Genomic DNA, 111,817 nt, shown 5'->3' with positions numbered 1-111,817 from the left:
TCACCGCTTCGCGCATCTACAAGTATGGCGAGACCGGCAAGCTCAACATGGAGTCGCTCAAGCGCACCGCGCGCGTGAAGACGTATTCGAACGACGCGCAGACCACCGACAGCGCACCGTCGATGGCGGCCTACATGACCGGCGTGAAGATGAACAACGAGGTCATCTCGATGTCGGCCGATACCAAGGCCAGCGACGGCACCGGCAAGGCCTATGTGACCAGCGCCGGCGACAGCACCTGTCCCAGCGGCAACGGCGCGCCGGTCGTGACCGTGCTGGAACTGGCCAAGGCCGCCGGCAAGTCGGTCGGCGCGGTGACCACCACGCGCGTGACCCACGCGACGCCGGCGGCCACTTTCTCGCACGTCTGCCACCGCGACGGCGAGAACAATATCGCCGCGCAGGCAACGCCCGGCAACGCCGGCTACAACACCGCGCTCAAGGATGGCCTGGACGTGCTGCTTGGCGGCGGCCGCCGCCAGTTCCTGCCCAACAGCGTCACGGGTGGCAAGCGCACCGATGGCGTCGACCTGACCACGCAGTTCCCGGGCTACACCTACGTGACCACCGGCACCGCGTTCAAGGCCGTTGACCCGGCATCCACCAGCAAGCTGCTCGGCCTGTTCAACATGGACCACCTCAACTACGAGCTGGACCGCGTCAAGAACAATGTCGACGAGCCCAGCCTGGCCGACATGACCGAGAAGGCCATCCGCATCCTGCAGAAGAACGGCAACGGCTATTTCCTGATGGTGGAGGGCGGCCGGATCGACCATGCGCTGCATGGCACCAACGCCAAGCGCGCGCTGGAAGACACGATCGCGTTTGACGATGCCATCAAGCGTGCGCTGTCGATGGTGGACCTGTCGAACACGATGATCGTGGTCACTGCCGACCACGACCATACGATGACGATCAACGGCTACTCGCATCGCGGCAACCCGATCCTGGGCACGTCGACGGACATCAAGACCAGGCAGCCGGCCACGGCGGCCGACGGCCTGCCTTACACCACGCTGGTGTTCGGCAACGGCGGCGGTCCGCGCAAGACCCCGCGCGACAACCCCGCGCTGGTGGACACCACGGCCGACGGCTACCTGCAGGAAGTCGGCGTGAACCTCGGCTCGCCGGGCTCGGAAACCCACGGCGGCGGCGATGTGATGCTGTTCTCGACGGGGCCGGGCAATGCCGCGCTCAAGGGCACCATCGACAACACCAAGGTCTTCAGCGTCGTGAAGTCCGCGCTGGGCCTGTGATGCCGGCCGCGGCCTTGCTGCACGACTGAGTACAGGGTCTCTTGATGCCATGCGCGCGCCGGTTTGCCGGCGTGCGCATTTTCGCTTTCTGAACGGATTTCATGAAAACCAAGCAAGCCACTCCCGTCCTCGCACTGCTGCTGGTCTCGGCAGCCTTCACTGCCGTGGCGGCAGAACCGTCCAAGGCCTCCGGCCCGCTGGCGCTGCGCGTGCAGCATGAGTTGTCGGCGCTCGGGGCCGACGGCGTGCGCCGCGACATCTACTTCACCGAACGTGTCTACCGCGAGGGCGGCACGGTCTGGATCGAGCGCGAGATCCCGCACGGGGCGCACGACGAAGCCGAGCACGCCAAGGCAGACAAGGGCCACAAGCACGTGGACATGTCGGCCGCCGCGCGCTGGATCGAGCGGCAGCCGTCCGGCAAGCTGTCGGTGCGGCTGGTCAGCGACGCCATGCGCAAGACCTTCGAAGTCGGCCCGGCCGAATACGGCAACATCGGCTTCGACGGCTCATGGGCGACCGCCTACCACCTGCTGGATCCGGCAGCGCTCAAGACCATGAGCGCGAGCGGTCCTGCGCGCGGCGGTGTGCAGGAGTACCGCGCGAAGCGCGGCGATGAACAGGTGACGGTCCAGTGGGACGTGGCCGGCCAGTATCCGCGCCTGGTCCAGTCGCGCAATGCCAGCGGCACGCAGAAGAAGATCACGCGGGTGACCGCCGCTGCCTTGCCGCAACCCGCTCCGTGGAACCGCACCCGGCCCTATGCAAAAGGTGAGTACACGGATCTGATGGACTAGTCCGCGGCTATCGCAGGCGCGGTTGTCCTCTGGACAACTCGGACGACGGGCAGGGTGCCAGCGGCGCTTCGCCGGATCAGGCATTGCATCAATCCCATATTTCTAGTATTGTAGAAATATGGAAGAATATGATGTTGTCCGCTCCCTTGCAGCCTTGGCCCACGGGCTGCGCCTCCAGGTCTTCCGGATGCTGGTCGTCGCCGGCCCGGGTGGCATGACACCCGGCGCGATGGCCGAGCGGCTGGACGTGCCTGCGGCCACCCTGTCGTTCCACCTGAAGGAACTGGCACACGCCGGCCTGGTGACGCAGGAGCGGGACGGACGCAACCTGATCTACCGCGCCGCTTTCGCGCATATGAGTGCGTTGCTCGGCTACCTGACCGCCAATTGCTGCGAAGGTGTCGAGGACAAAGCGGCGGTTCCCTGCCACTGCTGATGGAGATGTTCCGATGAAGCGCTTTCACGTTCACGTCCATGTCGACGACCTTGGCAAGAGCATTGCCTTCTATTCGAAGCTCTTTGCCGCTGAACCGACGCGAGTCGAGAGCGACTACGCCAAATGGATGCTCGAGGATCCGCGCATCAACTTCGCGATCTCCACGCGCGGCCAGGGGACGGGCGTCGACCATCTCGGTTTCCAGACCGATGACGCCGCCGAGCTTGCTGAACTGAAAGCGCGCGCCGAGGCGGCCGACATGGCGCTGCTGGACCAGGGTGAAACCACCTGCTGCTATGCCCGCAGTGAGAAGCACTGGGTCACCGATCCGCAGGGCATTGCATGGGAGCACTTCCATACGCTGGGCAACGTCCCGGTATTTGGTGAAGGCAAGGCCGAAGCGGCGTCCGCCGAAGGCTCCGCCTGCTGTGCACCGCGTGCCCCGCGCGGCAAGCCGATCGGAATTGCAGTGAACTCCAACTCGTTGTGCTGCTAAGGACTCGCCATGAGCGCCAGCGTCTACAACGTTCTCTTCGTCTGCAACGGCAATTCGGCCCGTTCGATCCTGGCCGAGGGACTGATGAACCATCTTGGCCAAGGCCGCTTCCGCGGCTATTCGGCAGGCAGCCACCCGACTGGCGTGGTGAACCCGTTCGCGCTGGAAGCGCTGGAAAAGCTGGGTCTTCCGACCGGCGGGTTCCGCAGCAAGAGCTGGGACGAATTCGCGCGAGATGGCGCCCCGGCGCTCCACTTCGTGTTCACGGTGTGCGACAAGGCCGCCGGTGAACTCTGCCCGGTCTGGCCGGGCCAGCCGATGACCGCGCATTGGGGCGTGGCGGATCCTGCAGCCGGTGAAGTATCGGACGAGCGCAGGCAAAAGCTGGTCCGCGAAGCGGCGGTAATCCTCACGCGACGCATCGAGTACCTGCTCGCACTCCCCATCGATAAACTGGATGCCGTAGGCCTGCAACAGGCCGTACGGGACATCGGCCAACGCTGACTCTTTACTGTCCATGACTACAAACGTTCTGATCCTGTGCACCCACAACTCTGCCCGCAGCGTGCTGAGCGAAGGGATGCTCAACCATTGGGCCAGCAAGCTCGGCAAGGATGTGCGCGCCTTCAGCGCCGGCAGCGCACCGAGCGGGCGCCTGAACCCGTTCGCACTGGAAGCGCTGACCAGTGCCGGCGTCGACGTGAGCGGCTACCGCAGCAAAAGCTGGGACGAATTCGTCGGCGACAACGCGCCGGAAATGCGGATCGTGATCACGGTCTGCGACAGCGCCGCGGCGGAACAGTGCCCATATTGGCCGGGCAGCCCGGTCAAGGTGCACTGGGGCTATGCCGATCCGTCCAACGCCCTGGGCGGCGACGAGGGCAAGCGCCTGGCATTCGAGCTGACGCGCGAGGCCATTGGCTACCGCATGCTGCAACTGCTGGCGTTGCCGCTGGAAGGCATGAGCAATGCGCAGCTGCAGGACGCGCTCAACGCGATCGCGAAGAACTGAAGGCGCCGGAACTCCAATGAATCAGAACACAACCACCCACGCCCCCATTTCGACCAAGCCCGCCATCGGCTTCTTTGAACGCTACCTGACCATCTGGGTGGCCCTGTGCATCGTCGTCGGGATTGCGCTGGGGCAGGCGATGCCGGGCGCGTTCCAGGCGATCGGCAGCATGGAGTACGCCCAGGTGAACCTGCCGGTCGGCATCCTCATCTGGATCATGATTATCCCGATGCTGCTGAAGATCGACTTCGGCGCACTGGGCCAGGTGAAATCCCACTGGCGCGGCATCGGTGTGACGCTGTTCATCAACTGGGCGGTCAAGCCGTTCTCGATGGCGCTGCTGGGCTGGCTGTTCGTGCGGCACCTGTTTGCGCCCATGCTGCCCGCCGAGCAGCTCGACAGCTATATCGCCGGGCTGATCCTGCTGGCCGCGGCGCCGTGCACGGCGATGGTGTTCGTGTGGAGCCAGCTGTGCAAGGGCGACCCGTATTTCACGCTGTCGCAGGTGGCGCTGAACGATGCCATCATGGTGGTGGCGTTCGCGCCGGTGGTGGCGCTGCTGCTTGGCCTGTCGTCGATCACGGTGCCGTGGGATACGCTGCTGACGTCGGTGGCGCTGTATATCGTGGTGCCGGTGGCGATTTCGCAGGTGTTGCGCAAGCTGCTGCTGAGCAAGGGCGTGGCGCATTTCCAGCGGGTCGTGGGCAAGCTCGGTCCTTATTCCATCGCCGCGCTGCTGCTGACACTGGTGCTGCTGTTCGCGTTCCAGGGCCAGGCCATCATCGAGCAACCGCTGGTGATCGCGCTGCTGGCCGTGCCCATCCTGATCCAGGTGTTCCTGAACTCCGGCCTGGCGTATCTGCTGAACCGGAAACTGGGTGTGGCGCATTGCGTGGCGGGCCCGTCCTCGCTGATCGGCGCCAGCAATTTCTTCGAGCTGGCCGTGGCGACGGCCATCAGCCTGTTCGGCTTCAAGTCCGGGGCGGCGCTGGCAACGGTGGTCGGCGTGCTGATTGAAGTGCCGGTCATGCTGCTGGTGGTCAGCATCGTCAATCGGACCCAAGGTTGGTATGAAGCGGGGCGCAAGGCCTGACGCCCGCCCCAAGGCACTCCGATCCCGGCGGCCGTGATGCTCGGGCTGCCATGGCTCAGGCCGCTTCGGTCGAGACGCCGCGGCGTTTGGTGGCCGCCGGCTTGCATGCCACTTCCGGCACGCCGCAGCCCTGCGGATTGCCTTGGCAGCAATGTTCCGTCAGGAAGGCAATGAGCGCGTTCATCGTCTCGAATTGCGCCCGGTAGATCACGAACTTGCCTTCCTGCGTATTCTTGATGAGACCCGCGTGGACCAGTTCTTTCAGATGGAAGGACAGCGTCGCGGGTGCGACACCCAGCGCTTCGCGGATCCGGCCCGCGCTGACGCCGTCCGGGCCGGCCTGGACCAGCAAGCGGAAGATCGCCAATCGGGAATCCTGGGCAAGTGCAGCGAGCGCTGCTACGGCGGTTTCATTCTTCATTGGTCGAACTGTAGAGGTACTGGCGCGGTCCGCGCAAGTCAGGTGCCGTCGAATTCAACTATTCTGATTGGATCCTGCTTCCGGCGCCCGCCGCCGCGGCGGTTCCCGCTTCGGGGTCTTGTGGCGCCAACGATTCCTTCAAGGAGAACCACAATGCGTGTCATGGTGATGGTGAAGGCCACGAGCGAATCAGAAAGCGGCAAGATGCCAAGCACGGAGTTGCTTGCGGCAATGGGCAAGTTCAATGAAGAGCTCGTCAAGGCGGGCGTCATGCTTGCGGGCGAGGGCTTGCACCCTAGCGCAAGGGGAAAGCGGGTGCGCTTTTCGGGCGATCAGCGGACTGTGACGGACGGGCCGTTCCCGCAGACCAGCGAACTCGTTGCCGGGTTCTGGTTGTGGCAAGTCGAGTCAATGGATGAGGCTGTCGAATGGGTCAGGCGCTGCCCCAATCCCATGGAAAGCGAGTCCGAAATCGAAATTCGCCCGCTGTTCGAGGTCGAGGACTTCGGTGCTGAATTCACGCCAGAACTGCGGGAGCAGGAAGAGCGGCTGCGCGCTGAAGTTGAAGGGCTTGCGAACAAGGCGCGCTGACGGGAGCCCAAACGCACAGGGCAAGGCGGTTGCCTCGCCGCCCAACGCTGGTTCTTTCGGCGTTGTCCATCTCCACGGCATGGAGCACCGTAGACCTGGATGTCCTCTTGCGGGGCGCGCCGAATGCAAAAGGTGTGCGCGTCCATCGACCGTAGTCATCTCTTGGCGGCTGACCTCGCCCCTGAAGGCGATGTCTCATTGGCGGCCAACTGATCCTGGACCGAGGCGCGTTGGCCTTTGAGCACAGTCCCGTGCTTCCTTGGCCTTGACCTTCCAACGATGGGAACCTCTAGGCTGGGGTCATCAGGCGTGACATGGACGTCCCACCGCGAATGGCCGTCGTCTTCGCATCATGAGCGTGTCATGAAGGTAAAAGGCACGCCGGATGACGCAGTGGATGCCCGGCCCGACAACTGAAGGAAGCAGCCAGGATGAACAGGACAAGCAACGAACGCGATGCAACCGAGCCTGGCCGCCACAGCGCCGGTGCACATGGCTCGACTCAGGACCAGTCCGGTCCTGTTCATCACGAGCATGCGCATCACCATGACCATGTTCATGAACCGGCTGGCACTGGAGCCGGGGCGGCGCAGCCCGCTGCCGAGGGAACGATTTATACCTGTCCCATGCACCCGGAGATCCGCCAGGATCATCCCGGCAACTGCCCCAAGTGCGGCATGGCGTTGGAACCGTTGTTGCCGGAACTGGATGAAGGCGAGAACCCCGAGCTGGTGGATTTCCGTCACCGCTTCTGGTGGACGCTACCGCTCACCGGTGTGGTGTTCGTCATGGCCATGTTCGGGCATCGTCTTGGCTGGATGGAGGTGTCGACCCAGAGCTGGGTCGAGCTTGCGCTGGCGACGCCTGTGGTGCTGTGGGCAGGCTGGCCGTTCTTTGTGCGGTGTTTCCACTCGATCGTCAACCGTAGTCCGAACATGTGGACGCTGATCGGAATCGGCACCGGTGCGGCCTATGTCTACAGCGTCATTGCGACCGTCATACCTGGCGCATTTCCGCAGGTGTTCGCCGAGCATGGCCGTATCGGTGCCTACTTCGAGGCAGCGGCGGTGATCATTTCCCTCACGCTGCTGGGTCAGTTGCTTGAACTCAAGGCCCGCTCCCAGACTTCCGCCGCCATCAAGTCGCTGCTGGGACTGGCGCCCAAGACGGCGCGGCGTATCGGTCCCGACGGCGCCGAAGAGGACGTGCCGCTCGCCCATGTCCACGTGGGCGACCTGCTGCGCGTGCGGCCCGGCGAGAAGGTGCCGGTCGATGGCGTGGTAACGGAAGGCACCAGCGCGGTCGACGAATCGATGATCACTGGCGAGCCCATTCCGACCACCAAGCGCGTCGGCGACCGCGTCATCGGCGCCACGATGAACACTTCGGGCAGCCTTGTCATCCAATCCGAAAAGGTCGGCTCCCAGACCGTGCTGTCCCAGATTGTCCAGATGGTGGCGCAAGCGCAGCGATCGAAGGCACCGATGCAGCGGATGGCCGACCAGGTTGCCGGCGTCTTCGTCGTCGGTGTCATCGGCATTGCGGTGCTGACCTTTGTCGCGTGGGGACTCTTCGGCCCCGAGCCGAGCTGGGTGTTCGGACTGATCAATGCCGTCGCGGTGCTGATCATCGCATGTCCGTGCGCGCTGGGTCTCGCCACGCCGATGTCCATCATGGTTGCAAGCGGGAAGGGCGCTTCCAGCGGCGTGCTGTTCCGCGACGCCGCTGCAATCGAGAACCTGCGCAAGATCGATACTCTGATTGTCGACAAGACCGGGACGCTTACCGAGGGTCGGCCGGCTTTTGAGCGCGCGATCGGCACCAATGGCTATGCCGAGGAGGACATGCTGCGGTTAGCTGCCAGCCTGGATCAGGGCAGCGAGCATCCCCTGGCTGCCGCGATTGTTGCAGCAGCCCGTGAGCGCGGCCTGCAGTTGGAAAAGCCGGAGGGCTTCGAGTCGAGCTCCGGGATTGGGGTAAGAGGCAAGTTGGGAGGCAGCAAGGTCGCGATCGGGAATACTGCGCTCATGGAAGCCGAAGGCGTTCCCATCGATCCGCTCGTGGCGCAGGCCGATGAGCTGCGGGCGCAAGGCGCCAGCGTGATGTATCTTGCCGTCGATGGCAAGCTTGCTGGCCTGCTCGCCGTTTCGGATCCGGTCAAGGCCACCACGCCGGAGGCGCTGGCGCATCTCAGGGGAGAAGGTATCCGTGTCGTGATGGCGACCGGCGACGGGATTGCGACGGCGAAGGCGGTGGCCGGGAAACTTGGCGTTGACGAGTTCCACGGCGAGGTGAAGCCGGCGGACAAGCTTGAACTTGTCAGTTCGCTGCAACAGGCAGGCGCGGTGGTGGCGATGGCGGGCGACGGCATTAACGATGCGCCGGCGCTGGCGAAGGCCGACGTCGGTATTGCCATGGGCACGGGCACTGATGTCGCGATGAACAGCGCTCAGGTCACGCTGGTCAAGGGGGATTTGCGCGGGATTGCCCGTGCCCGGAAACTCTCGCAAGCGACCATTCGAAACATGAAGCAGAACCTCGGTTTTGCGTTCGTTTATAACGCATTGGGCGTTCCGCTGGCGGCGGGCGTTCTGTATCCAATGACAGGCCTGTTGTTGTCGCCCATGATTGCGGCGCTGGCGATGAGCCTGAGTTCTGCCTCGGTCATTACCAATGCGTTGCGGCTCAGGAAGGCTGCGACGTGAGGCATACCGGCAGCTCGGGCTGCCCTGTGTGGCCGCTCAGGGCCCATTTCCATTTTCCCCTTGCTGTATTCAGAGATCCGTTCCAAGCGTCTGGGGTGAAGTGCGCCCTACACATGTCATGCACTGCAACATTTCTGCGTAAGCACATGTAAATTTAGAGACGTACGGCGCACTTTTATTGTCATGTTTTAAAGACTTTTTGGGTATATACCTAGGGATCAAATTAGAGGAAACCCTCTAGGATTCGCACTCGGATGCTGCGCTGCAGGATTGGTGGCCCTGCCAATCCGGAAGCCAAACCGAAGCGGATTCACGTTGCAAACTGTTGCGCGAATCCGTTCGATCAATCCACAGGAGATTTTGCATGTCCCCTTTTATGCCCGAGCAATTTGCTGCAGCGCAAAAGTCCAGTCTGAACCAACTGTTCGCGCTGACGAACATGGCTTTTGACGGCTTCCAGAAGTTGACCGAGTTGAACCTGCAGGCAGTCAGGACGACGCTTGCCGAAGGCCAGGGCAATATCGAAGCGGTGCTGGCCGGAAAGGACCTGCGTGAAGTGTTCGCCGTGCAGGGCAATCTGGCACAGCCTGCCGCGGAGAAGGCGGTTGCATATGCACGCCATGTGTACGAAATCGCATCGAACACGCAGGTGGAACTGACCAAGGCAGTCGAGGGCCAGTACGAACAGCACAACCGCAATGTGCAAGCCTTCGTTGACAACTTCGTGAAGAACGCGCCAGCCGGGTCTGAAGCGATCACCGCGCTGCTGCAATCGAGCGTTGCAGCCGCCAGCAGCACCTTTCAATCCTTCCAGGACGCCGCGAAGCAGACGGCTGAAGTCGCCAAGGCCAACTTTGCCAAGACTGCCGCAGCGGCCTCCGGCGCGGCCCAGCAGGCGGCGCCCCGCGCTTCCAAGCAATAACGGCGTGCGGCTGGCCAAGCAGGCCAGGCCAGCGCGCTGAACATAGATCGCAGGCTTGCAGGCCACAGCACTGCGACGCCAATCTTCCCGCATCGGTATACAAGCTGGGCCCGGAGTCATCCGGCCCGGCTCGCCCTCGCTTTGTCCGCGCCAGGGCAGCGGGAATGTGCTCGGGACAATCAGGCAAGAGCCCGTCCCGGCAAGGCAGGGGTCTTTCAACTTTACGAGAATGAAGCAGGCAGGATGATGAAGAAAATTGCACTGGTAACAGGTGGTATGGGTGGGCTGGGAGAAGCCATCAGCATCAAGCTGCACGACGCAGGCTATGCGGTGGTGGTGACGCACTCGCCGGGCAATGCGACCGCCCAGGACTGGCTTGCCGCGATGGCCGCCGGCGGCCGCGAGATGCGTGCCTACGAGGTGGATGTATCCGACTACGATGCCTGCCAGGCTTGCGCGGCGCAGATCCTGGCTGACGTAGGCCGCGTGGATATCCTGGTGAACAACGCCGGCATTACCCGCGACATGGCCTTCAAGAAGATGGACAAGCCGAACTGGGACGCCGTGATGCGGACCAATCTCGACTCGGTGTTCAATCTCACCAAGCCGCTTTGCGAAGGCATGGTCGAACGCGGCTGGGGACGCATCATCAACATCTCATCGGTCAACGCATCCAAGGGCGCCTTCGGCCAGACCAACTATGCCGCCGCCAAGGCCGGGATGCACGGCTTCACCAAGTCGCTGGCGCTGGAAGTGGCAAGGAAGGGCGTGACCGTCAACACCGTCTCTCCGGGCTACCTTGCCACCAAGATGGTCAACGCCGTGCCCAAGGAAATCATGGAGACCAAGATCCTGCCGCAGATTCCGGTCGGCCGCGTCGGCAAGCCGGAAGAAGTCGCAGCGCTGATTGCCTACCTGTGCTCGGAGGAAGCGGCCTACGTGACCGGGTCCAATATCGCCATCAATGGCGGGCAGCACATGCAGTAAGGGTGCTGGGCCAGGCGCCGCCAGGCGCGGCGCGGGCCCGTTGCAGCCGCACCGGCCCGCGCCGCATCGAACCCAGGTCGGCGCGGTTGCCTTGCAGGCGCTGCGACAGCAACTGGTCCTCGATTTGGGCGACGTTCGACGTTAGCACTGCACGATGATGGTTGGGGGCGGGCCGGATGCCTACCAGCCAAAGCGATAGTCCCTGGTCGGATGCAGCCACCACTTTCCGTTCCCGGGCAGTTCCAGCACCTGGTGGTGGAACTTCAGCAGCGTGGGCCGGTGGCTGACGCTGACAAGCGTCGACTGCATGTCGGCCAGCAACTGGTACATGGCTTCCTCATTGCTGATATCCAGGGCACTGGTCGCTTCGTCCAGCATGACATAGCGCGGCTTTGACAGCAGTACGCGGGCGATGGTCAGCCGCTGCTGCTCGCCAAGGGACAGGACTTTGCCCCAGTCCACTTCCGTGTCCAGGCCGCCAAAGCGGCCAGCGATGTCCTTCAGGTTGACCGCTTCCAGCAGCTTCAGAAGCTCCTCGTCGGGGATCCGCTGGCCGATGTGGTTCGGGTATAGCAACTGGCTGCGCAGGCTGCCGACCACCATGTAAGGATGCTGCGGCAGGAACAGCATTTCCTGCGGCATTGGCCGCACGATGCATCCCGTGCCGTTGTTCCACAATCCGGCGATCGCGCGCATCAGCGAACTTTTGCCGCCGCCGCTGGCGCCGACGATAAGAAGGCCCTCTCCCGGGTTGACCGACAGCGTCAGGTCGGTGACCAGCGTTCGCTCCTGATTCGGCGTGCGCAAGGTCACATGTTCCAGCGCCAGGCGGGAGTCATGGATGGACTCGATCGTGGTGGCCGGCTTCACGGAGGCTGCTGCCGTCCCGGTCAGCGAGATGGAGAATGTGTCCAGTCGATCCAGCCCCGCCACGAAGCGGCTCAGGTCTTCAAAGTTGTCGACGATCACGGTCAGCGCGTTCAGGATGGCGGCGAACGCGCCGGCCGCCTGGATGGCGCTGCCGACTTCAAGCTCGCCGGAAAGCACGCGTGAAGCGACGATGGCGCTGGGCAGCAGGATGGTCAGGAAGCCATAGGCATACTGGAACATGTTCAGGCTCAGCTGCCACTTGATGAGCCGGTCGAAATTCTGGAAGGCCTTGCCAAAACGGCCTCTCACATGGGATGACTCCAGCGCCTCGCCGCGATAGAAAGCGATGGACTCGGCGTTCTCACGCACCCGGATCAGGCTGAAGCGGAAATCCGCCTCCCGCCTTAGCTGGAAGAAGTTCAGGCCGATCAGGACGCGGCCGAAGAAGAAGATGGAGACAAATGTACCGGCGATGGCATAAATGACAAGAAAGTAGACCAGCTCCCTTGAGATCGACCACAGGACGGCGCTGAAGGCGATGAGCTGCAGCAGCGCGCCGATACCGATTGAAAGGAAGAACAGGGATTGCCGCGTGAAGGTATTGATGTCCTCGGCGATGCGCTGGTCCGGATTGTCGATCGCGGCATCTGAATTGAGCTTGTAGTAGACCCGGCCCTTGAAATACCCGTCCAGATAGTGATGCGTCAGCCAGCGTCTCCAGAGCAGGCTCAGCTTGTTCCTCAGGTAGTAATAGACCGCGTAGATGGGGACTGCAACCATCAGGATATAGAGACACTTCCTGATCGAGGCCCAGAAACGATCCGCGTCTTGCGCTGCCAGGGCCGAGGTGAATTCACCGGTTTGCTGGACGATCAGTACCTCGGTCTGGGTCTGGCCCAACAGCAGCAGGATCAGCAGGACCAGCAAGCCGGAGGCTTTCCATTTTTCCCGCGAGAACCAGTAAAGTTTTGCAATGGCCCAGTATCGGGTCCACACATGCCGGGTGGAAGTGACGGGACGTTTCCCTGGGGACGAAGTGGTGCCGGTGACCCGCGACTCAGGAACGGCGCTCATATCCCATCTCCCAGCACTAACCGGATTGCATACTCGCCACATGGCCCGGCACGGGACACGTGGGAGAACGGCAGAAGACTATTAATGAAATATAGGCTAGCAGCATCGATGCCTGGCTGATTCGTGGTCCCTGCCCGCAGTCAAGGACCCGACCCCGGACAGGCGAGCGGAGATCTGGCTTGACGCGCGCCCGGAACCTGATTCCAATCCGGAAGTGACCTTTCCGCTATGACAGCCCCTCCGCATGGACCGCTTCGACGCGCTGCAACTCTTTACCCGGATCGTGGAACTGGGCTCCTTCACCGGCGCCGCCAGCGCGCTGGACATGCCACGCGCCACCGCCACGCACGCCATCAAGGAACTTGAGGCCCGCGTCGGCGCGCGCCTGCTGGAGCGCACCACGCGCCAGGTGCGCCCCACGCTGGACGGGCAGGCGTTCTATGAGCGCAGCAAGCGCGTGCTGCAGGACCTGGAAGACGCCGAGACCTCGCTCAGCACGCAGGTGGCCAACCCGCGCGGCACGCTGCGGCTGGACCTGCATGGCACCCACGCCACCATGATCATCCTGCCGCGCATCGGCGAGTTCCGGGAGCGCTATCCGCATATCGACCTGATCGTCAGCAGCGGCGACCGGCTGGTCGACCTGGTCGGGGAGGGCATCGATTGCGTGGTGCGTGCCGGCCAGCCGCGCGATTCCTCGCTGGTGGCCCGGCGGCTGGCGGAAATGCCGGAGGTGCTGTGCGCCAGCCCCGCATACCTGGCCGCGCATGGCAAACCGGAACACCCGTCGGAGCTGGCACAGCACATCGGCGTGGGATTCTTCTCGCGCAACCATGACCGCCGTTATCCCTTCACGCTGACCGTCGATGGCGAGGTGCAGGAGTTCAAGGCGCGCGGCTGGATCTCGGTAAGCGATGCCGAGTGCTATACCAGCGCGGCGCTGGCCGGCTGCGGCCTGATCCAGGTGCCGCGCTTCCGCGTGGAAGAGCACCTGCGCGCGGGACGGCTGGTGCCGGTGCTTGAGGCCTGGCCCTGCCCGGACTTGCCGGTGTCGGCGCTGTATCCGTTCCACCGGCAGCTGGCACCGCGGGTGCGGGTGTTTGTCGATTGGGTGGCGGGGTTGTACGTGGAGCGGTTCGGGCCGCTCCGGGGCGCGGCCTGAGGCATCAACACGGCGCAATCAGGCCGCCGCGGGGCGCGGCAGCGGCCGTGCCGGCGCGGGTGCGGCTTGCGCCGGCTCGCTGACCGGCAGTGTCATGCCGATCCGGATCGCGTCCGCCTGCACCTGCGCGAACACGCTGCCGCCGTGCATGGTGGCGATTGCCTTGACGATGGCCAGCCCCAGTCCGTGGTTCTGCCGGCTGTCGCTGCGCGCGGCGTCGGCGCGGTAGAAGCGATCGAACAGCCGCTCGGGCCGGATCGTGTGCAGGCGATCGGATTCATTGCGCACGGCGATGGTCAGCGTGTCCGCCGATTGCGCGATCGTGACCGTCACCGGCCGCCCGGGCCGGCCGTGCTGCAGGGCGTTGCTCATCAGGTTGGTCAGCGCGCGCTGCAGCAGCGAGACGTTGACGCGCACGCGTGCATCGCCGGTCACGTGCAGCGTGGCGCCGGCTTCCTCGAACAGCATGTCGAGGAAGTCCGCGCTGCGCCGGACTTCCTGGGCGACCGAGACCTCGACCAGGTCGCGCGCCAGCGCCCCGCGGTCGGACTGCGCCACGAACAGCATGTCGATCACGATGCGGCTCAGGCGCTCCAGGTCTTCCAGGTTGGACTGCAGGATCTCTTCAAGCTGTTCGGTGCTGCGCGGGCGCGACAGCGCCACCTGGGTCTGGCCGATGACATTGCCCAGCGGCGTGCGCAGTTCGTGCGCGACGTCGGCATTGAAGGCGGATAGCTGCTGGTAGGCGTCCTCGAGCTTGTCGAGCGCGCCGTTGAAGGCATGCACCAGGCCGCCCAGCTCGGCGGGCAGGTCGGCGTCGGGCAGGTGCTCCAGCTGCTTGGGGTCGAGCGCGCCGGCATGTTGCGACAGGCGCTCGATCGGCGCCAGGCCGGACTTGGCAATGCGCCAGCCAAGCAGGCTCACCGCGATCACGCCGAGCACCGACGACACCACCAGGGCGATGCCAAGCGTGCGGCTGGTCTCGAAGAATGCCGCCTGGTCCACCGCGACCGCGAGCGCCACCTCGGGGCGATCATTCAGCGCCGGGATGCGGCGCTTCAGCATCAGGAAGCGGTGGTCGCCGAACTCCACCGCCCACACGTCGGGTGCGCGCGGGCTGGTGTCGGCCTCGCGCGGGAAGGGCTCGCCGTAGTCGAAGCGGCGGTCGGTACTTTCGACAAAGTAGCGCACGCTGTGATCGGCCGGCGTCAGGGTGCGCAGCATGGCGGCAAAGTGCTCCCATTGCTTTTCGGTGCCCAGGCCCGCGGCCTTGGTGCCGGCCAGGTCGAAGCGGGCGCGGATCTCTCCGAGCTGGCGCTTTTCCAGTTCCACGCACTGCACGCGGTACAGCACCATGCCGGTGACGGTGAAGACCAGGGCTGCCGCCAGCCCGAACATGGCGGCCAGCCGCGCCGCGATCGAGCGTTGCCGGTTCATGCGCTCAATCCGTCGCGGTGCTCCAGCACGTAACCCATGCCGCGGATGGTATGCAGCAGCTTGGCTTCGCCGGGCCAGTCCAGCTTGGCGCGCAAACGCTTGACCGCAACTTCGACCACGTTGGTGTTGCAGTCGAACGAGATGTCCCAGACCAGTTCCGTGATCGCGGTCTTGGACACGATCTGCGCCTGCCGCCTGGCCAGCACCGACAACAGCGTGAATTCGCGTGCGCTCAGTTCCAGGCGCCGCGTGCCGCGCGTGGCGCGCCGCGACAGCAGGTCGATGCGCAGATCGCCCACGGTCAGCTGCGACGGCTCAGTCTGCCGGCCGCGCCGCGTCAGCACGTTGAGCCGCGCCAGCAGCTCCAGAAAAGAGAAGGGCTTGGACAGGTAGTCGTCGGCGCCGGCATCGAAGGCATTGAGGCGGTCATCCAGGTCGTCGCGCGCGGTCAGCATCAGCACCGGGGTCTGCTGCTCGCGGCGCAGGGACTTCAGCACCGAGACGCCATCCAGCGCGGGCAGCATCACGTCGAGCACGATCGCGTCGTAGGGCTCGGTACAGGCCAGGTGCAGGCCGTCCACGCCGTTGTGCGCGGTATCGACTACGTAGCCATTCTCGGACAGGCCGCGGCGCAGGTAATCGACCGTCTTGATCTCATCTTCGACCAGCAAGAGTTTCATTGGTCCAATCCTCGGAATCTAAACAATATAGAAGATGTGTGCGGCTCCAACCTGTCAATCCTGTCAGTTTCCCGGTGCCGCACCGAAGCTGTGCAGCCAGGCCTTGCGGCGCGCGCTCCGCAAGCATGACAGGAGCACGTGCCGCTTTTGTTCACACTGGTGGAAAAGACTGTTTGAAGACGCGCCGCCGCTCCAGCCTGACGCAATTGTCAGCGTTGCGTCAGGGTGGCGTCGGCTGCGCTCCCTAGACTCCATGCGTGCCCGGCCGGGCCGGTTTTCCCACTTGCACAGGAGTCCTTCCATGACCTCACCCAAGCGATCCCACCACCACGACAGCACAGGCCACCGTTCCGCGCTGCTGCGCGCCCTGATCCCGACCTTGCTGATGATGGTCGGCGCAAGCATTTCGTTGTCGGCCAAGGCTGCACCGCGGGCCGTTGACCCGTATACCGATGGCGCGGCCAGCGCGGCGACAGCCAAGGGCCGCTTCGATGTGTACAGCGACGGCGCCCGGGTGCGTGAACCGCGCGACACGTACACGGACGGCGCGCGCAGCGAGCCACGGCCCGCTGACGCGAACGGCTGAGCCCCGCAGCCCACCAACACCCATGCAGCCATCACGGCCTGCCATTAGGCGTGGCAGCGCCCGGCACCGCCGCCAGGGGCCGGCGATAGCGGGACAGCCGGTCCAGCGCGAGGTAGACCACTGGCGTGGTGAAGAGCGTCAGCGCCTGGCTGAGCAGCAGGCCGCCTACCACGGCCACGCCCAGCGGCTGGCGCAGTTCCGCGCCGGTGCCGAAGCCCAGCATCAGCGGCACCGCGCCCAGCAATGCGGCCAGCGTGGTCATCATGATCGGGCGCAAGCGTGTGAGCGCCGCCTCGTAGATCGCCTGGCCGGCGCTGATGCCGCGGGTGCGCTGCGCCGCCAGCGCAAAATCGATCAGCAGGATGCCGTTCTTCTTGACGATGCCGATCAGCAGGATCACGCCGATCAGCGCCATGATGGAAAAGTCGAACCCGCCCAGCCACAGCAGCGCGAGCGCGCCAATGGCCGCCGACGGCAGCGTGGACAGGATCGTCAGCGGATGCGCCAGGCTTTCGTAGAGCACGCCAAGGATGATGTAGACCGCCAGCAGCGCCGCCAGGATCAGCCAGGGCTGCCCGGCCAGGGCCTCCTGGAACGCCTGGGCCGAACCCAGGAACGTGCCCTGGATGGCGGCCGGCATGCCGATGCGCTGCCGTACCTGCTCCAGCCGTGCCACCGCATCGCCCAGCGGTGCGCCCGGCGCGAGGTTGAAAGACAGGTTGACCGCAGGGAGCATGCCGTGGTGCAGGATCGAGACCGGCCCGGCGCCCGGCGGCGCGATGCTCGCCACCGCGGCGAGCGGCACCATCTCGCCCGACAGCGGGGATCGCAGGCGGAACGACTGCAGCGTCTCGATATGCCCGCGCCCGTCGTCGTCGACTTCAAGCACCACCTGGTACTGGTTGGTGTCGGTCTGGAACTCGTTGATCTGGCGCTGCCCGAAGGCGTTGTAGAGGGCCTCGTCGATATCGGCTGAGGTGAGACCCAGCCGCGCTGCCGCCGCGCGGTCGATGCGCATGCGGATGACATTGGCGCCGAGCTGCAGGTCGCTGGACAGGTCGCGGTAGAGCGGCTCGCCTTGCAGCGCGCTGGTGAGCCGCTGCGACCACGCATAGAGCTCGGCGGTTTCGTTGCCCTTGAGCACGTACTGGTACTGGGCCCGCGGCTGCCCGGCGCCGATGTTGATGTCCTGTGCTGCGCGCAGGTAGAGCTGGATGCCCGGCACCGCGGCCAGCCTGGGCCGCAGGCGGTCGATCAGGCCGCTGGCCGAGACGTCGCGGTCGGAACGGTCGTTGAGCACGATCCAGAAGCGGCCGTTGGCCAGGGTCTGGCTGCCGCCGGTCATGCCGACCGAATGGGTGACCGTCAGCACGGCCGGGTCGGCAGCGATGATGTCGGCGAGGGCGCGATGCTTGGCGACCATGTCCGCATGGGGGATATCCGCCGCCGCCTGCGAGGTGCCCAGCACGAATGCGGTGTCCTGCAGCGGGAAGAAGCCCTTGGGGATCAGCACGAAGCCTGCCACGCTGGCGCATACCGTCAGGCCGAACACCGCCAGCACGCGCGCCTGGCGCCGCAGGCACCAGCGCAGCCCGGCTGCGTAGCGCTGCCCCAGCCACGTGGACAGGTCCGCCTGGCGCGCGCCCGTATCGTGATGCGCCTTGCGCATGGCGATGCCCGCCAGCGCGGGCGCCAGCGTCAGCGACACCACCACCGAGATCAGTATCGCCATCGCCGAGGTCAGCGCGAATTCGCGGAAGAGGCGGCCCACGACCCCGGACATGAACAGCAACGGGATAAACACCGCCACCAGCGACAGGCCGATCGACACTACCGTGGGCCCGACCTCGGCCACGCCGCGGCGCGCGGCCTCGCGCAGGCCGAGTCCGGATTCGCGGTAGCGGTGGATGTTCTCCACCACCACGATGGCGTCGTCGACGATAAAGCCGACCGCCACCACCACCGCCACCAGCGTGAGATTGTTCAGGCTGAACCCCATCAGGTACATCGCCGCGCAGGTGGCCGCCAGCGACACGCCCAGCACCGCCGTCACGATCAGCGTGGCCGACCACTCGCGCAGGAACAGCGCCATCACGCCGATCACCAGCATCACAGCGATCAGCAGGGTCAGCTCGACCTCGTGCAGCGAGGCGCGGATGGTGCGGGTACGGTCGTTCAGGATCTCCACGCGGACATCGGCGGGCAAGGCGCGCCGCAGGGACGGCAGCGCTTCGTTGATGCGATCGAAGGTCTGCACGATGTTGGCGCCGGGCTGGCGCATGACGGCGAGCGCCACGCCCGGCCGGCCATTCGGAAAGCCATTGACGTAGGCGTCTTCAGGCCCGACCGCGACCCGCGCGACGTCTTTCAGGAATACCGGGCCGCCGTTGCGCCAGGCCACGACAAGCTCGCGATAGTCGTCCGGTTCCAGCAACTGCCCATTGGTCTCCAGCGTGCTGACGCGCGCCTCGCCGTACAGCGCGCCCTTGGGCGCGTTGCGGCTGGCCGCGCGGATTGCGCCGCGGACGTCGGCCAGCGTCAGGCCCACGCCGGCCAGCGCCGCCGGCGAGGCCTGCACACGGATCGCGGGGCGGCGCAGGCCGGTGGCGTTGACCAGCCCCACGCCCGGCAGCTGCCCGAGCTGACGCACCAGCACGCGCTCGGCGTAGTCGCTGACTTCGGTCAGCGGCAGCGTGTCAGAGGTGATGCCAAGGATCGCCACCGGACTGTCCGCGGGATTGACCTTGCGCCAGGTCGGCATTGCCGGCATGTCCGGCGGCAGCCGGCTGGTGGCGCGGTTGATGGCCGCCTGTACCTCTTGCACGGCGCTGTCGAGCCGGGTCTCCAGCGTGAACTGCAGCACGATGGTGACCGAGCCCAGCGCACTGGTCGAAGTCATCTCGGCAATGCCGGGGATGGCGCTGAACTGCACTTCAAGCGGGGTGGCGACCGACGAGGCAATGGTGTCCGGGCTGGCGCCGGGCAGCAGGGCGTTGACCTGGATGGTTGGCACTTCGGCTTCGGGCAGCGGTGCCACCGGCAGCCGGAAATATGCGGCCGCACCCAGCAGCACCAGGGCGGCAGCCAGCAAGGCGGTGCCGATCGGGTGATCGATGCACCAGCCATATAGCGAAGAGGATGATTTCACTTCAGGCTCTCGGGGCCGGGGTTGCGATCGGCACGGAGACGCGGCTGCCGGCGCGCAGCCGGGACTGGCCGTCCGACACCAGTTGGTCACCGGCGGCGACGCCCTCCAGCACGGCCTGCTGGCGGTCCTGGTAGCGCACGCTGACGGGCACGATCTCCACGGTGTTGTCCGGCCTGACGCGGAACACATAAGGCTGGTCTTGTTCGCCGTAGCGCAGCACCGCGGGCCGGGCCACCAGCGCATCGCGCAGCAGCCCGGTGTGCAGCCGCACCGCGACAAACTGGCCCGGCCACAGCTCGCCGGCGCGGTTGTCGAACTCGGCCTTGACCCGGACCGCGCCATTGCCGGTGCCCACGCGGCTGTCGATCACCAGCAGGCGCCCCTGCGCCAGCGGCGCGCCGCCGTCGCGTGCATGCGCGTGCACGGCCGCGTTCGCGCCGCCGGCGCTCAGGTGTTGCAGCACCGGCAGCGCCGACTGCGGCATGGTGAATTCCACGGTGATGGGCGACAGCTGCGTGACGGTGAAGATCCCGTCGGCGTCGCCGACCCGCACCAGGTTGCCTTCATCGACGTTGCGCAAGCCGATGCGCCCGGCGATGGGCGAGCGGATGCGGGTGTATGACAGGCGCACTTCCTCGGCGACGATAGCGGCGCGGTTGCCCTGCACGGTGGCGCGCAGCTGCTCGACGGTGGCGAGCTGCTGGTCCAGCGTCTGGCGCGGGATGGCATCGGCGGCGATCAGCGTGCGGTAGCGCCCAAGGTCGAGCTCGGCCGCGCGCAGCTGCGCCAGGTTCATCGCCAGCGTGGCGCGGGCCTGACCCAGTGCGGCCTGGATCGGCCGGTCATCGAGCGAGGCGAGCAGCTCGCCGCGGGCCACCTGCTGGCCTTCGCGCACATGCAGGCGCATCAGCTGGCCGTCGATCTGCGTGCGCACCACCACGTCGCGCAAGGGCCGGACGGTGCCGACGCTTTCCGCCTGGCGGGCGACGTCGCGTGCCTCCACGCGCGCCACGCGCACAGGAACAGGCGGTGGCGGCGGTGGGGGCGCATCGGACTGGCTGCGCCGGACCAGGCCGAGCGTGCCGAGCGCGAGCACGCAGAGCGCCGCGGCTGCAAACCACAACCGTCGCGCATAAGGCCCGAGCGCCGCGAGCAGATAGGAGGTGAGGGAGAACGCAGGCATGGCAGTCGGACCCGCCGGATCCACAAGTCATTGGCATGCTGGTTTATAGCCAACGGAGGCGGTTGGAACGGTGACGCCAGCCTGTCAGGGCTGTCAGGAAGGCCGCGGCGCGCGCGCATGCGGTAGTCGCAGCGTGCTTGCTGACGGCTTTGCCAGTTGCCTGTCAGCACGCCGTTGGCTGCGGGCAGCTAAGCTACGCGGTTTATCGATTGGCAGGGCCGGGCCATCATGCCCGGAATCCGGCGCACGGCAGCGACGCTGCCAGTGAGGGCAGACGATGTGGAGGACAGGTTGAGATCCAACCGCAACAAGCTGAACGCAGCCAGGGCCGGGCTGGGTGCCATGGCACTGACCGTGGCAGCGTGCGCCGGCATCGGCAGCGGCGGCCCGCTGCCCGCGCGCGCGAGCTTCAGCGATTACCGTAGCGAAACCCTCAGCCAGCTGCAGGCGCGGCGCCACTTCCAGCTTGCCGACAAGGCAGCCGAACTCGCATGGAACGGCCCCGGCGAATGGCTGCCGGCGCTGTCCCGTGCCGGAACGAAGCCGGAGAAGGGCATCCTGCTGATCCACGGCCTTGGCGATTCGCCGTGGTCGTTCCATGACCTCGCCCGGCAGCTCGCCGCGCAGGGCTTCCTGGTCAGGACCGTGCTGCTGCCCGGTCATGGCACCCGGCCGGAGGACCTGCTGGACGTGACGCTGGAAGACTGGCAGCGCGTGGTGCGGGAGCAGGCCGAGGTGCTGCGCCGCGATGTCGGGCAGGTCTACCTGGGAGGCTTCTCCACTGGCGCCAACCTGGCACTTGAATACGCCTACGCTCACCCGGACGTGGCGGGGCTGGTGCTGTTTTCACCGGCATTCCAGTCCAACAGCCGCTACGACTGGCTGACCCCGCTGATTGGCTGGATCCGCCCATGGCTGCTGGAGCCGGACGGGCGCCGGCCGATACAGAACGCCGTGCGCTACATGACGGTGCCAACCAACGGTTTCGCCCAGTTCTACCGCAGCAGTCGCGCGGCGCGCCTGCGGCTGGAGCAGGGGGCCTACGACAAGCCGGTCTTCATGGCGGTGGCGCAGCACGATTCGGTGCTCGATACCCGCTATTTGCTGACCGTGTTCCAGGACAGGTTTACGCATCCCGCAAGCCGCCTGATCTGGTATGGCCAGAGGCCGGAGACCACGGCGGACAGCGGCCGCGTGCTGGTGCGTGGCGATACGCTGCCGCAATTGCGGATCAGCCAGTTCTCCCATATGGGTTTGCTGTTCTCGCCGGCGAATCCGCTGTACGGGGAACAGGGCCGCCTGCGCATCTGCTGGAACGGGCAGGATGAGTTGGCGACGAGGGCTTGCGAGCGTGGCGAGACCGTGTGGTATTCGGACTGGGGCTATCGCGAAGCCGGCAAGGCGCATGCGCGGCTGACGTTCAATCCCTATTTCTCCTGGCAAGGCGAGGTGATCGCGGGGGTTTTCGCCGGCGCGGACTTGCGTGCCGGCGACCGTGCGCCAGAAACGCAGCGCATGACGCGGGACGACAACGGCAGCAGCTCGCAGGCGATGTAGGCGAATGCAAGGCAGGCAAGCCACCGGCAGTCCGCGCCCGGCTCCGCCGCATGGAGGAAAACCCGGGCCTGTCCCACGGCGCATCAGCCTCTAACATGAAGTACCCGCCGCCATCGCGGCAAACAACGATAACGTGGAGACTTCATACATGGATCGTCGAAAGTTCCTGAGCGCCGCGGCCATCGCGGCGACCGCCGGCGTCGCGCCGCACGCCATCGCGCAGCAGTGGCCGGCGCGCGCCATCCGGCTGGTCGTGGCCTATCCGCCTGGTGGCGGCACCGACGTGGTGGCACGCTTGTTTGCCGACTACCTGACGCGCGTGACCGGGCAGTCGGTGGTGGTGGAGAACAAGCCCGGCGGGGCCACCATTCCTGCCACGCAGGACGTGATCCGCGCCAGGAATGACGGGCAGACGCTGCTGGTGACGCTGGGTTCCTCGGCCACCTCGGGCGCGCATATCAACCGCGTTCCTTACGACCCGTTGACCGACCTCACCGCGCTGGCGGAACTTGGCCGCGCCCCGGTGCTGCTGGCGGCCAACAAGGATGCGCCGTACTCCACGCTGAAGGAACTGATCGCCTATTCCAAGGCGAATCCGACCAAGCCGATCCACTCGGCCTCGTACGGTCCGGGCACCTCGTCGCACTTCGGTCCGCTGCTGTTCAACCGGCTGGCAGGCACCAACCTTGAACCGGTGCTGTACAAGGGCTCGGCGCCGGCCACGCAGGACCTCGTGGGCGGCGTGGTGCCGCTGATGATCGACGGCCTGACCACCGGCGTGCCGCTATACCAGGCCGGCAAGACCAAGGCGCTGGCCACCACCATCCCGGAACGCTCTGATCTGGCGCCCGGGGCGCCTACCTTCCGTGAGCAGGGCTTTCCTGAGATGGAGCAGCTCAGCGGCTATTTCGCGCTGTTCGGCCCCAAGGCCATGCCCAAGGCCACGGTCGATGCGGTCTCTGCTGCGGTGCGCAAGGTGCTGGCCGACCCGGCCTACCAGAAGCGGCTGGCCGGCGTTGGCGTGCTGCCGCCGCAGGCGGTCACGCCTGAGGCCTTCGCCGCGCAGATCCGGACCGATCATGCGCGCTGGGGGCAGTTCATCAAGGATATCGGCTTCAAGATCGATGGGTGAGGGCGCCGCGGCAGCGTCGGCGTGTGCGCGGGTGCATCGGCGTGGGTGGCGAGAGGCGGATTCTTGTCCATACTGAACTTGACTGGCGGGCTGTCGCTGCCCGCCGGGATCAATCGCCCAAGGAGAAGAATCGTGTTCAAGCACATCTTGCTGGCCACCGATGGCTCGGAACTGTCAAAAATGGCAATGGATGCGGCCATTGGTTTTGTCAAAGCCGGCGGCGCCAGGCTGACGGCCTATACGTGCATGGAAGAGTATCCCTACGTGGCGTCAGGCGATGCCGGCCATCCCAGGCGCAAGGCCTTCGAAGAGCAAGAGGCCGCACATGCAAGCGCCAGGCTGGAAGCGGTTGTTGCTGCGGCCAGGGCCGCGGGAGTCACATGCGAAACGGATATGACGACTTCGGTACCCTACAAGGGCATCATCGATGCGGCCGCGAGGCACGGGTGTGACGTGATCTTCATGGCGTCGCACGGCCGCAGGGGCCTGGAGGGCCTGCTGGTCGGCAGTGAAACCCAGAAGGTTCTTACCCACTGCCGGGTTCCTGTCCTCGTCTACCGCTAGACACTGCGCGGCGTGCCGCCGCGGGTGCTGGCGTACTGTCGAATCCACCTCACGGGGGAACCTGCCATGACGGAAATGGAACAGGAGAAAGTCGTCGGTGTGCTGGATCGAATACTCGAAGCCGAGCTCGCCGGGGTTGTGCGCTACACGCACTATTCGTTCCTGATATTCGGCTTCGGCCGCATTCCCATCGTGTCGTGGCTGCGTGAGCAGGCGAATGAGTCGCTGCTGCACGCGCACCAGGCCGGCGAATGGATCACGACCCTCGGCGCCTATCCCTCGCTTGGCATCGGCGAGCTGCTGGACACCCACACGACCGATATCGGCGCGATCCTGCGTGAATCGCTCGCGACCGAGATGGAGGCCCTGGACCTGTACCGTGAGCTGCTAAGCCTGGTCGAGGGGCGCTCAGTCGCGCTGGAGGAGTATGCGCGGCAGTTGATCCAGCTGGAGGAACTGCATGCGGGAGAGGTCGAGAAAATGCTGCGCAAGCCCGGCCTTGCGGCGACGGTGCAGCCGCGACAGGGCTGATCTGGGCCGGCCCGCTGCCTTCTCGTGCGTGCAAGAGCGCGCGTGCCACAAGGTTTCGCCCCCATTGCTTTCGTCCCCGACGCCGGGAGCAGGGCACAGGCCGCGTCACCGCACCGGCCATCCACCCCCATCGCGCGCCGCGCCAACCGAGCTGGTTGCCAGCGCCAATGTCGCCGCGGCGGCGAGCGCTCCGTGATAGGCGTCAGCTGACGCGTTCCGTGCCGGCAGCAACTGGTTCTGTGCCAGGTTGGCTTCGGTGAGGTTCGCCTGTGCGCGGCTATGGCAAATGCTTGCCGGGAAGCGTGGGTGCAGGTCCGCGCGTGCTGACCGGACGTGCGCTACGCGGATCGGCGGCTTGCCGGCCTGGCTTTGCCGTATTGTCCCTGCGCCCAGTGGGCGTGCCGCGACTGCTGTCGGTGCGGTGCGTCGGACCGGAGAACGCGCCGATCCTGACTTCCTCGCCCATCCCCCCGACGACATGCTGCGCAAAGGCGGCCCCCGAGGCGGTCAGCATGGCGATTGCCATCAGCGGGTACGCGTGGATCTTCTTCATTTTTGCCTGTTTTTCGTGTGGTGGGCCCGGGCGGGCAAGGTTCAGGCAGCGGAGGGTAAATCAAGCGGATGTCCGTGTATGTAAGCTATTGTTAGCGCGATTTGCTCCGCCAACCAAAGAATATGAAAAGTGCTTGTTAGCGCATGCGCGATCAAAGCGCCGCGGTGAAAGGCGGGATACCGGCCGCGACCATCAGCGCCATGGATAGCGGGAAGAGGGCGCTGATGTGTGCCGTGGCGCTGGCGAAGGAGTAGTGAGCGTAGCAATAGATCGCCGCCACCAGCATATAGACGGCCAGCCGGTGGAAGCCCTCGAGGTGTGCCCCGAACTCCTTGCCGAACCAGGCAACCATGCCGTACTCATTGAGTTTGGAGGCCAGCATGATCAGCAGGCCGATCCAGATCATGGTGTCCCAGGCGGATTTCTCGTTCAGGGCATCCTCCCAGGTCAGCACGCCGGTGATGAACAGCAGCGAGACGCCGAGAGCCGCCGCCAGCGTTGCGCCGATGGCCAGGTCCTCACCGAAAATCCAGAGCACCAGCAAGCCAAGGAAAATTGCCGCCATGATGATTTCCTTGGCGCCGATGATGGCGACGGCCGCCATGGGCAGGGGCGGTCATGATGCCGGCGATGGTGGTGACAAATACCGCGAACATGTGCCACGCCTTCACCGCGAGGCCGGCCGGCGCCGGCAGGAACCAGAGCACGATGCCGATTCCCACCGGGACTAGAAATCTCCAGAGATCTTTGAGATGCCCTGCGGGGGCCGCTGGCTTCGCGGCGGGGGAGCTTCCAGCGCCTGGCCTTCGGCCCGGATTCGCGCAACATCGATGATGACCACCTCCGCGCTCAGGGGCCAGTCCGTGAACGCCGACGTCAAATGTGGCGTGAGGGACGCGGGGCAGGCGAATAACCGTTCGTATGCTATGGTTTATAGACCTTTCCGGTAGAAGCGCCGGCGTCGTGCCGGCGCCGCCGAACGACGGCATGCCAGCAGACGGGGCTCGAGGAGTAAGTCATGCATCCCAGCAAGCTAATCGTGGCGGCGATACTTGCCGCGGCAACTCTTCCGGTGCTGGCACAGCCCGAGACGCGCGTGGACACGGTGTCGGGCGTGGGGGCTACCAGGACCACCGGCACGGTCAAGGCCACTGCCACGGTGGTGGCCATCGATGCCGCCACGCGCACCATTTCGCTCAAGAACAAGCAGGGCAAGGTCACGGACGTACAGGTCGGCGAGGACGTGCGCAACTTCGAGCAGCTCCGCGTGGGCGACATGGTCACCGTCGAGTACACGCAGGCCTTGTCAGTGGCTCTCGCCAAGCAGAGCGGCATGCGCTCCAGCACCGAACGCGAGACCGCCGAGCGGGCCGCTCCTGGCGCCAAGCCCGGCGGCATGGTCGGGCGCGAGGTGACGGTCACTGCCGATGTGGTGGCCGTCAACGCCAAGACCGGCATGGTGACGCTCAAGGGGCCAAAGGGCAAGACGGTGGACGTGCATGTCGAGGATCCGGAGCAACTGAAGGCGGTTAGACGCGGTGACCAGGTGCAGGCCGTCTACACCGAAGCCCTTGCCATTTCTGTCACGCCCAGGCGTGCCCGCTGAGTAAGGCGGCGCCGGGTGGGAGCATGCCGATGGGTTTTCTGCGGTGGTTGCGCTGGCGCAATGCGCAAGTCCATGCGCACGGCAAGCAGGAGATTGCCGAGCTGACCGAGCGCGTGACCCGGATCTATCCGCGCTTGCGGCTGGTGTCACGCTACCAGCAGCGGCTTCGGCCTGCGCTCGAGCAAGCGCAGGACTACGTGCGCGAACTCGTCCAGGGTCTTCCCGCGCCGCGGGAAGCCAGCATGCAGGCATGGGGTGACGATCCCTATGTTCACGCCTTCTTCGGCGCGCCGCGTGACGTGCCGCTGGCCTTCAGCCGCTCTCCTGAACTGCGCGCGTTCTTCGAACAGTCGCCCGATGCGCCGCAGGCGTTTGCGGTGCTGGGGATGGCGATGACCGAGCGGCGCACGCTCGGGGTTGCGCTGGAAGGGGATGTCATGCGCACGGAAGTGCCGCAAACCACCGTCAGTTTCGGCGATCACAAGGTCAGGATCATCGCTCGCAGCGAGGCCGCGCTGCGCGAGGAAATTGTCCGGCGCATGTTCGATCAGTTCAGCATGGAGGGTCTCGCCCGTTTCGCTGCCGGCAAGTCACGCCGCGACGTGCTCACGCGCGAGCAGGCGCTGCTGGTGGCGCGCCTGCGCCTGCTCCAGCAGCAAGGCACCGGCATGCGTTCGGTGCTCGGCGGCGATGCCGACGCAAGTCCCGGCGAGCAGGCCGCGCTGGGCGGGCAGATTGCCGCGAACGAGCAGGAACTTGCGCAGCTCGGCCCCGAAACCGGGGCGCTTGACCGTCAACTGGAATGCCTGGCCGAGGTCCTGGCGGACGCACGCTCCTGCTTTTCCATCGAGCAAAGACACTTGCGGCTTAGTGCCATGAACGTGCTGCTCGCGGCGGACAGCGCGGGGCCGGCATACGACATCGACCTGCTCACTGCCCACGTCCCGGGCGATCCTCCACTGGTGCGATCCATCGCACTGGTGCGGTTCGCGCGTGGCGACATGCTGTCGCCGACCGCCCTGATCGAGGAGGCGGAGCGGCTGCTGTGACAGCGGGGATGGTGGCGCGCCAGGCAGTGGAGAGCGGCGCGGTGGAATGCGCGCTGGCGCTGGGCTTCGAGTTCATGCAGCCGGGCCCGCTGAAGAGCGCGTGGACTGACCGCGAGGCGGCCATGGTCGAGTTCACCAACATCGCCGCCCCGATGGTGCAGGATGCGGTCGAGGCCGGCGTGCCGCGCGCGCTGACGCTGTTCGGCGGCGCCGGCCGCGAGCACATGCAGCGCTACGGCACCAGGCTGGAGACCTTCGCCAGGATCCGCGCCAAGGCCAGCCGCCACGCTGCCAACAACCCGCTGGCCGTGTTCCGCACCGTCGTCACGGAAGCAGACGTGATGGCCGAGAAGGTGATGTGGCCCGGCGTGATGACCCGCTCGATGGCCTGCCCGCCGACCTGCGGCGCCGCCGCTGCCATTGTCTGCACCGAAGCCTTCGCGAACAAGCACAACCTGCGCACCGACGTGCGCATCCTGGCCCAGTCGCTGACCACCGACGTGGCCCCGAGCTTTGAGCCGCCTTCGATGATCGGCCTGGTGGGCTTCCATATGGCCGAGGCGGGCGCGCAGGCCGTGTACGAGCAGGCCGGCGTCGGCCCGTCGGATATCCAGGTCTGCGAACTGCACGATTGCTTCGCGCAGAACGAGCTGCTGAGCTATGAGTCGCTGGGCTTCGCCAGGGCCGGCGAGGCCGAGATGATGGTGCGGGACGGTGACAACACCTACGGCGGCAAGGTCGTGGTCAACCCGTCGGGTGGGCTTCTTCATGTGCCTGAACAGCGATGTGTCGGCCGCATCGGGCATCGACCGCATGAAGGTGCTGCAAGTGGACCTGGGCCGCATCCTGCACGCTGAACAGGCCTTCGACTATCACCGCATGGCCTACGCCGGCGACACGCTGCACTTCGACACGACGGTCAGCGACGTCTACGACAAGAAGGGGGGCGCGCTGCATCTTGTCGTCAACACCACCCGCGTGACCAACCAGGACGGCGAACATGTCGCCGACATGCGCAGCACCCTGGTGGAACGCCGCGGCTGATCGCGCACAAGGAGAACAGAACCATGCAAGCCCCCCGTTTCGCCGACGTGAAGGTTGGCGACAAGCTGCCGAGAACGCATTGCCAGCTACAAGGTCCCCCGCAGCGTTGAATTCGTGGAGGCGTTGCCTTTGTCGAGCGTCGGCAAGGTGCTCAAGCACGAACTTCGCAAGCAGCACTGGAAGTAGGCGTTTGCTGGCATGCAGCCTGCTCAAGCTTGCATGCTGACCGCTGCTTCACGCTGCGTGGGCACCACGACCGGGTTCAGGAATGCCGGCGCCAGGCCAGTCAACTGTTCCGCGGCCGCTCGCAAGGGCGGCAGGAAGCGCTTCACCGCTTCCTCCCTCGTGACTTCGCCCGAGGGCAGGTTGACGCTGATCGATGCCACCACGTTGTGGTGTTCGTCGCGTACCGGTACGGCGAGGCCTGCGATGTGCTGGTCGAATTCTCCATCCACCCACGCATAGCCATCGCGGCGCACGGCAGCGAACGCTTCAAGCAATGCTGCCTTGTCGTGCACGGTGCGGTCCGTGTAGGCGCGCAGGGAGGCCTCGTCGAGAAACTGCGAGAGAAATTCCGTGGTCTGGAAGCCCAGCACCGCCCGGCCTGGTGCTGTGGCGAAGGCCGGCACATGGCTGCCCACGCCAAGCCCCAGTGAGCGGATCTTCAGCGACGGAATGCGCAGGACATATACCGCATCGTGCCCGTCGAACACACACATGCCGCACGACTCGGTGACCTGCGTCCACAGGGTTTCCAGCGCGCGTTGCGCGTGCCCCCAGAAGGGCAGCGAGGTCAGGTAGGTCATGCCGAGGGTAAGGATCTTCGGGGTCAGGCGAAAACCCCGCGTTTCGGATTCCGCCGCATAGCCCAGCTCGCACAGCGTGAGCAGAATCCGCCGCACCACGGTCCGCGGCAGGCCAGTGGATGCCGTGATGCTGGCAACGGTGTGCGTGCCGCTGCGCCCGAGCGCGTGGATAACGGCCAGTCCGCGGGCAAAAGAGCGTACGAAGCCATCGTTGTCGGTAGTAGTCATGTCTGTACGAGGTCTGATTTCAGGTTGACATTGTAGCAAGGTCGGACGTAAAGTTCGAAAAAACGGGCGTCAATGACCGCTAGGCGGACATAAGTGTCCGAAAAAAATTAAACAGGAGACAACCATGAAGCGGCGTTTTCTTTGCCAGGCGCTAGCCTGCCTCGCTGTCGTGTCCACCTCGGGCCTTGCATTCGCCAACCCGTCCCCCGAGACCTTCCAGGCCAAGCGTCCTTTGCGCCTGATCGCGCCAAGTTCGCCCGGCGGCATCCTTGACCTGACCAGCCGCCTGCTCGGCAAGACGCTGTCTGAGCAGCTGGGGCAGCCCGTCGTCGTGGAGAACCTGCCTGGCGCGGGCGGCGTGATCGGGATGCAGGCCATGCTGCGCGCGGAACCGGACGGCCACACGCTGGTGATGGGCAGCCTTGGCCCCAATGCGGCCAACTACGCATTGCACGACAAGCTGCCTTACAAGTTCGAGGACTTTGCGCCGGTGGCGCATGTGCTGACGATGCCGGACGTCGTGGTGGTCAACCCGAAACTGCCGGTCAAGACCATTGCCGAGCTGGCGGCCTATGCCAGGACGCGCCCCAACGGCTTGTCCATGGCGGTGTCGACGAGCGGTTCTTCCGGCCATCTCGCCGGGGACCTGCTGAAGCAGCGCGCCGGCATTACCGCCGTCGACGTGATCTATCGGGGCGCATCGCCGGCGCTGACCGACCTGGTGGCGGGGCAAGTCGATTTCATGGTGGACAACCTCATCACCGCATTGCCGCTGGTGCGAGCCGGCAAGCTGCGCGCGCTTGCGGTCACGACAAGGCAGCGTGCCCCGGAACTCCCGGATACGCCGACCATGGCCGAATCCGGTTACCGCGACTTCGACGTTTCGGTCTGGCTCGGCCTCTTTGTCTCGTCCAGAACGCCGCCCGCGGTGGTGCAGGCGTTGAATGTTGCCGTCAACAAGGCGCTGGCCGATCCTGCTCTGCGCGAGAAGCTGGCGCAGCAGGGCGGTACGGCCGCGGGCGGGTCGACGCGGCAGTTCGACAGCTTCGTGCGCGCCGAAAAAGCCCGCTGGGAGCAGGTCATCAAGGACGGCAACATCAAGCCCGAGTAAGCGCGAACAAATTCATCACTCTCTTCTTGCAGACAACGCCATGCAAAACAATTTCAAGGACAAGGTCATCCTCGTCACCGGAGCCGGCAATGGCATCGGCCGTGCCATTGCCATGCTGCTCGGCGCGCAGGGCGCCAGGGTGGTCGTCAACGACCTGGGCTCCAGCGGCAGCGGCGAGGGCAGTGATGCCGGACCAGCCCAGAAGGTGGTTGACGAGATCCGCGCAGCCGGCGGGAAGGCTGTGGCGAACACCGATTCGGTCGCGACTGCGGAGAGCGCGCAGGCCATTGTCGATACCGCCATCCGCGAGTTCGGCCGCATCGATGGCGTGATCAACAACGCCGGCATCCTGCGCGACCGCATCTTCCACAAGATGAGCACCGCTGAATGGCAGGCGGTACTGGATGTGCACCTGAACGGCGCTTACTTTGTCAGCCGTGCCGCGGCGCCTTATTTCAAGGAACAGCAAGGCGGCACCTACGTCCACATGACCTCCACCACCGGCCTGGTCGGCAATTTCGGGCAGGCCAATTACGCCGCCGCCAAGCTTGGCATCGTGGCGCTGTCGAAATCCATCGCGCTGGACATGGCCCGCTTCAATGTCCGTTCCAACTGTATTGCCCCGTTCGCATGGAGCCGCCTGATCGGCACGCTGCCCAGCGAAACCGAGGCCGAGAAGAAGCGCCTTGAGCGGATGCAGGCGATGAAGCCGGAGCAGGTTGCCCCGGTTGCCGCGTTCCTGTCTGGCGATGCTTCGGCGGACGTCAATGGCCAGGTGCTGGCCGTGCGCGGCAATGAGCTGATCGTCATGAGCCAGCCGCGCCCGGTGGCGTCGGTGCATCGCGCCGAAGGCTGGACGCTGGAGACGCTGGCGGAGCATGCCGTGCCGGCGGTGAAGCGCGCTTTCACGCCGCTGGAGCGCTCGCCCGAGGTGTTTTCCTGGGACCCGATCTGAGAACGGAGGTACGCAGCGATGGCCATCGACTATCACCGCCTGCGCTCGTGGGCGTTCTTTGACCAGGTTTCCAGCTATGCGGCGAATGACAACATTCGCTATGCGCTGAGCCTCGGCTTTGGCACCGATCCGATGGACGAGGCGGACTTGCCCTTTGTCTTTGAGGAAGGACTGAGCGTGGTGCCCACCTTCCTCGCCACCGTCGGCGCGCCAGGTGCATGGGCAAGCGACCCGGGTACGGGCATCGACTGGATGCAGATCCTGCACGGCGAGCACCGGATGCGCTTTTTTTCAGTGCCCGCGGCGTCTGGCGCGGTACGCAGCCAGACGCGCGTCAGCCGCGTGGTGGACAAGGGCGCCGGCAAGGGCGCGCTGGTGGCCACTGAGCGGCGCATCGAGGACCAGGCCAGCGGCGAGTTGCTGGCGACCGTCGAGCATGTGTCGTTCTGCCGGGCTGATGGTGGCTTTGCCTGCGCCGCCACGCCCGGCGATGCACCGCTCGAGCCATTGCCGGCGGTGCCGGAGCGCGCGCCTGACATGATCATGTCGATGCCGACCCAGCCTTCCGCGGCCTTGCTGTACCGCCTCAATGGCGATCGCAATCCCATCCACGCACTGCCCGCCGCCGCCCGGCAGGCCGGCTTCGAGCGGCCGATCCTGCATGGCCTTTGCACTTACGGCATGGCATGCCGGGCGCTGCTGAAGCAGGCTTGCGGTGGCGATCCGTCGCGCCTGGCCAGCCTTTCGGTGCGCTTTTCATCGCCATTCGTGCCTGGTGAAACGCTGCGCGTGGAGATGTGGCGCGGCGAAGGGCAGGTCCGGTTCCGTGCGCTCGCAGACGAGCGCAATGTGGTCGTGCTGAGCCACGGCGTCGCCGACCTGCATCCGTAATCAAGGAGTCAAGATGTCCGTGATCGAGCAATTCGCCCGTGCCACGCCCGACCGGGTTGCCTACCGCATGGTGCCGTCCGGCCAGGCGGTGACGTGGGCCGAACTGGAGCAGCGTTCGCGACAGTGCGCTGCCGCACTGCTGGCTGCCGGTCTGCGCGAGGGCGACGGCATTGCCGTGCTGCTGGAGAACCATGTCCGCTATTTCGAGATCCTTTGGGCCGCGCACCGGATCGGCTTGTACTACACCACGATCAGCCGTCACCTGAAAGCCGACGAGGTGGAGTACATCGTGCAGGACTGTGGCGCCCGGGTACTGTTCTGCTCGGCGCAGACCCTTGGCGACCTTGCGCCCGGCGCCCTGGCACCGCTTCGGGTCACGCGGGTGCTTCTGGATGGGAGCGAGCCGGGCTACAGCAACTATGAAGCGTGGCTGGAGCAGATGCCGGCCGATGTCACGTTGCCGCGCACGGTGGAGGGAACTGACTTCTCATATTCTTCCGGCACCACGGGCAGGCCCAAGGGCATCAAGCGTCCACTGCAAGGCGCCAACGCTTTTTTCCGCACCGGTGATGACGCTCGCCTGGGCTGGAAGTCGCTGGACCGCGATACGGTCTACCTGTCGACCGCGCCGTTCTATCACACTGCCCCGGTGCGCTGGAACATGGCCACGATGCGCGCCGGAGGCACCTCGGTCATGATGGAAAAGTTCGAGCCGCTGGCGGCGCTGGATGCGATCGCGCGCTACGGCGTGACCCATAGCCAGTGGGTGCCGACCATGTTCGTGCGCTTGCTGCGGCTGACTGCGGCGGAGCGCGAGCGCTTCGACCTGTCCACCATGCGCTATGCGATCCACGCCGCCGCGCCGTGTCCGATCTCAGTCAAGCAGCAGATGATCGACTGGTGGGGGCCGATCCTCTATGAGTTCTACAGCGGCACCGAACTGGTCGGGCGCACCTCGCTGGACTCCGTGGAATGGCTCGCGCACAAGGGGTCGGTCGGACGGCCCGAGTTCGGGCAGGTACACATCGTCGGCGACGATGGCAATGAAGTGCCGCAGGGCCAGACCGGCGTGGTCTACTTCTCCGGCGGCGGGACCTTTGCTTACCACAATGATCCGGAGAAAACCCGGCAGGTCTATAACGACCGTGGGTGGGCCACCTATGGGGACGTCGGCTACGTCGATGCCGACGGCTTCCTTTACCTCACGGACCGCCTTGCCAACACCATTGTCTCTGGCGGCGTCAATATCTATCCGCAGGAATCCGAGAACGTGCTGATGAGCCATCCGGCGGTCTTCGACGTGGCGGTGGTCGGCGTGCCGAATACCGAGTTCGGCGAGGAAGTGAAGGCGGTGGTCCAGTTGCACGAGCCTGAGCGGGCGTCGCCGGTCCTGGCCGAAGAACTGATCGCGCTTTGCCGCAGCAGGATCTCCCCGATCAAATGCCCGCGCTCGGTCGACTTCGTCGCGGCGCTGCCGCGCACCGAAACCGGCAAGCTGCTCAAGCGCGCCGTCAAGGCCAGCTACTGGCCAACCGAAAACCGAATCGCGCATTGAGCGCAACTGATGCCATGTCCCGACAAGAAGCCAGCTACCACGCGCCGCGCAAGATGTTCGCGCCGGAGCACGAGATGTACCGCGACAGCGTCGCCCGTTTCCTGGCTGACAAGGTCATGCCCGGACACGCCGAATGGGAAGCCGCCGGCCTGGTTCCGCGCGATCTCTGGCGCGATGCCGGCGCCCACGGCCTGCTGTGCCCCGGCTTGCCCGAAGCCTACGGCGGTGCCGGCGGCGACTTCCTGCACAGCGCCATCGTGGTGGAAGAGATCGCCCGGGCCCTGGCCAGCGGCGTGACGGGGTTCACCACGCACTCGGAGAACGTCGCGCCGTACCTGCTGGAGTTCGGCACCGAGGCGCAGAAGCGTGAGTTCCTGCCGCGCATGGCCAGCGGCGATGTGGTTGGATCGATCGCGATGACCGAGCCGGGGGCTGGCAGTGACCTGAAAGCCATCCGCACCAGCGCTGTCAAGGTGGATGGTGGTTACCGGCTCAACGGCCAGAAGACCTTTATCACCAATGGCTACCACGCTGACCGCGTGCTGGTGTTCGCCAAGACAGAGCCGGCCGCCGGTGCGCGCGGCATCAGCCTGTTCTGGGTCGACACCACCAGCCCCGGGTTCAGCCGCGGCCGCCTGCTGGACAAGATCGGCCAGAAGGCCCAGGACACCGCTGAACTCTTCTTCGAGGACGTCCTCGTGCCGGACGACATGCTGGTCGGCGAGCGCAATGCCGGCTTCGGCTACGCCATGAGCGGGCTGGTGCGTGAGCGCCTGCTGATCGCCTTGCGTTGCGCCGTGGCGCTGGAGGTGGCGCTTGACTGGACCATCGCGCATGTCAAGGAACGCCGTGCCTTCGACAAGGCGCTGATCGACAACCAGTTCATCCGCTTCCGCCTGGCCGAAATCAAGACGCATGCGTGTGCCACGCGTGCCTTCGTCGACAGCTGCCTTGAACAATACCTGGCCGGCACGCTGACGCCCGATGGTGCCGCCATGGCCAAGTACTGGGCCGGCGAGGCCACGCGGGCCATCGATGACCTGATGCAGTTCTTTGGCGGCTACGGCTATATGCGCGAATACCCCATCGCCCGTGCCTACACCGACGTGCGTCCGAACCGGATCTACGGCGGTTCGGCCGAAGTCATGCGCGAAGTCATCGCGCGCGCACTCTGAATTCGCCATGACCAAGAACCTCTCTCGCTCGGTCGCCATCGTGGGTGCCGCGGAATCCGACCTGGGCAAGGTGCCCGGCAAGACGGCACTGGAGTTGCAGGCGCAGGCCGCGCGGCTGGCGCTGCAGGACGCGGGGCTGTCGCTGCGCGATGTGGATGCCGTCTTTGCGCATACCGATGACCGCTTTGCCACCGTGCAGCTGGCCGAATACCTCGGTATCCAGCCAAGGTACGTCGACTCCAGCAACGTCGGCGGCATGTCCAACCTGATGCACATCCGCCATGCGATGGCGGCCATTGCCGCCGGCATGTGTTCGGTGGCGCTGGTGACCTATGGCAGTACGCAACTGTCCGACGGCTCGCGCAAGAGTGGCGCCGTCGCCGCGGATACGCCGGACTCGCCGCGTGGCCAGTTCATCGCGCCTTATGGCCAGCTCAGCCCGATCGGCTACTACGCACTGGTTGCCCAGTTGCACATGCATCGCTACGGCACCACGTCCAGGGATCTCGCCGAGGTGGCAGTGGCGGCGCGGCGCTGGGCGCAGCTGAACCCGAAGGCATACCGGCGCGAGCAAACCAGCATCGAGGAGGTCATGGCGTCGCCCGTGATCGCGTCGCCGCTGCGTACGCGTGACTGCTGCCTCGTCACGGATGGCGGTGGCGCACTGATCATCACCTCCGCCGATCGTGCCCGAGACCTGAAGTCGAAGCCGGTCTATGTGATGGGCGCAGCCGAGACCTTCTCGCACCACTACACCCCGTTCAGCACGGCGGACTGGCTGGATACGCGCGTCGCCGAGACGGCGGACGAAGCGTTCGGCATGGCTGGCGTCACCCGCGAAGACATCGACGTGGTGCAGATCTATGACCACTTCACCATCGGCGTCATCCAGTCGCTGGAAGAACTGGGCTTTTGCAAGCGAGGCGAGGGCGGTGCCTTCGTCGCCGATGGCGCCCTGGGCCCGGGTGGCCGCTTCCCCATCAACACCTCCGGCGGCGGCCTTTCCTACGGCCACCCTGGCATGTTCGGCATGTTCGTGCTGATCGAGGCCGTGCGCCAGTTGCGCGGGGAGTGCGGCGAGCGGCAATTGCCCGATGCCGAACTGGCGCTGTGCCATGCGCCCGGACTGGTCTTCTCCTGCAACACCACCATGATCCTCGGAGTCTGAAGCATGAGCGAAGCACAACGTCCCCTGCCGCGTCCCACCGAGATCACCGAAGGCTACTGGCATGCGGCGGCGCAGGGCCGGCTGGTGGTGCAAGGCTGCCGCGCCTGTGGCCACCGCCAGTTCTATCCGCGCACGCTGTGCCTTGCGTGCGAATCGGACCAGGTCGACTGGACGGAGGTCTGCGGCTTTGGCTCGATCTATACCTTCACCATCAACCATCGCGCACCCAATGCCTTCATGAAGGCGCGGCTGCCGTACGCCGTTGCCATCGTCGAACTTGACGAAGGTGTGCGCATGATGGCGAACATCCTCAACGCATCGCCCGAGGCCATTGCTATCGGCAAGCGCGTGCGAGTGGTGTTCGAGAAGGCGAGTGACGACGTGAGCCTGCCGCAGTTCGAATTGATCGACTGACCCAATCCTGCCCCAAGGAGGGCCCATGCCCATCATCACTGTGCCGCGGCGGCGTGCTGCCCTGGCCGCGCTGGCGTGCATCGCCGCACTGCCGGCCTGGTCGCACGCCGCGGACGATTCTGCCTATCCGCAAAAGCCCATCCGGCTGGTCGTGCCATTCCCGGCCGGAGGCGGATCCGACACCGTGGCCCGCTTGCTCGGCCGCGAGCTGACGGCGATGTGGGGCCAGACGGTGGTGGTCGAGAACAGGCCCGGTGCCAGCGGCGCGATTGGCACAGGCGCGGTCGCGAAGGCTGCACCGGACGGCTATACGCTGCTGTTGGGCGCAACGCCGCTGGTGCAGTTGCAGGGCGTCTACAAGTCACTGCCCTATGACACCTTCCGCGACTTCGCGCCGCTGGCGCGCCTGGCGCTCTCGTCGGACGTATTTGCCGCTCCGGTATCCACCCGCGTTGCCAGCGTGAGCGAGCTGCTGTCCGCGGCCCGGGCCACGCCTGGCAAGATCAGCTACGGCTCCTACGGCAACGGCACCTCCTCCCACATGCACGGGGAATTGCTGCGGATGCAGGGGGACGTCGACCTGACCCACGTGGCCTACAAGGGCGGCTCGCCACTGATCCAGGACTTGCTGGGTGGGCAGGTGAGTTCCGGGTTTGTGGATGTGGCCAGCGGCAAGGCCGCGCTCAACTCCCCGAAGATCAAGGTACTGGCCGTCACGGGCGAGCGCCGGCTGGCGCTGCTGCCGGAGGTGCCGACCTTTACCGAACTGGGCTACCGTGATTTCGAGCCAAACGGCTGGTATGGCCTGTTCGTGCCGGCGGCGACGCCGAAGGCGGTGAAGGACAAGCTATCCGCGGCGGTGCTGGCAATCCTGGCCAAGCCGGCCATGCAAACGGCGATTCGTGAGCAAGGCCTGGAGCCGGGAACGCTGGAGCCCGAGGCATTCCTGAAGCTGATGCGGCGCGACGCCGAGATCTGGGGACGGATCGCGGCCAACGCGCGCATCACGCTTGACTGAGCGGTGTCGCAGGCCGGGCCGCCCTCCCTGTTCCGGGGAGGCCGCGCCTGGCCGGACGGCTGATAGCCTCCAAGACTCCAACGTACTGTACGGAAGACCTTCACTTTCATGCTGAATCAGGGGGATCGTTCATGCTTTCCGGTGTAAAAGTTGTCGAGATTTGCGGGATCGGTCCAGGCCCGTTCTGCGCGATGCACCTCGCCGATCTCGGCGCCGATGTGATTGCCGTGGAACGCGCGGCACCGGCCAACGATGCGGCGCTATCCACCGAAGGCTACGTGCTGAACCGGGGCAAGCGCTCGGTGGTTGCCGACCTGAAAACGGCCGAAGGGCGTGAGCTGGTGCTGGCACTGATCCAGGATGCCGACGCGCTGATCGAAGGCATGCGCCCCGGCGTCATGGAGCGCCTGGGGCTGGGCCCGGATGTCTGCCTGCAACGCAATCCCCGCCTGGTCTACGGGCGCATGACAGGATGGGGGCAGAGCGGCCCGATGGTGCAGGCCGCGGGGCATGACAACAACTACATCTCGCTTTCCGGCGCGCTGTACTACCACGGCACGCCTGCAGAGCCGCCGTCGTCGGCCATTACCGTGGTGGGCGACGTCGGCGGTGGCGCGCTTTACCTGGCGGTGGGCCTGCTGTCAGGCATCCTCAACGCCCGCGCCACCGGAAAGGGAACCGTGGTGGATGCATCCATCGTGGATGGCTCGGCCCATATGCTGCAGCTGTTGCTGTCCACGCGCCGCAAGGGCTTCATCACCGGCGAGCGCGGCAAAAATATCCACGATGCCTCTCATTTCTATTCGACCTACCGCTGCGCGGACGGGAAGTTTGTCACGCTCGGCTCGATCGAGCCGCAGTTCTACGCGCTGCTGCTGGAAAAGCTGGGCCTGACCGAGGATCCGCGCTTCGCCCGGCAATGGGACCGCGAGCGTTGGCCGGAGCTGCATCGGCACTTCGAAGAACTCTTTGCCACCAGGACTCGCGCGCAATGGTGCGCTCTGCTGGAAAACACCGACGTCTGTTTCGGCCCGGTGCTGAGCCCGGAAGAGGCCGCCGGGCATCCGCACCTTGCCGCGCGGGGCGTCTACTTCGAAGCGGAGGGCCATCTGCAGGCTGCCCCCGCGCCGCGCTTCGATGGCAAGGCCATGGCGGCGGGCGCGATTCCACGGCGCGGCCAGCACACTGGCGAGATTATGGCCGCAACAAACGCCAGCCACCCCAGCGGCATCTGGAAGACCGGCTGATTGTTGATGCGCTGGCCAGGCCAAGAGCCGGCCGGCGCGGTTGCGCGCTGGACGATGGCCATGACGTCTCGGCTTCCACCGCGGCATGACCGCGGGCTGCTGCTTCCCGAAATTTCCCACTCGATCCTGAACGGTGCCTTGACGGCTCCGCGCTATGCCGCGTCTGCTGCTGTCGACGCGATGCCATGGCATGGCAGGCGGCGAGTGCGGCTGCACGTTCTCGCGTGAGGCACTTCCACGAGAAAACATAAGGTTTTCTTATCAAATCGGGATGAATTTCTAACTGGAAGCTCTCGTGCCAGGAGGCCATCATGCAGCAGTCAGACACGCTTCGAATCCACGTACGAGCCAGCATGCGATGGCCACAAGGGCAGAAGATGGCAGAGAACAATATCACTCAGGACGCAACGATTTCAGGCGCACGTCCTTTGACGTCAGGCGCCGAACGCAACCGTGAGCACATGCTGGCGATGCTGGGCCAGGTGCGGGAACTGGAGCAACGGACGGTCAGAAAATCTGCAAGGGCGGCAGATTCATTTCATGCCCGAGGCAAGCTGCTGCCACGGGAGCGGCTGGCGCACCTGCTGGACGCCGACCGCCCGTTCTTTGAACTCATGACCCTGGCCGGGTATTGCGGCCTCGAAGATCCGGACCCGGCCACCAGCGTACCCGGTGCGGCACTCATAGTCGGCATCGGCTATATCGAGGGGGTGCGCTGCATGATCGCGGTAAACGACTCGGGCATCAGCGCCGGTGCGATGCAGGCGCTGACCGGCCAGAAGCTGATTCGGGCGCAGGAGATTGCGCTTGCCCAGAAGCTGCCATTTGTCCAGTTGGTCGAAAGCGCGGGGGGGAACCTGCGCAAATACCGGGTCGAACGCTTCGTCGTGGGCGGCGGCATGTTCTACAACCTGGCGCGGCTGTCCGCGGCCGGCGTGCCGGTGGTGTCTCTCATCCATGGATCTTCGGCCGCTGGTGGTGCCTATCTGCCGGGACTTTCCGACCACGTCATCATGGTGCGGCGCCAGGCCCATGCGTACCTGGCCGGGCCCTCGTTGCTGCGTGCCGCGACAGGCGAGGAGGCGAGCGATGAGGAGCTCGGTGGGGCCGACATGCACGCCAGCGTCTCCGGCCTCGCCGACCACGTCGCCGACAACGATCTTGATGGCATTGCCTGCCTGCGAGAGGTGATGGATACGATCGGTTGGCGCGATGCGCCGGGCGGCGAGAGCTGGGACGAGCCCCTTGAGCCTGCCGGGGACCTGCTGGGGCTGATGCCGGTCGACACCCGCACGCCCGTCGACATGCGCGAAGTGATTGCGCGCATTGTCGATGGATCCCGCTTCAGGGAATTCAAGGCGATGTACGGGGCTCACTCCGTCTGCGGTCATGCCCGTATCCAGGGGCACCACGTGGGGATCCTGACGAACAATGGGCCGCTCGACTGCGATGGCTCCACCAAGGCGGCGCAGTTCATCCAGTCGTGCGTGCAGTTGGGCCGGCCGCTTGTCTTCCTGCAGAACATCACCGGCTTCATGGTCGGGCGCGAGCATGAGCAGGCGGGGATGATCAAGCACGGCGCCAAGCTGATCCAGGCGCTGTCCAATGCGCCGGTGCCGCGCCTGACCATATTGTGCGGTTCGTCCTTTGGCGCCGGCAACTATGGCATGTGCGGCCGCGCCTTTCGCCCCGACTTCCTTTTCTCCTGGCCGAATGCGCGCACGGCGGTCATGGGCGGCGAGCAGGCCGCCATGACCATGCGGCTGGTCGCCGAGAACGCCGCCCGCCGCAGCGGAAACTCCGCCGACGAACGGGCGATCGAGGCCGAGAGCCGCGACATCGTCGCTACCTTCGATCGTCAATCCAGCGCGATCCACACCAGCAGCCTGCTGCTCGATGACGGGATCATCGACCCGAGAGACACGCGGTCCTGGCTGGGCATGGCCCTGGCCACGGTGGCACAGGCGAAGCACCGCACCGTGCAACCGATGCAGTTCGGCGTCGCCCGCCTCTAGCCACAAGGCGGCGCTGCGCGCCGGCACCTTCGCGTGCCGGGCGGCTTGCCGCGCCCCATCCCTTCGAACCACAAGGAGACACGAAAGATGATGACCCCCGACCACATCGCGCTGCAGGATAGCGTACGCAAGCTGATCGACCGGGAGATCGAACCCCATGTCGAAAAATGGGAGGCTGACGAAATCTTTCCCGCGCACGAAGTGTTCAAGAAGCTCGGCTCGGCGGGTTATCTCGGCGTGAACAAGCCCGTGGAATTCGGCGGCATGGGGCTGGATTACTCATATGAGATTGCCTTTTGCGAGGCCATCGGCGGCATCAGCGCAGGCGGCGTCGGCATGGCCATCGCGGTGCAGACTGACATGGCAACTCCGGCGCTGGCGCGATTTGGCTCCGACGAATTGCGGGAGACCTTTCTCAAGCCGACCGTCGCGGGCGACTTCGTGGTGTGCCTGGGCGTGTCGGAAGCGGGTGCCGGTTCGGACGTGGCATCGCTGAAGACCACGGCGCGCAAGGATGGCTCCGACTATGTGATCAACGGCTCCAAGATGTGGATCACGAACGGGCTGCAAGCCGACTGGATGTGCCTGTTGGCGAACACCAGCGATGGAGATATCCACCGCAACAAGTCGCTCATCTGCCTGCCGCTGAGGGAAGGCGGGAAGCTGCGTCCCGGCATCACGATGAACAAGATCAAGAAGGTCGGCATGTGGTCCTCCGACACCGCCCAGGTATTTTTCGACGACGTTCGCGTGCCCCAGCGCTACCGCATCGGAGATGAGGGCATGGGCTTCACCTACCAGATGCGTCAGTTCCAGGAGGAGCGCCTCAGTGGCGCTACCCGCCGGGTCACCGCGCTCACCAATGCGATCAACGAAACCATTGAATACACCCGTCAGCGCAAGGCATTCGGGCGCTCGATCCTGGACAACCAGGCGGTCCATTTCCGGCTGGCTGAGCTGAAGACGGAAGTCGAGCTGCTGCGATCCGTTATCTACCGCGCGGCACAGGTGCACATGTCGGGCGGCGACATGACCGAGCTGGCATCCATGGCCAAGCTCAAGGCCGGCCGCTTGTGCCGTGAGGTGACCGATTCCTGCCTGCAGTACTGGGGCGGCATGGGCTTCACCTGGGACAATCGTGTATCGCGCGCCTGGCGGGACCTGCGGCTGATCTCCATTGGCGGGGGAGCCGACGAGATCATGCTGACGATCATCTGCAAGCACATGGGGATCCTGCCGAAACGGGCGGCCTGATCAACGGAGAGTCACATGCGCTTTGACACACTGCTTGTCGCCAACCGCGGAGAAATCGCACTGCGGGTCCTGCGCAGCGCGCGCAAGCTCGGCTTGCGCACGGTCGCCGTCTATTCGGACGCCGATGCCCGCAGCCTCCACGTGCGCGAGGCCGATCTGGCCGTGCGCATTGGACCGGCCGAGGCTGCCCGCAGCTATCGGCATGCCCATGCGCTGATCGAGGCATGCCGGCGCGCCGGAGCCCAGGCGATACATCCGGGCTATGGATTCCTGTCTGAGAACGCGGAATTCGCGCAGGCGGTCGCCGATGCGGAAATTACCTTCGTAGGGCCCTCTGCAGACGTCATTGCGTTGATGGGAAACAAGGCCCAGGCAAAACTCGCCATGCAGAAAGCCGGCGTGCCGACTGTGCCAGGAGAACAGGGCTGCGCGACCGACGAGGAGGCAATCGCTGCGGTCGAGCGTATCGGCTTCCCGGTCATCCTGAAGGCGGCGGCAGGCGGGGGCGGCCGCGGCATGCGGGTCGTGCGCGATGCCTCGACCTTGCTGGCGGCGCTGCGACAGGCGCGCTCCGAGGCGGCAGGCGCATTCGGCTCTGACGAGATCATCATCGAGCGCGCCATCGAACGGGGACGACACATCGAGATCCAGGTGCTGTGCGATGAACATGGTCGCTGCTTGCACCTCGGTGAGCGCGACTGTTCGACACAGCGGCGCTTCCAGAAGCTCATCGAGGAAGCCCCTTCGCCCGCGGTGAACGCCGAGCTGCGCCGCGCGATGGGAGAGGTCGCTGTGCGCGCCTGCGAGGCCATCGGGTACACGGGCGCCGGCACGCTCGAATTCCTGCTTGACGGAAAAGGACGCTTCTATTTCATGGAGATGAACACGCGGCTCCAGGTTGAGCACGGCGTGACAGAACTGGTCACGGGGCTGGACCTGGTGGAGCAGCAACTGCGCATTGCCCAGGGCGAGCGGCTCGCGTTCGGGCAGGAGGATGTACGCATGCGCGGCCATGCCATCGAGGTGCGGCTGTGTGCGGAGGACCCTGCGGCGGGCTTTCTGCCTCAGGTGGGCCGCGTCGACGTCTGGCGGCCGTCGCCCGACATCCGCGTTGATAGCGCGCTGCAGGACGGCATGGAGATCGGTTCCGACTACGACTCCATGGTCGGGAAGATCATGTCCTGGGGCGAGACGCGCGAGGAAAGCATCAACCGCCTGGTCCGGGCCTGCGAGCGCACGGCGCTGCTGGGCGTCCGAACGAACCTTGGCCTGCTCGCCCGCTGTCTGCGTCATTCACGCTTCGTGACCGGTGAAGTCACTACCGACTTCCTGGCGGGCGAAGACATGGGCGGCCCGGCCTGGCGAGCACAGCCGTCGGTGCATGCACGCGCCGCGGCGGCCTTGCTGCTGTCAGGCGCAGTCGGCCGCGAGTCATCTGGCATTCACCGGCTGCCGGCTGGCCCGGCGCAGACGCGGGCGTTGTGGCTCGTGGACGCGACCCATGCGCTCAACGCAAGCGCCGCCGCGCAAGGGACGGCCAGCGCAGTCGAACTGCGGCCGTCCGATGACGGGGGCGAAGTTCTCATCAGCTTCCGGGCTGGCGCAGCGGTGCCCGCGCGCGACGGGAAGCGTTCCGAAGCGTGTGACGACGAGCCTGTCTGCAGCGTCGGCAATGTGCACTGGACGCCGATCGCCGGCTCAGCCCGGGGACATGGCGGCACGCTCGGGTTGGCCGTCGATGGCGTGTACCGCCAGCTGCTGTGCGACTCGCCTCGGCGCGACGAATGGTGGCTGCAGGATGGCGCGGATACCTTCGTGTTCAGGCGGCTGGCGCGCTTCGAGGCCAGCGACGGCGAGGCGCGGGGAGGCAGCGTGCGGGCGCCGATGAGCGGGCGCGTGATCGCCGTCATGGTGGGTGAGGGCGACGCCGTCGAGCGAGGCCAGACCCTGGCCGTCATGGAGTCCATGAAGATGGAAATGCCCCTGGCCGCGCCAAGCACGGGACGCATTGCGCGCCTGCTTGTCCAGGAGGGCATGCAGCTCAATGCCGGCCAGGTGCTGATCGAAGTCGGCGCGGGCGCCGAGGAGGGTGCCGTCCAAGCCCAGGAGGCGACCTGACTGCACGGAAGCCGAAACGCAGATCGGACCCGCGGGGCACGACCACAAGCACGTCCGCACACACTACAGGAGAGCATGAATGGGCCAAAACGCAAAGTCCGGCCGCGCGGTTGTCATTGGCGGCGCATCGGGATTCTGGGGCGACTCGCAGATTGCCGTCCCGCAATTGCTGCAGGAGCCGGAACTGGGCTACCTCGTCTTCGACTACCTGGCCGAGACCACCATGGCGATCCTTCAGCGAGCGCGCCTTCGGGCGCCGGAGCTGGGTTATGCAACGGATTTTGTCAGCGCGGCGCTGAGGCCCAACCTGCGGGCTCTGAAGCAGCGTGGGGTGCGCCTGGTGTCCAACGCAGGCGGCCTTAACCCGGCAGGCTGCCGCGATGCCATCCTTGCCTTGGCGCGAGAGCAAGGGCTGGAGCTGAAGGTGGCGATCGTATCCGGCGACGACGTGCTGGCACTTCAGGGGAGATTCCTGCCTTGGCCCGGTGACGAGGCCGATGCCAGCCTCCCGCGGTTGATGTCGGCCAATGCCTACCTCGGTGCCCTGCCCATTGCCGAGGCACTGGACGGCGGCGCGGACATTGTCGTCACCGGCCGTTGCGTGGATAGCGCCGCGCTGCTTGGCATTGCCATCCACGAGTTCGGATGGTCGATGCAGGACTACGACCGGCTGGCGCAGGCCAGCCTTGCAGGCCACCTGGTGGAGTGCGGGGCGCAGGCCACGGGCGGGCTGTTCACGGACTGGGAGCGCGTACCGGACTGGACCAACATTGGCTACCCGCTGGTGCGCATGACAGCCGACGGCGTATTCGAGCTCTACCAGCCGTTTGACGCGGGCGGACTGGTGACGCGCCAGACCGTGGGCGAGCAGCTGCTCTACGAGATCGGTGATCCGCAGGCCTATGCGCTGCCTGATGTGGTCTGCGATTTCTCCGAGGTCCGCATCGAGGACCTGCCGGGCTTCGAAGCCAGTGGCGGCCGCGTGCGCGTCAGTGGGGCGCGGGGAAGGGCGCCCGGCGATTGCTACAAGGTGACAGCGACCTACCAGCAGGGCTACCAGATTGCACTGATGATGGCCATTCGCGGACAGCGGGCGTTGGAGAAGGCCGAGCGTACGGCGCAAGCGCTGCTGGCGCGTAGCCGCGGCCTGATGGCCAAGGCCGGCCATGCCGACTACAGCGACACCCTGGTGGAGTTGCTAGGCGCCGAATCCATGTACGGGCCGCATCGTCGCGTACGAGACAGCCGGGAGGTGGTGCTGCGCATTGCTGCCCAGCACGATGACAAGCAAGCGTTGACGTTCTTGCAGAAGGAGGCGGCGTCAGCCGGCACCTCCATGGGGCCGGGAACGCGCAGCCACTTTGGCGGGCGTTCGGATATCCAGAGTGTGATCCGCACGGCCTCGTTCCTGCTCCCCAAGCAGGAGGTGACGGTGCAATGGAGGCTGGCTGACGAGCCGGCGACAACGGTGGCGGTGCCGGCGTGTGGTGTGCCCTCGGAGCGGCCGGCAATGACTTCGCACACGCCCCGGAGACCGCCTGGGGACGAGCCGCGGCAGGACGCGCGCGGCCTCGTGCGTATTCCGCTCGGCACACTGGCGGTCGGGCGCAGCGGCGACAAAGGCAACGATGCCAACATCGGATTGATGGTGCGCGATCCTGCGTGGCTGCCTGTGGTCAGCGCGCAGGCGACGGCGCAGAGGGTACGCGACTACTTTGCGCATCTGATTGAAGGCCCGGTGAAACGCTACGAACTGCCGGAAATCGGCGCCTTCAACTTTGTACTGGAAAAGGCACTGGGTGGCGGTGGTTCCTGCAGCCTGCGTTCCGATCCGCTGGGCAAGTGCTATGCACAGATGCTGCTGGACATGGAAATCGAATGTCCCGCGGACCTTCTGCCAGAAACGGCGGCGGGGACAGCGGGGACAGCGCCCACACCTTGACCGGGCGGCAGGGCACTTTGCGACCGACAACGAACCAGGAGACATGAGCCATGCAAGCGACACAGCAACCGGACTACCAAGCTCAGAGCACCACGCGGCGGCTCGCCAAGCGACGATGCCGCGTCGCCGTGAGCGCGCTGGGTGCCATCCTGTGGGGCGCTGCAGCCAGCGCCCAGCCAACGTCCACTCCCGGCACTGATCGCATCGACAAGCCGGTGCGCATCATCGTTGCTTACGGCGCCGGCGGGGCTTCGGACAGCATCGCGCGTTTCGTGGGCGACGGACTCTCCAGGCGTGCCGGCAAGCCCGTGATCGTAGAAAACAAGTCCGGTGCTGACGGCAACATTGCAGCCGACGCTGCAGTCCGCGCGTCGACCGATGCTTACACGCTGCTGGTGTCCGGCTCATCGACGCACGCGGCAAACGCCACCATCTACCGCAAACTTCCCTATGACCCGGAAGCGGACTTCACGCCGCTGGCCACAATGGCCAGCACACCCTTCGTGTTGCTCGTGAATCCAAAGCGTGTTCACGCAGCAACGTTCAAGGAGTTCCTGGCATGGGCCAGGAAGGAGAGCAATCCGCTTTCCTTTGCGAGCGCCAACGTGGGAGGCCGTATCAGCGGGGAGTTGTTCAAGCAACGAGCAGGCGTCAAGGCAGTCAGCGTTCCGTACAAGAACAGCAGCCAGGCCATGACGGACCTGCTTGGCGGCCAGTTCGACTACTACCTGTGCGACATGGTCACCGCGCTGCCGCAGATCCAGGCCGGAACCGTGCGCGCCCTGGCAATCTCCAGCTCCGAACGAGTGCAGTCATTACCTGATGTGCCGACACTGGCGGAAAGCGGATTCCCGGACTTTGACGTCAGTTCGTGGATCGCCATCTGGAGCGCTAACGCGTCGACGCCCCAGCCTGTGGCCAGGCTGTTGTCGCGCTGGATCGCCGATACGCTGGACTCGCCCGATGGTCGTCATTTCCTCATCGGCAAGGGCCTGATTCCGGCCAAGGTTGCCCCGATGCATCTGCAGGAGTTGCAGCGGCGCGACACCAAGCTCTGGGGAAAAATCATCATTGACGCGGGAATGCAGCAGCCATGAGGCCCGTAGCACGTTCAGCGCGGCGAGATCAGGCGGCTGATGCCCAGTGCGCTCTCGCTAAGCTTGTCGGTGCGCGCATAGAGCCGGTAGCTGATGGTCGGCAGCGCTGGCATGCCGGCGTGAGGGTCCAGGACCTTCAGGTCAGGGGCCAGCATCTCCACGGTGCGAGGCGTGACCCCCATGCCCGCTCGCAATGCCGCCCGGATACCCGCCAGCGTCGAGGTCTGGAAAGCGACACGCCAGGGGATGTTCGCGTCCGACAGGGACTTGATTGCCATGCTATGAAACGGACAGGCCCCCTCGATGAGCACGAGCGGTACCGGCGCGCCGGGCTGATGGTGGTATCGCGCGCCTGCGATCCAGGTTACGGGAGAGGTGCGCAGCACGACCTGATCGAACTCCGGGTTGGGCACAGGGTCAAGCATGACGACCAGGTCAATCTCGCCGCGGCGCAGGGACGAGGTCAGCCAACGGCGGCGGCCAACCTGGATGTCCACGCGCAGGCCGGGAAAAACCTCTGCACACATCTTCAGGTATTCGGGAATGAGCGAGTCGACGGCATCCGCGCAAGCTCCGACTTTCACCGGTTCGTCGAAGGCTCTCTGGGTCATGGCGCGATAAGCCTCATCGTTCAGGCCGACGATGCGACGCGCGTAGTCCAGGAGCCTGGTGCCCGCCGTGGTCAGGCGTTTGCTGCGTCCAACGCGCTCGAACAACACGCAGTCGAGCGCGGTCTCCAGCTTTTGCATCTGCTGCGACACGGCCGCCTGGGTGCGGAAGACCTGCTCTGCCGCCACAGCGAAGTTTTCTTTCTCTGCCACGGCAACGAACGTGCGAAGCAGGCCGATGTCAAGGTTGCGAAAGCTCATGTCGAATAGCGTTGCGGCTGCCGCTTGCAAGTTGTCGTGATTCCCAACATTAACATTCAGGATTGAACAGCGTGACTTCCAGCGTATCCTCCACACCCATCGAAGCTACAGGGCCGTCTGTCATCACGGACGCACCGTTCGTTCGCACCGTCGTTCACGGAGCCGTTTTTCGCATCGAGCTTAACCGATCCGATGCGAGGAATCCACTGGGCGCCGACATGGTTGCGGCCTTGTCAAAGGCGGTTGATCAGGCCGAGCAAATGGATGACGTGCGGATCATCCTCTTCACCGCAGCGGGAAAGGCCTTCAGTGCTGGTGGGGATCTCGGCAATATCTCGGACCGCCTGGCGGTCAAGCCCGGCGCGGATGGCCAGGATCCCATCGCGGTGGGTAACCGGCGCTATGGCGAGTTCCTTGCCCGGCTCATCCGGTCGTCGAAGGTCACGGTGGCCTGTGTGCACGGCGCAGCCATGGGCGGAGGCGCGGGCCTTGTATGCGCGGTGGATATCGCCATCGGTTCACCCGCGGCCCGGTTCGGCTTTCCAGAGGCCGGTATTGGCCTGGTGCCCGGGCAAATCCTGCCTTTCGTCAGCGCACGCATTGGCGTTCAAGTAGCGCGCCGCCTCATGCTCACCGGTGAACGGATCGATGGCGCGGAGGCCCACCGTCTCGGGTTGCTGGATTACCTTGCCGAATCCGAGGAGGCGTTGCCTGCGCGCGTGCGGGAAATTCTGGGGTCCGTCGTTGCCACGGCACCCGCAGCCAGCGCTGCAACCAAGTGCCTTCTGACGCAGATGCGCCCACTTTCGGCACAGTCGCACGAGGCATTGACGCACTACCTGGACGCTGCCTCCGTCAAGTTTGCGCAGCAGATGCGCTCCGAAGCGGTGGAAGGCGTGACAGCCGCCCGGGAGCGCAGGCCGGCGCTCTGGAACGTGGGGGCCGAACTGCCGCCGCTTGCGGCGAACTGAACCACACGCGTCGAACGTCAACTTTTCGGAGGTTGGAAATCATGGCATCGCTGGAAGGCTTGAAGGTCGTGGATCTGTCCCGCGTACTTGGTGGTCCCCTGTGTGCGCAGATCCTCGGGGATCACGGTGCCAACGTGATCAAGGTGGAAGGTCCGATGGGCGATGAGACGCGCACCTGGGGGCCGCCCTTTAATGAGGCTGGCATGGCTTCGTACTTCGCGGGCATCAATCGCAACAAGCGCACTGTGTGCCTCGACCTCGCGTTGCCGCAAGGACGCGAAGTACTGATGCAGCTGCTCACCGAAGCGGACGTGCTTATCGAGAACTTCAAGGTCGGCACCCTGGAGCGTTGGGGGATGGGGTACGACGACGTGCTCTCCTTGCGCTTTCCAAGGCTGATCCATTGCCGTGTCACGGGCTTCGGTGCGACGGGGCCGCTCGGTGGGCTGCCCGGCTACGACGCCGCGGTACAGGCGCTCGGTGGCATCATGAGCATCAACGGTGACCCGGATGGAACGGCCACGCGCGTTGGGGTGCCGATCGTCGATGTGACGACTGGTCTGAGCGCCGTGATCGGGGTGTTGTTGGCCTTGCATGAGCGTGAGCGCAGCGGTAAAGGACAGTCCATTGAGTCGGCACTGTATGACAACGCTCTGTTCTCCCTATACCCACACTCCATCAACACGCTCTTCACCGCCAAGGCTCCGATGCGGTCTGGCAATGGCCATCCGAACATCGCGCCCTACGACACCTATGCCACTGCCACCGAGCCCATCTATCTCGCGGTCGGCAACAATGGCCAGTTTCAGCGGCTGTGCGAAGCGGTGGACCGAACGGAACTGGCGGTCGATGCGCGCTACGCAACCAATGCTCAGCGAGCCGTGCATCGTTTCGAGCTCAAGCGCGATCTTGAGGCCGCCTTCAGCCGCTTCGAAGCGCAGTCGCTGTTCGAACGCCTGGTGGCAGTTGGCGTGCCGTGCGGTGTCATCCACAACGTGGTCGAGGCGCTGAACCACCCGCACACGGCACACCGGGGCATGGTGGCTGAAATTGGAAAATTCAAGTCGGTCGCTTCGCCGGTCAAGCTTAGCCGCACGCCGGCAACGTACCGTGAAGCTCCGCAAGAGATCGGCGCGAGCACGGTGGAGGTGCTGCGCGAGGCGGGCCTTACGGAATCACAGATCGAAAAGCTGCTCGAGCAGGGGGTGGCGCTTCAGCGCAAGCGCACTCCGTAAGGTGCAACCCCGACAGCGGAGCCGCACACTGGCGACATCATGGCCGCACTGAAATCCGGCCATCGGTCGGAGCGATTTTTTTTGCTGTTGACTGCTGCAGCGGCCTCGGCAATACCGCTCCGCTCACGGCAAAAAAAATCCCCCGAGGCTGTTACTTGGGGGAGGTGCTGGTCTGTGGCCGGAGACGCTGAGTCCCGGCCACGAATTTTTTGAGGGGACACTCTTTTCTGTAGTTCCTTACATGCTGTGGTCAACGAGTCCATCGCGGTTGGTGATTCTCGCGCCATCGGTGTACACGTCGCGCCTATCCGAGACTTTCGCCCCGTCTGAATAGACGTCAAACTTTGTGGTCTTGCCCCCATCGGAATATGGGTCTCGCGGCCCCATCACGCTGGCGCCGTCAGTGTAGACATCCCGCGTCCCGATGCCGGCATAGGCGATTCCGGCACTAAGCGCCGCACCCGCCGCAGCGAGCAGTATGACTGTCTTTACCATTTTTCTTACCTCCATTTCAGGTCGTTGCAAAAACACCGAAACGATTCTTCTTTCGCTTCAGTTTGAGGGTCGCAACTTCGCACAAGTGCAATGAACTGTAGGCCTTGGCGGCAAGCATATGAATCGGGCTTTTTTCCGAAAAGAGGCTAGGGGATTGCCCTAGCCGGTGGGCAGGCAGATTCAGTCCTGCATTACTGCACGGTGGCGATCGAATCCATCCGGCAACTCTTACCGCGCAAGGGAGTTCTGGCGTAGATTCATAGTAGTGTTGTGGCACCATGGTTTTGCAGCGCTTCGCCTTGCATCGATTCGGTGCAGGCTCGTGATTTGCCGCAGGTGCATGGAACATTCACTTTCGCAAGAGTGTCGTCATTCCGTTTAACCACAGAAATGACTGGATGTGACAGTGTCGGTTCCCGGGGGTTTGAAGCGAACCATGTTTATTGTCCCGCGCAACTTAAGGCTCAGACTTTTCGTCCATACCGGACTTGTCGCTTTGGCGTATTTCGCAAGTGCAAAGCTGGGACTGGCTTATGCAGTAGTGGGCGGTGCGGTGTCTCTGGTGTGGCCTGCCAGCGGCGTGGCCCTGGTTGCGCTCCTTGTCATGGGTTTCGCAGCTGCCCCGGGAATTGCCATTGGCTCCTTTTTTGCCAATATGTCGGTCGGCGTGCCACTGCCAATGGCCGCGCTGATTGGCTTCGGCGCGACGGCTGCAGCCTTGACGGCCACGTTGCTGTTGACGCGCGTGGCCCGGTTCCGGATCACCCTCGACCGCGTCAGGGACGTATTGGCCTTCATCATCCTGGCCGCGACAGTCAGCACAGCAGTGAGTGCCCTGATTGGTGCGACTGCTCTCCTTGGCGGGGGCCGGGTGTCGGCTTCCGAGTACGGCAAAGCAGTCCTGGAATGGTGGCTCGGTGACATGATGGGGGTGCTGGTAGTGGCTCCGCCCCTGCTCAGCCTGCTTGCGAGTCCTGGCCCTGTGCACTCCACAAAGCAGGCCGTGGAAGCGTGCGGACTGACCGTTGCCATGCTCTGGGCAAGTTACCTCATCTTCGGCGCTCCCGAGCTTGCCGGGCACGGCTACTACCCTTCAGCCCTGGCGATTCTTCCGTTCATCATCTGGGCGGCTCTGCGTTTCGATCACCTTGGCACCACCGTCGCAACCTTGCTGGTCTCGATCGTTGCCATCTGGGGCACCACCAACGGCACCGGTCCCTTTGCCGCAGTGTCTCCAGTGGATAGCCTTGTGAGATGGTGCGCCTTCGCGAACGTCGTGGCAGTCACCGGGCTGCTGCTGGTGGCGGCACATGCCCAGGAGAAGCGCGTCCATAGCCTGCTGCAGGCATCCCACATCGAACTGGAGGGGCGCGTGCGGGAGCGAACCCGGGACCTGCAGCGGGCAAACCATGAACTGAAGCAGGAGATGGCGCGGCGTCGCCTGCTGGAAGCGGAGCTGATCCGGATCGGCGACCAGCAGCAGAGACTCATCGGCCGGGAGCTGCATGACGGCCTCGGGCAGCACCTCACCAGCCTGGGCTTCTACTGCACGAGCCTGAATCAAACGCTGCAGAAGCATGGCCACCCGGCTGCGGCGGACGCGGCTACCATCGTCGGACTGGTGAAGCAGGCGTCCTTGATGACTCGCAAGATTGCCCACGGCCTGGACCCGGTCGCCATGGAGTCCGGTGGCCTTGCGCTCGCCCTGCAGAGGCTGGCGCAGACGACCTGCGCGCTGGATGGCATTGACTGCACGCTGCGCATCGGGTCGGACGTGGACTCGCTCGATCCGCCGATGCAGATCAACCTTTATCGTGCGGCGCAGGAAGCCGTGAACAACGCGCTGAAATACAGCCAGGGACACCACATCGGGATCGACCTTGAGCGCGAAGGCGGGATGCAGCGGCTTTCCATCAGTGACGACGGGGTGGGGGTGGACCCGGAGCAAATGGAGCGTGCCTCGGGACTGGGACTTCACAACCTGCGTCACCGGGCGAGCCTCCTGGGCGGCTCCTGCACGATCACCCGCAATGCTCTGGGCGGCACCACGGTTGCCATCAGCTATCCGATACCAGAGAGTCCGGGCCATGCCACAGAAGCCATCTAGCCCGGGCCGCGCAACCCAGATCCTGATCGTGGATGACCACCCCATCATCCGCGAGGGGTTAAGCCAAATGCTGAATCTGCATGAGGACCTGCACGTCTGCTGTGCGGCCGGCAGTGCCGAAGAGGCTCTGGCGTTGATGGCCTGCCAGCCTGACGTGGCCGTTGTCGACCTCAGCCTGCACTCGAACTCCGGCCTGGATCTTGTCAGGATGCTGCGGCAACACTATCCAAGGCTGGCAATCCTTGTCCTCAGCATGCATGACGAAACGCTGTTTGCCGAACGCGCACTGCGCGCAGGCGCCAACGGGTATCTGATGAAACTCGAGGCCACGGAGCATATTGTGAATGCCATCCGCGAGGTGCTGGCAGGCAATGTCTACCTGAGCGCCGCCATGCATGACAAGCTGGCGCGGGCCCTGAAGGCTCCTCAAAGAAGCCGCGCGGGCTCGATCGCAAGCTTGTCGGAACGGGAGTTCGAAGTCCTGCACCTGATCGGGCTTGGCTTCAGCACCCGCCAGATCGCCGGGAAACTGAATCGCAGCGTCAAGACCATCGAGGCGCATCAGGCCAACATCAAGGAAAAGCTGGACATCCCCAACGGCAAGGAGTTGATGCGCTTCGCGATTCAGTGGATCGAGAGCCAATAGGGGTTGAGTTGCTTTCGCCTGCTTGAACGCTCGACTGCTCGCGGCCCTGGGCCGGACGGAAGCCTGGTAGCGCGTGTCAAGGGCGGGGAACGTCCCACATAAGCTGCGTTCAGATCTGAAGTGAAGATCGATTTAGCTGGCCCGGGCCCGCACCGCAGTCCGCTTCTGGTGCCGCAGCGAATCTCGTTAGTCTCTTTTTTCCCCCGAACGGGGCGTTCCGCCCATGGCGGAATTTGCATACACTCGCCCACTCCGTGGACCAACGGCCAGCACAGGCGGTCCATCGTGATCTGTGGGCCGTCGGTGGGGATTCCACAGGGGGCGGCGCGGGCCCGGGGTTTGGGCGCTTCTGTCCCTTTCCGGTCGTTCAACCGGTAGATTCGAATACACGCCTGGCGGCCCGGACGCCGGAAAACAACCTGCTGCGTTTACTTCCCAAACTCACTGAACCTGGCCGCCAGGAATTCCACGAACAGCCGGATCCGGGACGACAGCTGGTGCCGCTGCTGGTAGACGGCATAGATGTCCGCCTCGGGCGTCGCGTATTGCGGCAGTACCTGCACCAGGCGGCCACTGCGCAGGAACCGCTCGATGTCCCACTCGGCGCGCATCAGGATGCCGTGGCCTTGCAGCGCCCAGTTGACCGCGATCTCGCCGTCATTGGTGGTGAGGTTGCCGCGCACATGGACCGATTCGGTCCGCGCCTTGGTCCCTTTGCCCGAGGTCAGGCGCCACACGCCATAGGCGTCGCTGCCCTGGCGGATGCCGATGCAGTTGTGCTGGCGCAGGTCGGCGGGCGTGTGCGGGGTGCCGTGGCTGCGCAGGTACTTGGGCGAGGCGCACAGCAGGCGCCGGTTCGGCGCCAGCTTCCGGGCCACGATGCGGGCGTCGGGCGGCTGGCCGAAGCGGACGCAGACGTCGAAGGCATCTTCGGTCAGCGGCGGCGGGTCGGCGGACAGCTGGAGCTGGACATCGACCTCGGGGTAGGTGGCGACATACTCGGAAATCACCGGCGCCACATGCATGCGCCCGAACCCCAGCGTGGCATTGACCCGCAGCAGGCCGCTCGGCCGGCCCTTTGAGCGGGTCAGGATCTGGTCCAGGTCGTCGATCTCGCTGAGGATGCGCCGCGCGTGCTCCAGGTAGACCTCGCCCTCCGGCGTCAGGCTCATGCGCCGCGTGGTGCGCGTCACCAGCGGCATGCCGATGCGCGCTTCCATCTGCGCCAGCCGCTTGCTGACCGCGGCGGTAGTGATCCCAAGGTCGCGCGCGGCCGCGCTCAGGCTGCCTGCCGTGGCCACCGACGTGAAGAATCCCAGTTCTGACGGTTGGATGCCGGACGATAGCGCCATTCCATCTTTAATTTCAGGTTAACAATGGTTTAACTCTACAAGCGATCCAAAACCTTGTCCACGGCCCAGAATCCGCCCCATGCACTCAACTCGTACTTGAATCGATCTGGACCAGGAGACACGGATGAAGACGTACCGCATTGCAACGATCCCCGGCGATGGCATTGGCAAGGAGGTGGTGCCGGCCGGCCGTGAAGTGATGGAGGCGCTGGCGGCTGCCGGTGCTGACTTCCGCTTTGAGTTCGAAGACTTCGACTGGGGTGGCGACTACTATCGCCAGCACGGCGTGATGATGCCCGCCGACGGCCTGGATGCGCTGCGCGACAAGGATGCCATCCTGTTCGGCTCCGCCGGCGACCCGCATATTCCCGATCACATCACGCTCTGGGGCCTGCGCCTGAAGATCTGCCAGGGCTTCGACCAGTACGCCAACGTGCGCCCGACGCGCATCCTGCCCGGCATCGATGCGCCGCTCAAGCGCTGCGCCGCGGAAGACCTGAACTGGGTGATCGTGCGCGAGAACTCGGAAGGCGAGTATTCGGGCGTGGGCGGCCGCGTGCACCAGGGCCACCCGATCGAGGCGGCCACCGACGTCAGCATGATGACCCGCGTAGGGGTGGAGCGCATCCTGCGCTTTGCCTTCAAGCTGGCCCAGTCGCGTCCGCGCAAGCTGCTGACGGTGATCACCAAATCCAACGCGCAGCGTCACGCCATGGTGATGTGGGATGAGGTGGCCGTGCAGGTGGCCAGGGACTTCCCGGACGTTACCTGGGACAAGGAACTCGTCGATGCGGCCACGGCGCGCATGGTGAACCGTCCGGCCTCGCTGGACACCATCGTCGCCACCAACCTGCATGCCGACATCCTGAGCGACCTGGCGGCGGCGCTGGCTGGCAGCCTGGGCATCGCCCCGACCGGCAATATCGATCCGGAGCGCCGCTACCCGTCGATGTTCGAGCCCATCCACGGCTCGGCCTTCGACATCATGGGCAAGGGCCTGGCCAACCCGGTAGGCACCTTCTGGTCGGTGGTCATGCTGCTGGAACACCTGGGCGAAAACGAGGCGGCGCAGCGCGTGATGCAGGCCGTCGAAGCCGTCACCGCCAACCCCGCGCTGCACACCGGCGACCTGGGCGGCAAGGCGACTACCGCTGAAGTGACCAGGGCGGTGTGCGACCTGCTTGCCGCTGGCCAGCAAGCGAAGGCCGCCTGAGCGCAAGGGCCGTTTCGTGAGCCTGCAATTTTCCGAGCCCAACGTGTTGCTGCGGCGCATGTTCGATGCGGCGGTCGCAGCCGCCCAGCCGGCCAGGACCCTGGCGCGGCACCTGCCGCCGCCGCCGCGCGGACGCACCGTCGTCATTGGCGCGGGCAAGGCCTCGGCGGCGATGGCGAGCGCGCTGGAAGCGGCATGGCCCGGGCCGCTTGAAGGCCTGGTGGTTACCCGCTACGGCTATGCGGTGCCGTGCTCGCGCATCGAGATCGTGGAGGCCGCTCACCCCGTGCCGGACGATGCCGGGCTGGCCGCTTCGCAGCGCATGCTGGCGATGGTGGGGGGCCTGGCCGAGGACGACCTGGTGATCTGCCTGGTCTCCGGCGGCGGATCGTCGCTGCTGCCGCTGCCGCTTGCCGGCATCACGCTCGACGACAAGCAGCGCGTCAATCGCGCGCTGCTGAAGTCCGGCGCCACGATTTCGGAGATGAATTGCGTGCGCCGGCACCTGTCCGCCATCAAGGGCGGCCGGCTGGCAGCCGCGTGCTATCCGGCGCGCGTGCTGAACCTGCTGGTTTCCGATGTGCCGGGCGATGACCCCATCGATATCGCCTCTGGCCCGACCGTGCCTGACCCGACCACGCGCGCCGATGCGCTGGCCATCGTCAAGCAGTATGCGATCGACCTTCCGCCCAATGTGATGGCAGTGCTGGCGTCCGACGCGGCCGAGACGCTCAAGTCCGGCGACCCGCGCCTGCCGCGCATCCGCACCGAGTTCATCGCCACGCCCCGGCTGGCGCTGGAAGCGGCGGCGCAGGTGGGCCGCGACGCAGGCTTCGCCGTGCACGTGCTGGGCGACGCCATCGAAGGTGAGGCCCGCGATGTCGGCAAGGTCATGGGCGGTATCGCGCTGGCAGCCGCCAGGCATGGCCAGCTGTTTGCGGCACCGTGCGTGCTGCTGTCCGGCGGCGAGACCACGGTCACAGTGCGGGGCGCGGGCAGGGGCGGCAGGAACGTGGAGTTACTGCTGTCGCTGTCGCTGACGCTGCGCGGCGAACCCGGCATTCATGCGATTGCGGGCGACACCGACGGCGTCGACGGCCAGGAAGAGATCGCGGGTGCCGTGATCGGCCCCGACACGCTGGAACGTGCCTGGCGCGCCGGACTGCGTCCGCAGGATGCGCTGGCCGCCAACGACGGCCATGGATTTTTCGAGGCGCTGGGGGATGCCGTCATCACCGGCCCCACGCTGACCAACGTCAACGATTTTCGCGCGATCTTGCTGACGCGCGCCTCTGGAGCCTGCGGTGCTCTGCCGTGAAGTGGTGGATGTGCTGGAGATGACCAACCTGGCCAGCCACACCGTGCTGAAGGAGCAGTTCGGCGTGGCCGGCAGCAGATCGTCATCTCGGCCGGCCTGCCGTTCACCGTGGCCGGCACCGCCAACCTGCTGCGCATCGCGCAGGTCCAGCAGGCAGACATCAGACAGGGGGGGCAAGGCGCTATCAAGCACTAATCAGCCGAAAACCGGCTGCAAACATAGAATATTCAGGAGACAAAGCATGCGTGGTACTGAACTCGTGCGTCGTATTTCCGGCGTGGCCGTGCTGGCAGCCGGCTTTATCCTCAGCGGCACTTGCCTGGCACAGGAATGGCCGGCCAAGCCGATCACCGTGGTGGTGCCGTTCCCGTCGGGCGGGACTACCGACGTGCTGGCCCGCGCGCTGGGCGACCAGTTGTCGAAGAGCCTGGGCCAGCCCGTGATCGTCGAGAACCGGCCCGGCGCCGGCGCCACGGTGGGCGCGGACTACGTCGCCAAGGGCAAGCCGGACGGCTACACCCTGCTGATGGGCGCGGTCCACCATACGATTGCCAGCAGCGTCTACAAGAAGCTGCCCTACAGCTTCCAGAAGGACCTGGCACCCATCGCCACGGTCGCCATGGTGCCCAACGTGCTGGTCATCAATGCCGCCAAGACGCCGGCGAAGGACGTCAGCGAACTGGTGGCCCTGGCGAAGAAGGCAGCGCCGGAGTTTGCCTATGGCTCCAATGGCAACGGCACCGCGCAGCACCTGATCGGCACCCAGTTCCAGGCCGCCACGGGTGCGCCGCTGCTGCACGTGCCCTACAAGGGCAGTGGCCCGCTGACCACCGATCTGCTCGGCGGACAGGTGACGATGTCGTTCGATACCCTGACGCCGGTGCTGCAGCACATCAAGTCGGGCAAGCTGCGCGCCCTGGCCGTGACCACCGCGCAGCGCTCCAGCGTCCTGCCTGATGTGCCGACGCTGGAAGAGGCGGGGCTGAAGGGCTTCGATATCGGCACCTGGTTTGGCGTGCTGGCGCCGGCCGCCACGCCAGCGCCCATCGTCACCCGGCTGAACGCCGAGATCGTCAAGATCGTGAAATCGCCGGACTTCCAGCAGCGCATGGTGGCGGTCGGGGCCGAGCCGATGGCGAGCACGCCGCAGGAGTTTGCCAAGCGGATCCAGGACGAGACGGTCAAGTTCGCCAGGCTGGTGAAGGACGGGAAGGTGACGATCGAGTAGGCGACCCGCCGTCATTCGGTTGCTTGCCTTCTCGCCTATATTGAACTCTGCCCGGCATCGCCTTATGCGTTGCACGGGCGGACTGCGGGTAACGGAGGGAGGGCGCCATGAAGATCGCGAGCATCGAAGCCATCGTCCTGCGCATTCCGTTCACGGTGGGCGGCGTTTCCGCCGCGGGCGTCTGGGGCGGCGCCGGGATGCAGGCCGCCGACTCGCTGCTGCTCAAGGTGACGACCGACGATGGGCTGGTCGGCTGGGGCGAGACCTTCGGCTTCGTGGGGATTCCGGCGGTCAAGGCGGCCATCGAACAGATGCTGGCGCCTGCCTGCCTCGGCCGGGACGCAACCCGGATCGATGCCATCGGCCTGGACCTGCAACGCAGGTTCCATGTCTTCGGGCGCAGCGGGGCCATCTTCTACGGGCTGTCCGCGCTCGATATCGCCCTGTGGGACCTTTGCGGCAAAGCGGCCGGGCTGCCTGTTCACCAACTGCTCGGCGGCGCGCGCCGGGACCGCCTGCCTGCCTATGCCAGCCTGATCCGGTATGCCGATCCCGAAACGATGGCGGTCAATGTCAGCCGCGCCATCGCCGATGGCTACCGGAGCCTGAAGCTGCACGAGGTCGACCTCGCGGTCATTCGCGCCGCCCGCGAAGCAGCGGGCCCGGACATCGAGATCACGCTGGATACGAACTGCCCGTGGCCGCTCCATGAGGCCATCGACATGGCGCGCGCGCTGGAACCCTTGTCGCTACGGTGGCTGGAAGAGCCCCTGTGGCCGCCGGAGAACTATGCCGGACTGGCCGCCCTGCGCCAGCAGTGCGCCATCCCGGTCGCCGCCGGCGAGAATGCCACCACGCTGATGGAGTTCCAGCACCTGCTCAGCGTGGGCGCCGTCGATGTGGTGCAACCCAGCCCGGCCAAGATGGGTGGCATCAGCGCCTTGCGCAACGTCTTTGCGCTGGCCGAGGCGCACAACACGCAAGTGATGGTCCATACCTTCTATGACGGCCCGGGGCTGCTGGCCAGCATGCATGCCACGGCAGCGCTGGGGGATGCTGCGGCCATGATCGAATGGCGCTACTTCGACATGGAGGCGCAGGTGCTTGGCGATGCCGTGGTGCCGCGCGATGGCATGATCGCGGTACCCGCTGGCCCGGGCCTGGGCATCGACCCGGATCCGGAGGTCATTCGGCGATATCGCGTTGCGTGAGCATCATCCCGGCATCAGAAATCCACCTTCTCCCCCGGCTGCGGCACGATCACGCCTGCCGCGGCGCCAGCGCCCAGCGCCGCCTTGAACGCTTCCGGTGTCCCGCTCAACTGCGGCGAGGTCTGATAGTGGATCGGGATCGCAAAGCGCGGCCGGATCAGGTCGCGCACCGCGATGGCGGCTTCCTGCGGTCCCATGGTGAAATGGCCGCCAATGGGGATCAGCACGAGATCGGGTTTGTAGACCTCCCCGATCAGCCGCATGTCACCGAACAGTCCCGTATCGCCCATGTGCCAGATCTTGAAGCCGTTCTCCAGCTCGATGATGTAGCCGACGGGCTCACCGCCGTAGTGGGTTTCGTCCTTGCCGGTGGCGGGGTTCTTCAGCGCCAGTTCCGACGAGTGTTCGGCATGCACTGCGGTGATTCTGGGGCCGGTCGGGCCAAAGGGCATGACCGTGCCGCTCTTGCCGAAGCGCTGCGCCTGCGCGGCCGGGACCATGCCCAGGCTGACCAGGGCCTGGCCCAGGCCGCCGCCGTTGTAGATCGGCGCGTTGGTCAGCCTGGCCAGGGCGGGGGCATCGCCCAGGTGGTCGCTGTGGGCGTGCGTGACCAGAATCAGGTCGACCTTGCCCAGCGCCGAGAGCTGCTTGAAGCCTGGCGGCGTCTTGGGATTGGTGGTGAGCCATGGGTCGACCACGATGACCTTGCCGCCGGGCGTGGTGATGCGCGTGGCGGCCTGGCCCAGCCACAGCACTTCGGCCTTGCCGGCGGTGGGCTGGCCGGCCGGCATCGGGCGCCGGGCCTCCGCTGGCGGCGTGGGCGCCGCGCAGGCGCCGAGCAGGGCGATGACGGTGGCGAGGAGAACGGCGCGCAGTCTGGTCATGGTCTTTCTTCCCTGGATGAATTGGCCTGGCAACTTGCAGTACTAGCGGACAAACATGCCCAATCCTTCGTGGTCGTAATACTCCAGCCACACGCGGTCGCTGGAGAACGCCGCTTGCGAGATCGTGCCCGGCGTCGCGTTCTCGTTATTGAGCGTGAAGGTAAAGACGTCGCCGTCCCAGTGGCTCAGCGGCAAGGTGAGAGGGGTGGCGCCCAGCGTCATCACCAGCGTGCCGCCCTGGTCGGCCACCTGCAGCGGACCGTAGTAGTCGTTCTGGTAGGTGCCGGTGTAAGCCGAGAGTGCGCGCGCCGGCAGCGGGTTGGCCGGGGGTGTCTGGCCGACCAGCCGGCCTTCCGGTGCCAGCAGCGGCGCAAGCGCATCGCCGTAGATCCTGCCCCAGTCGCGCCGGATGGCGCCGTACTGCACGAGATCGAAGAATTGTGCGTTCAGGGTTTCCGGGACGCCGATGGGATAGCCGTTGGTCAACGTGACGATGGCCAGGTTCAGCGACGGCACCGCGGTAAAGTTGGTGGCCGCGCCCACCGCGAACGCGCCGGAGTGGTTATAGGAGGCCAGCCCGAGTTCGGTCGTGCCGACATTGAAGCCATAGCCGTAGTAGCCGGCCGGCCGTCCGCTGACGGGCGGGCTGCTTTGCATCTGCTGGCTCAGCGCGGGTGCCAGCGCGGCGGCGTCGACGATGCGCTGGCCTGCGAACTCGCCTTTGGCGAGCAGCATCGCCAGCCATTTCGCGATGTCGGTGACGGATGAACTGACGCCCCCGGCGGGCGACTGCGCATCCGGCATCGTGCCCATGCCTTGCACCCAGGCGCCGTTGATCCTGACATGGCCGAGGGCGCGGTTGTCGCGCGCGGCAAAGTCGGCGTAGCGCGAACTGGTGCGCGCCATGCCCAGCGGTTGGTAGATGGCCTGCTCGGACAGCGTGGCCCAGTCGATGCCGGCCGCGGTGGCCACGGCCTCGGCGGCGGCGGTCATGCCAAAGTTGGTGTACGCATAGACTGCCCGGAACGGATGCAGCGGCAGGTAGCGCAGGCGCGTCAGTACCTGCTGGCGGTCGAAGCCCATGTCTTCAAGCCGGTCGCCGGCGTGGTCGGGCAGGCCGGAGCGATGGGCGTAGAGATCGCCAATGGTGACGGCTTCCGTGACTTCCGCTTCCGCGAGCGCGAACCACGGCAGGTGCGCGCGCACCGGCGTATCCCAACTGATGCCGCCGCGGCCGACCTGCCGGGCCACCACGGTTGCCCCGATGGGCTTTGACACCGACGCAAGCTGGAACACAGTGTCGGCATCGACCGGCGCGGGGTCGGTTACCAGCCTGCGGCCAAAGCCTTTGGCGTAAACGGTTTGATTGCCGCGCACCACGGCGACGGCCATGCCCGGCACACCGGAACTGGCCATCAGGTCAGCGGCCAGCTTGTCGACCTGGGTGATAGCCTGGGTGATCTGGGATTCGGGAACCGGACCGGGCGGCTTGGGCGGATCGTCGTCATCCCCACCGCAGGCGGGCAGGGCAGGGACCAGCAGGCCGCCCAGCGCGGCTCCCAGGAAACGGCGACGCTCTTGCAGTTTGCCCACGGTGGTTCTCCGCAGTTCTTAGGTCAGGCGGCTCGGCCGCGCCCTTGGATAGGAATACTGTAGGCGATGGGGGCGGGGAGTGGCGAATGCGAAACGTCTTATCGCCGCACGATGGCGGGGGCGAGAAACTGCAGGCCTCGCCGAAGGGTTCGGTGAGCGGGGGTGACAACCCGAAAGAACCTCGGCAGATTCGATCTCATTCAATCAAGAGTCGCGCGGGCAACCATGTTTCCATGGCGGGCCGGGCGGGGCAGCTGCAAGGCTGGCCGGGTCTTCTTCTGCTGAGGTTCCCCGGTATGTCACCCCCGTTGTCAGGCCCGCCACCTTCTTCTCGTCTGGGCAGGCGGGCTCTCTCTGGCTAGTAGGAGATAAGCGCGATGCAAATGTCTACCCATCACCCTTCAGGACCCCGGCATATCGTGCCGGCCGGCACGATCGAGTCCTTTGAGCAAATCAGCGCCGGGCTGAGTGCCATCCTGTTGCTGGTTGAAATCGAGAGCGAGCGTTCGGAGGGTTGCCACAACGTGTATTCGCTGCTGGCAATGGTGAAGGCGCAGCTGGACCAGACGGCGGCAAAGCTGTGCGCGGATGAATGACGAGTCCGTCGCGGCAAAACAAAAAGCCCGCACGTTCGTGCGGGCTTTTCGCTTTGAAACCTTGGTGCCCAGGAGAGGACTCGAACCTCCACAGTGTTGCCACCGCTAGGACCTGAACCTAGTGCGTCTACCAATTCCGCCACCTGGGCAAGGTGAGCGCCGGATTTTACAGCGCGCTGCGGATTTTGCAAGTCCCTCGGCCGGCTTTGGCGCAAGAAATCCGGTTGAGCTGCGGTGGGCCGCTGCTGCTGGTCAATCGGTGGACACGTCAGCGTCGGAAGTGAGGATGTCAAACAGCGCCTTGGCCGCAGGCTGCAACGCCCGGTCGCGACGGCGTATCAGCGCCAGGACAAGGTCCGCGGCAGGCTCGGTCAGCGCGATGGCGCACAGGCGGGGATGATCGCGTGGCAGTGCCAGGCCCGGCAGCACGGCCATGCCGAGGCGGGCTTCCACCAGCGCCAGCACGCCAACCACGTGATTGGCTTCCCCAGCCGGCTGGCACGCGGCGAGACCTTCGATGTGGTGATCCTGGCGGACTCGGGTCTCGACAAGCTGATATCGGAGGGCAAGGTGGCAGCGGGCAGCCGGGTGCCAGCCGAACTGCAGCAGCGCGTCTTCTTCTCCGCCGGGATGGTGGCGGGCCACCAGAGCGCGGCGGCTTCGCGGTTTGTTCGGTTCCTGGCGTCCCCGGCGGCAGCCACGATCGTGCGAACGACCGGACTGGAGCCGGTTGCCACGCCGCTGCCGCCGCCGGCTCCGCCGGTTCTGGGGCAGCCGGAACAACGCTGAACCGCTTCAATATCCGTTGGCGGCCGCAAAAAACAAAAAGCCCGCACTTTTGTGCGGGCTTTCTGCTTGAATCTCTGGTGCCCAGGAGAGGACTCGAACCTCCACAGTGTTGCCACCGCTAGGACCTGAACCTAGTGCGTCTACCAATTCCGCCACCTGGGCAAGGTGAGCGGCGCATTTTACCGAAGGTTCACAAATTTGCAAGCACCTCCGGCGGGTACACGCAGCATCGCTGGCCGGACTGCGTTACGGCGATCCGGATGTGCCACGGGCAATCAGAACGACGACACCATCGCGCCCTTGTACTGGGCCTTCATGAACTGGCGCACGTCTTCAGACTGGTATGCTGCCACCAGCTTCTTGACCCACGGCTTGTCCTTGTCCTGCGTGCGCACGACGATGATGTTGGCGTACGGGCTGTGGATGTCTTCCAGTGCGATCGCGTCCTTGGTCGGCTGCAGGCCGGCCGCGAGCGCGTAGTTGGTGTTGATCACGGCGGCGCTGACATCGGGCAGGGCGCGGGCCAGCTGCGCTGCATCCAGTTCCACGAGCTTCAGCTTCTTCGGGTTCTCGGCCACGTCCAGCGGCGTGGCGTTGACACCGTTGGTGCCGGCGCCTGCCTTCAGCTTGATCACGCCTTGCGACTGGAGCAGCAGCAGGGCGCGGTTTTCATTGGACGGGTCGTTGGGCACGGCCACCTTGGCGCCTTGCGGCAGGTCCTTCGGCGACTTCAGGCTCTTCGCGTAGATGCCGAGCGGCGAGATATAGGTGTAGCCCACGCTCTGCATCTTGTAGCCGCGCTGCTTCACCTGGCTGTCCAGGTAGGGCTGGTGCTGGAAGCTGTTGGCGTCCAGGTCACCGGCATCCAGTGCGGCGTTGGGCTGCACGTAGTCGTTGAACTCGACGACCTTGACGTTCAGGCCATTGCGCTTGGCCACTTTCTGGACGACTTGCCAGACTTCGGCATCCGGGCCGCTGACCGTGCCGACGCGGATGGTCTGTTCCTGGGCCGACGCGCTGCCGGCGGCGAAAAAACCAAGGGCGGACACTGCGACCGCCAGGCGCTTGATGAGAGACGTGCTGCGCATAGGAGTTCTGGAGATATTCTGGTTATGTGGCGAGTGAGACAGTCGCCTGGGCAGGGATCGCCTGACCGGGGCAAGGGCCACAGATTAACGCAATTGCGTCAAGAAGGCGCGGCGGGAATGAATCTGGCGTCTATTTCTTTTTCATAAGCTTATGAATCCAAACAACGCCAGATGGCCGGCATTAAATGCTTCTATGCCAAGGCTCAGTCTGCAAAGACTTCGCGCAATGTCCGCAAGGTGTCTTCCACGATCCTGTCACTCAGGCCGCCGGCCCGCCTGACCAGCCGGGACTTGTCCACGATCCGGAGCTGGTCCAGCAGGATCAGGCCAGTCTTGCGCTGAAAAGTCACCGGGACGCGAAACGGTGCCGGCCTGCTGCCGGTAGTCATTGGCGCCACGGTGACGGTGCGCCACTGGCTCAGCCGGCCACCGCCCCATATCCCTGGCCCTTCCACTCGATAAAGCACAAGCCATGGCCGAACGGGTCCGACAGCCTTGCCTGCCGTCCCCAGTCAAAGTCCTGCGGCCAGTCCTCGATCTCGGCGCCGGCTTCCAGCGCGCGTTCGATGGCCTGTTCCAGGTTGGCCACGACGAAGTCGAGGTGGACCGGCGTCCAGTGGCGGCGGTAGTCGCGCCGGGTATCGGCGCGGGTGGTGGGGCGGGTGCCGGCGGGCTTGGCGAGCAGGTAGATGGGGGTGTTGCCGCCCAGCATTTCGGCAACGGTGCCGTCGAACAGCTTGCGGTTCAGCCTCAGGCCAAGCCCCTGCGCGTAGAAGTCGATGCCGCGCGGCAAATCGTCGACATCGATATTGATCAGCAACTCCATGACAGCCTCCTGGCGGCGTTCCGTGTGAAAGCGGCCGCATTGTGCGCCGGGTCTCCTGACAACTGCTGTCAGGAGTGATGTTTCAGCCGGCCAGCCAGGTGCCAGGAACGGCGCGCTAGCCGCGCAACAGCTCCCGCACCACCGGGCGCAGCGCGTCGCCGAGTGCCAGGTGCGCGTCGGCATCCAGGTGCACGCCGTCGACCTCGCTGCTCTGGATCACGGTGCCGGCGTCGAACAGCGGACAGCCCAGTTGCGTGCAGACCTCGGCCACGGCTTGCGGCAGGCCCGTCCACTTATGTTCGCCGCCAGCAAACTTGGGCGCCAGCGGCCCGCGCGGGGTGCGGATCGGGGGTGGGGTGACGACCAGCACCGGAGGCACCGGCATGCCCGGCTCGATCGGCGCGCTGCGGATCGCCTGCACCAGCGTGGCGATGCCCTGGGCGGCGTGCCAGGCGTTGTGCGGGTGCATCGACTGGAAATCGTTGTTGCCCAGCATCAGGACCACCAGCGCCAGCGGCGAGTGGATTTCAACGCGCTGCGCCAGCCCGTGCAGGCCGTTGCGGCCGGGTTTGAATGGGTCGTCCCAGACCGTGCGGCGGCCGTTCAGGCAGTCTTCGATGACGCGCACCGGGGCGCCGCCGCCGGCGTTCAGGCCCAGCTCCAGCCGGCCGGGCCAGCGCACCGGGAAGGGCAGGCGCCGGCGCGTGCCGGGCACGATGCCCCATGACAGCGAGTCGGCGTAGACAAGGATCTGCAGGGGATCGGTTTCGGCCATCGGCGCTGCGCTCATGCGGGACTCCAGTCGGCGTGGATATTGGTCGATAAAGGGCAATGGCCCGTGTCAAGCCATGTTGCACCGCGCAGACAAAAAGGTCTCCCGAATACGCGGAGACTTCATAATATCGACTTACTGACGATCGGGAGAATGAAGTTGCGTTTCGAGCACTTGGTTGAGATCAACGATCCAGGCAATCCTCAACTGGATCCGCTGACGCCTGACCAGCTGTGGCAAGGGCTGGTGCTGCGCGCCGAGTCGCCCGAACTCTTCGTGCTGGGGCTGGACCGCGCCGAAGTAGTCGGCCGCGGCGACAACTGGATCGATCGCGTGCTGCATTTTGGCGAGGCGTCGATCCATGACCATGTGGTGTTCGAGCCGCGCCGGCAGGTGCGCTATGAAACCGCGGCCACGGCCGAGCATGCCGGCGGCACGCTGACCATGGCGATCGAGACCCCGGGCCCGGGCGCGCTGCTGCTGCGCTTTGTCTACAACACCACCATGCCGGCGGTCGACGCCAGCGGCGATGACCGCTATGCCGAGATCGTCAAGTCCGCCTACCACGAGGCCGATATCGACACCGTGTGCAAGATCCGCGAGATCGCTGACACCGGACGGCTGGGGTGAGCGAGGGTCCCGCCACGCCGGAGGGTTCCGGCCAGCGGCCGGGTCTGCCGACCCGGCTGGCGCTGCGTGTGCGCTACGGCGAGCGGCTGCGCTGGCTGGTGCTGGTGACGCTGATGCTGGGCACGATCTCGTCGATCGTCTCGTCCACCATCATCAACGTAGCGATTCCGGACCTGAGCCGGCATTTCGTGCTGGGGCAGGAGCGGGCGCAATGGGTGGCGGCCAGCTTCATGATTGCGATGACGCTGTCGATGCTGCTGACGCCCTGGCTGCTGAACCGCTACGGGCTGCGCCGCACCTTCCTGGGGGCCTCGCTGCTGCTGGGCGCGGGCGGGCTCTTTGGCGGCTTTTCACCGACCTACGGCGTGATGATCGCGATGCGCGTGGCCGAAGGCGTCGCCGCAGGCATTATGCAGCCGCTGCCCAATATCCTGATCCTGCGCGTGTTCGAAGAGCGCGAGCAGGGCAAGGCGATCAGCATGTTCGGCTTTGGCGTGGTACTGGCGCCGGCGCTGGGACCCAGCCTGGGTGGCTTCCTGGTCGAGGCCTTCGGCTGGCGCTCGATCTTCTTCGTGGTGGTGCCGCTGACGCTGATCGGCGTGCTGATGGCGCGGCGCTTCATGGCGGTGGACTCGATCATGATGGGCGAGCGCCAGCCGCTGGACTGGCGCGGGCTGGGCCTGGCCGGTATTGCCACGGTAAGCCTGCTCAACGGCGTGGTCGAGATGCGCGACAGCGTGCCCGCGGGCCTGGCGCTGTCGGGCTTCGGCGTGCTGATGCTGGCGGCGTTCGTGCTGTGGCAGCTGCGCGCGGCGCATCCGCTGATGAACCTGCGGCTCTACAGCTACCGGCAGTTCGCGGCCGGGGCGGTGGTGGCCTTTATCTACGGCGCGGGGCTGTTCGGCTCGACCTACCTGCTGCCGGTCTATATGCAGATGGCGCTGGAATACACGCCGTCGCGCGCGGGCCTGGTGCTGTTCCCGGCGGGCGTGATGCTGGCGCTGACGATCGCCATATCGGGGCGCTTCACCCACAAGATCGCGCCGCATATCCAGGTGTCGTTCGGGCTGGCGCTGCTGTCGCTGTCGTTCCTGCTGATGGCGCTGGGCTCGCGCTCCACGCCATATCTGGTGCTGGTGGCGCTGGCGGTGCTGGGGCGGATCGGGCTGGGCTGCATCCTGCCGTCGCTGACGCTGGGGGCAATGCGGGGGGTGGACTTCACGCTGATCGCGCAGGGCTCGAGCTGCATCAACTTCCTGCGCCAGCTGGGCGGCGCCATCGGCGTGAGCCTGGCGGGCGTGGGCCTGCAATGGCGGCTGGCGGAGCACGGCGCGGTGCTGGGCCAGGCCGGCGACGCCGCCGTGCAGGCGGCGCGCATCCGTGCCTTCGATGAAACCTTCCTGGCCGTGGGCGTGGTGATTGCCAGTGCGATGATCGCGGCGTGGCGGATCCGGCCGCGGCCGGTGCCGGCGGCCTGAGGCCGCCGGGCCTGGCTGCGCCGGCTTAGCTGGCTGCGCCGCTGCGCAGTTCTTCCACCAGCGCGATGTACTGCTCCATCGCCTGTTCGCGTGCGGTGCCGCGCAGGGCTTCCCAGGCTTCAAACTTGTAGCGGCCGACAAAGTCGGTCATGCCGGGCTTGTCGCCGTGGGCATCGCCTTCGCTGCCTTGCTTGAACAGGGCGTACAGGCGCAGCAGGGACATGTTGCTGGGGCGCTCGCTCAGTTGCTTGACGTCGATCTGGGCCTGGTCGAAGCGTGCCTGCAGGTCGCTCATGGGGGTTCCTCCGTGTGTGCTGTCTGGATTGCGAAAGTGCAGGCCGATGATAGCCGCCCGGCGGCGCCGCGCCGTCCGTATAAAACCGAAGAAGCCCTCGATTCCGGGCGTCACCGGATACAATCGCGCCATGTCCTGGATTCTTGCTGTTGAAACTTCTACAGAGTGGTGCTCGGTCGCGCTCGGACGTGCGGTGCCGGGTGCCGGAGTCGAGTGCCTGGTGCGCCATGAGCACACTGGTGCACGCTCGTCGGCACGCGTGCTGCCGGCTGCCGGCGAGCTGCTGGCCGAAGCCGGCATTGCGCTGGCGGACTGCGCTGCGATTGCCTTTGGCGCCGGCCCGGGCTCGTTCACGGGCCTGCGCACCGCCTGCGGCGTGGCGCAGGGGCTGGCCTTCGGCGCCGGGCTGCCGGTGGTTCCGGTCAATACCCTGATGACGTGCGCCGAGCGCGCGCGCGCCGCTACTCCGGCGCTGCCGGACGACACCGCGGTGCTGGTGGCCCTGGACGCGCGCATGGATGAAGCCTATTCCGCTGCTTTCCGCTGGCATGCCAGCGCGCGGGAATGGGCGGAAGTCACGCCGATGCAGGTCAGCGCGCCGGAAACCGTGCCGCTGCCCGACGGCGATTTCTGGCTGGCCGGCAATGCCTCGACGGTTTTCGGCGAGCGGCTGGCGGGCCTGGCGCGTGCCGCGCGCGTGCTGCCGGAGGCGATGCCCCATGCGCAGCCGATGATCGCGATTGCACTGCGCGCACTGGCGCGCGGCGAGGCCATCGACGCCGACCAGGCCATGCCGATCTACCTGCGCGACAAGGTCGCGCAGACCATCGCCGAACGCGAAGCCGCCGCTGCCGCCCGTGCCGCGGCCCAGGCCGGGAGCGCATCGTGAGTGCAGCCTATCCGCTCGATCCCCGCAACCACTGGCCGGCCGTGCCCGCCATGCCGGTGCTGCCGGACGGCTGGGCGCTGGGCCGCATGAGCGCGCTCGACCTGGCGGCCGTGGCTGGCATCGAGGCGCGTGCCTACAGCCATCCGTGGACCCGCGGCAATTTCGAGAACTCGGTCAAGTCCGGGCATCTCGGCCTGACGCTGCGCGACCCGGCTGGCACGCTGGTGGCCTACGCCGTGCTGATGCCGGTGGTCGATGAAATGCACCTGCTCAATATCACCGTCGAGCCGCGGCGCCAGCGCCAGGGGCTGGGGCGGCTGATGCTGGCGGTGGTGCTGGCCACCTCGCACGCGCACCGCATCCATACCATGCTGCTGGAAGTGCGGCCGTCCAATACCGGGGCGATCGCGCTGTACCAGGCGGCGGGGTTTGCCGAGATCGGGCGCCGCAAGGGCTATTACCCGGCCCTGGGCAGCAAGCGCGAGGATGCGCTGGTGCTGCGCCGCAGCTGGCCGGCCGAGTCCGCCGCCAATGAAGGCACGGAGGGCAGGGCATGAGCCGCCGCGCACAGTTCCTGGAAGTCCTGGGCATCCCGACCGAATGGGTGCCGCGCGAGCGCGCGGATGCGCAGGCAGAGGCTGCGCCGGAGGTGGCCGTGGCGCAGGCAGCGATGCCTGTTGCCGAGGCGCCTGTGGCCGAGGTTGCCGCAGTGGTTGCCGCTCCGGCTGCGGAACCCGCCATGCCGGTGCCGGCGCCAGTGGCGCCGCCGGTCTCCCGGGCACCGGCGGCGCCTGCTCTGGTTCCGGCCGGCCCGGAACCCGGCTCGGCGCAAGCAGATCGCGAAGCCGCCATTGCCAGCATGGAATGGCCGGCGCTGGACGCCGCCGTGGCCGGCTGCACCGCGTGCGGCCTGTGCCAGCACCGCACCAATACCGTATTCGGCGTGGGCGACCGCCAGGCCGAATGGATGCTGGTGGGCGAAGCCCCCGGCGAGAACGAAGACCTGCAGGGCGAGCCCTTCGTGGGCCAGGCCGGCAAGCTGCTCGACAATATGCTCGGCGCGCTCGGGCTGGCGCGCGGGCGCAATGTGTTTATCGCCAACGTGCTCAAGTGCCGCCCGCCCGGTAACCGCAACCCGGAGCCCGAGGAGGTGGCGCAGTGCGAGCCGTTCCTGCGCCGCCAGATCGCGCTGGTGAAGCCCAGGGTGATCGTGGTGCTGGGCCGCTTTGCGGCGCAGTCGCTGCTGCGCAGCACCACGCCCATCGGCAAGCTGCGCGGCACCGTACATAGCTATGAAGGTATCCCCGTGGTGGTGACCTACCATCCGGCTTACCTGCTGCGCACCCTGACCGACAAGGCGCGCGCGTGGGAAGACCTGTGCCTGGCCAGGGAGGTCCATGACCGTGCGGGAGCTGGGGCCTGACCTCTCCTTGACCCGCGGCGGCGACGGCAACAGGCCGTCGGGCCCGCCGCTGTGGCGCCGCGCCGCGTCGGCGCGCACGCGCGACCTGGCCTGGACCACGCTCTCGCCGCCGCTGCTGGCGGCGGTGCCGGGCGCGGCCCCGGCGCGCTGGCCCGCCGGCACGCTGGCCGCCTGGCAACACTGGCTGGAAGCCGCTGACCCCGCCACGCTGCCCGCCACCATCGACGAACTGGCCGACGGCCACGTCGCCCCTTCCGCCGACGATCCCGACCAGGATCCCGCCAGCCGCAGCCTGCGCCTGGGCCGCCATGCCGAGCGGCTGCTGCATTTTGCGCTGCGCCATATGCAGGGGCTGTCGCTGCTGGCCGCCAACGTGCCGGTGCGGTGCGCAGGACGGCAGGGTATCCGCACGCTGGGTGAGCTGGACTTTATCTGGCGCGAGCAGGCGTCGGGCGCGGTGGTCCACTGGGAGATGGCGGCCAAGTTCTACCTGATGGCGCCTGGCGACAGCCAGGTAGCGCGGGCGCAGGATTTCGTCGGCCCGAACCTGGTCGACCGCCTTGGCGACAAGCTGGGCCACATCGTGCACCGCCAGCTGCCGCTGGGCTGCACCGCGGAGGCACAGGCCCTGCTGGGACATACGGTGGACCGCAGCGAGGTCTACCTGCTGGGCTGGCTGTTCTATCACGATGGCCGGGTGCCGCCGGGGCTGGATGCGCTGGGCATCGCGCCAGACCATTTGCACGGCTGGTGGTCCACGCTCGATGACTGGGCCGCCCGCGCAGCCGCTCGGCCCGGCTTGCGCTGGTGCCGCCTGCCACGTACCGGCTGGCTGTCGGGCGCGCTGGTGCCCGAATCCGGCACGGAAGAAGCCGGCGCGCTGCGCGCGATGCTGGCGCAGCGCTTTGCCGACCCGCGCCATGACCACGGCTGGCGGCGCGAATCTCCGGTGATGCTGTGCGAACTGGAGCCGGCCGGGCCAGAGGCGCCAGGCTGGTGGCGCGAATGCTCGCGCGGGTTCGTGGTGCCGCCGGGGTGGGAAGAGCGGGCGCTGGCGCGGGCGGCGGAGCCGCCAAGACCGGGGCCGCAGGCCGCGCAGGACGCGGCGTGACCCTCGCTGCGCCGGCTAGTGGTGCTTGTCCTCGCCGATCATCGCCAGCGAGTTGAAGGTGCGCGCGTTGTACTTGTGCAGCTTGAGCACCAGCGCCATGGTCACGCAGATAAACAGGCCCAGTGCGACGATGACCACGCCGATCGGCACGTTCAGCTTGATCAGCAGCGCATACAGGCACAGCATCAGCAGCACCGAGACGTTCTCATTGAAGTTCTGCACCGCGATGGAGTGGCCGGCCGACAGCAGCACGTGCCCGCGGTGCTGCAGCAGCGCGTTCATCGGCACCACGAAGTAGCCAGACATGGCGCCCACCACCATCAGGAACACATAGGCAATGGCCATGTACAGCGGCATCTGCAGGCCCATCACGTCCAGCGTGACATTGGGCATTGCATCCTTGGTGTAGAACGCCATGATCATCACGGTGGCGCCCATTGCCACGCCAAAGGGCAGCACCGACAGTGACTTGCGCAGCGGGATGCGCGCCGCGGCCAGGATCGCGCCCACGGCCACGCCCACGGCCACCACGGCCTGCAGCAGCGCGCCCTGGGACAGGTTCAGGCCCAGCGATTTCTCGGCCCACTTCAGCACGATGAACTGCAGCGTGGCGCCCACGCCCCAGAACAGCGTGGTCACCGCCAGCGAGATCTGTCCCAGCTTGTCGCGCCACAGCGCCACGAAGCAGTCGCCGAACTCGGCGATCAGCCTGATCGGGTTCTTTTCCTGCGCCGGATAGCGGGCGCCGGTATCGGGGATGAACAGGTTGAAGATCGAGGCGACCACGTAGAACAGCATGATCACCACCATCGCGGCCTCGGCCGGGGTGTCGATGCCGGTGTTCAGGAACGGGACATCCAGCTGCAGCAGCATGCCTGACACGTGCACGGAAATCAGCGCGCCGCCGACCACGGTGCCCAGGATGATCGAGCCCACCGTCAGGCCTTCGATCCAGCCATTGGCCAGCACCAGTTTCTCCGGCGGCAGCAGCTCGGTCAGGATGCCGTACTTGGCCGGCGAGTACGCCGCCGCGCCGAATCCCACCACGCCATACGCCAGCAGCGGGTGCAGCCCGAACATCATGATGGCGCAGCCGACCACCTTGATGGCGTTGGTGATGAGCATCACCCGCCCCTTGGGCATGGAGTCGGCAAAGGCGCCGACGAAGGCGGCGAGAACGACGTAGGAAAGAACGAAGAACAGCTTGAGCAGCGGGGTCATCCACTGCGGGGAATGCAATTCGGTGAGAAGGGCGATGGCGGCGATCAGTAAGGCATTGTCGGCCAGCGAAGAAAAAAACTGCGCGGCCATGATGGTGTAAAAACCCTTCTTCATGCTGTCGACTTTTTCTCCATCGCGAGCTCCGCTCAGGTTGGCCAGGCTGGCGCCTACCGGGGAGGCCATGGTTTGCAGGGAACCTTGTGCCGCGGCCGTGTCGAATTGTGTCTGTGGTGCTGCGCTGCGGCGCCTTGAGGCTTGCCTGACAGTCATTGACATAATGCTTCGCTTTTAGAACATGGCCGGAGCGTCCGGCTTTATATCACGAAAACATGACATTCCCGAACCCCGGCAAGGGCTCTTTTTGACAGCGGATTGCCGTGCCGATTCCCCAATGACCCCCGGCAACGGCATCTGAATGTGTTCAAATAACGACTGCGACCGCGACCAGCCGACCGGGTCTTCCCCGATCTGGTGCGTGGTCGAACCGATATGGTGACTGGGATACAAGGGCGTGCCAATTCCGCACATTCCCGCATGCCAGTCGCCGCAACATGCTGCTGCACACCGACAGGTGACGTTTGCGCCATCGATACTGAGACAGAGCCGTACTTCCAGCGCCCGCGCCGGCTGCCCACGCCGCCAGCGGCGCCGCCGGCTTGCTCGTCCGCTTCCTGAGATGTGACTTCCATGCCAAGACCCATCCACGCTGTCATCCACCAACCCGCCCTGGCCAACAATCTCGACATCATCCGCGGCAAGGCGCCGGAGTCGCGCATCTGGGCGGTGGTCAAGGCCAATGCCTACGGCCATGGCATCCGCCGCGTCTTTGCCGCCCTGCGGGGCGCCGACGGCTTCGGCCTGCTGGACCTGAACGAGGCCGTGCTGCTGCGCGACCTTGGCTGGCAGGGCCCGATCCTGCTGCTGGAGGGCTTCTTCCAGCCGCAGGATGTTGCCGTCATCGAACAATACCGCCTGACCACCGCGATCCATTGCGACGAGCAACTGCGCATGCTGGAAAGCGCACGCGCCAAGGGACCGCTGGCGATCCAGCTCAAGCTCAATACCGGCATGAACCGGCTCGGCTTCCATCCGGCCGCTTACCGTACCGCCTGGGAGCGTGCACGCGCCATGCCCTGTGTGGGCAGTATCGTCCATATGACGCATTTTTCCGATGCGGATAGTGCCCGAGGCGTGGCCCACCAGATCGAGGCTTTCGACGCCGCTACGGCCAACCTGCCGGGGGAGGCCAGCCTGTCGAACTCGGCCGCGGTGCTGTGGCACCCGCAGGCGCACCGCGCCTGGGTGCGCCCCGGCATCATCCTGTATGGCGCCTCGCCGACCGGGCGCGATGCCGATATTGCCGGCACCGGCCTGCAGCCCGCCATGTCGCTGCACAGCGAACTGATCTCGGTGCAGGACCTGCAGCCGGGCGATACCGTCGGCTACGGCTCCTTGTTCACCGCCGAGCGGCCGATGCGCATCGGCGTGGTGGCGTGCGGCTATGCCGACGGCTACCCGCGCCATGCGTCGGGCTGGGGCGAGCAGCGCGCACCGGTGCTGGTCGATGGCGTGCGCACCGAACTGGTCGGGCGCGTGTCGATGGACATGCTGTGCGTGGACCTGACCCCGTGCCCGAAGGCCAGGGTCGGCAGCCCGGTCACGCTGTGGGGCCAGGGCCTGCCGATCGACGAGGTGGCGCAAGCCAGCGGCACGGTGGGCTATGAGCTGATGTGCGCACTGGCCCCGCGCGTGCCGACCTCGGTGGCGACGATCACGGCTTCGGACAGCGCCGCGCCTGCCGTGGCCTGATCCGGGGGGTTGGTGCGGGCGCTGGCCCGCGCACTTGCCATCTGCCGGCCGGGCCACTTGTGGGCCCGGCTCGTTTTTTCCTGCAAGGACATCCGTTGGCCAAGACCAAGACTGTCTATACATGTACTGAATGCGGCGGCACCACGCCGCGCTGGGCCGGCCAGTGCCCGCATTGCCAGCAGTGGAACACGCTGGTGGAGACGGTGGCCGAGTCCGCCGCGAACAAGCGCTTCCAGCCGCTGGCGGCCTCGGCCACGGTGCGCAAGCTGTCGGAGATCGATGCCGCCGACGTGCCGCGCTTTTCCAGCGGCATCGATGAATTCGACCGCGTGCTGGGCGGCGGCCTGGTGTCGGGCGGGGTGGTGCTGATTGGCGGCGATCCCGGCATCGGCAAGTCCACGCTGCTGCTGCAGGCACTGGCTAACCTTGCGGGCCAGCGCCGCGTGCTCTACGTCAGCGGCGAAGAATCCGGTGCGCAGATCGCGCTGCGCGCGCAGCGGCTGGGCGTGGAAAGCCCGTCACTGGGGCTGCTCGCCGAAATCCAGCTGGAGAAGATCCAGGCCACGCTGGAAGTGGAAAAGCCCGAAGTCGCGGTGATCGACTCGATCCAGACGCTGTACTCCGAGGCGTTGACCTCCGCGCCGGGCTCGGTCGCGCAGGTGCGCGAATGCGCGGCGCAGCTGACGCGCATTGCCAAGAGCAGCGGCATCACCATCATCCTGGTCGGCCACGTGACCAAGGAAGGCAGCCTGGCCGGTCCGCGCGTGCTGGAGCATATCGTCGATACGGTGCTGTATTTCGAGGGCGATACCCATTCCTCGCACCGGCTGATCCGCGCCTTCAAGAACCGCTTCGGCGCGGTCAATGAGCTGGGCGTGTTTGCCATGACCGAGCGCGGCCTGCGCGGCATCAGCAATCCGTCGGCGCTGTTCCTGTCGCAGCACGAAGAGACCGTGCCGGGCTCATGCGTGCTGGTGACGCAGGAGGGCACGCGTCCGCTGCTGGTGGAGATCCAGGCGCTGGTCGATACCGCCCATGTGCCCAACCCGCGCCGGCTGGCGGTGGGCCTTGAGCAGAACCGGCTGGCGCTGCTGCTGGCAGTGCTGCACCGGCACGCGGGCATAGCCTGCTTTGACCAGGACGTGTTCCTCAACGCTGTGGGCGGGGTCAAGATCACCGAACCCGCCGCCGATCTCGCGGTGCTGCTGTCGATCCACTCGTCGATGCGCAACAAGCCGCTGCCGCGCGGCCTGGTGGTGTTCGGCGAAGTCGGCCTGGCCGGCGAGATCCGGCCCAGCCCGCGCGGGCAGGAGCGTCTGAAGGAAGCCGCCAAGCTGGGCTTTACGATCGCCGTGATTCCTAAGGCGAACGCGCCCAAACAGAAGATCGACGGGCTCGAAGTGATCGCGGTGGAACGCATCGAGCAGGCCATCGACCGCGTGCGCCATCTGGACTGAGCCATGGACGACGGCATCGCCTTCGAGACCGAACGCCTGCGGCTGCGCCAGTGGCGCGAGGTGGACTATGCGCCGTTTGCCGCGCTCAATGCCGACGCGCAGGTGATGCGCTATTTCCCTGCGCCGCTGGCGCGTGTTGAAAGCGATGCGTTGGCCGACCACTGCCGCAGCCTGATCGCAGCGAAGGGATGGGGCGTCTGGGTGGCGCAGCGCAAGGCGGACGGTGTTTTCCTGGGGTTTGTCGGACTGCACGAGCCCACTGCGGCGCTGCCGTTCGCGCCCTGCGTGGAGATCGCCTGGCGCCTGGCGCGGCACGCCTGGGGCAGCGGCTACGCGACCGAGGCGGCACGCGGCGCGCTTGCCTGGGGCTTTGAGCGGCTGGGGCTGGATGAGATCGTGTCTTTCACGACACTCGCCAATGCCCGCTCGCGGGCGGTCATGGAAAGGCTCGGCATGCGTGAGGATGCCGTGGGTTTCGAGCATCCCGCGTTGCCGCCAGGGCACCCCTTGCGGCCCCATTGCCTGTACCGTTTGCCGCGTACGGCGTGGCAGGCAGCCGGCGCATAGCACCCCTGCGTCAATCCGCCACAGGGCAGGGGGCTTGCGCTGCATGTGACGCCAACTGCAGGCGCTGCAAAATAGGTAATAATGCGCAGCAATGCCGCGCCATCCACTGACGGCACCGCTTACCGGATTACCTGATCACCCACTATGCAAGCCAACTCACGCGCCTATTTCCTGCTGATCGCCCTCGTTTCCTTCGGCCTGGTCGGCGTTGCGCTCTACCTGCAGTTTGAAAAGGGCTACCAGCCTTGCCCGCTCTGCGTGATGCAGCGCTTTGCCTTTATCGGCATCGGCATCTTCTCGCTGCTGGCCGCCGTGGCGCAGAATACACGCTCGCTGTGGCAGGGCCTGGGCATGCTGTCCGGCATTGCCGGGATTGCGGTGGCGGTCTACCACGTGTCGCTGCTGCTCAATCCCAAGGCCAGCTGCGGCATCGATCCGCTGGAGAACTGGGTCAACGCGCTGCCGACTGCCAAGGCGCTGCCGCAGGTGTTCTACGCGGATGGCCTGTGCACCGCGCCGCTGCCGCCGGTTCTGGGGCTGTCGGTGCCGGCATGGTCGCTGATCTGGCTGTTTATCCTGACGCTGACGCTGGCGGTGGGGTTGATCCGGCGCGAGAAGAATTTCCGCTGAGTGGTGAATTGATAAAGAAACCGGCGCACCAGGCGCCGGTGTTTGTTTGATGCAACGGATTTTCGAGCAGCGCTGGTTTGCTTTGACGTAGTCGGGTAGTACCTGTTGCGCAGGGCCAGCCACAGTAGCTTGATCGCCGCCGCCACGGCCCGGCACTCCTTTCTGCTGGCGTATCCCAGGCTGTTGCGGATCAGATGCATGATGCAGGACTGCAGCCTCGTTTGGGGGAACACCGCGTTCAGGGCCTGTTCCATGCCCTTGAGGCCGTCAGTTACCGCAGTCAGGATGTCCTGGGTGCAGTGGTCCGGCTAGCCACTACTCCGTCTCGCTCTTAGCAAGTTGAGAGCGCCTTCTGAAACTATTCCATATTATTTCCCGGGGCCTGAAGGATGCTTTGTCCATGCAGGCCGCTGCCACCATTTCCCTCGACCAACTCCGAAGGGAGGGCCTGTGACTGGGCGACAGAAATCCTGGTTTCATTCTTGAAGCATCTACTGATGTGCCGTGCCAACTGTGGAGCCGCATATTTTGCGCCATAGATGAAACGCAGAGCAGGCCCAAAGCTCAGCGCGGCGGCCGGCCCAACCACATATAGGTCGCGTACATTGGTTTCGAAATTGCGCGTCAGACTTGGCGAGCCGTCAATGAGTGAAAGCGAATTCAAGAGTTCCTGGGAAATGAAGGAATGTCTGGCCATGTCAACCTTGAACCCCGTCGCGACAACAACATGATCAGCGCTAAGGCAGGACGTTTCGTTCCTGGTCGCGACCTGCAGAACTACCTGACCATTCTTGACTTCGGCCTGCCTGATTTCAGTCTGAGTCAAGATATCAATCTTGCCATCCACGCGATTGCGCAGCCACCAGGCACCCGACGGTCCCCACCCAGTCTCTAGAGTTCTCTTGCGGCGCTCAAGATTCATCATGTGGAAGACAATAGGGTACTCGGACACCAAGAAGGAAGACAAAAGAGCGCTCGGAGTATTCGACTGCCAACCGCGTCCTATCCCGACGTGCGATCTCAGTAGCCTTGAGATACCCCCACGGGAGGTACGCGGTTCATTACTCCAATTCACAGTCGCACCGCGCACGAGTAAGCGAACCCGCGCTCCGATCTCGCTCAACAGTGCGGCGAGCCCGATTGCCGACTGACCTCCGCCCACAACGACGATGTTCTTGTTCTTAGCCCATTCCAGACTCCCGAATTCGCTGGAGTGAACCACGTAAGGTGTCGGCATGCCCTGTAGTGCTGGAGGCATTTGCGAAAATCCCTTCAGACCCAAAGCCATTACCACGCGCCGCGCCGCCAGGGAACTGCCGTCGCCCAGGGCCAGCCGGAAGAATCCATCCTTGCGGTGCATATCGACAACTTCCACTGCGCGAACATGACTGACCAACTGCGACTGAAACCAAAGCCCGTATTCCACAAAGAGCTCGAGCGGCAGGTGCATACCAATCGGCTTATATTCAATACGATTGCGACGGCAATATTCTTCAATCGTATAGCCTTCCCGCGGCGCATAGAGATTCGAGGCAAATCCTTCCGAGCGCAACAGCATGCCTGGAGGCATGAAATTCCTCCAGGCATGCATTGGTTTCCCAAGAATTTGATGAGGCACGCCAGCTGAGGTCAGGTAGGCCGAAACCGATAAGCCATAGGGACCAGCTCCGATGATAACAGTATCCGTTGACGAGATCATTATTGCTCTTCCCCTTAAACTTGCCTGGCTTGCGGAGCCGCGCAGTACGGACCACCGCATGATGCTGCGGTGCAGAAAATCATTCTTGAATCATTTTTCCGGTGCTGTCATGTCTTCGATAAAATCATGCCACTGAAAGTGCGAACCAAATAACCACAGGCGCGGGGCGACCATAGTGCGGCGCCTTGAGAGATCAACCGCTCTATTGACTTCACGATTGACCATCGGGCGCGCCAATCCAGGCAATTGAACAGTTGCGATCGCCCAATTCAGCGTGTCCAATAGATCGGCGTGGCGTGCTGCACAGCGATTTCCGATTGCTTCTATCGTGCCGTCCAGCCAGATTAAGGCAATCCAGAACCAGGCCGCCGTGTCTTCTGTACGGGCGCGCACACTCGCTTTCTTGATTCTCTTTCGGGTGGCCGGACACTGCTTGCGCGCAGGCGCAGGTCGTCAGAGCCATGTATGCCATGGCGGACATAGTCGAATTGCTGGCGATGCAACCGGTTCCAGCACCGGTGGCGCGGCGCAACGTGGCCTCGACCACATTTTGGTCCTTCACACGGAGGCTCGGCTTTGGTTAGATAGACTCCGGAGCGGAAATCCATTGTCTGTCAGGGGATGGCCATGAATGCCGCTGCGGGACGAACTGGGCGGATCGATCATGAAGCGTTTGTTCGACATAGTTTTCGCCTCCATGGCATTGCTCGTGCTGGCCATTCCGTTGCTGATCCTGGCTGGCGCAGTGCGATGGAAGCTGGGCAGTCCGGTGCTGTTTCGTGCAACACGTGCAGGCCTGGGTGCCAGGCCATTCGAAGTCGTGAAGTTCCGAACCATGACGGAAGAGCGAGGCCCTGATGACCAGCTCTTGCCGGATGAAGAAAGGCTCACGCCGTTCGGCAATTTTCTGCGCCGCTCCAGTCTCGATGAGCTGCCTCAGTTCTGGTGCGTTCTGGTGGGCGATATGAGTGTCATTGGTCCACGACCTTTGCCGATGAAGTACCTGCCGTTCTACTCACCGGACCAGGCACGTCGTCATCTGGTCCGTCCCGGCATTTCCGGCTGGGCGCAGGTGAACGGGCGGAACTCTCTGAGCTGGGAAGATAAGTTTCACTTCGACACCTGGTATGTGGACCACTGCTCTTTCTGGCTGGATCTGAAGATCCTCTGGCTCACGGTGGGCACTGTCATGGACCGCCGGGGCATCAACGCCGCGGGGGATCTGACCGTGCCTTCATTTACAGGCAGCCCAGGCACCCAGTACGTCGCCAGCGAGTCCGAGCCCGCGCAGAAAGAAGAAGTTCCGATTCGCACGGCATGACGAGTGTTCATGCTGAATGCCGCATGTTCTCCTTGTGACCATGCTTCTCTCGCGAAGAGATCGATGCCGTATCGTGGCAGTTCAGCTCGAACAAGACAAGCTACCGGACCAGGAGGGCAAGGACGTTGGTGAGAGGCTGTGCCGGTGGGTGTTCAAAGGCGTGTTGCTACTACGTGAATTTGCGCACGTATCGTGCTTCTTTCCAGCCGGTGATTCTGATTAGATGGTAGGTGTTACGGTTGGGCGCAGGACAATGGCCGCAGTTCTGGCGGGACGGCTTCGCGCGATCGGTGAGTCCCGGTTCAAGAGCGGCAAAGAAGAAAGTCGGCGCTCCAGCCGCAGGACCGAAATCCGGTCCGACGAAAGCATCGAAAGACCTGCATGATGGGGCTGTGGGGCTATGGCAGGGTCATTGTGGTTGGAATGAGATTGGGGTGAAGATGAACGTTCTTTTGACCTGCATAGGGAGACGGCGCTATCTGGTGGAGTATTTCAAGTCGGAGCTGAACGGGACCGGCATGGTGCTTGGGGTGGATATGCAACGCGGCGCGCCGGCCGCGAGCGCATGCGACATGTTCCTGGTAGGCCCCGGCCTCTTGGCGGATAACTACATCGACTTCCTGATCGATGTATGCAGGGTGCATCGGGTCTCGGCCCTCCTGTCGCTGAATGACTTGGAGCTCCCGCTCATTGCCGAGCACGCTCAACGGTTTCGGGAAATCGGAACGATACCGGTCATCTCGTCGGCAGAGGTCATTAGCCTTTGCGCGGACAAGTTCCTGACTGCGCAGTTCGCCGAATCAATCGGGCTGTCCACGCCGCGCAGCTATGCGACCCTCGAAAGTGCAGAGCATGCCATTGCGACGGGCTCGGTAGCCTTCCCTCTGATTGTCAAGCCCCGCTGGGGCAGCGCTAGTTTTGGCATCTTCGTCGTCGAGGACCTGAACGAGCTTCGCTTCGCCCGTGCGTACTGCCAGCGGATCTTGCAGAAATCGATCTTCGCAAAGATGGGACAGCCAGGGATGGAGGTGCTGATCCAGGAAGTGATCTCGGGCCAGGAGTACGGGCTCGATATCTTCAACGACTTTGAGGCGAGGCCGATCGGGTTTGCGGTCCGCAAGAAGCTGTCGATGCGGGCGGGGGAGACGGACCGGGCGATCACTGTCGAAAGCGCGCCATTCAACGACCTGGCCACGCGAATCAGTCGCGAATTGCGGCACATCGGCAATGTCGACTGCGATGTGATCGAGCGCGACGGGCGTCAGTACCTCCTGGAGATGAATCCAAGATTCGGAGGAGGCTATCCCTTCACCCATATAGCGGGAGCCAACCTGGTGCGGATACTGCTGAATTGCGTGCGCGGCGGGCAGCAAGGGCAGGAAGTCCGCTATCAGGCCGGTATCGAACTGGCCAAGTGCGACTACCCGGTCGGCGTGGGAGCACGGGTTGAGGAGGGATAAAGGCAGGCGCTAACAATCAATGCAACAGGACGGAGCAGCCACACTCGTCCGAGATGGATCTTGAACCAGACTGTCGGCAAATCGCGGCGATTTCCGTGAGCGGTTGCGCGCTCATTTCCATGGCGCGCCGGGTCAATTCGGCAGCGCTGCTCAGTGTGAGCACAGCGAGGCAGATGCCCGGGAGCCGCCAGGCGACAGGTGCCGGCCAAATGCGTCCCCTCGTGAAGAGCGTCATCGGTCAGATGCTTGCCGACGCGCCATACACTGGGCCTTTTTGACATTCCGATGTGCGAAACCAGACATTGTGCGGTTTGCACACCCGATAGATTGAGGGCTCGCGACCCGCCCGCCCCGGGCCGTCCACATTTCGCCACTCCCTGCAGGGAGGCATATTGTGAACACTTCAAGCATACCGACCAAGCCTTTGCGCGCGGTGTTGATGCAACGGCTGAAACAACGGCTCAAGCCGTACACGCCAGCCTGGTTGCTGAAATACCACCACGACCGGACCATCCGCAAAGACCGCGCACTGTATCAGGGAAAGGCGCTTCGCGAGGTGTTTTCCCATGTCTACGAAACCGGGGGGTGGGGCGTGGCGAAGGACCACTCCGGGTTCTACAGCGGGAGCAGTTCTCATGATCCGGCGATCGTCGACACCTATGTCGAAGCCGTAACGGCCTACCTCGGCTCGTTGCCATACCGGCCAGACGTGGTTGACCTCGGTTGCGGCGATTTCAATGTCGGCAGCCGTATCCGGCCGGCTTGCGCACGCTATGTTGCTTGCGACGTGGTGGAGGCAGTCATCCAGTCGAACCGCACCAGGTTCTTCTCCAGTCTTGATGTGGACTTCCGGTGCCTCGACATCACAAGCGAGCCCTGGCCGAGAGGTGACGTCGTTTTCCTGCGCCAGGTGCTCGATCATCTGGACAACGCACGCATTGCCGGCGTGCTTGCCAGCCTGACGCCATACAAGAGCCTGATTCTGACTGAGTATTTGCCTCTGGCACCCGATTTCCCGCCAAATCTCGACAAGCCGATCGGTCCTGGTCTCCGGATTTGGGGCGCTATACCAAGCGGAATCGTGGTGACGGAGCCGCCGTTCGAGCTGAAAGCCTTGTCGACGCAGATACTCTGTGAGGTGCAGGACAACGTAGGCGTCATTCGTACCATCGCGTACGAACTGCCTCGGCAAACCTGACTGAACCTCTGCCAAGATGTAATGTGCCGTCCTTGACGGTGCCAGGGGCAAGGGATTTTGACGTAGGAGGCCAGGGCCGGTTCGAGGCCCGGCAGTGCGGCAGCGACGGCCCAGGCGGCAGTTCGGGTCCGGTTAATCGGATGATCGGCGATGCGGCCCAGCACTTGGCGCGGGTAGTCTTGGTGCTGAGGCCGCTGAGCTGGCTGTGCCAATGAGCGTGTACCCCCTGCGCCCGAAAAGAGGCGGTCACGCAATCTGCTCGATTTGCTCCTGCAACTCCAGCCACTTCTCCTCAAGCGTCTCCAGCTCGCCGTTGACCTCGCCCTGGCGCTTGAGCATCTCCATCAGCTTGGTCTTGTTGGCTTCGGCATAACTGCTTTCATCGGCCATGAACTGGTCGATCTCCTCCTTGGCGGCTTGCAGCACCGCCATGCGCTTTTCCACCTTTTCCAATTCTTTGGTCAACGGCTTGCGCAGTGCTGACAGCCGCTGGCGCTCGTCGGCTTCCGCGCGGCGCTGGTCCTTGCGGTTGACCGCCGCGGTGGCATCGCCGGCGTTCTCTGCCAGGTGCGCGGCGGTGGCGGCATTGCGCTTGGCCGCGGCCTGTTGCAGCAGCCAGTCGCGGTAGTCGTCCAGGTCGCCGTCGAACGGCTTGATGGTGCCGTCGGCCACCAGCATGAACTGGTCGGCGGTCGCGCGCAGCAGATGCCGGTCGTGCGACACCAGGATCAGCGTGCCTTCGAACTGCGCCAGCGCCATGGTCAGCGCCTCGCGGGTGTCGAGGTCCAGGTGGTTGGTCGGCTCGTCCAGCAGCAGCAGGTTGGGCTTCTGCCAGACGATCAGCGCCAGCGCCAGGCGGGCCTTCTCGCCGCCTGAGAACGGTTCGATCGGCGAAGTGGCCATGTCGCCGCGGAAGTTGAAGCTGCCGAGGAAGTCGCGCAGTTCCTGCTCGCGGGTATCGGGTGCCAGCCGCGCCAGGTGCTGCAGCGGCGAGTCGTGGTCGCGCAGCGTCTCCAGCTGGTGCTGGGCGAAGTAGCCGATCTGCAGGCCCTTGCCCAGGCGCAGGTTGCCCTTGAGCGGATCCTGCGTGCCCGCCAGCGTCTTGACCAGCGTCGACTTGCCCTGGCCGTTGGCGCCGAGCAGGCCGATGCGCTGGCCGTTCTGGATCGACAGCGCCAGGTTGTGCAGGATGGTGACGGGCGGCTCGGCCTCGGCATAGCCGCAATCGACACCGTCGAGCACCATCATCGGGTTGGGGGCGGCGTCGGGTTCGCGGAACTCGAAAGCGAAGCCGGCGGCCACGTGCACCGGCGCCAGCCGCTCCATCTTTTCCAGCGCCTTGACGCGGCTCTGCGCCTGGCGCGCCTTGGTCGCCTTGGCCTTGAAGCGCGTGATGAACGATTCCAGGTGCGCGATTTCCTTCTGCTGGCGCACGTAGGCGGATTGCTGCTGCGCCATCTGCTGCAGGCGCAGGGTCTCGAACAGCGTGTAGTTGCCGCCGTAGCGGCGCAGTTGCTGGTTCTCGATATGCACGGTGACGTTGCAGATCGCATCGAGGAATTCGCGGTCGTGCGAAATCATCACCAGCGTGCCGGGATAGCGCGCCAGCCAGTCTTCCAGCCAGACGATGGCGTCCAGGTCCAGGTGGTTGGTCGGTTCGTCGAGCAGCAGCAGGTCGGACGGGCACATCAGCGCCTGCGCCAGGTTCAGGCGCATGCGCCAGCCGCCGGAGAACGAGGCCACCGGCTGCGACACCTGCGCCAGCGTGAAGCCCAGGCCCAGCAGCAGGGCCTCGGCGCGCGCCGGGGCGGTGTAGCCGTCGGCGTCGGCAAAGGCGGCGTGGGCTTCGCCCTCGGCGCTGCCGTTGCCGCTGGCCTGTGCGGCGGCGATGGCGCCTTCGATTTCGCGCAGGCGGGTGTCGCCATCGATCACGTAATCCACGGCGGTGCGGCTGACCGCAGGCGTTTCCTGCGCTACGTGTGCGACGCGCCACTGAGCCGGCACGATGACATCGCCCCCGTCCGGATGCAGCTCGCCGCGCAGCAGCGCGAACAGCGTCGACTTGCCGCTGCCGTTGGCGCCGACAAGGCCCACGCGCTCGCCCGGGTTGAGCGTCACGCTGGTGTGGTCGAACAGCACCTTGGTGCCGCGCTGGAGGACTAGCTGGTCGATTCGGATCACGGGAGGGGGAAATGCCTGAGTGAAAAACAGAAAAAGCGCGGAGAAAGCGGGCAACCGCCGGGTCTGGTGCGCTGGCCGGCATTGTAGCGTTTCCGGTGCGCCGCACGCCGTGGCGGTGCAAAACAGCCCGGCAACGTGCACCGCCAATGTGCCTTCGTGCCTCGACGATTCAGGGATTACCCTTGGTCTTGCAAAACTCTATTTTCTTGTTCGTGCGTTGCGTGTAAATTCATTTTCACGAAAACGGCGTGCATCAGACGACGTCCAGACCAACCGCTTCCACCATGCAAAAAGGCCATTCGATCTCAGACCGCATTGCGCGCAGCCTGCCGACGCTGACGCCGGCGCACCGCCGCATGGCGGAATACGTGCTGGCCAATCTGTTCCGCGCAGCGACCATGCGCATCGACGAATTTGCCGCGGCGGTGGAGGTGTCGGTGGCCACGGCCAACCGCTTTGCGCGGGCGCTGGGGTTCGACGGCTATCCGCAGTTCCGGGCCGAGCTGGTGCGCGGCTTCGAGGCCACGCTGGCTCCGGTGGAGCGGCTGCGCAGCGAGCTGGAGCGGCCCGCGACCGCGGCCGAAGTCTTCGCCGCCTCGCTGGAAGATGCCGCGGCCAACGCGGAAGCCACGCGGCGCGGCATCGACCCGGAGGCCTGCGAGCGCGCGGTCTCGGCGATCCTGGCGGCGCAGCGTGTCTACGTGGCCGGTTTCGGCGCCAGCGGTTTCCTGGCGGGCCTGCTGCAGCACGGGCTGGAAATGCACTGCCGCATGGTGACCTCGGTGGCGGGCGCCGGCGGCGCCTCGCATGCGGCGCGGCAGCTGTTCAAGCAGCAGCCAAGCGACCTGCTGATCGTGATTGCCTTCCCGCGCTACGTCACGGACACCATCGAACTGGCCGAGCGGGCCAAGTCGCGCGGCGGCCAGGTGCTGGCGCTGACCGACGGGCCGACCTCGCCGCTGGCGCCGCTGGCCGATATCGCGCTCTACGCGCAGGCCGGCAACCGGCTCTCGGCCAACTCCGATGCCACCGTGCTGGCGCTGATCGAGGCGCTGTGCGGCGCGGTCGCGCACCGGGCCGAGCGCCCGGTCAAGGCCGCCGCCGAAATGACCGAATTCCTGCTGCCGTGGCTGTACGGCACGCCGGCCGCGGAGTCCGCGGGCCGTGCCGCGCCCGGCACCCCGCAGTCCACCGAAGCCACGGCTGGCGCCACGCGCGGCCGATCCTCCAACACCCGCAAGTCCTGAGCATCCACATGCAACCAGCAGTCATTGCCATCCACGGCGGCGCCGGCACCATCACCCGCGCGGCGATGGACGCCGCCCGCGAACGCGAATACATCGAAGCGCTGCAACACGTGCTGCAAGCCGGCCAGCGCATCCTGGCCGAGGGCGGCAGCGCGCTCGATGCGGTCACCGAGGCCGTGCGCCTGCTGGAAGAATGCCCGCTGTTCAACGCCGGCAAGGGCGCCGTGCTGACCCATGCCGGCACCTATGAGCTCGATGCCGCGGTGATGGACGGCGCCACGCTGGCAGCCGGCGCGGTGGCCTGCGTCACGCGCCTGCGCAACCCGGTGCTGGCCGCGCGCGCGGTGCTGGACCACAGCGAGCACGTGCTTTTTGCCGGCGCCGGCGCCGAGGCCTTTGCGCAGTCGCAGGGGCTGGAACTGGTGGGCCCGGACTACTACTTCACGCAGGCCCGCCATGACCAGTGGCAGCGTGCGCTTGGCAACGCCGGCATGGCGCTGCTGGACCACGATGGCGCTGCGCTGGTGGCGCAAGGCAAGACGCAGGCGAGCGACCCGATCGATCCGGACAGCAAGTTCGGCACCGTCGGCGCGGTGGCCTGCGACGGCCGCGGCAACCTGGCTGCGGCCACCTCCACCGGCGGCGTGACCAACAAGCAGGTGGGGCGCGTGGGCGATACCCCGGTGATCGGCGCGGGCTGCTATGCGGACGACGTGGCGGCAGTGTCTGCCACCGGCACCGGCGAGATGTTTATCCGCACCGTGGCCGCGCACGACGTGGCTGCCCAGATGCGCTATGCGGGCCTGTCGCTCGAGGAATCAGCGCGGCGCGTGGTGATGGAGAAGCTGCCGGCCATCAACGGCCGCGGCGGCCTGATCGCGGTGGACCGCGCCGGCAACGTCACGCTGCCTTTCAACACCGAAGGCATGTACCGCGGTTTCGCCCGGGTGGGCGAGGCCGTGAACGTGTCGATCTACGGCTGAGCGCCATCCCCCTGCATCACCCGGCAATACAAGGAGTTCCAGTGGCCACTTCCCCTATGCAAGCCTCCCAGTCCGGCATCGTGCTGCCACCGCAGCGCGTGGTCTCGGTGAACGGGCTGACCGTGCGCTTTGCCACGTCCGAGCGCACCGTCGAGGCCGTGCGCAACCTGTCCTTCCATGTCGACCGCGGCGAGACGCTGGCGGTGGTGGGCGAGTCGGGCTCGGGCAAGTCGGTCACGTCGCTGGCGCTGATGCGGCTGGTCGAGCATGGCGGCGGCAAGATTGCCTCCGGCAGCATGGCGCTGCGCCGGCGCGGCGGCGAGGTGATCGACCTGGCGCGCGCGGACAACGCCACGCTGCGCAGCGTGCGCGGCGCCGACGTGGCGATGATCTTCCAGGAGCCGATGACCTCGCTCAACCCGGTGTTCCCGGTGGGCGAGCAGATCGCCGAATCGATCCGGCTGCACCAGGGCAAGAGCCGCGCCGCGGCGCGTGCCGAAGCGCTGCGCATGCTGGAACTGGTGCGCATCCCCGAGGCGCGCCGCGTGCTGGAGCGCTATCCGCACCAGCTCTCCGGCGGCATGCGCCAGCGCGTGATGATCGCGATGGCGCTGTCGTGCAAGCCGGCGCTGCTGATCGCCGACGAGCCGACCACGGCGCTGGACGTGACCATCCAGGCCGAGATCCTGCAGCTGATCCGCGGCCTGCAGGCCGAGATGCACATGGGCGTGGTCTTCATCACGCACGACATGGGCGTGGTGGCCGAGGTGGCCGACCGCGTGCTGGTGATGTACCGCGGCGAGAAGGTGGAAGAGGGCACTTCCGACGATGTGTTCCGCGCGCCGGCGCACCCGTATACGCGCGCACTGCTGTCGGCGGTGCCGCGTTTGGGCGCGATGAGCGGCACCGACCTGCCGGCCAAGTTCCCGCTGCTGCGACTCGATAGCGCCAACGCCGAGCCGGTCGCACCGCAGGACACGGTGACGCCGGGCGTGGCGCCGATCCTGCGCGTGCAGGACCTGGTGACGCGCTTCGACGTGCCCGGCGGCCTGTTCGGCCGCGTCACGCGGCGCGTGCATGCGGTCGAGAAGGTCAGCTTCGACCTCTATCCCGGCGAGACGCTGGCGCTGGTGGGAGAGTCCGGCTGCGGCAAGTCCACCACGGGCCGCTCGCTGCTGCGCCTGGTGGAAAGTCAGAGCGGCACCATCGAGTTCGCCGGGCAGAACATCAGCAAGATGGAAGGGCCGGCGCTGCAGACCCTGCGCCGCAATATCCAGTTCATTTTCCAGGACCCGTTCGCCTCGCTCGATCCGCGCGTGCCGGTCGGTTATTCGATCATGGAGCCGCTGCTGGTGCACAAGGTCGCCAGCGGTAAGGAGGCCGAGCAGCGCGTGGCCTGGCTGCTCGACAAGGTGGGGCTGGACGCATCGCATGCGGCGCGCTACCCGCACGAGTTCTCCGGCGGCCAGCGCCAGCGCATCTGCATTGCGCGCGCGCTCGCGCTGAACCCCAAGGTGGTGGTGGCCGATGAGTCGGTGTCGGCGCTGGACGTGTCGATCCAGGCGCAGATTGTCAACCTGATGCTGGACCTGCAGCGCGAGCTTGGCATCGCCTTCCTGTTTATCTCCCACGACATGGCGGTGGTGGAGCGCGTGAGCCACCGCGTGGCGGTGATGTACCTGGGCCAGATCGTCGAGATCGGCCCGCGCCGCGCAATCTTCGAGAACCCGCAGCACCCGTACACCAAGAAGCTGATGTCGGCGGTGCCGATCGCCGACCCGGCGCGGCGCCACCTGCGGCGCGAGCCGCTCAACGACGAGATCCCCAGCCCGATCCGCGCGGTCGGCGACGAACCGGTGGTGCAGCCGCTGGTGCAGGTCGCCGGCAGCGGGTCGCTCGGCCACTATGTCGCCCGGCATGCCGTCGGCGGCGCCTATTGAAGTCCTGGAAGTCACCAAGTTACCAAGGAGAATCGACGATGTCTGCACGTATGGTTTCGCCCCGATGGGTGGCCGGCGCCTTTGCCGCCGGCACGCTGGGCATGCTGGTTTCGGCCCCGGCTTTCGCCGCCAAGGATGCCGTGATGGCGGTGAGTTCGACCTTCACCTCGCTGGATCCGTACGATTCGAACGACACGCTGTCGCAGGCGGTTGGGAAGAGCTTCTACCAGGGCCTGTTCGGCCTGGACAAGGATATGAAGCTGGTCAATGTGCTGGCAGACAGCTACGACGTCAGCAAGGACGGCCTGACGTATACGATCAAGCTGAAGAAGGGTATCAAGTTCCACGACGGCACCACCTTCGACGCCGGCGCCGTCAAGGCCAACCTGGACCGCGTCACCAACCCGGCCAACAAGCTCAAGCGCTACACGCTGTTCAACCGTGTCGCCAAGACCGACGTGGTCGATGCCAATACCGTCAAGGTCACGCTGAAGGAGCCGTTCTCGCCGTTCATCAACGTGCTGGCGCACCCGTCGGCGGTGATGATCTCGCCGGCCGCGCTGCAGAAGTACGGCAAGGAAATCGCCTTCCACCCGGTCGGCACGGGCCCCTTCGAATTTGTCGAATGGAAGCAGCCCGACCACCTGAAGGGCAAGAAATTCGCGGGCTTCTGGAAGACCGGCTACCCGAAAATCGACACTATCACCTGGAAGCCGGTGGTCGACAACAACACCCGCGCCGCGATCATGCAGACCGGCGAGGCTGACTTTGCCTTCAGCATCCCGTTCGAGCAGGCCGCGGTGCTGAAGAACAGCGCCAAGGTGGATCTGATCGCCTCGCCGTCGATCATCCAGCGCTACCTGTCGCTGAACACCATGGTCAAGCCGTTCAACGACCCCAAGGTGCGCCAGGCCATCAACTATGCCATCAACAAGGACGCGCTGGCCAAGGTCGCCTTCGCTGGCTACGCGGTGCCGGCCGAAGGCGTGGTGCCGCCTGGCGTGGACTATGCCGAGAAGCTGGGCCCGTGGCCGTATGACCCGGCCAAGGCGCGCGCGCTGCTGAAGGAAGCCGGCTATCCGAACGGCTTCGAGACCACGCTGTGGTCGGCCTACAACCATACCACCGCGCAGAAGGTGATCCAGTTCGTGCAGCAGCAGCTGCAGCAGGTCGGCATCAAGGCCTCGGTGCAGGCGCTTGAGGCCGGCCAGCGCGTGGAGAAGGTCGAGAGCGTGCCCAAGCCGGAAGATGCCGGCGTGCGCATCTACTACGTGGGCTGGTCGTCGTCGACCGGTGAATCGGACTGGGCGCTGCGTCCGCTGCTGGCTTCGGAGTCGATGCCGCCCAAGCTGCTGAATACCGCGTACTACAAGAACGACCAGGTCGACGCCGATATCGCCGGCGCGCTGCGCACCACCGATCGTGGCGAAAAGGCGCGCCTGTACAAGGACGCCCAGGAACGCATCTGGAAGGATGCGCCGTGGGCCTTCCTGGTGACCGAGAAGGTGCTGTTCGCGCGCAGCAAGCGGCTGAGCGGCGCCTATGTGATGCCGGATGGATCGTTCAATTTCGAAGAGATCGATATCAAGCAGTAATGGGTGAGGCGAGGGCCGGGACTTCGTGGAAGCTCCTGCCCTCTCCCCCGGCCCCTCTCCCGCAAGCGGGAGAGGGGAGCAAACAACGGGTGCCGGCTGTAATCCCATCCAAAGAGCAGTAAGCAGTAAAGCAGTACGCCGAGGTGGCCGCCTTGCCCGCGTCGCGGGGTCGCAGGCGGGCGGCCTGCGGCCTCTGCTGCTGCATTTCTTTCTGGTGTGTCATGCTGAATTACTTCCTCAAACGTGTGCTGGGCGTGATCCCCACGCTGCTGATCGTGGCAGTGCTGGTGTTCCTGTTCGTCCACCTGCTGCCGGGCGATCCGGCGCGGCTGGCGGCGGGCCCGGAGGCCGATTCCGCCACCGTCGAACTGGTGCGCAAGGACCTGGGCCTGGACCGGCCGATGCACGAGCAGTTCGTCAACTTCTTTTCCAATGCGGTCCGCGGCGAGTTCGGCCATTCGCTGCGCACCAAGCGCCCGGTCAGCGAGGAGATCGGCGACCGCTTCATGCCCACGCTGCTGCTGACGGTGGCGTCGATGGCCTGGGCGGTGGTGTTCGGGATGGCGATCGGCATCGGCTCGGCCGTATGGCGCAACCGCTGGCCGGACCGGTTCGGCATGACGCTGGCGGTGTCGGGCATTTCGTTCCCGGCCTTTGCGCTGGGCATGCTGCTGATGGAAGTGTTCTCGGTGCAGCTGGGCTGGCTGCCGTCGATCGGCGCCGACAGCTGGAAGCACTACGTGTTGCCTTCGATCACGCTGGGCGCGGCGGTGGCCGCGGTGATGGCGCGCTTTACGCGGGCCTCGTTCGTCGAGGTGCTGCAAGAAGATTTCATCCGCACCGCCCGTGCCAAGGGCGTGCGCGAGACGCTGGTGGTGGCCAAGCACGGCCTGCGCAACGCCATGATCCCGGTGGTGACGATGATGGGCCTGCAGTTCGGCTTCCTGCTGGGCGGCTCGATCGTGGTGGAAAAGGTGTTCAACTGGCCGGGCCTGGGGCGCCTGCTGGTCGATGCCGTCGAGATGCGCGACTACCCGGTGATCCAGGCCGAGGTGCTGCTGTTCTCGCTCGAATTCATTCTGATCAACCTGGTGGTGGACATGCTCTACACCGTGATCAACCCAACCATCCGCTACAAGTGAGGCCGGCATGACTGAGCTTTCCACGCCCGCCGCAGCGCAAGCGGCACCCGCCACCGCCCCCGTGCCGGAGGCCGTGCGCACGCCCTGGACCGAGTTCTGGCGCAAATTCCGCAAGCAGCACCTGGCGCTGGGCGCCGGTGCCTTCGTGCTGGTGCTGGTGGTGATTGCCATCGTGGCGCCGCATATCGTGCCGTACGACCCGGAGAACTACTTCGACTACGACGCGCTCAACGCCGGCCCGTCGGCCGCGCACTGGATGGGCGTCGATTCGCTCGGACGCGACATCTTCAGCCGCATTCTGGCCGGCGCGCGCATCTCGCTGGCGGCGGGTTTCCTGTCGGTGATCATCGGCGCGCTGATCGGCACCGTGCTGGGCCTGCTGGCGGGCTACTACGAAGGCTGGTGGGACCGCATCGTGATGCGCATTTCCGACGTGCTCTTCGCCTTCCCGGGCATCCTGCTGGCGATCGGCATCGTGGCCATCCTCGGCAACGGCATGACCAACGTGATCTTCGCCGTGGCCATCTTCAGCATCCCGGCGTTTGCGCGGCTGGTGCGCGGCAATACGCTGATGCTCAAGCGGTTGACCTATATCGAGGCGGCGCGCAGCATCGGCGCATCGGACTGGACCATCCTGATGCGGCATATCCTGCCGGGCACGGTGTCGTCGATCGTGGTGTATTTCTCGATGCGGATCGGCACCTCGATCATCACCGCGGCCAGCCTGTCATTCCTGGGGCTGGGCGCGCAGCCGCCCACGCCGGAATGGGGCGCGATGCTCAACGAAGCCCGCGCCGACATGGTGACCGCGCCGCACGTGGCGATCTTCCCCAGCCTGGCGATCTTCCTGACCGTGCTGGCCTTCAACCTGCTGGGCGACGGCCTGCGCGATGCGCTTGACCCCAAGATCGACCGCCGTTGAACCTGAGCCGCTGAACATGACCGCATCGACAACGGGCGTGCCGCGTGTCGGCAGCCTGCCGGCAGGTCCGCTGGACAGCATCGCCGACGTGGCCGGCGTGACCGTCGGCCATTGCACGCTGGCGGATGGCGCCGTGCAGACCGGCGTCACCGTGATCCGTCCGCATGGCGGCGATCCGTACCGCGACAAGGTGCCCGCCGCGGCCACGGTGCTCAACGGCTTTGGCAAGAGCATCGGGCTGGTGCAGGTGGACGAACTGGGCGTGCTGGAAACCCCGCTGGCGCTGACCAATACCTTTTCGGTCGGCGCGGTCGCGCAGGCGCAGATCCGTGCGGCGGTGGCGGCCAATCCGGAGATCGGCCGCGCGCTGCCGACCGTCAATGCGCTGGTGTTCGAGTGCAATGACGGCTACCTGAACGATATCCAGCGCATGGCGGTGGAGGGCAGTCACTATGAGGCGGCCCTGGCCGGTGCCGGTCATGACGTCGCGCAGGGAGCGGTCGGTGCCGGACGCGGCATGTCGGCATTCGGCGTCAAGGGTGGTATCGGCACTGCTTCACGCCTGGCCGGTGGCTATCGCGTGGGCGCGCTGGTGCTGGCCAATTTCGGCACGCCGGAATCGTTGACCGTGGCCGGCCGGCTGGCCGGTCCGGAACTGGTGCAGCGCCTGGCGCAGCCCGACACCGCGGCGCAACCGGAAAAGGGATCGATCATCATGATCCTCGCCACCGACGCCCCGCTGGATGCGCGCCAGCTGCGCCGGCTGTCGCTGCGCGCCGGCGCCGGGCTGGCGCGTACTGGCTCGGTGTTCGGGCATGGCTCGGGCGATATCGCAGTCGCGTTCTCGAGCGCGTACACCGTGCCGCACGACACCGCCCGGCCGATGCCGGCCGTCGCCATGCTGCATGAAACCCATCTCGACCCGCTGTTCCGCGCCGCGGCCGACAGCGTCGAGCAAGCCATCCTGCATGCCCTGTGGCATGCCGCACCGGTGCAGGGCCGCGACGGCCACGGCCGGCGCGCACTGCTGGACGTGATGCCCGAACTGGGCCAAACCGCCTGATGAAGATCCTTGTTTCCACCGATATCGAAGGCGTGGCTGGCGTCTTCCACGCCGAACAGACGCGCCCCGGCAACGGCGAATACGAACGCGCCCGCGCCTGGATGACCGGCGAAGCCAATGCCGCGGTCGATGGTGCCTTTGCCGGCGGCGCGACTGAAGTACTGGTCAACGATTCGCACGGCGGCTTCCGCAACCTGCTGCCGGACCAGCTCGATCCGCGCGCGCGGGTGGTGCTTGGCAAGCCGCGCTACCTTGGCATGATGGCCGGCGTCGAGGCCGGAGTCGACGGCGTGCTGATGATCGGCTACCACGGCCGCGCCCAGAGCCGCGGCGTGCTGGCGCACACCATCAACAGCGGCGCGTTTGCGCGGGTCTGGCTCAACGGCAAGGAACTGGGCGAGGCGGGCCTGTACGCCGCGCTGGCCGGCGAGTTCGGCGCTCCGGTGCTGATGGCCAGCGGCGACGATGTCTTCGTGCAGGAAACCCATGCGCTGATGCCGTGGGTGCGCTATGTCGAGACCAAGTCAGCGGACGGCTTCGGCAGCGGCACCTCGCTGTCGCCGGCGGCGGCGCGCGAGGCCATTGCCGCGGCGGCCGCAACCGCGGTGCGCGAACGCGCGCAGGCGCAATGCCTGCACATCGCCGCGCCGGTGACTTGCACCCTGCAGACCCTGACGCCCGCGCACGCGGACCTGTTCTGCCAGTGGCCGGCGCTGGAGCGCCGCGACGGCGTGACGCTGTCCTTCCAGGCCGATTCGGTCCAGGCGGCGGTGCGCATGCTGAACTGCCTGTCGGCGATGTCGTTCATGCTGAAGTAGGGCAGGGCAGATTCGCCGGGGCGGTCGCGCAGATCGGCGACAATGGCGGGTCTAGCAATTCAGGCATGAGCCGCAACGCATGACCCAGGCACACGACGGGGGCTGGATCCCCGTGCGCAAGGACTTCGTCGACCCCGCCACGCGCTGCCATGCGCGGGGCGCGAGCCGCCGCCACCATGGCTTTCCGACCGGGCAGGCTTATATCCTGCGCGACGCCGCAGGGCATGAATACCCCTTTGGCGACGACTGCGCGCGTGCCGCGGTGCCGCATCCGGGCCTGCTGCTGCAGGTGCCGGACTACACCGAGCGCGATGTGGTGCCGCGCACGGCCTTGCCCGAGGTGGCGCCCCCGGCCCGCCGGCGCGATCCCGGCCAGGCGCAGGCCGCCGAGCGCGCCGCCGCGATCCGCTACCTGGTGCTGCGCATGGAGAAGGTGGCCGCGGTGCCGCGCGTGCAGCCGACAGTGCGTTTCCCGGCGCTTGAGGGCGTCTACGAGCAGTACCAGCGCACTTGCGACATCGGCATGGCGCAAGTGCGCCGCATCCTGGCGATCGAGCGCAGCCCGTCCACCCCGCCGCGGCTGCGCGCCACCAACCTGCTGGACGTCTATACCGCGCATATCAAGCTGGAATGGCTGATCGCGGGGTCCAACAGCGTCGACAACATCCGCTTCCTGCGCAGTCTGCACGACTGGCTGGCCCGTCACCTGGTGCTGACCGCCGGCCAGCTGGCCGCGGCCGGGATCGAGATGCATCCGCAGGCGTTCACCGCGCCCGGCATCTGGGGGCCGGGGACAGAGCCCGCGCCGGCATCGCCCGGGTACGCATCCGGATCGCTGTTTTAGCTGCGGGTGGCAAGACCTGCGGATTTGGCGTCTAATGCCTGCATCGCATCAGCCGGTCACGCCATGAGCCATTTTTCTCGCAGCTACGCCGAAGCCCGCCAGAAGTTCCTTGACGCCGCGCGCACGGCCGGGGCCGCGCTGGCCCAGTTCCCGCACCCCACCAAGCGCGGCAGTGCCGGCGAGGACCTCGCCATCGACGTGGCGCTGGCCGGTCCGGCCGAGGCCCGCCGCTGCCTGATGGTGACCTCGGGCACGCACGGCGCCGAAGGCTTTGCCGGATCCGGCGCGCAGGTGACAATGCTGCACGACGCCGCGCTGCTTGCCGATTGCGCCGCCGCCGACACCAGCCTGCTGCTGGTGCATGCGATCAATCCCTACGGTTTTTCCCACCTGCGCCGGGTCAACGAGGACAACGTCGACCTGAACCGCAATTTCATGGACTTCACCCAGCCGCTGCCGTACAACGAGGCCTATGCCGAGATCGCGCCGCTGCTGGTGCCGGCGCAATGGCCGCCGTCCGACACCGACCAGGCGCAACTGATGAAGGCCGTTGCCGAGCGCGGCATGCCGTGGTACCAGGCCGCGGTCAGCCGCGGCCAGTACCAGGACCCGGGCGGCATGTTCTACGGCGGCGACAAGGCTGCCTGGAGCAACTACACGCTGTGCCGCATCCTGGCGCGCTTCGGCGCCGGGCGCGAGGCGCTGCGCTGGATCGACGTCCATACCGGACTTGGCCCCTGGGGCTACGGCGAGCCCATCCACATGGGCCCGGACACGCCGGAATCGCTCACGCGCACGCGCGCGATCTGGGGCGCGCGGGTAACCTCGATCTACGATGGCTCGTCGACCTCGGCCAACCTCACCGGCCTGGCCTGGCACGCGGTGCTGCAGACCCTGCCCACCATCGACTACGCCGGCATCGCGCTTGAGTTCGGCACGCTGCCGGTGGGCGAGGTGCTGGACGCGCTGCGCGGCGACCACTGGCTGCACCAGCACCCGGAAGCCGACGAAAACCAGCGCGCGCTGGTCCGCCAGGCGATGTGGCGTGCCTTCTATGGCGATACCGACGACTGGCGCGAGGGCGTGGTGGCGCAGGTGACCGACGCAGTGCGGGACACCATTGCCTCGGCCTAGCCGGCTCTGGCCGCAAGCGCCTTCTGGTAATGTCTCGACGTTGGCGGTAGAGTGCTGAGCCAGGCACTGCCGCCATGCCTTGGCCGGCACGAGCAGCAGCCGCGCCGCGGTCAGAAAACTACCAGAAACAAGACGGAAGAGGTCGGGGCAGGCCCGGGCGCATGATCCTGCGCGTCGCCGCGGCCTGGCGCACGGCGTCGCTTCCGGCATCAGCTCGGCAGGGAGGCCGGTGCGATGACCCTCTATGAACTGAAGCCCAGGTTCCAGGCCCGGTTGCGCCCCATGGTGCAGGACCTGGCGCAGCGCGGCGTGACTGCCAACCAGGTGACGCTGGCCGCCGCGGCCGGCTCCCTGGCGGTGGGGGTGCTGGCCACGCTGGGCATGCTGGTGGCCGAGACCCCGGCGCTGTTCCTGCTGTTCCCTCTATGGTTGTTCCTGCGCATGGCGCTCAACGCCGTCGACGGCATGCTGGCGCGCGAGCACGGCCAGCAGAGCGTGCTGGGTGTCTACCTGAACGAGCTTGGCGACATTGCCTCGGACCTGGCGCTGATCCTGCCGCTGGCCGCGCTGCCGGACTTCAGCCTGGGCCAGGTCGGCACCTTCGCGCTGCTGGCGGTGATCGTCGAGGCCACCGGGCTGATCGGCCCGCTGGCCGGGGCCAGCCGGCGCTACGACGGCCCGCTGGGCAAGAGCGACCGCGCCTTCGCGGTCGGCGCGATCGCGCTGTGGGCCGGTGTTGGCCTGGGCTTTGGCGCGGCCGCCAGCTGGCTGTGGCTGGTGCTGTCGCTGCTGTCGCTGTTTACGATTGCCAACCGGGTGCGCCGCGGTGTCGCCGAGGCCCAGTCCCGCACAGCGGAGTAGCGAGATGGACCGACCGTCGACGCGCCAGCCGCAAGAGCGGCAATTCGAGACCCACGACCGCCAGACGCTGTTCTATCGGCACTGGCCGGCGGTGGAGGGCCCGGCGCGCGGCGCCGTGGTGTTGTTCCATCGCGGCCATGAGCATTCCGGCCGGGTCGCCCACCTGGCCGACGAACTGAACCTGCCCGGCTACGAGATCTTTGCCTGGGATGCGCGCGGCCACGGCCGTTCGCCCGGCGAGCGCGGCTACAGCCCCAGCCTGGCGGACTCGGTGCGCGATATCCAGACCTTCACCACCCATATCGCCGAGGTCCACGGCATCCCGCTGGAACGCACCGCGGTGATCGCGCAGAGCGTGGGCGCGGTGCTGGCCGCCACCTGGGTGCACGACTACGCGCCGCCGATCCGCGCGCTGGTGCTGGCCTCGCCCGCGTTCAAGGTCAAGCTCTACGTGCCCTTTGCGCGGCCGGGGCTGAAGCTGATGCAGCGCCTGCGCGGCAAGTTTTTCGTCAACAGCTACGTCAAGGCCAAGTTCCTCACGCACGATCCCGAGCGCATCGCCAGCTACGACAGCGATCCGCTGATCACGCGCCCGATCGCGGTCAATATCCTGCTGGACCTGTACGACACGGCGGAGCGCATCGTCGCCGATGCCGCGGCGATCACGGTGCCGACGCAGCTGCTGATCTCCGGCGCCGACTGGGTCGTGCATCGCGGGCCGCAGGACCGCTTCTATGAGCGCCTGGGTGCGCGCACCAAGGAGCGCATCGTGCTGGACGGCTTCTATCACGACACGCTCGGTGAGCGCGACCGCAAGCTGGCGGTCGATGCCGCGCGCCGCTTTATCCTGCGCGAATTCGACATGCCGTCGGCGCCGCGCTCGCTGCTCGATGCCGACCAGATCGGCCCGTTCCGCGAGGAATCCGACCGCCTGGCGTCGGCGCCTGTCGGGCTGGCCGCCTGGTACTGGCGCGCGGCGCGGGCCAACCTGAAACTGGGCGGAATACTGTCGGACGGGGTGCGGCTGGGCCATGAGACCGGCTTCGACTCGGGCTCGACGCTCGACTATGTTTACCGCAACGCCCCCTCGGGCCGCGGCAAGCTGGGCCGGCTGGCCGACCAGCAGTACCTGGACGCGATCGGCTGGCGCGGCATCCGCCAGCGCAAGGTCCACGCCGAGGCCCTGATCGCCGAGGCCGTGCGGCGGCTGCGCGCGGGCGGCATGCCGGTGCGGATTGTCGACATCGCCGCCGGGCACGGGCGCTATGTGCTTGAGGCGCTGGGCGCGCTGGATGGCGGCGCCGCGGCGGTCGAGTCGATCCTGTTGCGCGACTACAGCCCGCTGAACGTCGAGCAGGGCCGCGCCCTGATCGCCGCCAAGGACCTCGCGGACGTGGCCCGCTTCGAGCAGGGCGATGCCTTCGACGGCGACAGCCTGGCGGCGCTGGCACCGGCGCCGACACTGGCGGTGGTTTCCGGCCTGTACGAACTGTTTCCCGACAACGCGATGGTGCGGCGCTCGCTCGAGGGCCTGGCGCGCGCGGTGCCGCCCGGCGGCTACCTGGTCTACACCGGCCAGCCCTGGCATCCGCAGCTGGAATTCATCGCGCGCGCGCTCACCAGCCACCGCGCCGGCGCCGCCTGGGTGATGCGCCGCCGCTCGCAGGCCGAGATGGACGAACTGGTGCGGGCCGCTGGCTTTGACAAGGTGACCCAGCGCATCGACCCGTGGGGCATCTTCACCGTCAGCCTGGCGCGCAGGCGCGGCGCATGAGCACGGTGCCGACGGAGGTTGGCGCCGGGGCGCATTCGCAGCTGCCTGCAGGCAACCGGCCCTGGGGGCTGGCCTGCCTGCTGCTGGCGCTGGCCGGCGCGTTCTTTTTCTCCAGCTACGGCTTTGCCAACTGGCTGGCGAGCCAGCGCGCCAACGTTCCGGCGGTCTATTTCGAATGGGAGCAGGGGATCCCGTTCCTGCCGTGGACCATCGTGCCGTACTGGTCGATCGACCTGCTGTACGGCATCTCCTTCTTCCTGTGGCGCACGCGCGCGGCGCTGCTCACGCACGTCAGGCGGTTGGTACTGGCGCAGCTGGTGTCGGTGGCGTGCTTTATCGCCTTCCCGCTGCGCTTCAGCTTTGCCCGGCCCGAGGCCGACGGCCTGCCGGGCCAGCTGTTCACGCTGCTGGGCGGTTTCGACCTGCCGTTCAACCAGGCGCCGTCGCTGCATATCAGCCTGCTGGTGATCCTGTGGGTCGCCTTTGCGGCGCACCTGCGCGGCGGCTGGCGCTGGCTGCTGCACGGCTGGTTTGCGCTGATCGGGGTCTCGGTGCTGACCACCTGGCAGCACCACCTGATCGATGTGCCCACCGGCGCGCTGGTGGGCTGGCTGTGCGTTTACCTGTTCCCGATGCAACGGCCCGCTGCCGGCGCGCCGGATGCGCGCACGCGCCAGCTGTCGCGCCGCTACACCGTGGGCGCGCTGGTGGGGTTGCTGTGCGCGGTGCTGGCGGTGGGTGCGTCGGTGACGCTGGCGTTGCTGCTGTTGTGGGCCGCGCTGGCGCTGGCCTGCGTCGCCCGGATCTACGCGCTGGCCGCGCCGGCGTGGTTCCAGAAGGACGGCGATGGGATGATGGCCCCGGCCGCGCGCTGGGTGCTGGCGCCGTACCTGCTGGGCGCCTTCCTCAATTCGCGCTGGTGGACGCGGCGCGCGCCGCAGCCCAGTGCCATCGCGGACGGCATCTGGGTTGGCCGCTTCCCGACCCGCGCCGAACTGCGCGCGATCGGGGCGGACGCCGTCCTCGACCTGACCGCCGAACTGTCGCGCGCAGCCACCGACCCGGCGCTTGCGTATCGTTGCGTGCCGGTACTGGACCTGACCGTGCCGACGCCGGAGCAGTTGGACAAGGCCGTGGCTCAACTCGACGCCTGGCAGCGGCAGGGCCGCCGCGTGCTGGTCAGCTGCGCGCTCGGCTATTCGCGCAGCGCGCTGGTTGCCGCCGCATGGCTGGCGCGCCGGCAGGGACTGCGCGACGCCGGCGCTGCGCTGGCGTTGCTGCGCGAGCATCGCCCGGCGGTGGTGCTCGGGCGCGAACATGCTGAGGCGCTGCAACGCTGCCTGGACCGTCCCGCCATGCCGGAGCCCGATGATGGCCGCTGAGTTCACGCAAGGCACTGATGCCTGGATCGCGCACGCCGTCGCCGGGGCGCTGTCGGGCGCCGTGTGGATCGGCGCGGCCGGGCTGGCTTTCGGCGTGGCCACGGTATGGCTGGGGGTGGCCACGCCGGTCCCGCGCGTGCTGGCGGCCGCGTCGCTGCTGCTGGCGCTGCCCCAGGTCTGGCTGCTGCTGCGCGTTGCCATCGACCGCCGGCTGTTCGATGCGCTCGCGGCCGGGCGGCAGGACCAGCCCGACCTGGCCGGATTGGACGCCGCGCTGCTCGAACTGGGCTGGATGCCGGCGCAGCGCGCCGGCCGTCCGTTGCCGGACCGCGCCCGCGGTGCGCTGCGGCTGGTGCGCGCCAGCGCCGCGCTGACTGTGTGCCAGCTGGCGCTGGCCTTGCTGACCGTGATCCTGAGGTAACCAACCATGTGGCTTGCCCGCGCGACCGCGCGCGCCATCATCGTCTTCGCCCGGCTGCTGACCGGCATGCGCGCCAACTGGCAGGGCTGCATCCCCGCCGCGGTGCAGCGCGTCTACTTTGCCAACCACAGCAGCCACGGCGACTTCGTGCTGATCTGGGGCTGCCTGCCGCCCGACCTGCGCACAGTCACGCGCCCGGTGGCCGGTGCCGACTACTGGGATCGCTCGTCGCTGCGGCGCTTTATCGGCCGCGACGTATTCCACGCGCTGCTGATCGACCGCACCCGCAGCGAACCAGGCAGCGACCCGGTGGCGCTGATGCACGGCGCGCTGGCATCCGGCGACTCGCTGATCCTGTTTCCCGAAGGCACGCGCAATACCACCGACGCGCGCCTGCTGCCGTTCAAGAGCGGCATCTACCACCTGGCGCGGGCCTGCCCCGGGGTGGAGTTCGTGCCGGTGTGGATCGACAACCTCAACCGCGTGATGCCCAAGGGCGAAGTCGTGCCGGTGCCGCTGCTGTGCACCGTCACCTTTGGGCAGCCGGTGCTGCTGGCCGCCGAGGACAGCAAGGAAGCCTTCCTTGCGCGCTGCCGCGACGGCCTGCTCGCGCTTGCCCCGGAGCTGGAATGACCGCCATGCCCACTTTGCACTGGAGCCCCGAGACCTGGCTGCTGTTCGGCGGACTGTTCGGTGTGCTGCTGCTGGCCTCCACCGTGACCGCGCTGCTGCGCTGGCGGGTGGCGGGCGGCGGCCAGCACGCGGTGATCGACAACCTGGCGCAGCGCGTCTGGGCCTGGTGGTGGATGATCGGCATCATGGGCGTGGCCTTTGCGCTGGGCCGCACCGCGGTGATCGTGCTGTTCTACCTGCTCTCGTTCTTCGCGCTGCGCGAGTTCGTCACCATCATCACCACGCGGCGCGGCGACCATCACGCCATCGTCGCCGCCTTTTTCGTGTTCCTGCCGCTGCAGTACGTGCTGGTCTATATCGGCTGGTACGGCATGTTCTCGATCCTGATCCCGGTCTATGCCTTCCTGATCCTGCCGATCCTGGCGGCGCTGTCGTCCGAGACCACGCGCTTCCTGGAGCGCTGCGCCGGAGTGCAGTGGGCGGTGATGGTGTGCGTGTTCTGCATCTCGCACGTGCCGGCGCTGCTGACGCTGCCGATCCCGGGCTTTGAAGGCCGCAACCTGCTGCTGATCGCCTTCCTGGTGATCGTGGTGCAGGGCAGCGACGTGCTGCAGTATGTGTGGGGCAAGCTGTGCGGCAAGCGCAAGATCGCGCCGCTGCTGTCGCCGTCCAAGACCGTCGAGGGCTTTGTCGGCGGCGTGGCCAGTGCCACCGCGCTGGGCGCGGCGCTGTGGTGGATCACGCCGTTCTCGCCGTGGCAGGCCGGCGCGATTGCGCTGGTGATTGCGCTGATGGGTTTCCTCGGCGGGCTGGTGATGTCGGCGATCAAGCGCGACCGCGGCATCAAGGACTGGGGCCATATGATCCAGGGCCACGGCGGCATGCTGGACCGGCTGGACTCAGTGGTGTTCGCCGCGCCGGTGTTCTTCCATATCACCCGCTACTGGTGGGTGCCCTGAGCACCCCGGCCCTCACAGCTCCATCTCTTCGCACCACGCCACCACTGCATCGCGGAAGTCCTGGCAGATCGGCGACAGGTAGCCATCGGCGCGCCACAGCACGGCCAGCTCATGCTGCCACGACATGCCTGGCGCCTCGATCGCGGCCAGCCCCTGGCCCTCGGCCTGGTGCAGCATGCGCGGCGGCATGATGCCGAGCAGGTCCGAGTGCCGTAGCAGCTCGCCGAAGGCCACCGGCGACGCCGTGCTTTCCACCGCCACGCGCGGCGGCGGCAGCCCGACCGAGGTAAACCGTTCCTCCAGCCACTGGCGCAGGTAGAGCGAACTCGCCGGCACCACCCAGCGCTCGCCGCTCAGGTCGGCCAGCGTGCGGAAGCCCTCGCGGCGCGGATGGCCGGTGCGGGACACGATCTGCATGGTCAGCGGACCGAGCGGCAGCCAGGCAATGTCCGGCGGCAGGCTGGTCGGGCGCGCGCCCAGGATCAGGTCGGCCTCGCCGTTCTGCAGCATCGCCATCAGGCGCGCGCTCAGGTGGGTCTCGATCGAGAACGTGGCCAGCGGCCGGCTCAGGAAGAAGCGGGCCAGCAGCGGCGACAGCAGCGACGGCAGCAGGTAGGGGATGGCGCCCAGGCGCACCGTGCCCGCGCGCGCCGCGCGCTGCTCGGCCAGTTCGTTGCGCATGTCGCCCGCCGCCAGCGCGATCCGGCGCGCATGGGCGGCCAGGGTGCGGCCCACGCTGGTCGGCACCAGCCCGCGCGGGGTGCGCTCGAACAAGGGCATGCCGGCTTCGCCTTCCAGCCGCGCCAGCGTCTTGGACAGGCCGGACTGGGTCATGCCGAGGGTGTCGGCGGCGCGGTGCAGGTTGCCTTGCTCGATGACAACCAGGAAGGCTTCAAGATCCTCGAATCGCATGGGCGTGATGGCGCTGGGGTCGGTGCGGGCCATTGTAGCGCCGCACCTCCCCCGCGCCGGTCACGCAGGGCTTAGTGCGGCTCAGGCCATTGCCGCTGGGGTTCCGAGGCGCGCTCGAACCAGTGCGCCAGCTGCAGCACGCCCAGGTCGTCAAAGCGCCGGCCAGAGATCTGCAGCCCGATGGGCAGGCCGTCGCGCGACATGCCGCAGGGGATCGATGCCGCGGGCTGTTCGGAGTGGTTGAACACCGCTGTGAAGTGAGAGTCCTTGAGCGGCAGGTCGCCGCCGCTGTTGATGGCATCGGCGGCGAAGGGCAGCACCGGTGACACCGGCGAGATCACGAAATCATAGGGCTGGGTCGCGGCCACGGTGGCCTCGCGCAGCTGCTGCATGCGCGTGAAGGCCTGGAAGGTCTGCTCCGGCGTGAGCGTGCCGGCAAACTCGGCGGCCTTGCGGATGTAGCCTGCCGCCAGGCTGGCGCGCTCCGGCGGCATCCCGGCCAGGTCGACCCGGCAGCGCATGGTGAAGAAGTGCGCCATGCCGATGCGCATGTCCATGGTGGTCCAGTCGCGCACGGGTTCGACCACGGCACCGCCTTGCTCGAACAGGTGCGCTGCCGCCAGCACCGCCGCGCGGACTTCGGCATCGACCTGCCAGTCGCCGCTCGGGTCCAGCCACAGGCCGATGCGCAGCCCGCGGATATCGCGCTCAAGCTGCTGCCAGGCGACGTCCTGCGGAGGCAGGCTCATGTAGTCGCGGGCATCGGGGCGCGAGATCGCCTGCATCGCCAGCGCGGCGTCGGCCACGGTGCGCGTCAGCGGGCCGATCACGCGCGCGGCGGCTGGCGGATGGACCGGCACGCGGCCATGGCTGGGCTTCAGGCCGAAAACGCCGCAGAAGCTGGCGGGAATACGCACCGAGCCGCCGATATCCGTGCCCAGGTGGAGCGGGCCGTAGCCCGCCGCAGCCGCGGCGCCGGCGCCGGAACTGGAGCCGCCGGTGTTGCGGTCCAGCTTCCACGGGTTGCGCGTGAGCGGATGGAAGCTGGACGGCGCCGCGCCCAGGAAGCCGAAATCCGGCATGGTGGTCTTGCCGACCACGATTGCGCCGGCCTCGAGCAGGCGCGCCGCGGCCGGCGCATCGGCCGGTGCCGGCGCCAGCACGGTGGCGGCGCTGCCGAGCGGCACCGGCGTGCCGCGCGTGGCGATGTTCTCCTTCAGCGTCACCGGCACGCCGTCGAGCGGGCCGTTCGGGGTGCCGGCCAGCCAGCGCGCCTCGGCGCTGCGCGCGGCGGCCAGCGCTTGCTCGGCATGCACCACGTACATCGCACGGATGCCGGGCTCCCAGTGTTCGATGCGGTCCAGCACCGACTGCATGACTTCGAACGGGGAGAGTTCGCGCTGGCGGTAGTTGCTGAGCAGGTCGGCGGCGCTGAGTGCGTAGAGCGGAGTTTTCATGGTTTTGTCCAAGAGGGTTGGCTGGCGCTTGGGAATCTGCATCGCCGGCATTACTGCGCACCGAACGGGTAGTGGCGTCCCGGCGCGGCGGCCAGCAGCGCGCGGGTGTAGTCCTGGCGCGGCGACAGCACGACGTCGCGCGTGGCGCCTTGCTCGACCACGCGGCCCTTGTGCATGACGATCAGGCGGTCGCACACCTGGCTGGCCACGCGCAGGTCGTGGGTGATGAAGAGGATGCCGATGGCAAGCCGCTGCTGGATATCGGCCAGCAGCTTCAGGATCTGCGCCTGCACCGAGACGTCCAGTGCCGACACCGCTTCATCGGCGATCAGCACGCGCGGCTCGCACGCCAGCGCGCGGGCAATGCAGATGCGCTGGCGCTGGCCGCCGGAGAACTCGCTCGGGTAGCGGTGCAGCGCGTCGGGCCGCAGCCGCACCAGTTCCATCAGCGACTCGGCGCGTTGCCACGCCTGCGCGGGCGTCGCGCCGAAATTGACCGCGCCTTCGACGATGGACTGGCCCACCGTGCGGCGCGGATTGAGCGAGCGGTTGGGGTCCTGGAACACCACCTGCACCATGCGCCGGAACGCGGACAGCTGCGCGCGGCGCGGCAGTTGCTGCGCGGCTTCGGGCAGCACCTGGATATTGCCCGCGGACGGTTCGATCAGCCGCGCGATGCAGCGCGCCACCGTGGACTTGCCCGAGCCGGACTCGCCCACGATGCCGACGGTCTCGCCCGCCCGCACCTGCAATGACACATCGGTGGCCGCCTCGACCACGCGGCGCCGGCCCGGCCAGGCTCCCGAGACATAGGTCTTGCCGATGCCGCTGGCGTCGAGCAGCAACGCTCGCTGCGCCACCGACGGGCGCTGCGCGGGCTCCAGTCCCGGCACGGCATTGAGCAGCATGCGGGTGTAGTCCGCCTCGGGCTGGCGCAAGACCCGGTCTTTCGGCCCGCTTTCCACCTGGCGGCCAAGCTGCAGCACCACCACCCGGTCGGCAATGTCGGCGACCACGCCGAAGTCGTGCGTGATGAACAGCACCGCGGTCTGGTTCTCGTGCTGCAGTTCGCGCACCAGTGCCAGGATCTCGGCCTGCGTGGTCACGTCCAGCGCGGTGGTGGGCTCATCGCACACCAGCAGGGCCGGGCGCAGGATCAGCGCCATGGCGATGACGATGCGCTGGCGCTGCCCACCGGACAGCTGGTGCGGATAGGCGTCGTAGATCCGCTCGGGATCCGGCAGCCGCACGCGCGCAAAGATCGACAGCACGCGCTCGCGCCGCTGCGCGGCGCCCAGGCTGGTGTGCTGCGCCAGCATTTCCTCGACCTGCCGGCCGCAGCGCATGACCGGGTTCAGCGCGGTCATGGGTTCCTGGAACACCATGGCCACGCCGGTGCCGCGCAGTTCGCGCCGGCGTGCGGGGGTGGCCGCCAGCAGGTCTTCGCTGGCCAGCGCGATGCTGCCGCCTGAGACCTTCAGGCCTTCGGGCAGCAAGCCCATCACCGCGCGCGCGACCACGGACTTGCCTGAGCCCGATTCGCCCAGCAGGCAGACCACTTCGCCCGGCATGACGTCGAAGGAAACCCCCTGGACCGCATGCGGCCGGTCGGCGCCGGGCGGCAGGTCGATGCGCAGGTCGCGCACGCGCAGGCAGGGCGTGGCCGAGTCCGCGGCCGCGGACTCGGTCGTGTTCGTTGGCATCATCAGGCACTCCGCTTGCTGAACTTGGGGTCGAGGGTGTCGCGCAGGCCGTCGCCGAGCATGTTGACGGCCAGCACCGTTACCGCCAGGAAGGCGCCGGGCAGCAGCACGCTGTGCGGATGCGCGGTGAAATGGGCGCGCCCCTCGGCCATGATGTTTCCCCAGGTGGGGATGTCGGTGGGCAGGCCGATGCCGAGGAAGGACATCACCGCTTCCACCAGCATCGCGCCGGCGCAGATAAAGGTGCCCTGCACCAGCAGCGGCGCGATGGTGTTCGGCAGGATGTGGCGCAGCATCAGTTTCCAGGTCGGCGTATCGAGCGCGATGGCGGCCTCGACATAAGGCTCTTCACGTACCGACAGCACCACCGATCGGACCAGGCGCGCCACGCGCGGCGTGTCGGGCACGGTCATGGCCACGATCACCGTCAGCAGGCTGGGCCGCCAGGCGGCCACCAGCACGATGGCGAAGAGGATGCCGGGGATGGCCATCATGCCGTCCATCACGCGCATGATGAAGCCGTCCAGCCAGCGCACATAGCCCGATACCAGCCCGACCGCCAGCCCCAGCAGCACCGAGGCCAGCGCCACCGACACCCCGACCGCCAGCGAGACCCGCGCGCCGTACAACGTGCGGCTCCAGATGTCGCGGCCCAGGCTGTCGGTGCCCAGCGGGAACAGGCATTCGAAGGCATCGCCGGCCAGCGTCACGATCTCGGCGCGCGTGAAGGGGGCCAGCTGGCTGCTGGCGGGGTCCATGGTGTTGGGATCGATGGTGTAGAGCCAGGGCGCGGCCACGGCAAGGAACAGCATCAGGCCGAGGATGGTGCCGCCGGCGCGCACGGCACCGTTGGCCAGCACCGCGCGCAGCCGCGAGGGACGGGCGCCGGTGCCGGGCGGGGCGGATTCGATGGCAGTGGTGAGTGAGGTCATGGGGCCGGGTTTCCGTGGGAGATATCAGTAGCGAATGCGGGGATCGAGCAGCAGATAGCTCGCGTCCACCAGCAGGTTGATGACCACGTACGAGACCGAGAAGAACAGCGTGATGCCCTGGATCAGCGGGTAGTCGCGCGACAGCACGGCATCCACTGTGAGCTGGCCGACACCGGGAATGGCGTAGATGCTCTCGGTCACGACCACGCCGCCGATCAGGCCGGCCACGCTCAGCCCGATCACGGTGGCGATCGGCACCGCGGCATTGGCCAGCGCATGGCGCGTCAGCATGCGCCACTCCGGAATGCCCTTGGCGCGCGCGGTCTGCACGAAGTCCTCGGTCAGTGCTTCGGACACGGCGGCGCGGGTCGTGCGCGCCACCAGCGCGCACGACATCACCGACAGCGTGACGCAGGGCAGGGCCAGGTTGCGCAGCCATGGCCAGATGCCGTCGGCCAGGCGGCTGTAGCCCTGCGACGGCAGCCAGCCCAGGTGCAGCGAGAACACCCAGATCATTAGGTAGCCGGCCACGAAGATCGGCACCGAGAAGCCCAGCACGGAGCCGCCCATCACCAGGCGGTCGAGCCAGCGGCCGCGCCGGTAGGCCGCCAGCGTGCCCAGCGGCACCGCCGTCAGCACGGTCAGCACGATGGTCAGCGCCGCCACCGAGAGCGTGGGCTCCAGCCGCTGCGCGATCAGCGTGGTCACGGGCATCTTGTAGAAGAAGGAATAGCCCAGGTCGCCGCCCAGCACGTGGCCGAGCCAGCCGATGAACTGGCGCGGCAGCGCTTGATCCAGCCCGAGCTGGGTGCGGATGCGGGCGATGTCTTCCACGCTGGCGGCGTCGCCGGCAATGGCCGCGGCCGGGTCGCCGGGGGTCAGCCGCAGCAGCGTGAAGACGATGACAGCCACCACCGCCAGCACTGGCACGGTGGCCAGGCTGCGGCGGACCAGGAAATTCATCATGGCACTACCTCGTTGGGGGAAAGGGAGGTCAGCAGGCTGGCGGCACGGCAGCCGGGACCGCGGGCGCCGTAGCGGGCTATTGCTTGCGCACGTTCCAGTACAGCACCGCCGGTGCCGGCAGCAGGCCGCTGATCGCACCGCTGCGCACCACGGTGGGCGCCTTGCCTTCGCCGACGGGCGCCAGGATGCCGTTTTCGATGGCGCGCAGCTGGATCCTGGTGGCGATGTCCTTGCGCTGCGCGGCGTCCGCGGTTTCGATGAAGCGGGTCTTGAGGGTTTCCAGCTCGGCGTCTTCCGGCCAGCCGAAGTAGCCGCGGTCGCCGTTGCCGGTCAGCGGGCTGTAGGTGATGGGGCTGCTGGCGTCGACGCCGCCCCAGAAGGTGATGTAGGCATTCCAGCCGCCTTTCTCGGGCGGTTCCTTCCTGGTGCGGCGCGTGATCAGGGTGCTCCAGTCGGTGGCCTGCACGTCGACATTGAAGCCCACCTGCCTGAGCAGCTGGCCGTAGACCACCGGCAGGCGGCTCAGCGCGGGCGCATCGCCCGGCAGCATGATCACCACTGGCTTGCCGTCATAGCCGGACTCCTTGAGCAGCTTGCGCGCCTGTTCGAACTGCGGCTTGCCGGTGAAGAAGCCGGTCTGGTCGCTGGCATAGGGCGAGCCGCACAGGTAGATCGAGGCGCACGGCTTGTAGAAGTCGCGGTAGGTGGCCTGCGCGCGCAGCATCGCTTCCTGGTTGATCGCCAGCATCGCGGCCTTGCGCACCCTGGCGTCATTGAACGGCGGCACCTTGTGGTTGTAGATCACGGTGAAGGGGCCGGCGGGCATGATGTCGACCATCTGCACCCGCTTGTCGGTGCGCAGTTGCGGATAGTGCGATGACGGCACGACCTCGAGGATATCCACCTCGCCGTTGAGCAGCGCGTTTACCTGGGTCTGCGTATCGCGCAGGAACACCCATTCGACGCGGTCGACGTGCACGGCCTTGCCGCCGGCCAGGCCGGACGGCGCATCCTTGCGCGGCACATAGTCGGGATTGCGACGGTAGACCACGCGGTCGCCGGGCCGGAAGTCCTCCTTCTTCAGCGTGAAGGGGCCGGAGCCGGTCAGGTCGTCGATCTGCTTGTCGGCAGGCGTCTCGGCGACACGCTTGGGCATGATGAACGGCACCAGCGGGCTGGGCTTGCCCAGCGCATCCAGCACTGCGCCGAAGGGCTGGCGGAAAGTCATGCGCACCGTGGCCGGGCCTTCGGCAGTGATGCTGGCCATGGCTTCATACATGCGCTGGCCCAGCACGTCGCGCTTGCCCCAGCGCGCCAGCGAGGCGATTACGTCCTGCGCGGTGACCGGCGTGCCGTCATGGAACTTGAGCCCTGGCCGCAGCGTGAAGGTCCAGGTCTTGTTGTCGGCGCTGGTGCTGGTCTTGTCCACCATCTGCGGCCGGATCACGCCCTTCTCGTCCATGCCGAACAGGGTGTCGTAGATCATGAGGCCATGGTTGCGCGTGATGTTCGCGGTGGTCCAGACCGGGTCCAGGATCTTCAGGTCGGACGACGGCACGGTGCGCAGCACGGTCTCGGCGATTGCGCTGCCGGCGGACATGCATGCCAGGGCGCACAACGCGACGGCACCGGCACGGCGAAGCGGGATTGCAGACATCATGGTCATCATCTCTCGGGGGCG

General features: G+C 66.2%; 102 protein-coding genes, 2 tRNA genes and 6 pseudogenes (1 of these 110 cut by a window edge). 76 read left to right on the top strand and 34 right to left on the bottom strand.

The window, feature by feature from the left end; translation table 11 throughout:
- The 7 genes from AC3WQZ_RS08220 to arsB form a co-directional block, all read left to right on the top strand.
- Positions 1–1,256 carry the 3' portion of an alkaline phosphatase gene (locus tag AC3WQZ_RS08220; RefSeq protein WP_058697958.1) on the top strand. Its footprint begins 133 nt before the window's first position, so only the last 1,256 of its 1,389 coding nucleotides appear in the window; its start codon lies beyond the left edge, outside the window; the stop codon is at positions 1,254–1,256.
- 101 nt (positions 1,257–1,357) lie between these two features.
- Positions 1,358–2,053, top strand: a complete 696-nt coding sequence (locus AC3WQZ_RS08215) for a hypothetical protein (RefSeq protein WP_058697959.1) — start codon at positions 1,358–1,360, stop codon at positions 2,051–2,053.
- A gap of 118 nt (positions 2,054–2,171) precedes the next feature.
- Positions 2,172–2,489 (top strand): ArsR/SmtB family transcription factor, encoded by a 318-nt coding sequence (locus AC3WQZ_RS08210; RefSeq protein WP_010810562.1) that lies wholly within the window; start codon positions 2,172–2,174, stop codon positions 2,487–2,489.
- 13 nt (positions 2,490–2,502) lie between these two features.
- Positions 2,503–2,985: an ArsI/CadI family heavy metal resistance metalloenzyme gene (locus AC3WQZ_RS08205; RefSeq protein WP_058697960.1), complete on the top strand. Its 483-nt coding sequence runs from the start codon at positions 2,503–2,505 to the stop codon at positions 2,983–2,985.
- 9 nt (positions 2,986–2,994) lie between these two features.
- Positions 2,995–3,489 (top strand): arsenate reductase ArsC, encoded by a 495-nt coding sequence (locus tag AC3WQZ_RS08200; RefSeq protein WP_011615540.1) that lies wholly within the window; start codon positions 2,995–2,997, stop codon positions 3,487–3,489.
- 13 nt (positions 3,490–3,502) lie between these two features.
- Positions 3,503–3,997, top strand: a complete 495-nt coding sequence (locus AC3WQZ_RS08195) for an arsenate reductase ArsC (RefSeq protein ID WP_011615539.1) — start codon at positions 3,503–3,505, stop codon at positions 3,995–3,997.
- Positions 3,998–4,013: 16 nt separating this feature from the next.
- On the top strand, positions 4,014–5,090 hold the full coding sequence (arsB, locus tag AC3WQZ_RS08190) for an ACR3 family arsenite efflux transporter (RefSeq protein WP_492300315.1): 1,077 nt from the start codon (positions 4,014–4,016) through the stop codon (positions 5,088–5,090).
- A 55-nt stretch (positions 5,091–5,145) separates the two neighbouring features.
- On the opposite strand, the gene AC3WQZ_RS08185 is transcribed toward arsB, so the two are convergent.
- Positions 5,146–5,511 (bottom strand): ArsR/SmtB family transcription factor, encoded by a 366-nt coding sequence (locus tag AC3WQZ_RS08185; RefSeq protein WP_037024078.1) that lies wholly within the window; start codon positions 5,509–5,511, stop codon positions 5,146–5,148.
- Between the two features lie 153 nt (positions 5,512–5,664).
- Between AC3WQZ_RS08185 and AC3WQZ_RS08180 the strand changes: the two genes are divergently transcribed.
- The 4 genes from AC3WQZ_RS08180 to phbB all read left to right on the top strand — a co-directional run bounded on the left by AC3WQZ_RS08180 (position 5,665) and on the right by phbB (position 10,716).
- On the top strand, positions 5,665–6,102 hold the full coding sequence (locus AC3WQZ_RS08180; RefSeq protein WP_011615537.1) for a YciI family protein: 438 nt from the start codon (positions 5,665–5,667) through the stop codon (positions 6,100–6,102).
- A 626-nt stretch (positions 6,103–6,728) separates the two neighbouring features.
- Positions 6,729–8,807: a copper-transporting P-type ATPase gene (locus tag AC3WQZ_RS08175; protein ID WP_058697961.1), complete on the top strand. Its 2,079-nt coding sequence runs from the start codon at positions 6,729–6,731 to the stop codon at positions 8,805–8,807.
- Positions 8,808–9,171: 364 nt separating this feature from the next.
- Positions 9,172–9,729, top strand: a complete 558-nt coding sequence (gene phaP3, locus AC3WQZ_RS08170) for a TIGR01841 family phasin PhaP3 (protein WP_037024076.1) — start codon at positions 9,172–9,174, stop codon at positions 9,727–9,729.
- Positions 9,730–9,972: 243 nt separating this feature from the next.
- Positions 9,973–10,716, top strand: a complete 744-nt coding sequence (phbB, locus tag AC3WQZ_RS08165; protein ID WP_439667994.1) for an acetoacetyl-CoA reductase — start codon at positions 9,973–9,975, stop codon at positions 10,714–10,716.
- Between the two features lie 13 nt (positions 10,717–10,729).
- On the opposite strand, the pseudogene AC3WQZ_RS08160 reads toward phbB, so the two are convergent.
- Together AC3WQZ_RS08160 and AC3WQZ_RS08155 are read right to left on the bottom strand one after the other, a co-directional pair.
- Positions 10,730–10,852, bottom strand: a pseudogene (locus AC3WQZ_RS08160) (magnesium transporter CorA); the annotation flags it as partial.
- Between the two features lie 44 nt (positions 10,853–10,896).
- Positions 10,897–12,660, bottom strand: a complete 1,764-nt coding sequence (locus tag AC3WQZ_RS08155; protein ID WP_439667993.1) for an ABC transporter ATP-binding protein/permease — start codon at positions 12,658–12,660, stop codon at positions 10,897–10,899.
- 244 nt (positions 12,661–12,904) lie between these two features.
- On the opposite strand from AC3WQZ_RS08155, the gene AC3WQZ_RS08150 reads away from it, so the two are divergent.
- Positions 12,905–13,822, top strand: coding sequence for a LysR family transcriptional regulator (locus AC3WQZ_RS08150; protein ID WP_439667992.1), 918 nt, complete (start codon positions 12,905–12,907; stop codon positions 13,820–13,822).
- Positions 13,823–13,840: 18 nt separating this feature from the next.
- Here AC3WQZ_RS08150 and AC3WQZ_RS08145 read toward each other — a convergent pair whose 3' ends face one another.
- Both AC3WQZ_RS08145 and AC3WQZ_RS08140 read right to left on the bottom strand, forming a co-directional pair.
- A complete protein-coding gene (locus tag AC3WQZ_RS08145) occupies positions 13,841–15,259 on the bottom strand; it encodes a heavy metal sensor histidine kinase (RefSeq protein ID WP_492300313.1) in 1,419 nt (472 codons plus the stop codon).
- Entirely contained in the window at positions 15,256–15,939 is a 684-nt protein-coding gene (locus AC3WQZ_RS08140) for a heavy metal response regulator transcription factor (RefSeq protein WP_010810575.1), read from the bottom strand. Before AC3WQZ_RS08140 ends, AC3WQZ_RS08145 begins: the two co-directional genes overlap by 4 nt.
- Positions 15,940–16,240: 301 nt before the next feature.
- On the opposite strand from AC3WQZ_RS08140, the gene AC3WQZ_RS08135 reads away from it, so the two are divergent.
- Entirely contained in the window at positions 16,241–16,525 is a 285-nt protein-coding gene (locus tag AC3WQZ_RS08135) for a hypothetical protein (RefSeq protein WP_011615530.1), read from the top strand.
- A 31-nt stretch (positions 16,526–16,556) separates the two neighbouring features.
- On the opposite strand, the gene AC3WQZ_RS08130 is transcribed toward AC3WQZ_RS08135, so the two are convergent.
- Together AC3WQZ_RS08130 and AC3WQZ_RS08125 are read right to left on the bottom strand one after the other, a co-directional pair.
- Positions 16,557–19,673: an efflux RND transporter permease subunit gene (locus AC3WQZ_RS08130; RefSeq protein ID WP_492300311.1), complete on the bottom strand. Its 3,117-nt coding sequence runs from the start codon at positions 19,671–19,673 to the stop codon at positions 16,557–16,559.
- Position 19,674: 1 nt separating this feature from the next.
- Complete coding sequence (locus tag AC3WQZ_RS08125; protein WP_492300310.1) at positions 19,675–20,856, bottom strand: efflux RND transporter periplasmic adaptor subunit; 1,182 nt, start codon at positions 20,854–20,856, stop codon at positions 19,675–19,677.
- Positions 20,857–21,147: 291 nt separating this feature from the next.
- Between AC3WQZ_RS08125 and AC3WQZ_RS08120 the strand changes: the two genes are divergently transcribed.
- From AC3WQZ_RS08120 to AC3WQZ_RS08105, 4 genes are all read left to right on the top strand, one after another.
- Positions 21,148–22,413, top strand: a complete 1,266-nt coding sequence (locus tag AC3WQZ_RS08120) for an alpha/beta hydrolase (RefSeq protein WP_454750496.1) — start codon at positions 21,148–21,150, stop codon at positions 22,411–22,413.
- A gap of 148 nt (positions 22,414–22,561) precedes the next feature.
- On the top strand, positions 22,562–23,545 hold the full coding sequence (locus AC3WQZ_RS08115) for a Bug family tripartite tricarboxylate transporter substrate binding protein (RefSeq protein WP_010810580.1): 984 nt from the start codon (positions 22,562–22,564) through the stop codon (positions 23,543–23,545).
- A gap of 132 nt (positions 23,546–23,677) precedes the next feature.
- The gene (locus tag AC3WQZ_RS08110) at positions 23,678–24,109 is read left to right on the top strand and encodes a universal stress protein (protein ID WP_010810581.1); all 432 of its coding nucleotides are present in this window, start codon (positions 23,678–23,680) and stop codon (positions 24,107–24,109) included.
- Positions 24,110–24,175: 66 nt separating this feature from the next.
- Positions 24,176–24,640, top strand: a complete 465-nt coding sequence (locus AC3WQZ_RS08105; protein WP_010810582.1) for a ferritin-like domain-containing protein — start codon at positions 24,176–24,178, stop codon at positions 24,638–24,640.
- Between the two features lie 277 nt (positions 24,641–24,917).
- Here AC3WQZ_RS08105 and AC3WQZ_RS08100 read toward each other — a convergent pair whose 3' ends face one another.
- From AC3WQZ_RS08100 to AC3WQZ_RS08090, 3 genes are all read right to left on the bottom strand, one after another.
- Positions 24,918–25,193, bottom strand: a complete 276-nt coding sequence (locus AC3WQZ_RS08100; protein WP_010810583.1) for a hypothetical protein — start codon at positions 25,191–25,193, stop codon at positions 24,918–24,920.
- Between the two features lie 151 nt (positions 25,194–25,344).
- Positions 25,345–25,797, bottom strand: coding sequence for an anion permease (locus AC3WQZ_RS08095; RefSeq protein ID WP_010810584.1), 453 nt, complete (start codon positions 25,795–25,797; stop codon positions 25,345–25,347).
- Positions 25,712–26,182 (bottom strand): anion permease, encoded by a 471-nt coding sequence (locus AC3WQZ_RS08090; RefSeq protein WP_234788213.1) that lies wholly within the window; start codon positions 26,180–26,182, stop codon positions 25,712–25,714. Before AC3WQZ_RS08090 ends, AC3WQZ_RS08095 begins: the two co-directional genes overlap by 86 nt.
- Before the next feature lie 29 nt (positions 26,183–26,211).
- On the opposite strand from AC3WQZ_RS08090, the gene AC3WQZ_RS08085 reads away from it, so the two are divergent.
- From AC3WQZ_RS08085 to AC3WQZ_RS08065, 5 genes and pseudogenes are all read left to right on the top strand, one after another.
- Positions 26,212–26,799 carry a hypothetical protein gene (locus AC3WQZ_RS08085; RefSeq protein ID WP_011615525.1) on the top strand — a complete coding sequence of 196 codons (588 nt, stop codon included), beginning with the start codon at positions 26,212–26,214 and terminating at the stop codon, positions 26,797–26,799.
- A gap of 29 nt (positions 26,800–26,828) precedes the next feature.
- Entirely contained in the window at positions 26,829–27,848 is a 1,020-nt protein-coding gene (locus AC3WQZ_RS08080) for a hypothetical protein (RefSeq protein ID WP_454750492.1), read from the top strand.
- Positions 27,848–28,615 (top strand): annotated as a pseudogene (locus tag AC3WQZ_RS08075) (thiolase C-terminal domain-containing protein); the annotation flags it as partial. The gene AC3WQZ_RS08080 and the pseudogene AC3WQZ_RS08075, both read left to right, overlap by 1 nt.
- 55 nt (positions 28,616–28,670) lie before the next feature.
- Positions 28,671–28,892, top strand: a pseudogene (locus AC3WQZ_RS08070) (FAS1-like dehydratase domain-containing protein); the annotation flags it as partial.
- 54 nt (positions 28,893–28,946) lie between these two features.
- Positions 28,947–29,078: a hypothetical protein gene (locus AC3WQZ_RS08065; protein WP_492300309.1), complete on the top strand. Its 132-nt coding sequence runs from the start codon at positions 28,947–28,949 to the stop codon at positions 29,076–29,078.
- Between the two features lie 23 nt (positions 29,079–29,101).
- On the opposite strand, the gene AC3WQZ_RS08060 is transcribed toward AC3WQZ_RS08065, so the two are convergent.
- Positions 29,102–29,926: an IclR family transcriptional regulator domain-containing protein gene (locus AC3WQZ_RS08060; RefSeq protein WP_010810590.1), complete on the bottom strand. Its 825-nt coding sequence runs from the start codon at positions 29,924–29,926 to the stop codon at positions 29,102–29,104.
- Positions 29,927–30,050: 124 nt separating this feature from the next.
- Between AC3WQZ_RS08060 and AC3WQZ_RS08055 the strand changes: the two genes are divergently transcribed.
- The 14 genes from AC3WQZ_RS08055 to AC3WQZ_RS07990 all read left to right on the top strand — a co-directional run bounded on the left by AC3WQZ_RS08055 (position 30,051) and on the right by AC3WQZ_RS07990 (position 47,886).
- Complete coding sequence (locus AC3WQZ_RS08055) at positions 30,051–31,037, top strand: Bug family tripartite tricarboxylate transporter substrate binding protein (RefSeq protein WP_010810591.1); 987 nt, start codon at positions 30,051–30,053, stop codon at positions 31,035–31,037.
- Between the two features lie 40 nt (positions 31,038–31,077).
- The gene (locus tag AC3WQZ_RS08050) at positions 31,078–31,992 is read left to right on the top strand and encodes an SDR family NAD(P)-dependent oxidoreductase (RefSeq protein ID WP_010810592.1); all 915 of its coding nucleotides are present in this window, start codon (positions 31,078–31,080) and stop codon (positions 31,990–31,992) included.
- A gap of 18 nt (positions 31,993–32,010) precedes the next feature.
- Entirely contained in the window at positions 32,011–32,883 is an 873-nt protein-coding gene (locus AC3WQZ_RS08045) for a MaoC/PaaZ C-terminal domain-containing protein (RefSeq protein WP_058697963.1), read from the top strand.
- Between the two features lie 13 nt (positions 32,884–32,896).
- The gene (locus tag AC3WQZ_RS08040; protein WP_058697964.1) at positions 32,897–34,438 is read left to right on the top strand and encodes an acyl-CoA synthetase; all 1,542 of its coding nucleotides are present in this window, start codon (positions 32,897–32,899) and stop codon (positions 34,436–34,438) included.
- 14 nt (positions 34,439–34,452) lie between these two features.
- Positions 34,453–35,613 carry an acyl-CoA dehydrogenase family protein gene (locus AC3WQZ_RS08035; RefSeq protein WP_492300307.1) on the top strand — a complete coding sequence of 387 codons (1,161 nt, stop codon included), beginning with the start codon at positions 34,453–34,455 and terminating at the stop codon, positions 35,611–35,613.
- Positions 35,614–35,620: 7 nt separating this feature from the next.
- A complete protein-coding gene (locus AC3WQZ_RS08030; protein ID WP_492300306.1) occupies positions 35,621–36,781 on the top strand; it encodes an acetyl-CoA acetyltransferase in 1,161 nt (386 codons plus the stop codon).
- Positions 36,782–36,784: 3 nt separating this feature from the next.
- Entirely contained in the window at positions 36,785–37,195 is a 411-nt protein-coding gene (locus AC3WQZ_RS08025; protein ID WP_011615518.1) for a Zn-ribbon domain-containing OB-fold protein, read from the top strand.
- A 25-nt stretch (positions 37,196–37,220) separates the two neighbouring features.
- Positions 37,221–38,213, top strand: coding sequence for a tripartite tricarboxylate transporter substrate binding protein (locus AC3WQZ_RS08020; RefSeq protein ID WP_010810598.1), 993 nt, complete (start codon positions 37,221–37,223; stop codon positions 38,211–38,213).
- A 131-nt stretch (positions 38,214–38,344) separates the two neighbouring features.
- Entirely contained in the window at positions 38,345–39,460 is a 1,116-nt protein-coding gene (locus AC3WQZ_RS08015) for a CaiB/BaiF CoA transferase family protein (RefSeq protein ID WP_492300304.1), read from the top strand.
- A 461-nt stretch (positions 39,461–39,921) separates the two neighbouring features.
- Positions 39,922–41,475 (top strand): acyl-CoA carboxylase subunit beta, encoded by a 1,554-nt coding sequence (locus AC3WQZ_RS08010; protein WP_492300327.1) that lies wholly within the window; start codon positions 39,922–39,924, stop codon positions 41,473–41,475.
- Between the two features lie 87 nt (positions 41,476–41,562).
- Positions 41,563–42,729 carry an acyl-CoA dehydrogenase family protein gene (locus AC3WQZ_RS08005; protein ID WP_010810601.1) on the top strand — a complete coding sequence of 389 codons (1,167 nt, stop codon included), beginning with the start codon at positions 41,563–41,565 and terminating at the stop codon, positions 42,727–42,729.
- 15 nt (positions 42,730–42,744) lie between these two features.
- Positions 42,745–44,847 (top strand): acetyl/propionyl/methylcrotonyl-CoA carboxylase subunit alpha, encoded by a 2,103-nt coding sequence (locus tag AC3WQZ_RS08000; protein WP_492300302.1) that lies wholly within the window; start codon positions 42,745–42,747, stop codon positions 44,845–44,847.
- A 79-nt stretch (positions 44,848–44,926) separates the two neighbouring features.
- Positions 44,927–46,789, top strand: a complete 1,863-nt coding sequence (locus AC3WQZ_RS07995) for an acyclic terpene utilization AtuA family protein (protein ID WP_492300301.1) — start codon at positions 44,927–44,929, stop codon at positions 46,787–46,789.
- A gap of 50 nt (positions 46,790–46,839) precedes the next feature.
- The gene (locus AC3WQZ_RS07990) at positions 46,840–47,886 is read left to right on the top strand and encodes a Bug family tripartite tricarboxylate transporter substrate binding protein (RefSeq protein WP_058697968.1); all 1,047 of its coding nucleotides are present in this window, start codon (positions 46,840–46,842) and stop codon (positions 47,884–47,886) included.
- Between the two features lie 14 nt (positions 47,887–47,900).
- Here AC3WQZ_RS07990 and AC3WQZ_RS07985 read toward each other — a convergent pair whose 3' ends face one another.
- On the bottom strand, positions 47,901–48,755 hold the full coding sequence (locus tag AC3WQZ_RS07985; protein WP_010810605.1) for a LysR substrate-binding domain-containing protein: 855 nt from the start codon (positions 48,753–48,755) through the stop codon (positions 47,901–47,903).
- Positions 48,756–48,826: 71 nt separating this feature from the next.
- Here AC3WQZ_RS07985 and AC3WQZ_RS07980 point away from each other — a divergent pair, with 71 nt between their 5' ends.
- From AC3WQZ_RS07980 to AC3WQZ_RS07965, 4 genes are all read left to right on the top strand, one after another.
- Positions 48,827–49,726: an enoyl-CoA hydratase/isomerase family protein gene (locus AC3WQZ_RS07980; RefSeq protein WP_492300299.1), complete on the top strand. Its 900-nt coding sequence runs from the start codon at positions 48,827–48,829 to the stop codon at positions 49,724–49,726.
- Positions 49,727–49,767: 41 nt separating this feature from the next.
- Positions 49,768–50,961 (top strand): CaiB/BaiF CoA transferase family protein, encoded by a 1,194-nt coding sequence (locus tag AC3WQZ_RS07975; RefSeq protein WP_058697970.1) that lies wholly within the window; start codon positions 49,768–49,770, stop codon positions 50,959–50,961.
- Positions 50,962–51,892: 931 nt separating this feature from the next.
- Positions 51,893–53,563, top strand: a complete 1,671-nt coding sequence (locus tag AC3WQZ_RS07970; protein WP_492300298.1) for an MASE1 domain-containing protein — start codon at positions 51,893–51,895, stop codon at positions 53,561–53,563.
- Positions 53,544–54,209: a response regulator gene (locus AC3WQZ_RS07965; protein ID WP_081645115.1), complete on the top strand. Its 666-nt coding sequence runs from the start codon at positions 53,544–53,546 to the stop codon at positions 54,207–54,209. The genes AC3WQZ_RS07970 and AC3WQZ_RS07965 overlap by 20 nt, the downstream gene beginning before the upstream one ends.
- Positions 54,210–54,637: 428 nt before the next feature.
- Here AC3WQZ_RS07965 and AC3WQZ_RS07960 read toward each other — a convergent pair whose 3' ends face one another.
- Positions 54,638–55,561 (bottom strand): LysR family transcriptional regulator, encoded by a 924-nt coding sequence (locus AC3WQZ_RS07960; RefSeq protein ID WP_010810611.1) that lies wholly within the window; start codon positions 55,559–55,561, stop codon positions 54,638–54,640.
- 124 nt (positions 55,562–55,685) lie between these two features.
- Between AC3WQZ_RS07960 and AC3WQZ_RS07955 the strand changes: the two genes are divergently transcribed.
- The 5 genes and pseudogenes from AC3WQZ_RS07955 to AC3WQZ_RS07935 all read left to right on the top strand — a co-directional run bounded on the left by AC3WQZ_RS07955 (position 55,686) and on the right by AC3WQZ_RS07935 (position 60,531).
- Positions 55,686–56,774, top strand: coding sequence for a tartrate dehydrogenase (locus AC3WQZ_RS07955; protein WP_010810612.1), 1,089 nt, complete (start codon positions 55,686–55,688; stop codon positions 56,772–56,774).
- Between the two features lie 58 nt (positions 56,775–56,832).
- Positions 56,833–58,092: a glycerate kinase type-2 family protein gene (locus AC3WQZ_RS07950; protein WP_439669037.1), complete on the top strand. Its 1,260-nt coding sequence runs from the start codon at positions 56,833–56,835 to the stop codon at positions 58,090–58,092.
- Positions 58,076–58,287: pseudogene (locus AC3WQZ_RS07945) on the top strand (hypothetical protein); the annotation flags it as partial. The gene AC3WQZ_RS07950 and the pseudogene AC3WQZ_RS07945, both read left to right, overlap by 17 nt.
- Positions 58,288–58,333: 46 nt before the next feature.
- Complete coding sequence (locus AC3WQZ_RS07940; protein ID WP_010810613.1) at positions 58,334–59,320, top strand: tripartite tricarboxylate transporter substrate binding protein; 987 nt, start codon at positions 58,334–58,336, stop codon at positions 59,318–59,320.
- A gap of 107 nt (positions 59,321–59,427) precedes the next feature.
- On the top strand, positions 59,428–60,531 hold the full coding sequence (locus tag AC3WQZ_RS07935) for a mandelate racemase/muconate lactonizing enzyme family protein (protein WP_010810614.1): 1,104 nt from the start codon (positions 59,428–59,430) through the stop codon (positions 60,529–60,531).
- 14 nt (positions 60,532–60,545) lie between these two features.
- On the opposite strand, the gene AC3WQZ_RS07930 is transcribed toward AC3WQZ_RS07935, so the two are convergent.
- Positions 60,546–61,415 carry a metal-dependent hydrolase gene (locus AC3WQZ_RS07930; protein WP_010810615.1) on the bottom strand — a complete coding sequence of 290 codons (870 nt, stop codon included), beginning with the start codon at positions 61,413–61,415 and terminating at the stop codon, positions 60,546–60,548.
- Positions 61,416–61,457: 42 nt separating this feature from the next.
- Positions 61,458–63,008: a serine hydrolase gene (locus AC3WQZ_RS07925; protein WP_492300297.1), complete on the bottom strand. Its 1,551-nt coding sequence runs from the start codon at positions 63,006–63,008 to the stop codon at positions 61,458–61,460.
- A 383-nt stretch (positions 63,009–63,391) separates the two neighbouring features.
- Between AC3WQZ_RS07925 and AC3WQZ_RS07920 the strand changes: the two genes are divergently transcribed.
- The gene (locus AC3WQZ_RS07920) at positions 63,392–63,604 is read left to right on the top strand and encodes a hypothetical protein (RefSeq protein WP_492300296.1); all 213 of its coding nucleotides are present in this window, start codon (positions 63,392–63,394) and stop codon (positions 63,602–63,604) included.
- 62 nt (positions 63,605–63,666) lie between these two features.
- Here AC3WQZ_RS07920 and AC3WQZ_RS07915 read toward each other — a convergent pair.
- Together AC3WQZ_RS07915 and AC3WQZ_RS07910 are read right to left on the bottom strand one after the other, a co-directional pair.
- Positions 63,667–63,753: transfer RNA gene (locus AC3WQZ_RS07915), tRNA-Leu, on the bottom strand.
- A 103-nt stretch (positions 63,754–63,856) separates the two neighbouring features.
- The gene (locus tag AC3WQZ_RS07910) at positions 63,857–64,057 is read right to left on the bottom strand and encodes a LysR substrate-binding domain-containing protein (RefSeq protein WP_492300325.1); all 201 of its coding nucleotides are present in this window, start codon (positions 64,055–64,057) and stop codon (positions 63,857–63,859) included.
- Between the two features lie 33 nt (positions 64,058–64,090).
- On the opposite strand from AC3WQZ_RS07910, the pseudogene AC3WQZ_RS07905 reads away from it, so the two are divergent.
- A pseudogene (locus AC3WQZ_RS07905) lies at positions 64,091–64,393 on the top strand (substrate-binding domain-containing protein); the annotation flags it as partial.
- 75 nt (positions 64,394–64,468) lie between these two features.
- On the opposite strand, the gene AC3WQZ_RS07900 reads toward AC3WQZ_RS07905, so the two are convergent.
- The 5 genes from AC3WQZ_RS07900 to AC3WQZ_RS07880 form a co-directional block, all read right to left on the bottom strand.
- Positions 64,469–64,555: transfer RNA gene (locus AC3WQZ_RS07900), tRNA-Leu, on the bottom strand.
- Positions 64,556–64,668: 113 nt separating this feature from the next.
- Positions 64,669–65,481: a MetQ/NlpA family ABC transporter substrate-binding protein gene (locus AC3WQZ_RS07895; RefSeq protein WP_492300295.1), complete on the bottom strand. Its 813-nt coding sequence runs from the start codon at positions 65,479–65,481 to the stop codon at positions 64,669–64,671.
- A gap of 203 nt (positions 65,482–65,684) precedes the next feature.
- Positions 65,685–65,948, bottom strand: a complete 264-nt coding sequence (locus AC3WQZ_RS07890; protein ID WP_058697975.1) for a type II toxin-antitoxin system PemK/MazF family toxin — start codon at positions 65,946–65,948, stop codon at positions 65,685–65,687.
- Positions 65,900–66,307, bottom strand: coding sequence for a VOC family protein (locus AC3WQZ_RS07885; RefSeq protein ID WP_010810622.1), 408 nt, complete (start codon positions 66,305–66,307; stop codon positions 65,900–65,902). Before AC3WQZ_RS07885 ends, AC3WQZ_RS07890 begins: the two co-directional genes overlap by 49 nt.
- 115 nt (positions 66,308–66,422) lie before the next feature.
- The gene (locus AC3WQZ_RS07880) at positions 66,423–67,097 is read right to left on the bottom strand and encodes an SGNH/GDSL hydrolase family protein (protein WP_492300293.1); all 675 of its coding nucleotides are present in this window, start codon (positions 67,095–67,097) and stop codon (positions 66,423–66,425) included.
- Positions 67,098–67,232: 135 nt separating this feature from the next.
- On the opposite strand from AC3WQZ_RS07880, the gene AC3WQZ_RS07875 reads away from it, so the two are divergent.
- Both AC3WQZ_RS07875 and AC3WQZ_RS07870 read left to right on the top strand, forming a co-directional pair.
- Positions 67,233–67,709: an SRPBCC family protein gene (locus tag AC3WQZ_RS07875; protein WP_492300292.1), complete on the top strand. Its 477-nt coding sequence runs from the start codon at positions 67,233–67,235 to the stop codon at positions 67,707–67,709.
- Positions 67,706–69,187 carry a DHA2 family efflux MFS transporter permease subunit gene (locus tag AC3WQZ_RS07870; protein ID WP_010810625.1) on the top strand — a complete coding sequence of 494 codons (1,482 nt, stop codon included), beginning with the start codon at positions 67,706–67,708 and terminating at the stop codon, positions 69,185–69,187. Before AC3WQZ_RS07875 ends, AC3WQZ_RS07870 begins: the two co-directional genes overlap by 4 nt.
- Positions 69,188–69,212: 25 nt before the next feature.
- On the opposite strand, the gene AC3WQZ_RS07865 is transcribed toward AC3WQZ_RS07870, so the two are convergent.
- Positions 69,213–69,482 carry an acyl-CoA-binding protein gene (locus AC3WQZ_RS07865; RefSeq protein ID WP_011615505.1) on the bottom strand — a complete coding sequence of 90 codons (270 nt, stop codon included), beginning with the start codon at positions 69,480–69,482 and terminating at the stop codon, positions 69,213–69,215.
- Positions 69,483–69,612: 130 nt separating this feature from the next.
- Here AC3WQZ_RS07865 and tsaB point away from each other — a divergent pair, with 130 nt between their 5' ends.
- Genes tsaB through AC3WQZ_RS07845 form a run of 4 tightly spaced genes read left to right on the top strand, consistent with a single transcriptional unit; the run spans position 69,613 to position 72,905 of the window.
- On the top strand, positions 69,613–70,371 hold the full coding sequence (gene tsaB / locus AC3WQZ_RS07860; RefSeq protein ID WP_058697977.1) for a tRNA (adenosine(37)-N6)-threonylcarbamoyltransferase complex dimerization subunit type 1 TsaB: 759 nt from the start codon (positions 69,613–69,615) through the stop codon (positions 70,369–70,371).
- On the top strand, positions 70,368–70,928 hold the full coding sequence (gene rimI / locus AC3WQZ_RS07855; RefSeq protein ID WP_010810628.1) for a ribosomal protein S18-alanine N-acetyltransferase: 561 nt from the start codon (positions 70,368–70,370) through the stop codon (positions 70,926–70,928). The genes tsaB and rimI overlap by 4 nt, the downstream gene beginning before the upstream one ends.
- Positions 70,925–71,794, top strand: coding sequence for a uracil-DNA glycosylase (locus AC3WQZ_RS07850; RefSeq protein ID WP_010810629.1), 870 nt, complete (start codon positions 70,925–70,927; stop codon positions 71,792–71,794). Before rimI ends, AC3WQZ_RS07850 begins: the two co-directional genes overlap by 4 nt.
- Complete coding sequence (locus AC3WQZ_RS07845) at positions 71,769–72,905, top strand: DUF1853 family protein (RefSeq protein ID WP_011615501.1); 1,137 nt, start codon at positions 71,769–71,771, stop codon at positions 72,903–72,905. The genes AC3WQZ_RS07850 and AC3WQZ_RS07845 overlap by 26 nt, the downstream gene beginning before the upstream one ends.
- A gap of 15 nt (positions 72,906–72,920) precedes the next feature.
- On the opposite strand, the gene lplT is transcribed toward AC3WQZ_RS07845, so the two are convergent.
- A complete protein-coding gene (lplT, locus tag AC3WQZ_RS07840; protein WP_010810631.1) occupies positions 72,921–74,240 on the bottom strand; it encodes a lysophospholipid transporter LplT in 1,320 nt (439 codons plus the stop codon).
- 573 nt (positions 74,241–74,813) lie between these two features.
- On the opposite strand from lplT, the gene alr reads away from it, so the two are divergent.
- The 4 genes from alr to AC3WQZ_RS07820 all read left to right on the top strand — a co-directional run bounded on the left by alr (position 74,814) and on the right by AC3WQZ_RS07820 (position 78,589).
- Positions 74,814–75,935: an alanine racemase gene (gene alr, locus AC3WQZ_RS07835; RefSeq protein WP_010810632.1), complete on the top strand. Its 1,122-nt coding sequence runs from the start codon at positions 74,814–74,816 to the stop codon at positions 75,933–75,935.
- Positions 75,936–76,030: 95 nt separating this feature from the next.
- Complete coding sequence (radA, locus tag AC3WQZ_RS07830) at positions 76,031–77,392, top strand: DNA repair protein RadA (RefSeq protein WP_010810633.1); 1,362 nt, start codon at positions 76,031–76,033, stop codon at positions 77,390–77,392.
- A 3-nt stretch (positions 77,393–77,395) separates the two neighbouring features.
- Positions 77,396–77,959 (top strand): GNAT family N-acetyltransferase, encoded by a 564-nt coding sequence (locus tag AC3WQZ_RS07825; protein ID WP_492300290.1) that lies wholly within the window; start codon positions 77,396–77,398, stop codon positions 77,957–77,959.
- Positions 77,960–78,103: 144 nt separating this feature from the next.
- A complete protein-coding gene (locus AC3WQZ_RS07820) occupies positions 78,104–78,589 on the top strand; it encodes a disulfide bond formation protein B (protein ID WP_010810635.1) in 486 nt (161 codons plus the stop codon).
- A 113-nt stretch (positions 78,590–78,702) separates the two neighbouring features.
- Here the strand turns inward: AC3WQZ_RS07820 and AC3WQZ_RS07815 are convergent.
- The 3 genes and pseudogenes from AC3WQZ_RS07815 to AC3WQZ_RS07805 form a co-directional block, all read right to left on the bottom strand.
- Positions 78,703–78,879, bottom strand: a pseudogene (locus tag AC3WQZ_RS07815) (transposase); the annotation flags it as partial.
- A 68-nt stretch (positions 78,880–78,947) separates the two neighbouring features.
- Complete coding sequence (locus tag AC3WQZ_RS07810; RefSeq protein WP_492300289.1) at positions 78,948–80,288, bottom strand: NAD(P)-binding domain-containing protein; 1,341 nt, start codon at positions 80,286–80,288, stop codon at positions 78,948–78,950.
- 90 nt (positions 80,289–80,378) lie between these two features.
- Positions 80,379–80,681 (bottom strand): hypothetical protein, encoded by a 303-nt coding sequence (locus AC3WQZ_RS07805; RefSeq protein ID WP_011615497.1) that lies wholly within the window; start codon positions 80,679–80,681, stop codon positions 80,379–80,381.
- A gap of 271 nt (positions 80,682–80,952) precedes the next feature.
- On the opposite strand from AC3WQZ_RS07805, the gene AC3WQZ_RS07800 reads away from it, so the two are divergent.
- From AC3WQZ_RS07800 to AC3WQZ_RS07790, 3 genes are all read left to right on the top strand, one after another.
- Positions 80,953–81,609, top strand: coding sequence for a sugar transferase (locus AC3WQZ_RS07800; protein WP_037024914.1), 657 nt, complete (start codon positions 80,953–80,955; stop codon positions 81,607–81,609).
- Positions 81,610–82,049: 440 nt separating this feature from the next.
- Positions 82,050–83,069 carry an ATP-grasp domain-containing protein gene (locus AC3WQZ_RS07795; protein WP_011615496.1) on the top strand — a complete coding sequence of 340 codons (1,020 nt, stop codon included), beginning with the start codon at positions 82,050–82,052 and terminating at the stop codon, positions 83,067–83,069.
- A gap of 394 nt (positions 83,070–83,463) precedes the next feature.
- Complete coding sequence (locus tag AC3WQZ_RS07790; protein ID WP_011615495.1) at positions 83,464–84,267, top strand: class I SAM-dependent methyltransferase; 804 nt, start codon at positions 83,464–83,466, stop codon at positions 84,265–84,267.
- 246 nt (positions 84,268–84,513) lie between these two features.
- Here the strand turns inward: AC3WQZ_RS07790 and AC3WQZ_RS07785 are convergent, their stop codons facing one another.
- Positions 84,514–86,448, bottom strand: coding sequence for an ATP-binding cassette domain-containing protein (locus tag AC3WQZ_RS07785; RefSeq protein ID WP_492300288.1), 1,935 nt, complete (start codon positions 86,446–86,448; stop codon positions 84,514–84,516).
- A gap of 284 nt (positions 86,449–86,732) precedes the next feature.
- On the opposite strand from AC3WQZ_RS07785, the gene AC3WQZ_RS07780 reads away from it, so the two are divergent.
- From AC3WQZ_RS07780 to AC3WQZ_RS07705, 16 genes are all read left to right on the top strand, one after another.
- The gene (locus tag AC3WQZ_RS07780; protein ID WP_010814215.1) at positions 86,733–87,695 is read left to right on the top strand and encodes a MurR/RpiR family transcriptional regulator; all 963 of its coding nucleotides are present in this window, start codon (positions 86,733–86,735) and stop codon (positions 87,693–87,695) included.
- A gap of 8 nt (positions 87,696–87,703) precedes the next feature.
- A complete protein-coding gene (locus AC3WQZ_RS07775) occupies positions 87,704–88,678 on the top strand; it encodes an isoaspartyl peptidase/L-asparaginase family protein (protein ID WP_011615493.1) in 975 nt (324 codons plus the stop codon).
- Positions 88,679–88,734: 56 nt separating this feature from the next.
- Positions 88,735–90,618, top strand: coding sequence for a dipeptide ABC transporter ATP-binding protein (locus tag AC3WQZ_RS07770; RefSeq protein WP_010814213.1), 1,884 nt, complete (start codon positions 88,735–88,737; stop codon positions 90,616–90,618).
- A 38-nt stretch (positions 90,619–90,656) separates the two neighbouring features.
- Entirely contained in the window at positions 90,657–92,213 is a 1,557-nt protein-coding gene (gsiB, locus tag AC3WQZ_RS07765) for a glutathione ABC transporter substrate-binding protein GsiB (RefSeq protein WP_037024891.1), read from the top strand.
- Positions 92,214–92,434: 221 nt separating this feature from the next.
- Positions 92,435–93,355, top strand: coding sequence for a glutathione ABC transporter permease GsiC (gsiC, locus tag AC3WQZ_RS07760; protein WP_010814211.1), 921 nt, complete (start codon positions 92,435–92,437; stop codon positions 93,353–93,355).
- Positions 93,356–93,362: 7 nt separating this feature from the next.
- Positions 93,363–94,277, top strand: a complete 915-nt coding sequence (gene gsiD / locus AC3WQZ_RS07755) for a glutathione ABC transporter permease GsiD (protein ID WP_010814210.1) — start codon at positions 93,363–93,365, stop codon at positions 94,275–94,277.
- A 16-nt stretch (positions 94,278–94,293) separates the two neighbouring features.
- Positions 94,294–95,340, top strand: coding sequence for a DmpA family aminopeptidase (locus tag AC3WQZ_RS07750; protein WP_010814209.1), 1,047 nt, complete (start codon positions 94,294–94,296; stop codon positions 95,338–95,340).
- A complete protein-coding gene (locus tag AC3WQZ_RS07745) occupies positions 95,340–96,158 on the top strand; it encodes a M55 family metallopeptidase (protein ID WP_058697983.1) in 819 nt (272 codons plus the stop codon). The genes AC3WQZ_RS07750 and AC3WQZ_RS07745 overlap by 1 nt, the downstream gene beginning before the upstream one ends.
- Positions 96,159–96,237: 79 nt before the next feature.
- Positions 96,238–97,002: a hypothetical protein gene (locus AC3WQZ_RS07740; RefSeq protein WP_439667972.1), complete on the top strand. Its 765-nt coding sequence runs from the start codon at positions 96,238–96,240 to the stop codon at positions 97,000–97,002.
- Between the two features lie 63 nt (positions 97,003–97,065).
- Entirely contained in the window at positions 97,066–98,136 is a 1,071-nt protein-coding gene (locus AC3WQZ_RS07735) for a M14 family metallopeptidase (protein WP_010814206.1), read from the top strand.
- A gap of 234 nt (positions 98,137–98,370) precedes the next feature.
- Entirely contained in the window at positions 98,371–98,997 is a 627-nt protein-coding gene (locus tag AC3WQZ_RS07730) for a CDP-alcohol phosphatidyltransferase family protein (protein ID WP_010814205.1), read from the top strand.
- Positions 98,998–99,001: 4 nt separating this feature from the next.
- Positions 99,002–100,771 (top strand): bifunctional alpha/beta hydrolase/class I SAM-dependent methyltransferase, encoded by a 1,770-nt coding sequence (locus tag AC3WQZ_RS07725; protein WP_010814204.1) that lies wholly within the window; start codon positions 99,002–99,004, stop codon positions 100,769–100,771.
- Positions 100,768–102,153: a phosphatase PAP2/dual specificity phosphatase family protein gene (locus tag AC3WQZ_RS07720; RefSeq protein WP_010814203.1), complete on the top strand. Its 1,386-nt coding sequence runs from the start codon at positions 100,768–100,770 to the stop codon at positions 102,151–102,153. Before AC3WQZ_RS07725 ends, AC3WQZ_RS07720 begins: the two co-directional genes overlap by 4 nt.
- A complete protein-coding gene (locus AC3WQZ_RS07715) occupies positions 102,140–102,574 on the top strand; it encodes a hypothetical protein (protein ID WP_231881345.1) in 435 nt (144 codons plus the stop codon). Before AC3WQZ_RS07720 ends, AC3WQZ_RS07715 begins: the two co-directional genes overlap by 14 nt.
- A gap of 6 nt (positions 102,575–102,580) precedes the next feature.
- Positions 102,581–103,207: a lysophospholipid acyltransferase family protein gene (locus AC3WQZ_RS07710; RefSeq protein WP_011615488.1), complete on the top strand. Its 627-nt coding sequence runs from the start codon at positions 102,581–102,583 to the stop codon at positions 103,205–103,207.
- Positions 103,204–104,166: a phosphatidate cytidylyltransferase gene (locus tag AC3WQZ_RS07705; RefSeq protein ID WP_010814200.1), complete on the top strand. Its 963-nt coding sequence runs from the start codon at positions 103,204–103,206 to the stop codon at positions 104,164–104,166. Before AC3WQZ_RS07710 ends, AC3WQZ_RS07705 begins: the two co-directional genes overlap by 4 nt.
- Before the next feature lie 12 nt (positions 104,167–104,178).
- On the opposite strand, the gene AC3WQZ_RS07700 is transcribed toward AC3WQZ_RS07705, so the two are convergent.
- The 6 genes from AC3WQZ_RS07700 to AC3WQZ_RS07675 form a co-directional block, all read right to left on the bottom strand.
- On the bottom strand, positions 104,179–105,078 hold the full coding sequence (locus AC3WQZ_RS07700) for a LysR family transcriptional regulator (RefSeq protein WP_010814199.1): 900 nt from the start codon (positions 105,076–105,078) through the stop codon (positions 104,179–104,181).
- A gap of 71 nt (positions 105,079–105,149) precedes the next feature.
- On the bottom strand, positions 105,150–106,535 hold the full coding sequence (locus tag AC3WQZ_RS07695) for an amidase (RefSeq protein WP_492300286.1): 1,386 nt from the start codon (positions 106,533–106,535) through the stop codon (positions 105,150–105,152).
- A 50-nt stretch (positions 106,536–106,585) separates the two neighbouring features.
- Positions 106,586–108,241 (bottom strand): dipeptide ABC transporter ATP-binding protein, encoded by a 1,656-nt coding sequence (locus AC3WQZ_RS07690; protein ID WP_058697988.1) that lies wholly within the window; start codon positions 108,239–108,241, stop codon positions 106,586–106,588.
- Complete coding sequence (locus AC3WQZ_RS07685; protein WP_492300285.1) at positions 108,241–109,170, bottom strand: ABC transporter permease; 930 nt, start codon at positions 109,168–109,170, stop codon at positions 108,241–108,243. Before AC3WQZ_RS07685 ends, AC3WQZ_RS07690 begins: the two co-directional genes overlap by 1 nt.
- 24 nt (positions 109,171–109,194) lie before the next feature.
- The gene (locus AC3WQZ_RS07680) at positions 109,195–110,136 is read right to left on the bottom strand and encodes an ABC transporter permease (protein WP_010814195.1); all 942 of its coding nucleotides are present in this window, start codon (positions 110,134–110,136) and stop codon (positions 109,195–109,197) included.
- 76 nt (positions 110,137–110,212) lie between these two features.
- Positions 110,213–111,796 carry an ABC transporter substrate-binding protein gene (locus AC3WQZ_RS07675; RefSeq protein ID WP_011615484.1) on the bottom strand — a complete coding sequence of 528 codons (1,584 nt, stop codon included), beginning with the start codon at positions 111,794–111,796 and terminating at the stop codon, positions 110,213–110,215.
- Between the last annotated feature and the right edge of the window lie 21 nt (positions 111,797–111,817).

This window comes from Cupriavidus sp. FW305-26 (genome assembly GCF_058787975.1).
This window is presented reverse-complemented; position numbering and strand designations above follow the sequence as displayed.

Excerpts from the sequence above, each read along its gene's own strand:
- AC3WQZ_RS08215 (WP_058697959.1), top strand. The coding sequence starts at position 1,358 with ATGAAAACCAAGCAAGCCACTCCCGTCCTCGCACTGCTGCTGGTCTCG.
- AC3WQZ_RS08210 (WP_010810562.1), top strand. The coding sequence starts at position 2,172 with ATGGAAGAATATGATGTTGTCCGCTCCCTTGCAGCCTTGGCCCACGGG.
- AC3WQZ_RS08205 (WP_058697960.1), top strand. The coding sequence starts at position 2,503 with ATGAAGCGCTTTCACGTTCACGTCCATGTCGACGACCTTGGCAAGAGC.
- AC3WQZ_RS08200 (WP_011615540.1), top strand. The coding sequence starts at position 2,995 with ATGAGCGCCAGCGTCTACAACGTTCTCTTCGTCTGCAACGGCAATTCG.
- AC3WQZ_RS08195 (WP_011615539.1), top strand. The coding sequence starts at position 3,503 with ATGACTACAAACGTTCTGATCCTGTGCACCCACAACTCTGCCCGCAGC.
- arsB (WP_492300315.1), top strand. The coding sequence starts at position 4,014 with ATGAATCAGAACACAACCACCCACGCCCCCATTTCGACCAAGCCCGCC.
- AC3WQZ_RS08185 (WP_037024078.1), bottom strand. The coding sequence starts at position 5,511 with ATGAAGAATGAAACCGCCGTAGCAGCGCTCGCTGCACTTGCCCAGGAT.
- AC3WQZ_RS08180 (WP_011615537.1), top strand. The coding sequence starts at position 5,665 with ATGCGTGTCATGGTGATGGTGAAGGCCACGAGCGAATCAGAAAGCGGC.
- AC3WQZ_RS08175 (WP_058697961.1), top strand. The coding sequence starts at position 6,729 with ATGCACCCGGAGATCCGCCAGGATCATCCCGGCAACTGCCCCAAGTGC.
- phaP3 (WP_037024076.1), top strand. The coding sequence starts at position 9,172 with ATGTCCCCTTTTATGCCCGAGCAATTTGCTGCAGCGCAAAAGTCCAGT.
- phbB (WP_439667994.1), top strand. The coding sequence starts at position 9,973 with ATGATGAAGAAAATTGCACTGGTAACAGGTGGTATGGGTGGGCTGGGA.
- AC3WQZ_RS08155 (WP_439667993.1), bottom strand. The coding sequence starts at position 12,660 with ATGAGCGCCGTTCCTGAGTCGCGGGTCACCGGCACCACTTCGTCCCCA.
- AC3WQZ_RS08150 (WP_439667992.1), top strand. The coding sequence starts at position 12,905 with ATGGACCGCTTCGACGCGCTGCAACTCTTTACCCGGATCGTGGAACTG.
- AC3WQZ_RS08145 (WP_492300313.1), bottom strand. The coding sequence starts at position 15,259 with ATGAACCGGCAACGCTCGATCGCGGCGCGGCTGGCCGCCATGTTCGGG.
- AC3WQZ_RS08140 (WP_010810575.1), bottom strand. The coding sequence starts at position 15,939 with ATGAAACTCTTGCTGGTCGAAGATGAGATCAAGACGGTCGATTACCTG.
- AC3WQZ_RS08135 (WP_011615530.1), top strand. The coding sequence starts at position 16,241 with ATGACCTCACCCAAGCGATCCCACCACCACGACAGCACAGGCCACCGT.
- AC3WQZ_RS08125 (WP_492300310.1), bottom strand. The coding sequence starts at position 20,856 with ATGCCTGCGTTCTCCCTCACCTCCTATCTGCTCGCGGCGCTCGGGCCT.
- AC3WQZ_RS08115 (WP_010810580.1), top strand. The coding sequence starts at position 22,562 with ATGGATCGTCGAAAGTTCCTGAGCGCCGCGGCCATCGCGGCGACCGCC.
- AC3WQZ_RS08105 (WP_010810582.1), top strand. The coding sequence starts at position 24,176 with ATGACGGAAATGGAACAGGAGAAAGTCGTCGGTGTGCTGGATCGAATA.
- AC3WQZ_RS08100 (WP_010810583.1), bottom strand. The coding sequence starts at position 25,193 with ATGAAGAAGATCCACGCGTACCCGCTGATGGCAATCGCCATGCTGACC.
- AC3WQZ_RS08095 (WP_010810584.1), bottom strand. The coding sequence starts at position 25,797 with ATGGCGGCCGTCGCCATCATCGGCGCCAAGGAAATCATCATGGCGGCA.
- AC3WQZ_RS08090 (WP_234788213.1), bottom strand. The coding sequence starts at position 26,182 with ATGCCGTCGTTCGGCGGCGCCGGCACGACGCCGGCGCTTCTACCGGAA.
- AC3WQZ_RS08085 (WP_011615525.1), top strand. The coding sequence starts at position 26,212 with ATGCATCCCAGCAAGCTAATCGTGGCGGCGATACTTGCCGCGGCAACT.
- AC3WQZ_RS08080 (WP_454750492.1), top strand. The coding sequence starts at position 26,829 with ATGGGTTTTCTGCGGTGGTTGCGCTGGCGCAATGCGCAAGTCCATGCG.
- AC3WQZ_RS08060 (WP_010810590.1), bottom strand. The coding sequence starts at position 29,926 with ATGACTACTACCGACAACGATGGCTTCGTACGCTCTTTTGCCCGCGGA.
- AC3WQZ_RS08055 (WP_010810591.1), top strand. The coding sequence starts at position 30,051 with ATGAAGCGGCGTTTTCTTTGCCAGGCGCTAGCCTGCCTCGCTGTCGTG.
- AC3WQZ_RS08050 (WP_010810592.1), top strand. The coding sequence starts at position 31,078 with ATGCAAAACAATTTCAAGGACAAGGTCATCCTCGTCACCGGAGCCGGC.
- AC3WQZ_RS08045 (WP_058697963.1), top strand. The coding sequence starts at position 32,011 with ATGGCCATCGACTATCACCGCCTGCGCTCGTGGGCGTTCTTTGACCAG.
- AC3WQZ_RS08040 (WP_058697964.1), top strand. The coding sequence starts at position 32,897 with ATGTCCGTGATCGAGCAATTCGCCCGTGCCACGCCCGACCGGGTTGCC.
- AC3WQZ_RS08035 (WP_492300307.1), top strand. The coding sequence starts at position 34,453 with ATGTCCCGACAAGAAGCCAGCTACCACGCGCCGCGCAAGATGTTCGCG.
- AC3WQZ_RS08030 (WP_492300306.1), top strand. The coding sequence starts at position 35,621 with ATGACCAAGAACCTCTCTCGCTCGGTCGCCATCGTGGGTGCCGCGGAA.
- AC3WQZ_RS08025 (WP_011615518.1), top strand. The coding sequence starts at position 36,785 with ATGAGCGAAGCACAACGTCCCCTGCCGCGTCCCACCGAGATCACCGAA.
- AC3WQZ_RS08020 (WP_010810598.1), top strand. The coding sequence starts at position 37,221 with ATGCCCATCATCACTGTGCCGCGGCGGCGTGCTGCCCTGGCCGCGCTG.
- AC3WQZ_RS08015 (WP_492300304.1), top strand. The coding sequence starts at position 38,345 with ATGCTTTCCGGTGTAAAAGTTGTCGAGATTTGCGGGATCGGTCCAGGC.
- AC3WQZ_RS08010 (WP_492300327.1), top strand. The coding sequence starts at position 39,922 with ATGCTGGCGATGCTGGGCCAGGTGCGGGAACTGGAGCAACGGACGGTC.
- AC3WQZ_RS08005 (WP_010810601.1), top strand. The coding sequence starts at position 41,563 with ATGATGACCCCCGACCACATCGCGCTGCAGGATAGCGTACGCAAGCTG.
- AC3WQZ_RS08000 (WP_492300302.1), top strand. The coding sequence starts at position 42,745 with ATGCGCTTTGACACACTGCTTGTCGCCAACCGCGGAGAAATCGCACTG.
- AC3WQZ_RS07995 (WP_492300301.1), top strand. The coding sequence starts at position 44,927 with ATGGGCCAAAACGCAAAGTCCGGCCGCGCGGTTGTCATTGGCGGCGCA.
- AC3WQZ_RS07990 (WP_058697968.1), top strand. The coding sequence starts at position 46,840 with ATGCAAGCGACACAGCAACCGGACTACCAAGCTCAGAGCACCACGCGG.
- AC3WQZ_RS07985 (WP_010810605.1), bottom strand. The coding sequence starts at position 48,755 with ATGAGCTTTCGCAACCTTGACATCGGCCTGCTTCGCACGTTCGTTGCC.
- AC3WQZ_RS07975 (WP_058697970.1), top strand. The coding sequence starts at position 49,768 with ATGGCATCGCTGGAAGGCTTGAAGGTCGTGGATCTGTCCCGCGTACTT.
- AC3WQZ_RS07970 (WP_492300298.1), top strand. The coding sequence starts at position 51,893 with ATGTTTATTGTCCCGCGCAACTTAAGGCTCAGACTTTTCGTCCATACC.
- AC3WQZ_RS07965 (WP_081645115.1), top strand. The coding sequence starts at position 53,544 with ATGCCACAGAAGCCATCTAGCCCGGGCCGCGCAACCCAGATCCTGATC.
- AC3WQZ_RS07960 (WP_010810611.1), bottom strand. The coding sequence starts at position 55,561 with ATGGCGCTATCGTCCGGCATCCAACCGTCAGAACTGGGATTCTTCACG.
- AC3WQZ_RS07955 (WP_010810612.1), top strand. The coding sequence starts at position 55,686 with ATGAAGACGTACCGCATTGCAACGATCCCCGGCGATGGCATTGGCAAG.
- AC3WQZ_RS07950 (WP_439669037.1), top strand. The coding sequence starts at position 56,833 with ATGTTCGATGCGGCGGTCGCAGCCGCCCAGCCGGCCAGGACCCTGGCG.
- AC3WQZ_RS07940 (WP_010810613.1), top strand. The coding sequence starts at position 58,334 with ATGCGTGGTACTGAACTCGTGCGTCGTATTTCCGGCGTGGCCGTGCTG.
- AC3WQZ_RS07935 (WP_010810614.1), top strand. The coding sequence starts at position 59,428 with ATGAAGATCGCGAGCATCGAAGCCATCGTCCTGCGCATTCCGTTCACG.
- AC3WQZ_RS07930 (WP_010810615.1), bottom strand. The coding sequence starts at position 61,415 with ATGACCAGACTGCGCGCCGTTCTCCTCGCCACCGTCATCGCCCTGCTC.
- AC3WQZ_RS07920 (WP_492300296.1), top strand. The coding sequence starts at position 63,392 with ATGTCTACCCATCACCCTTCAGGACCCCGGCATATCGTGCCGGCCGGC.
- AC3WQZ_RS07895 (WP_492300295.1), bottom strand. The coding sequence starts at position 65,481 with ATGCGCAGCACGTCTCTCATCAAGCGCCTGGCGGTCGCAGTGTCCGCC.
- AC3WQZ_RS07885 (WP_010810622.1), bottom strand. The coding sequence starts at position 66,307 with ATGGAGTTGCTGATCAATATCGATGTCGACGATTTGCCGCGCGGCATC.
- AC3WQZ_RS07880 (WP_492300293.1), bottom strand. The coding sequence starts at position 67,097 with ATGAGCGCAGCGCCGATGGCCGAAACCGATCCCCTGCAGATCCTTGTC.
- AC3WQZ_RS07875 (WP_492300292.1), top strand. The coding sequence starts at position 67,233 with ATGAAGTTGCGTTTCGAGCACTTGGTTGAGATCAACGATCCAGGCAAT.
- AC3WQZ_RS07865 (WP_011615505.1), bottom strand. The coding sequence starts at position 69,482 with ATGAGCGACCTGCAGGCACGCTTCGACCAGGCCCAGATCGACGTCAAG.
- tsaB (WP_058697977.1), top strand. The coding sequence starts at position 69,613 with ATGTCCTGGATTCTTGCTGTTGAAACTTCTACAGAGTGGTGCTCGGTC.
- AC3WQZ_RS07850 (WP_010810629.1), top strand. The coding sequence starts at position 70,925 with ATGAGCCGCCGCGCACAGTTCCTGGAAGTCCTGGGCATCCCGACCGAA.
- AC3WQZ_RS07845 (WP_011615501.1), top strand. The coding sequence starts at position 71,769 with ATGACCGTGCGGGAGCTGGGGCCTGACCTCTCCTTGACCCGCGGCGGC.
- lplT (WP_010810631.1), bottom strand. The coding sequence starts at position 74,240 with ATGAAGAAGGGTTTTTACACCATCATGGCCGCGCAGTTTTTTTCTTCG.
- alr (WP_010810632.1), top strand. The coding sequence starts at position 74,814 with ATGCCAAGACCCATCCACGCTGTCATCCACCAACCCGCCCTGGCCAAC.
- AC3WQZ_RS07825 (WP_492300290.1), top strand. The coding sequence starts at position 77,396 with ATGGACGACGGCATCGCCTTCGAGACCGAACGCCTGCGGCTGCGCCAG.
- AC3WQZ_RS07820 (WP_010810635.1), top strand. The coding sequence starts at position 78,104 with ATGCAAGCCAACTCACGCGCCTATTTCCTGCTGATCGCCCTCGTTTCC.
- AC3WQZ_RS07810 (WP_492300289.1), bottom strand. The coding sequence starts at position 80,288 with ATGATCTCGTCAACGGATACTGTTATCATCGGAGCTGGTCCCTATGGC.
- AC3WQZ_RS07800 (WP_037024914.1), top strand. The coding sequence starts at position 80,953 with ATGAAGCGTTTGTTCGACATAGTTTTCGCCTCCATGGCATTGCTCGTG.
- AC3WQZ_RS07795 (WP_011615496.1), top strand. The coding sequence starts at position 82,050 with ATGAACGTTCTTTTGACCTGCATAGGGAGACGGCGCTATCTGGTGGAG.
- AC3WQZ_RS07780 (WP_010814215.1), top strand. The coding sequence starts at position 86,733 with ATGCAAAAAGGCCATTCGATCTCAGACCGCATTGCGCGCAGCCTGCCG.
- AC3WQZ_RS07775 (WP_011615493.1), top strand. The coding sequence starts at position 87,704 with ATGCAACCAGCAGTCATTGCCATCCACGGCGGCGCCGGCACCATCACC.
- AC3WQZ_RS07770 (WP_010814213.1), top strand. The coding sequence starts at position 88,735 with ATGCAAGCCTCCCAGTCCGGCATCGTGCTGCCACCGCAGCGCGTGGTC.
- gsiB (WP_037024891.1), top strand. The coding sequence starts at position 90,657 with ATGTCTGCACGTATGGTTTCGCCCCGATGGGTGGCCGGCGCCTTTGCC.
- gsiC (WP_010814211.1), top strand. The coding sequence starts at position 92,435 with ATGCTGAATTACTTCCTCAAACGTGTGCTGGGCGTGATCCCCACGCTG.
- gsiD (WP_010814210.1), top strand. The coding sequence starts at position 93,363 with ATGACTGAGCTTTCCACGCCCGCCGCAGCGCAAGCGGCACCCGCCACC.
- AC3WQZ_RS07750 (WP_010814209.1), top strand. The coding sequence starts at position 94,294 with ATGACCGCATCGACAACGGGCGTGCCGCGTGTCGGCAGCCTGCCGGCA.
- AC3WQZ_RS07745 (WP_058697983.1), top strand. The coding sequence starts at position 95,340 with ATGAAGATCCTTGTTTCCACCGATATCGAAGGCGTGGCTGGCGTCTTC.
- AC3WQZ_RS07740 (WP_439667972.1), top strand. The coding sequence starts at position 96,238 with ATGACCCAGGCACACGACGGGGGCTGGATCCCCGTGCGCAAGGACTTC.
- AC3WQZ_RS07735 (WP_010814206.1), top strand. The coding sequence starts at position 97,066 with ATGAGCCATTTTTCTCGCAGCTACGCCGAAGCCCGCCAGAAGTTCCTT.
- AC3WQZ_RS07730 (WP_010814205.1), top strand. The coding sequence starts at position 98,371 with ATGACCCTCTATGAACTGAAGCCCAGGTTCCAGGCCCGGTTGCGCCCC.
- AC3WQZ_RS07725 (WP_010814204.1), top strand. The coding sequence starts at position 99,002 with ATGGACCGACCGTCGACGCGCCAGCCGCAAGAGCGGCAATTCGAGACC.
- AC3WQZ_RS07720 (WP_010814203.1), top strand. The coding sequence starts at position 100,768 with ATGAGCACGGTGCCGACGGAGGTTGGCGCCGGGGCGCATTCGCAGCTG.
- AC3WQZ_RS07715 (WP_231881345.1), top strand. The coding sequence starts at position 102,140 with ATGATGGCCGCTGAGTTCACGCAAGGCACTGATGCCTGGATCGCGCAC.
- AC3WQZ_RS07710 (WP_011615488.1), top strand. The coding sequence starts at position 102,581 with ATGTGGCTTGCCCGCGCGACCGCGCGCGCCATCATCGTCTTCGCCCGG.
- AC3WQZ_RS07705 (WP_010814200.1), top strand. The coding sequence starts at position 103,204 with ATGACCGCCATGCCCACTTTGCACTGGAGCCCCGAGACCTGGCTGCTG.
- AC3WQZ_RS07700 (WP_010814199.1), bottom strand. The coding sequence starts at position 105,078 with ATGCGATTCGAGGATCTTGAAGCCTTCCTGGTTGTCATCGAGCAAGGC.
- AC3WQZ_RS07695 (WP_492300286.1), bottom strand. The coding sequence starts at position 106,535 with ATGAAAACTCCGCTCTACGCACTCAGCGCCGCCGACCTGCTCAGCAAC.
- AC3WQZ_RS07690 (WP_058697988.1), bottom strand. The coding sequence starts at position 108,241 with ATGATGCCAACGAACACGACCGAGTCCGCGGCCGCGGACTCGGCCACG.
- AC3WQZ_RS07685 (WP_492300285.1), bottom strand. The coding sequence starts at position 109,170 with ATGACCTCACTCACCACTGCCATCGAATCCGCCCCGCCCGGCACCGGC.
- AC3WQZ_RS07680 (WP_010814195.1), bottom strand. The coding sequence starts at position 110,136 with ATGATGAATTTCCTGGTCCGCCGCAGCCTGGCCACCGTGCCAGTGCTG.
- AC3WQZ_RS07675 (WP_011615484.1), bottom strand. The coding sequence starts at position 111,796 with ATGATGTCTGCAATCCCGCTTCGCCGTGCCGGTGCCGTCGCGTTGTGC.